Annotated in this window: 86 protein-coding genes and 1 riboswitch; of the genes, 32 read left to right on the forward strand and 54 right to left on the reverse strand. The window is 40.5% G+C overall.

The genetic code is table 11. The features are described 5' to 3' along the window. Window positions 1–230 precede the first annotated feature (230 nt). The 3 genes from nadC (at window position 231) to H5180_RS13705 (ending at window position 2,485) form a co-directional block, all read left to right on the forward strand. Window positions 231–1,076: a carboxylating nicotinate-nucleotide diphosphorylase gene (gene nadC, locus H5180_RS13695; protein WP_145235208.1), complete on the forward strand. Its 846-nt coding sequence runs from the start codon at window positions 231–233 to the stop codon at window positions 1,074–1,076. Window positions 1,077–1,612: 536 nt separating this feature from the next. After that, window positions 1,613–2,038 (forward strand): prepilin-type N-terminal cleavage/methylation domain-containing protein, encoded by a 426-nt coding sequence (locus H5180_RS13700; RefSeq protein WP_182758396.1) that lies wholly within the window; start codon window positions 1,613–1,615, stop codon window positions 2,036–2,038. Between the two features lie 15 nt (window positions 2,039–2,053). Continuing rightward, on the forward strand, window positions 2,054–2,485 hold the full coding sequence (locus H5180_RS13705; protein ID WP_182758397.1) for a prepilin-type N-terminal cleavage/methylation domain-containing protein: 432 nt from the start codon (window positions 2,054–2,056) through the stop codon (window positions 2,483–2,485). On the opposite strand, the gene H5180_RS13710 is transcribed toward H5180_RS13705, so the two are convergent. Beyond that, window positions 2,466–3,074, reverse strand: a complete 609-nt coding sequence (locus tag H5180_RS13710; RefSeq protein ID WP_182758398.1) for a fimbrial assembly protein — start codon at window positions 3,072–3,074, stop codon at window positions 2,466–2,468. The genes H5180_RS13705 and H5180_RS13710 overlap by 20 nt on opposite strands. A gap of 151 nt (window positions 3,075–3,225) precedes the next feature. On the opposite strand from H5180_RS13710, the gene H5180_RS13715 reads away from it, so the two are divergent. The 5 genes from H5180_RS13715 (at window position 3,226) to yacG (ending at window position 9,889) form a co-directional block, all read left to right on the forward strand. Further along, complete coding sequence (locus tag H5180_RS13715; RefSeq protein WP_182758399.1) at window positions 3,226–4,452, forward strand: type II secretion system F family protein; 1,227 nt, start codon at window positions 3,226–3,228, stop codon at window positions 4,450–4,452. A 1,786-nt stretch (window positions 4,453–6,238) separates the two neighbouring features. Then, window positions 6,239–7,138: an A24 family peptidase gene (locus tag H5180_RS13720; RefSeq protein WP_274804052.1), complete on the forward strand. Its 900-nt coding sequence runs from the start codon at window positions 6,239–6,241 to the stop codon at window positions 7,136–7,138. A gap of 1 nt (window position 7,139) precedes the next feature. Further along, complete coding sequence (coaE, locus tag H5180_RS13725; RefSeq protein WP_182758400.1) at window positions 7,140–7,772, forward strand: dephospho-CoA kinase; 633 nt, start codon at window positions 7,140–7,142, stop codon at window positions 7,770–7,772. A gap of 139 nt (window positions 7,773–7,911) precedes the next feature. Next, a complete protein-coding gene (pilB, locus tag H5180_RS13730) occupies window positions 7,912–9,591 on the forward strand; it encodes a type IV-A pilus assembly ATPase PilB (protein ID WP_182758401.1) in 1,680 nt (559 codons plus the stop codon). A gap of 67 nt (window positions 9,592–9,658) precedes the next feature. Further along, on the forward strand, window positions 9,659–9,889 hold the full coding sequence (gene yacG / locus H5180_RS13735; RefSeq protein WP_182735849.1) for a DNA gyrase inhibitor YacG: 231 nt from the start codon (window positions 9,659–9,661) through the stop codon (window positions 9,887–9,889). A gap of 406 nt (window positions 9,890–10,295) precedes the next feature. Here yacG and H5180_RS13740 read toward each other — a convergent pair whose 3' ends face one another. The 4 genes from H5180_RS13740 to tkt form a co-directional block, all read right to left on the reverse strand. Next, window positions 10,296–11,468 carry an NRAMP family divalent metal transporter gene (locus H5180_RS13740; RefSeq protein ID WP_145235524.1) on the reverse strand — a complete coding sequence of 391 codons (1,173 nt, stop codon included), beginning with the start codon at window positions 11,466–11,468 and terminating at the stop codon, window positions 10,296–10,298. A 205-nt stretch (window positions 11,469–11,673) separates the two neighbouring features. Continuing rightward, on the reverse strand, window positions 11,674–12,030 hold the full coding sequence (gene hpf / locus H5180_RS13745) for a ribosome hibernation-promoting factor, HPF/YfiA family (RefSeq protein WP_145235189.1): 357 nt from the start codon (window positions 12,028–12,030) through the stop codon (window positions 11,674–11,676). Window positions 12,031–12,211: 181 nt separating this feature from the next. Then, on the reverse strand, window positions 12,212–12,523 hold the full coding sequence (locus H5180_RS13750; RefSeq protein WP_145235187.1) for a pyrimidine/purine nucleoside phosphorylase: 312 nt from the start codon (window positions 12,521–12,523) through the stop codon (window positions 12,212–12,214). Between the two features lie 193 nt (window positions 12,524–12,716). Further along, window positions 12,717–14,708: a transketolase gene (tkt, locus tag H5180_RS13755; RefSeq protein WP_182758402.1), complete on the reverse strand. Its 1,992-nt coding sequence runs from the start codon at window positions 14,706–14,708 to the stop codon at window positions 12,717–12,719. 274 nt (window positions 14,709–14,982) lie between these two features. Here tkt and metK point away from each other — a divergent pair, with 274 nt between their 5' ends. Further along, entirely contained in the window at window positions 14,983–16,134 is a 1,152-nt protein-coding gene (gene metK / locus H5180_RS13760; RefSeq protein ID WP_149981353.1) for a methionine adenosyltransferase, read from the forward strand. A gap of 390 nt (window positions 16,135–16,524) precedes the next feature. Here the strand turns inward: metK and H5180_RS13765 are convergent, their stop codons facing one another. The 4 genes from H5180_RS13765 to H5180_RS13780 form a co-directional block, all read right to left on the reverse strand. Then, window positions 16,525–16,932 (reverse strand): diacylglycerol kinase, encoded by a 408-nt coding sequence (locus H5180_RS13765; protein WP_182731772.1) that lies wholly within the window; start codon window positions 16,930–16,932, stop codon window positions 16,525–16,527. A 57-nt stretch (window positions 16,933–16,989) separates the two neighbouring features. After that, on the reverse strand, window positions 16,990–18,978 hold the full coding sequence (locus H5180_RS13770; RefSeq protein WP_145235179.1) for an LTA synthase family protein: 1,989 nt from the start codon (window positions 18,976–18,978) through the stop codon (window positions 16,990–16,992). A gap of 164 nt (window positions 18,979–19,142) precedes the next feature. Further along, the gene (locus H5180_RS13775; RefSeq protein ID WP_259399575.1) at window positions 19,143–19,814 is read right to left on the reverse strand and encodes an START domain-containing protein; all 672 of its coding nucleotides are present in this window, start codon (window positions 19,812–19,814) and stop codon (window positions 19,143–19,145) included. A 31-nt stretch (window positions 19,815–19,845) separates the two neighbouring features. Then, window positions 19,846–21,366 (reverse strand): CYTH and CHAD domain-containing protein, encoded by a 1,521-nt coding sequence (locus tag H5180_RS13780; protein WP_149981355.1) that lies wholly within the window; start codon window positions 21,364–21,366, stop codon window positions 19,846–19,848. A 214-nt stretch (window positions 21,367–21,580) separates the two neighbouring features. Here H5180_RS13780 and H5180_RS13785 point away from each other — a divergent pair, with 214 nt between their 5' ends. Further along, window positions 21,581–22,180 (forward strand): TIGR04211 family SH3 domain-containing protein, encoded by a 600-nt coding sequence (locus H5180_RS13785; protein ID WP_145235175.1) that lies wholly within the window; start codon window positions 21,581–21,583, stop codon window positions 22,178–22,180. Window positions 22,181–22,280: 100 nt separating this feature from the next. Here H5180_RS13785 and H5180_RS13790 read toward each other — a convergent pair whose 3' ends face one another. Beyond that, window positions 22,281–22,763, reverse strand: coding sequence for a winged helix-turn-helix transcriptional regulator (locus H5180_RS13790; RefSeq protein ID WP_145235173.1), 483 nt, complete (start codon window positions 22,761–22,763; stop codon window positions 22,281–22,283). 170 nt (window positions 22,764–22,933) lie between these two features. Between H5180_RS13790 and putA the strand changes: the two genes are divergently transcribed. Together putA and H5180_RS13800 are read left to right on the forward strand one after the other, a co-directional pair. After that, on the forward strand, window positions 22,934–26,737 hold the full coding sequence (putA, locus tag H5180_RS13795; protein WP_182758403.1) for a bifunctional proline dehydrogenase/L-glutamate gamma-semialdehyde dehydrogenase PutA: 3,804 nt from the start codon (window positions 22,934–22,936) through the stop codon (window positions 26,735–26,737). 107 nt (window positions 26,738–26,844) lie between these two features. Then, complete coding sequence (locus tag H5180_RS13800) at window positions 26,845–28,041, forward strand: HD-GYP domain-containing protein (protein WP_182758404.1); 1,197 nt, start codon at window positions 26,845–26,847, stop codon at window positions 28,039–28,041. A gap of 47 nt (window positions 28,042–28,088) precedes the next feature. On the opposite strand, the gene H5180_RS13805 is transcribed toward H5180_RS13800, so the two are convergent. Together H5180_RS13805 and H5180_RS13810 are read right to left on the reverse strand one after the other, a co-directional pair. Next, window positions 28,089–29,114 carry a general secretion pathway protein GspB gene (locus H5180_RS13805; RefSeq protein ID WP_182758405.1) on the reverse strand — a complete coding sequence of 342 codons (1,026 nt, stop codon included), beginning with the start codon at window positions 29,112–29,114 and terminating at the stop codon, window positions 28,089–28,091. Window positions 29,115–29,127: 13 nt separating this feature from the next. Beyond that, on the reverse strand, window positions 29,128–30,045 hold the full coding sequence (locus H5180_RS13810; RefSeq protein ID WP_182758406.1) for an AAA family ATPase: 918 nt from the start codon (window positions 30,043–30,045) through the stop codon (window positions 29,128–29,130). 128 nt (window positions 30,046–30,173) lie between these two features. Here H5180_RS13810 and H5180_RS13815 point away from each other — a divergent pair, with 128 nt between their 5' ends. Further along, on the forward strand, window positions 30,174–31,280 hold the full coding sequence (locus H5180_RS13815) for a tRNA nucleotidyltransferase (RefSeq protein WP_182758407.1): 1,107 nt from the start codon (window positions 30,174–30,176) through the stop codon (window positions 31,278–31,280). A 9-nt stretch (window positions 31,281–31,289) separates the two neighbouring features. On the opposite strand, the gene H5180_RS13820 is transcribed toward H5180_RS13815, so the two are convergent. The 4 genes from H5180_RS13820 to H5180_RS13835 form a co-directional block, all read right to left on the reverse strand. Then, complete coding sequence (locus H5180_RS13820) at window positions 31,290–31,799, reverse strand: DUF1566 domain-containing protein (protein ID WP_145235161.1); 510 nt, start codon at window positions 31,797–31,799, stop codon at window positions 31,290–31,292. Then, entirely contained in the window at window positions 31,796–33,469 is a 1,674-nt protein-coding gene (locus H5180_RS13825) for a DUF1566 domain-containing protein (RefSeq protein ID WP_145235158.1), read from the reverse strand. The genes H5180_RS13820 and H5180_RS13825 overlap by 4 nt, the downstream gene beginning before the upstream one ends. Window positions 33,470–33,573: 104 nt before the next feature. Next, a complete protein-coding gene (locus H5180_RS13830; protein ID WP_145235156.1) occupies window positions 33,574–33,906 on the reverse strand; it encodes a hypothetical protein in 333 nt (110 codons plus the stop codon). A gap of 16 nt (window positions 33,907–33,922) precedes the next feature. Further along, window positions 33,923–34,651 (reverse strand): DUF2982 domain-containing protein, encoded by a 729-nt coding sequence (locus tag H5180_RS13835; RefSeq protein ID WP_182758408.1) that lies wholly within the window; start codon window positions 34,649–34,651, stop codon window positions 33,923–33,925. Window positions 34,652–34,897: 246 nt separating this feature from the next. Between H5180_RS13835 and H5180_RS13840 the strand changes: the two genes are divergently transcribed. The 3 genes from H5180_RS13840 (at window position 34,898) to msrA (ending at window position 39,739) form a co-directional block, all read left to right on the forward strand. Beyond that, window positions 34,898–35,950 carry an efflux RND transporter periplasmic adaptor subunit gene (locus tag H5180_RS13840; protein WP_182758409.1) on the forward strand — a complete coding sequence of 351 codons (1,053 nt, stop codon included), beginning with the start codon at window positions 34,898–34,900 and terminating at the stop codon, window positions 35,948–35,950. Window positions 35,951–35,953: 3 nt separating this feature from the next. Continuing rightward, window positions 35,954–39,052: an efflux RND transporter permease subunit gene (locus tag H5180_RS13845; RefSeq protein WP_145235151.1), complete on the forward strand. Its 3,099-nt coding sequence runs from the start codon at window positions 35,954–35,956 to the stop codon at window positions 39,050–39,052. Between the two features lie 150 nt (window positions 39,053–39,202). After that, complete coding sequence (gene msrA / locus H5180_RS13850) at window positions 39,203–39,739, forward strand: peptide-methionine (S)-S-oxide reductase MsrA (protein ID WP_182758410.1); 537 nt, start codon at window positions 39,203–39,205, stop codon at window positions 39,737–39,739. Between the two features lie 88 nt (window positions 39,740–39,827). Here the strand turns inward: msrA and H5180_RS13855 are convergent, their stop codons facing one another. Both H5180_RS13855 and H5180_RS13860 read right to left on the reverse strand, forming a co-directional pair. Beyond that, window positions 39,828–41,672 carry a TonB-dependent receptor domain-containing protein gene (locus tag H5180_RS13855; RefSeq protein ID WP_182758411.1) on the reverse strand — a complete coding sequence of 615 codons (1,845 nt, stop codon included), beginning with the start codon at window positions 41,670–41,672 and terminating at the stop codon, window positions 39,828–39,830. Between the two features lie 33 nt (window positions 41,673–41,705). Then, window positions 41,706–41,884, reverse strand: a riboswitch (cobalamin riboswitch). A 173-nt stretch (window positions 41,885–42,057) separates the two neighbouring features. Beyond that, window positions 42,058–42,540 carry a YajQ family cyclic di-GMP-binding protein gene (locus tag H5180_RS13860; protein ID WP_145235145.1) on the reverse strand — a complete coding sequence of 161 codons (483 nt, stop codon included), beginning with the start codon at window positions 42,538–42,540 and terminating at the stop codon, window positions 42,058–42,060. A 161-nt stretch (window positions 42,541–42,701) separates the two neighbouring features. Here H5180_RS13860 and H5180_RS13865 point away from each other — a divergent pair, with 161 nt between their 5' ends. After that, window positions 42,702–43,055 carry a VanZ family protein gene (locus H5180_RS13865; protein WP_145235143.1) on the forward strand — a complete coding sequence of 118 codons (354 nt, stop codon included), beginning with the start codon at window positions 42,702–42,704 and terminating at the stop codon, window positions 43,053–43,055. Continuing rightward, window positions 43,048–43,950, forward strand: coding sequence for a ketopantoate reductase family protein (locus H5180_RS13870; protein ID WP_145235140.1), 903 nt, complete (start codon window positions 43,048–43,050; stop codon window positions 43,948–43,950). Before H5180_RS13865 ends, H5180_RS13870 begins: the two co-directional genes overlap by 8 nt. 29 nt (window positions 43,951–43,979) lie before the next feature. Here H5180_RS13870 and thiI read toward each other — a convergent pair whose 3' ends face one another. Together thiI and H5180_RS13880 are read right to left on the reverse strand one after the other, a co-directional pair. After that, entirely contained in the window at window positions 43,980–45,437 is a 1,458-nt protein-coding gene (gene thiI / locus H5180_RS13875) for a tRNA uracil 4-sulfurtransferase ThiI (RefSeq protein ID WP_182758412.1), read from the reverse strand. Between the two features lie 104 nt (window positions 45,438–45,541). After that, window positions 45,542–46,192 (reverse strand): TetR/AcrR family transcriptional regulator, encoded by a 651-nt coding sequence (locus tag H5180_RS13880; protein WP_145235136.1) that lies wholly within the window; start codon window positions 46,190–46,192, stop codon window positions 45,542–45,544. Window positions 46,193–46,442: 250 nt separating this feature from the next. On the opposite strand from H5180_RS13880, the gene coaD reads away from it, so the two are divergent. Then, entirely contained in the window at window positions 46,443–46,925 is a 483-nt protein-coding gene (gene coaD / locus H5180_RS13885) for a pantetheine-phosphate adenylyltransferase (RefSeq protein ID WP_145235133.1), read from the forward strand. After that, entirely contained in the window at window positions 46,922–48,316 is a 1,395-nt protein-coding gene (locus H5180_RS13890) for a capsule assembly Wzi family protein (RefSeq protein ID WP_182758413.1), read from the forward strand. Before coaD ends, H5180_RS13890 begins: the two co-directional genes overlap by 4 nt. A gap of 29 nt (window positions 48,317–48,345) precedes the next feature. Here the strand turns inward: H5180_RS13890 and H5180_RS13895 are convergent, their stop codons facing one another. The 8 genes from H5180_RS13895 to argC form a co-directional block, all read right to left on the reverse strand. Then, window positions 48,346–48,888 carry a hypothetical protein gene (locus H5180_RS13895; protein ID WP_182758414.1) on the reverse strand — a complete coding sequence of 181 codons (543 nt, stop codon included), beginning with the start codon at window positions 48,886–48,888 and terminating at the stop codon, window positions 48,346–48,348. 514 nt (window positions 48,889–49,402) lie between these two features. Then, the gene (locus H5180_RS13900) at window positions 49,403–49,936 is read right to left on the reverse strand and encodes a hypothetical protein (RefSeq protein ID WP_182758415.1); all 534 of its coding nucleotides are present in this window, start codon (window positions 49,934–49,936) and stop codon (window positions 49,403–49,405) included. A 7-nt stretch (window positions 49,937–49,943) separates the two neighbouring features. Continuing rightward, the gene (locus H5180_RS13905) at window positions 49,944–50,150 is read right to left on the reverse strand and encodes a hypothetical protein (RefSeq protein WP_182758427.1); all 207 of its coding nucleotides are present in this window, start codon (window positions 50,148–50,150) and stop codon (window positions 49,944–49,946) included. 274 nt (window positions 50,151–50,424) lie between these two features. After that, complete coding sequence (gene argH / locus H5180_RS13910) at window positions 50,425–52,290, reverse strand: argininosuccinate lyase (RefSeq protein WP_182731755.1); 1,866 nt, start codon at window positions 52,288–52,290, stop codon at window positions 50,425–50,427. Between the two features lie 57 nt (window positions 52,291–52,347). Then, entirely contained in the window at window positions 52,348–53,550 is a 1,203-nt protein-coding gene (locus H5180_RS13915; RefSeq protein ID WP_182731754.1) for an argininosuccinate synthase, read from the reverse strand. A 10-nt stretch (window positions 53,551–53,560) separates the two neighbouring features. Then, window positions 53,561–54,481: an ornithine carbamoyltransferase gene (locus tag H5180_RS13920; RefSeq protein ID WP_145235120.1), complete on the reverse strand. Its 921-nt coding sequence runs from the start codon at window positions 54,479–54,481 to the stop codon at window positions 53,561–53,563. Between the two features lie 7 nt (window positions 54,482–54,488). After that, window positions 54,489–55,250 carry an acetylglutamate kinase gene (argB, locus tag H5180_RS13925; RefSeq protein ID WP_145235118.1) on the reverse strand — a complete coding sequence of 254 codons (762 nt, stop codon included), beginning with the start codon at window positions 55,248–55,250 and terminating at the stop codon, window positions 54,489–54,491. Between the two features lie 6 nt (window positions 55,251–55,256). Continuing rightward, window positions 55,257–56,261, reverse strand: coding sequence for an N-acetyl-gamma-glutamyl-phosphate reductase (gene argC, locus H5180_RS13930; RefSeq protein ID WP_182758416.1), 1,005 nt, complete (start codon window positions 56,259–56,261; stop codon window positions 55,257–55,259). A 214-nt stretch (window positions 56,262–56,475) separates the two neighbouring features. Between argC and argE the strand changes: the two genes are divergently transcribed. Continuing rightward, entirely contained in the window at window positions 56,476–57,624 is a 1,149-nt protein-coding gene (argE, locus tag H5180_RS13935; RefSeq protein ID WP_182758417.1) for an acetylornithine deacetylase, read from the forward strand. Between the two features lie 60 nt (window positions 57,625–57,684). On the opposite strand, the gene panP is transcribed toward argE, so the two are convergent. After that, a complete protein-coding gene (gene panP / locus H5180_RS13940; protein ID WP_145235112.1) occupies window positions 57,685–59,313 on the reverse strand; it encodes a pyridoxal-dependent aspartate 1-decarboxylase PanP in 1,629 nt (542 codons plus the stop codon). Between the two features lie 273 nt (window positions 59,314–59,586). Here panP and H5180_RS13945 point away from each other — a divergent pair, with 273 nt between their 5' ends. Then, window positions 59,587–61,470 (forward strand): bifunctional diguanylate cyclase/phosphodiesterase, encoded by a 1,884-nt coding sequence (locus H5180_RS13945; RefSeq protein WP_145235110.1) that lies wholly within the window; start codon window positions 59,587–59,589, stop codon window positions 61,468–61,470. Between the two features lie 55 nt (window positions 61,471–61,525). On the opposite strand, the gene H5180_RS13950 is transcribed toward H5180_RS13945, so the two are convergent. Genes H5180_RS13950 through mpl form a run of 5 tightly spaced genes read right to left on the reverse strand, consistent with a single transcriptional unit; the run spans window position 61,526 to window position 65,894 of the window. After that, window positions 61,526–62,206 carry a tRNA (guanosine(46)-N(7))-methyltransferase TrmB gene (locus tag H5180_RS13950; RefSeq protein ID WP_145235108.1) on the reverse strand — a complete coding sequence of 227 codons (681 nt, stop codon included), beginning with the start codon at window positions 62,204–62,206 and terminating at the stop codon, window positions 61,526–61,528. Then, complete coding sequence (locus H5180_RS13955; RefSeq protein WP_145235106.1) at window positions 62,206–62,973, reverse strand: ABC transporter permease; 768 nt, start codon at window positions 62,971–62,973, stop codon at window positions 62,206–62,208. Before H5180_RS13955 ends, H5180_RS13950 begins: the two co-directional genes overlap by 1 nt. Beyond that, entirely contained in the window at window positions 62,974–63,906 is a 933-nt protein-coding gene (locus tag H5180_RS13960; protein ID WP_145235104.1) for an ABC transporter ATP-binding protein, read from the reverse strand. Further along, entirely contained in the window at window positions 63,903–64,526 is a 624-nt protein-coding gene (locus H5180_RS13965; RefSeq protein ID WP_145235103.1) for a flavin prenyltransferase UbiX, read from the reverse strand. Before H5180_RS13965 ends, H5180_RS13960 begins: the two co-directional genes overlap by 4 nt. 12 nt (window positions 64,527–64,538) lie before the next feature. Next, the gene (mpl, locus tag H5180_RS13970) at window positions 64,539–65,894 is read right to left on the reverse strand and encodes a UDP-N-acetylmuramate:L-alanyl-gamma-D-glutamyl-meso-diaminopimelate ligase (RefSeq protein ID WP_145235101.1); all 1,356 of its coding nucleotides are present in this window, start codon (window positions 65,892–65,894) and stop codon (window positions 64,539–64,541) included. Window positions 65,895–66,484: 590 nt separating this feature from the next. Between mpl and H5180_RS13975 the strand changes: the two genes are divergently transcribed. Then, window positions 66,485–69,397, forward strand: a complete 2,913-nt coding sequence (locus tag H5180_RS13975; protein ID WP_182731750.1) for a TonB-dependent receptor domain-containing protein — start codon at window positions 66,485–66,487, stop codon at window positions 69,395–69,397. A gap of 80 nt (window positions 69,398–69,477) precedes the next feature. Here H5180_RS13975 and H5180_RS13980 read toward each other — a convergent pair whose 3' ends face one another. The 3 genes from H5180_RS13980 to folB are packed head-to-tail and all read right to left on the reverse strand — an operon-like array spanning window position 69,478 to window position 71,121. Next, window positions 69,478–70,278, reverse strand: a complete 801-nt coding sequence (locus tag H5180_RS13980; protein ID WP_145235097.1) for an undecaprenyl-diphosphate phosphatase — start codon at window positions 70,276–70,278, stop codon at window positions 69,478–69,480. Further along, a complete protein-coding gene (gene folK / locus H5180_RS13985) occupies window positions 70,275–70,763 on the reverse strand; it encodes a 2-amino-4-hydroxy-6-hydroxymethyldihydropteridine diphosphokinase (protein WP_145235095.1) in 489 nt (162 codons plus the stop codon). The genes H5180_RS13980 and folK overlap by 4 nt, the downstream gene beginning before the upstream one ends. A gap of 1 nt (window position 70,764) precedes the next feature. Beyond that, the gene (folB, locus tag H5180_RS13990; RefSeq protein WP_145235093.1) at window positions 70,765–71,121 is read right to left on the reverse strand and encodes a dihydroneopterin aldolase; all 357 of its coding nucleotides are present in this window, start codon (window positions 71,119–71,121) and stop codon (window positions 70,765–70,767) included. A gap of 269 nt (window positions 71,122–71,390) precedes the next feature. On the opposite strand from folB, the gene plsY reads away from it, so the two are divergent. Next, a complete protein-coding gene (gene plsY, locus H5180_RS13995; RefSeq protein WP_182758418.1) occupies window positions 71,391–72,005 on the forward strand; it encodes a glycerol-3-phosphate 1-O-acyltransferase PlsY in 615 nt (204 codons plus the stop codon). 2 nt (window positions 72,006–72,007) lie between these two features. Here plsY and tsaD read toward each other — a convergent pair whose 3' ends face one another. From tsaD to H5180_RS14010, 3 genes are all read right to left on the reverse strand, one after another. Then, window positions 72,008–73,021, reverse strand: a complete 1,014-nt coding sequence (gene tsaD / locus H5180_RS14000; protein WP_182758419.1) for a tRNA (adenosine(37)-N6)-threonylcarbamoyltransferase complex transferase subunit TsaD — start codon at window positions 73,019–73,021, stop codon at window positions 72,008–72,010. 72 nt (window positions 73,022–73,093) lie between these two features. Next, window positions 73,094–73,684, reverse strand: coding sequence for a YjaG family protein (locus H5180_RS14005; RefSeq protein WP_145235087.1), 591 nt, complete (start codon window positions 73,682–73,684; stop codon window positions 73,094–73,096). After that, window positions 73,677–74,033: a DUF2007 domain-containing protein gene (locus H5180_RS14010; protein ID WP_145235085.1), complete on the reverse strand. Its 357-nt coding sequence runs from the start codon at window positions 74,031–74,033 to the stop codon at window positions 73,677–73,679. The genes H5180_RS14005 and H5180_RS14010 overlap by 8 nt, the downstream gene beginning before the upstream one ends. 76 nt (window positions 74,034–74,109) lie before the next feature. Here H5180_RS14010 and H5180_RS14015 point away from each other — a divergent pair, with 76 nt between their 5' ends. The 4 genes from H5180_RS14015 to H5180_RS14030 all read left to right on the forward strand — a co-directional run bounded on the left by H5180_RS14015 (window position 74,110) and on the right by H5180_RS14030 (window position 77,838). Beyond that, window positions 74,110–74,517, forward strand: a complete 408-nt coding sequence (locus H5180_RS14015; protein WP_145235083.1) for a DUF2721 domain-containing protein — start codon at window positions 74,110–74,112, stop codon at window positions 74,515–74,517. Window positions 74,518–74,567: 50 nt separating this feature from the next. After that, window positions 74,568–76,091, forward strand: coding sequence for a DUF3369 domain-containing protein (locus H5180_RS14020; RefSeq protein ID WP_145235080.1), 1,524 nt, complete (start codon window positions 74,568–74,570; stop codon window positions 76,089–76,091). A gap of 120 nt (window positions 76,092–76,211) precedes the next feature. Beyond that, a complete protein-coding gene (locus H5180_RS14025) occupies window positions 76,212–77,099 on the forward strand; it encodes a LysR family transcriptional regulator (protein WP_145235078.1) in 888 nt (295 codons plus the stop codon). A gap of 118 nt (window positions 77,100–77,217) precedes the next feature. After that, window positions 77,218–77,838: a 2OG-Fe(II) oxygenase gene (locus H5180_RS14030; RefSeq protein ID WP_145235076.1), complete on the forward strand. Its 621-nt coding sequence runs from the start codon at window positions 77,218–77,220 to the stop codon at window positions 77,836–77,838. Between the two features lie 2 nt (window positions 77,839–77,840). Here the strand turns inward: H5180_RS14030 and ubiA are convergent, their stop codons facing one another. Both ubiA and H5180_RS14040 read right to left on the reverse strand, forming a co-directional pair. Beyond that, window positions 77,841–78,719: a 4-hydroxybenzoate octaprenyltransferase gene (gene ubiA, locus H5180_RS14035; RefSeq protein WP_182758420.1), complete on the reverse strand. Its 879-nt coding sequence runs from the start codon at window positions 78,717–78,719 to the stop codon at window positions 77,841–77,843. Further along, on the reverse strand, window positions 78,716–79,261 hold the full coding sequence (locus tag H5180_RS14040; protein ID WP_182731748.1) for a chorismate lyase: 546 nt from the start codon (window positions 79,259–79,261) through the stop codon (window positions 78,716–78,718). Before H5180_RS14040 ends, ubiA begins: the two co-directional genes overlap by 4 nt. 154 nt (window positions 79,262–79,415) lie before the next feature. On the opposite strand from H5180_RS14040, the gene H5180_RS14045 reads away from it, so the two are divergent. Then, complete coding sequence (locus H5180_RS14045; RefSeq protein WP_145235070.1) at window positions 79,416–79,823, forward strand: flagellar basal body-associated protein FliL; 408 nt, start codon at window positions 79,416–79,418, stop codon at window positions 79,821–79,823. 21 nt (window positions 79,824–79,844) lie between these two features. On the opposite strand, the gene glpG is transcribed toward H5180_RS14045, so the two are convergent. The 6 genes from glpG to H5180_RS14075 form a co-directional block, all read right to left on the reverse strand. Continuing rightward, complete coding sequence (glpG, locus tag H5180_RS14050) at window positions 79,845–80,666, reverse strand: rhomboid family intramembrane serine protease GlpG (RefSeq protein ID WP_149981423.1); 822 nt, start codon at window positions 80,664–80,666, stop codon at window positions 79,845–79,847. Then, complete coding sequence (glpE, locus tag H5180_RS14055) at window positions 80,663–80,980, reverse strand: thiosulfate sulfurtransferase GlpE (RefSeq protein ID WP_145235068.1); 318 nt, start codon at window positions 80,978–80,980, stop codon at window positions 80,663–80,665. Before glpE ends, glpG begins: the two co-directional genes overlap by 4 nt. A gap of 66 nt (window positions 80,981–81,046) precedes the next feature. After that, window positions 81,047–82,072 (reverse strand): L-threonine 3-dehydrogenase, encoded by a 1,026-nt coding sequence (tdh, locus tag H5180_RS14060; protein ID WP_145235065.1) that lies wholly within the window; start codon window positions 82,070–82,072, stop codon window positions 81,047–81,049. 54 nt (window positions 82,073–82,126) lie between these two features. Next, window positions 82,127–83,323 (reverse strand): glycine C-acetyltransferase, encoded by a 1,197-nt coding sequence (locus H5180_RS14065; RefSeq protein ID WP_145235063.1) that lies wholly within the window; start codon window positions 83,321–83,323, stop codon window positions 82,127–82,129. Between the two features lie 154 nt (window positions 83,324–83,477). After that, window positions 83,478–84,032 (reverse strand): D-glycero-beta-D-manno-heptose 1,7-bisphosphate 7-phosphatase, encoded by a 555-nt coding sequence (gene gmhB / locus H5180_RS14070; RefSeq protein ID WP_182735366.1) that lies wholly within the window; start codon window positions 84,030–84,032, stop codon window positions 83,478–83,480. Then, window positions 84,029–85,087, reverse strand: coding sequence for a glycosyltransferase family 9 protein (locus tag H5180_RS14075; RefSeq protein WP_182718392.1), 1,059 nt, complete (start codon window positions 85,085–85,087; stop codon window positions 84,029–84,031). Before H5180_RS14075 ends, gmhB begins: the two co-directional genes overlap by 4 nt. 128 nt (window positions 85,088–85,215) lie before the next feature. Between H5180_RS14075 and H5180_RS14080 the strand changes: the two genes are divergently transcribed. Continuing rightward, the gene (locus H5180_RS14080) at window positions 85,216–85,938 is read left to right on the forward strand and encodes a 3-deoxy-D-manno-octulosonic acid kinase (RefSeq protein WP_145235056.1); all 723 of its coding nucleotides are present in this window, start codon (window positions 85,216–85,218) and stop codon (window positions 85,936–85,938) included. Between the two features lie 3 nt (window positions 85,939–85,941). Here the strand turns inward: H5180_RS14080 and hldE are convergent, their stop codons facing one another. The 3 genes from hldE to H5180_RS14095 are packed head-to-tail and all read right to left on the reverse strand — an operon-like array spanning window position 85,942 to window position 89,495. Next, window positions 85,942–87,381: a bifunctional D-glycero-beta-D-manno-heptose-7-phosphate kinase/D-glycero-beta-D-manno-heptose 1-phosphate adenylyltransferase HldE gene (gene hldE, locus H5180_RS14085; protein WP_145235054.1), complete on the reverse strand. Its 1,440-nt coding sequence runs from the start codon at window positions 87,379–87,381 to the stop codon at window positions 85,942–85,944. Beyond that, entirely contained in the window at window positions 87,381–87,971 is a 591-nt protein-coding gene (locus tag H5180_RS14090; RefSeq protein WP_145235052.1) for an SIS domain-containing protein, read from the reverse strand. The genes hldE and H5180_RS14090 overlap by 1 nt, the downstream gene beginning before the upstream one ends. Before the next feature lie 33 nt (window positions 87,972–88,004). After that, window positions 88,005–89,495, reverse strand: coding sequence for a capsule assembly Wzi family protein (locus H5180_RS14095; protein WP_182758421.1), 1,491 nt, complete (start codon window positions 89,493–89,495; stop codon window positions 88,005–88,007). Window positions 89,496–89,648: 153 nt separating this feature from the next. Between H5180_RS14095 and waaA the strand changes: the two genes are divergently transcribed. Then, on the forward strand, window positions 89,649–90,947 hold the full coding sequence (gene waaA, locus H5180_RS14100; RefSeq protein ID WP_182758422.1) for a lipid IV(A) 3-deoxy-D-manno-octulosonic acid transferase: 1,299 nt from the start codon (window positions 89,649–89,651) through the stop codon (window positions 90,945–90,947). After that, window positions 90,940–91,503: a DUF1415 domain-containing protein gene (locus H5180_RS14105; protein ID WP_145235046.1), complete on the forward strand. Its 564-nt coding sequence runs from the start codon at window positions 90,940–90,942 to the stop codon at window positions 91,501–91,503. Before waaA ends, H5180_RS14105 begins: the two co-directional genes overlap by 8 nt. 27 nt (window positions 91,504–91,530) lie before the next feature. Here the strand turns inward: H5180_RS14105 and H5180_RS14110 are convergent, their stop codons facing one another. The 3 genes from H5180_RS14110 to H5180_RS14120 are packed head-to-tail and all read right to left on the reverse strand — an operon-like array spanning window position 91,531 to window position 94,516. After that, complete coding sequence (locus H5180_RS14110) at window positions 91,531–91,866, reverse strand: YdbL family protein (protein WP_145235043.1); 336 nt, start codon at window positions 91,864–91,866, stop codon at window positions 91,531–91,533. A 9-nt stretch (window positions 91,867–91,875) separates the two neighbouring features. Beyond that, window positions 91,876–92,058, reverse strand: a complete 183-nt coding sequence (locus H5180_RS14115) for a YnbE family lipoprotein (RefSeq protein WP_145235041.1) — start codon at window positions 92,056–92,058, stop codon at window positions 91,876–91,878. Continuing rightward, window positions 92,051–94,516 carry a YdbH domain-containing protein gene (locus H5180_RS14120; RefSeq protein WP_182758423.1) on the reverse strand — a complete coding sequence of 822 codons (2,466 nt, stop codon included), beginning with the start codon at window positions 94,514–94,516 and terminating at the stop codon, window positions 92,051–92,053. The genes H5180_RS14115 and H5180_RS14120 overlap by 8 nt, the downstream gene beginning before the upstream one ends. Window positions 94,517–94,581 lie beyond the last annotated feature (65 nt).

Raw genomic sequence — 94,581 nt, forward strand, 5'->3', positions numbered from 1 at the left:
CTGTGGTGAATAAATCACTAAAAGACTTTTGCACAAAGAGAAGTGAATGAGAAGAACAAATGCCACGGGCTTCGAGCGACGAGCTTCGAATACACCCTAGCACCTAGTCACTTCCTAAAACCTAGAACCTCACTCTCTAGAACCTAATCAAACTTATAGCTTCAGCCTTCTCTTTCACTTTCAAACCATGTAAAATTTGCGCAATTTCTTAATTATAATGAGCTTTTATAATGTCTATCCCACACAGCCTTTTAAGCCAATTGGTTAAACTTGCCCTTGATGAAGATTTAAATTACCAAACAGCCGAACAAGGCGACATCACCGCGCAATTAATTCCAGCGGCGCAGCACGCTAATGCCAAAGTGATCACCCGTGAAGATTGCGTGTTTTGCGGAAAAGACATTATCTTAGAAGTATTCAAACAAGTTGATCCGAGTGTAGCAGTTAATGTATTGGTAAATGATGGTGATACAGTTAAAGCTAACGATACCTTATTTACAGCAATAGGTTCTGCCCGCGCTATTTTAACAGCCGAACGTACCGCACTTAATTTTGTACAAACCTTGTCAGGTACAGCAACCACCACAGCGCATTATGTAAAAGAGCTCAGTGGCACCAACACCCAACTACTCGATACCCGTAAAACTATTCCGGGCCTACGTGCATTACAAAAGTACGCGGTCAAATGTGGCGGTGGCGCAAATCATCGCATTGGCTTATTTGATGCGTTTTTAATTAAAGAAAACCACATTGCCGCCTGCGGTGGCATCGATAAAGCCGTAGCGCAAGCAAAACTTAATCATCCAACTAAACCAGTAGAAGTAGAAGTCGAATCACTTATTGAGCTAGATCAAGCCATTACAGCCGGTGCTGATATTATAATGCTGGATAACTTTAGCGTTGAGCAAATTCAACAAGCAGTGGTACTGACCGATAAGCGCGCTAAATTAGAAGTATCGGGTAATATGACCCTAGAAACACTGCGCACCTACTCACAGGCTGGGGTTGATTTTATATCCAGCGGGGCACTTACAAAAAATTTACAGTCAATCGATTTATCAATGCGCTTTGAGTAATAATCAAACTAAATAACAAATATTATGTTTCCCTAATGCGTTGACAAACTGATTAAAAAAGCATTAAATACGCCGAAAGGCTTACACTGTAACAAAATGTTAATTTTAGTGCTTTATATAATACGAAATAGTGCTAATGTAAGCTTCTAGAATGAATGAATTAACTTTCAACCAATTCTAAAGAACTACTTTCAGGTATTGTTTTACACCGCACGGCTACTTTGATGAAAGCTGTGAGTTAAATAAACAACATTAATACCAAGTAGTGGGTGAAGAAAGTTTTTAAAATTCGATGAAATGCAGTTAAAGCCGCTTTCAATCAGCTGTTTTAGTGCTAAAGTAGATCTAACAGAGTAATTTTAATAGTTGCTAAAACCTAACCAGCAGTATTTAGCTAGGCACTGGGTTAGGTATTAGTAATTTAACGATTTTAAAAAAACCGTAAGATAAAGCAGTTACAATAGCTAACGTGATTACACACTTTACTAACATAATTTATTTAGCTTACAAAAAACACTATCCTTTAGGAGAGGAACATGGAAAAAATGACACAACAAAGTCAAAAGGGTTTTACCCTAATTGAATTAATGATTGTTATCGCAATCATCGGTATTCTTGCTGCCATCGCATTACCGCAATACCAAACATATACTAAAAAGGCACGTTTTTCTGAAGTTGTACTAGCGGCCTCTTCTGCTAAAGGTCTTGTAGATGTATGTTTCCAAACACGTGGTGCTGGTGTTTTAGCTAACTGTGAAACAGCTGCTCTAATTGGTCTTAATGCCACAGGTGCAGCTGCGGGTGATCATGTAACTAGTGTTGCAATAGGTGATGATGGTGTAGTTACAGCTACAGGTGCAGCTTCAGTTGATAGCGCCACTTACATATTGACACCTACTGCCGCTAACGGTACTTTAACTTGGGATCAAACAGGAACATGTATTGCTGCAGGTCTTTGTTAGGTAATTATTAAAGTAATGAGAAAAACATCAGGCTTCTCATTAATCGAGCTAATGATTACCATCGCCATTATGGGGATTCTGGTATCATTAGCTCTTCCTGCCTACAACAACCACTATAAACGCGCCAAATTTACCGAAGTGGTACTAGCTAGTAATGCCCTACAACGAGCCATTGAAGTTTGTTTTTATACTAGAGAGACGCTTAATAATTGTGACTCTTTCAGTAAGATAGGTGCCAGTAAATCAGATTTCCTTGCCCCTAAGCTTATTGCTAATATTGAGATTTCTAACACAGCAGGTAGCTATAAAATAACCTCCACTGCAAGCAGTGAAGCTTCACTATCAACTACTGGTGATACTTACATCATGGTTGCGAGTATAAATGCAAATCAACTCCAATGGGAGTTATCTTCAGCAAGTACATGCATTAGTGAAGGGACTTGTTAAAGGTAAGTACACCGTTTATTTTTGTAATATTAACAATGCCATTCTTGGTGATTACTCCACATATTGTTTTACACTCAGTTGTAAAATCTGTTGATTGAAAAAACTCATTCATTTCTATTGGTGGAATCGATTGGCCAATTAACTTGTCGTACAATGGGCGGTTTTTAGTGCCAACAGCTGGTTCATTAAACGAATAAAAACCCTCGAATGTATACTCACCTCTAGCATCCCCTTTTGGTATTGCAAAATATGATGTTTGCCATTTCACAATATAAGCTAAGCGCTGACTGTCAATTTGCTTTACTCCATAACCCAAAGAAGTTAATTGTAGAAATACAATAAGTATCAGGTTAGTGATATTTTCTTTTCTTGTTTTTATTGGCGATAATAACCAAAAACAAAGCACCGGCCCGAGAATTAAATCAATTGATAGAATGATTCCGGCAAGTCCAGCTAAGTCTGTTAAGTAATGTCTACCTGCATAAAACCACTGAGAATAAATATAAAAACCAGCAATCGATAATACAAGTAACCCGAGAAAAAAATGCAAACCAGACCATTTTAGTTTTTTTAGATAAATAGCGTTCATTTTTACTTTTCTATCCCCCAAAAAAGAAGCAAATTGAATTTTGCCTATTTAATCAGCTTAAGTTTATCGAATCAATTGTTTAAGCAGTTAAAGCTGGCTACTATAGAGTATAATAATTTTTTATTTCCTAAACGTAATTCGGAATAAAGTAATGGCTAAAGAAACAGATAAAAAAGGACAAGATACCTTCGAATGGGTTGGTGTAAGCGCCCGAGGGAAACGTTTAGAAGGTGAAATGAATGGGATGAGTATAGCTTTAGTCAAAGCTCAATTACGTAAACAAGGCATCACGCCATCAAAAGTTAAACGTAAAGCCAAACCTCTATTTGGCGCACGTATGCAGAAAATCACAGCAAAAGATATTGCTTTAGTTACGCGGCAAATTGCCACTATGCTAATGGCGGGCGTACCACTTATTCAATCAATCGAAATGATTGGCACTGGTGCCACTAATAAAAGTGTTGGCAAACTGATGGCAACTATTGGCGATGAAGTCAAAGCCGGTGGCACTTTATCTAACGCACTGCGTAAACACCCTCGTTATTTTGATGACTTATATTGTGATTTAGTTGCCTCTGGTGAACAATCTGGCGCGCTGGATAAAATATTCGACCGCGTTGCCCTTTATAAAGAAAAGTCAGAAGCACTGAAATCAAAAATTAAAAAAGCCATGTTCTACCCTATTGCTGTATTAGTAGTGGCTTTAATCGTAACCTCAATCCTGCTTATTTTTGTAGTGCCACAATTTCAAGATATTTTTGCTGGTTTTGGTGCAGAACTCCCTGCATTTACTTTAATGGTCATTGCCATCTCTGAGTTTATGCAAGAATACTGGTGGATTATATTGATTGCGCTCTTTGGTTTTGGTTACGCTTATAAAGAAGCACTACTAAAAAGTAAAAAACTACGCGATGCCACCGATCGCGCTATTTTAAAAATGCCGGTAATTGGTATGATTTTAAACAAAGCTGCAGTGGCACGTTATGCCCGTACGCTTTCGACCACTTTTGCGGCCGGTGTACCACTGGTTGATGCACTGGACTCAGCTGCTGGCGCTTCAGGTAACGCGGTTTACCGTTATGCTATTTTAGATATTAAAGCCGAGGTAAGCTCAGGTAATCAAATGAACTGGGCTATGCGTAATTCAAAAATATTCCCCGATATGGTGATACAAATGGTAGCCATAGGTGAAGAGTCAGGCTCTTTAGATGGTATGCTGGCAAAAGTCGCCACTATTTATGAGCAAGAAGTTGATGATGCAGTAGATGGCCTATCGAGCTTATTAGAGCCGCTTATTATGGCGGTACTCGGCGTACTGGTTGGCGGTTTAATTATTGCCATGTACTTACCTATTTTCCAACTTGGTGCAGTTATATAAAAGCTGTAAGCTGTAAGCTGTAAGCTGTAAGCAAGAATGCTCCTAATTTATATTAAGCAATGCAACATCTTTTTTATTTAAGTGATTTATTCACCACAGAGATTAAGAGACGCTGCGCTTTAGAGAAGTAATTGTAAAAATAGGTGCTAAGAAGTGGCTAGGGTGTATTCGAAGCCCTTGGCGCTTTTCTCATTTACTCTCATTCACTGCTCTTTGTGCAGAAAGGTTTTTGATTGTGGACATTACTTGTAGGCGAGAGGCTTGCCACCGCGAAAATAATCTCATTGTCGCGAGATAAACTCGCTGCTACCAATGCGTAGGCGCGGGGTTACCCCGCGCAATTAGATTCAAGTTCTATCAGTGATTAATTCACCACCGAGAACACAGAGAAGAAATAAGTGATTTTTTACTTTGGTTTCTCTGTGTAGCGCGAAGCGCCTTTGTGCCCTCGGTGGTAAAATAGGTTTGTTTGTGTAAATGTATGAACAGTCGCGAGGTAAACTCGCTGCTACCAATACGTAGCCGCGGGTTTACCCCGCGCAATAGATTAAAGTTCTGTCAGTGATTAATTCACCACAGAGAAGAAATAAGTGATTTTTTACTTTGGTTTCTCTGTGTAGCGCGCAGCGCCTTTGTGCCCTCGGTGGTAAAATAGGTTTATCGGTGGAAATGTATAAACAGTCGCGAGGTAAGCTCGCTGCTACCAATACGTAGGCGCGGGGTTACCCCACGCAATAGATTCAAGTTCTGTCAGTGATTAATTCACCACCGATAACACAGAGTTCACAGAGAAGAAATAAGTGATTTTTTACTTTGGTCTCTAAGTGTAGCGCGCAGCGCCTTTGTGCCCTCGGTGGTAAAATAGGTTTGTTTGTGTAAATGTATGAACAGTCGCGAGGTAAACTCGCTGCTACCAATGCGTAGGCGCGGGTTTACCCCGCGAATAGATTCAAGTTCTTTCAGTGATTAATTCACCACTGAGAACACAGAGAAGAAATAAGTGATTTTTTACTTTGGTTTCTCTGTATAGCGCGCAGCGTCTCCTGCCCTCGGTGGTAAAATAAGTTTGTTTGTGTAAATGTATAAACAGTCGCGAGGTAAACTCGCTGCTACCAATGCGTAGGTGCGGGTTTACCCCGCGCAATTAGATTAAAGTTCTGTCAGTGATTAATTCACCACCGAGAACACAGAGTTCACAGAGAAGAAATAAGTGATTTTTTACTTTGGTTTCTCTGTGTAGCGCGCAGCGCCTTTGTGCTCTCGGTGGTAAAATAGGTTTATCGGTGGAAATGTATAAACAGTCGCGAGGTAAGCTCGCTGCTACCAATACGTAGGCGCGGGGTTACCCCGCGCAATAGATTCAAGTTCTGTCAGTGATTAATTCACCACCGAGAACACAGAGTTCACAGAGAAGAAATAAGTGATTTTTTACTTTGGTTTCTCTGTGTAGCGCGCAGCGCCTTTGTGCCCTCGGTGGTAAAATAGGTTTGTTTGTGTAAATGTATAAACAGTCGCGAGGTAAACTCGCTGCTACCAATACGTAGCCGCGGGGTTACCCCGCGCAATAGATTCAAGTTCTGTCAGTGATTAATTCACCACCGAGTTCACAGAGAAGAAATAAGTGATTTTTTACTTTGGTTTCTCTGTGTAGCGCGCAGCGCCTTTGTGCCCTCGGTGGTAAAATAAGTTTATCGGTGTAAATGTATAAACAATCACGAGGTAAACTCGCTGCTACATACACGTAAGCGCGGGCTTTTAGTAGTTTTTAGGTTTTAGGTTTTAGCGAATGCAAAATTTCTTTCTCGATATAATCACTGTTATGCAAAACCAATTATGGTTTTACTTACTCACTGTTGGCTTAGTGAGCCTGTGTATTGGCAGTTTTTTGAATGTAGTTATTTACCGGTTGCCGATAATGATGCAACGTGAATGGCAAACAGAATGCCGTGTTTTACTGGCTGACGATTTAAAACCCACAAAAGCTGATAATACAGAAGCTGAGTTTAATCTGGTCAAGCCTAACTCTACTTGCCCAAAATGCAAAACTGCCATTAAGCCTTGGCAAAACATTCCTGTTATTAGCTGGTTATTGTTAAAAGGTCGCTGCGCTAGTTGCAGTAACCCTATTTCAGTACGTTACCCAATTGTTGAAATGCTTACTGCGGTTTTAAGCTTAATAGTGGCCTACACCTTTGGCGCGACTGAGCAGGCACTACTGTATATTTTAATTACTTGGGTGCTCGTCGCCCTGACCTTTATTGACATTGATCATATGCTACTGCCTGACCAACTCACCTTACCTTTAGTCTGGTTAGCATTAATTGCTGCGGTAATGGGCATCACTATCTCCCCAACAGATGCCATTATTGGTGCAGCATGTGGTTACTTAAGCCTCTGGAGCGTATTTTGGCTATTTAAACTGATCACCGGTAAAGAAGGCATGGGCTATGGTGATTTTAAATTACTGGCGGTATTTGGCGCATTGCTTGGCTGGCAATCATTACTCACCATTGTTTTATTATCGAGTGTAGTGGGCGCTATTATTGGTATCGCATTATTGAGTATTCAAGGCAAAGATAAAGCCACGCCAATTCCATTTGGGCCTTATTTAGCCATTGCCGGCTGGGTTACTTTGTTATGGGGCACACAAATCCAAGTATTTTATTTTAATTTGTTAGGTTATTAATATGAATGCATCCACTCATAAACCGATGAAAAATTGGGTGCTGGGCTTAACCGGCGGTATTGGTTGCGGAAAAAGCGCCGTTAGTGCCATGTTTGAAAAACTCGCTATTACCGTGGTTGATGCTGACATTATTGCACGCCACGTAGTCAAACCGCATAGCCCTGGTTTAGCTGCTATTAGTGAGCATTTTGGTGCCCAAGTGCTAAACCCCGACGGCAGTTTAAACCGGGCGCAATTACGTGAGATTATTTTTGCTGATACAGCGCAAAAAACTTGGCTTAATAATTTGCTGCATCCACTGATCCGTGAAAAAATCCTTACTGATTTACACTCTGCAAACAGCGCATATGTGGTGCTCGTCGCACCACTGTTATTTGAAAATGGTCTTGAGCAATATTGTGATCGCACTTTAGTGATTGACGTTCCTGTAGAAATACAACTCAAGCGTACTATCGCCCGCGATAACACCTCTGAGCAGCAAGCACGCAGTATTATCGCCGCACAAATGTCACGCGAGGATAAACGCCATCGAGCTGACGATGTGATTGATAACAACCGCCCATTGCATTTAGTTGAGCAGGATATAATGCAACTTCATCAAAACTACTTACAACTAACGGCTAAAGTTAACTAATAAAGATGATAACGGTTGTGATAAACAAAAACTTTTTAGCTTTTTGTTGTCAAATTACCTTAAATCGACAAGACTGATGTTATACCATTCTTTTTTCTGATAAATTGCTGGCTATGAAAGGATCTAACCAAGGTGCGCAATGAATATTAATTCACCATTACTTAGAAAGTTTATTACGCTTGGCCGTATTGACGCAGAAACAGTCAAACTCAAACAGCGTGAGTATGGCTCAACAGCAGAGTTGATCGCAAAATGCAGCGGTATTGATGGTCATGAACTTGCCGAGCAATGTATCGACTTATTCCGAGTGCCTTATTTTGATATACGTGAGTTTGACGTCGAGCTGATCCCAAAAGAGCTTGTTAAAGAAAAACTGATCAAAGATCATCATATTCTACCTTTAGTTAAAAAAGGCCGTAAACTCTACATTGCCGCGTCGGATCCTACTGATTATGGTGCTTTTGAAAACTTTGAATTCAGTACAGGGCTTGCTTGTGAGGTGGTCGTTGTTGATTATCGCCAGCTTGAAGCCAAAATAGATCAACTGCTTGATGCGTCGGGCAGTTTAAATTTAAGTGATGAAGAATTTAAAGAATTTAGTGATTTAGATACCGAAGGTCCTCGCGAAATACAAAACAATGGCGAAGACGAAAAAGACGATGCCCCGATTATCGTATACATCAATAAAATTTTGATGGATGCAATTAAAAAAGGCGCCTCGGATTTACACTTTGAACCTTACGAACATAAATACCGCGTGCGTTTTCGTATCGATGGCATTTTACATGAAATGGCCAGCCCGCCGAACAGCTTAGCCACGCGTTTATCAGCGCGGATAAAAGTAATGGCACGCTTAGATATTGCCGAAAAACGCAAACCACAAGATGGCCGTATCAAACTTAAAATCACCGAACGTAAAAGTATCGATTTCCGGGTAAGTACGCTGCCGACTTTGTGGGGCGAAAAAATCGTAATGCGTATCCTTGATTCATCCAGTGCCATGCTTGGCATTGATGTACTGGGTTATGAACCTGAGCAGAAAAAACTCTATATGGATGCGCTGCAACAACCGCAAGGCATGATTTTAGTTACCGGCCCTACCGGCTCGGGTAAAACAGTATCACTTTACACTGGTTTGAATATTCTTAACCAACCAGAGCGTAATATTAGCACTGCAGAAGATCCGGTTGAAATTAACCTTGAAGGTATCAACCAAGTGCAAATTAACCCGCGCGCAGAGATGACCTTTGCTAATGCGCTAAAAGCGTTTTTACGTCAAGATCCTGATGTGGTGATGGTAGGTGAGATCCGTGATCTTGAAACCGCTGAAATTTCTATTAAAGCGGCGCAAACTGGTCACTTGGTATTATCGACCTTACATACTAACTCTGCACCTGAAACCCTAACCCGTTTACTTAATATGGGTGTACCTGCTTATAACGTTGCCAGCTCGATTAGCTTAATTATCGCACAGCGCTTAGCTCGCCGTTTATGCCCTAAATGTAAAGCACCTGAAAGCTTGCCGGACGAAGAGTTACAACGCCAAGGTTTTAGCCCTGAACAAATAACTGAACTCAATTTATTTGCACCCAAAGGCTGCGATAGCTGCACTGATGGCTACAAAGGTCGTGTGGGTATTTATGAAGTAATGCAGATTACTCCAGAAATAGCGCAAATCATTATGCGTGGCGGTAATTCACTAGAAATTGCTGAAGTATCGTTAAAGTCTGGCTTTAATAACTTGCGTTTATCAGGCCTCAGAAAAGCTGCCGCCGGTATGACTTCATTAGCCGAGATAAACCGAGTAACTAGTTTTTAAGATCCTAAAACCTAGCTTTCTAGGTTTTAGAGTTATAAATCGTAAACAATATGTATGAGAAGATGTTATGCCAACAGTTGTAAGCTGCCCAACGTGTAAAAACCAAGTCGAATGGTCAGAAAAAAGTCCGCACCGCCCTTTTTGTTCAAAACGCTGTCAGTTAATTGATTTAGGCGAATGGTCGTTTGAAAACAATAAAATCTCTGCACCTATTACCTCTGCAGATGATTTAAGCCAAGATATGATTGAAGATATTGAAGCTATGCTTGCTAAAAACGACGATGATTTTTTCAAATAGAACAAGCTTTATTCGTACAAAGAATTGATTCACAAAGAGGTTAAGAGGCGCTGCGCTTTAGAGAAGTAATTATAAAAGTAGGGGCTAGGTTCTAGAAACTGACTAAGTGCTAGGTGTATTTATCCCACAGCTCGAAGCCCCTGTTTTTTTCTCATTTACTCTCATTCACTTCTCTTTGTGCAAAATGGTTTTAGTGATTAATTCACCACCGAGAACACCGAGTTCACAGAGAAGAAATAAGTAATTTTTTACTTTGGTTTCTCTGTGTAGCGCGCAGCGCCTCCTGCCCTCGGTGGTAAAATAGGTTTATCGGTGTAAATGTATAAACAGTCGCGAGGTAAACTCGCTGCTACCAATACGTAGGCGGGGGTTTACCCCGCGCAAACTCGAATTAACTACTTTGCTGTTAACCAAGCTTCCAAACCAAAAACACCAACGCAAAGCCAACTAAATAAATCAGTCCTAACCAGCTCAAGCTTTGTATTACTTTGGAATGCTGAATACTTGGCACTGAGCGAACTAAGCTGAAGTTCAGCCATGCAAAAATCGGCGTGGTCAAAAATGCTAGCGTCATGGCAAAAGTAAGCATAGGGCCAAGGGCTGATTTAAAGAATAAGATCACCGCCATCCCCGCCAAAGATTGTACTATCAACCAGATATTTAAGCTGTGCTTACTTTGTTTAAAACCTAATAACTTGTGTGATTCGTTTAATGTGCGGGCGTAGCCATCAAGCACGGTTAAAGTTGTGCCAAACATACACAAAAACGCGATAATTGAAACTAATGGTCGTGCCCATTCACCTATGGTAAGGGCATACATATCAATAAGCTGTTTAGCAAATGCCACGCCGCCGAGCTCTATATTCGCGCTTTGCCCATATTGCACTAGCACACCAAGTGAAAAGAATACTAATGCCAGCCCTGCGGTTAACCAATAACCTAAATTAAAATCAAACAACCCCTGAGCCTTAGTCACGCTTTGCTGACTTTGCTTTTCTTTAAGCCACAATGAGCTTAATGCTGAGATTTCAATCGGTGCAGGCATCCAACCCATCAATGCCACCATAAAACCCAGCATAGCAAGTTCATAGGGAGATGGGCCAACGTAATCAGCAGGTGCCATTGGGCCGTTACTAAATGCAATAGCTAGGGCAATGACTGTTGCTAGTGTAAGTAGCCCCATAATAGCCTTTGCGACGTTATCGAGTGCTTTAAAGTGCCCGAGTAATAAAATGACTAAGCAAACGGCGAGGATCAACCAACACAGTAAAGTCACTGAAATAGCAATGGGTAAAGCGTAGTGTAATAAACTGGCCGTTAATAGCAGCACACCAGCGGTATTGACCACCGCAGCAATAATATTTAACCCAATAAAACTATAAAAAAACCATGGGCCTTTACTTTGATAGCCTTCAACTAAGCTTTTTTTTGTGGCTAGCGTGTACTCGATACCAAAGCGGAAAAACGGATACTTAAGCACGTTAACAACGAGGATTAACCAAAATAGCTGCCAGCCAAAAATAGCCCCTGCTTGCGTTGATGCCACTAAATGTGAGCCACCAATTGCAGCGGTCGCCATTAAAATACCGGGACCTAGTGCGTTTAAACGAGTTTGCCAAATTGATACTGCTGACTGCATCTGTGTACTTATTACTTATGGTTAATAATAAGCAAGTTACAGCGTTTTAATTAAGAAATAAAGAGTAAAGCGGAGGTTTAGAGGACTAGTCCTTTAGATGTAAATCGCTAGATCCTAGTTGCCTAAGATCTAGCGTCTTTATTATTTAACGTAGGTCCATTTCTTGAATAATTTCATGAGCAATTTCAGGTGTAGTGCTCACCGGTTTTTCATGTAAATTGGCTTTAATTTGGCCTTTACGATGCTTTAGTGCTGCATCGAGTTTTTTAGCCGCGTTTGCAATAGCTGGATAAAGAACTTCGTTCTCACCTTTAACGGATAAACGCGCGCCTTCGTATATGGTACTGATTTCTGCTTGGAGCTTATGATGCTCTTTTGAAAGAATGATATCTAGTGCGATCAGAGATGGAAAATGACTCGCAATTTTTGAAAATTTTTCGTTGATGTGCTCTCTAATAGAGTCAGTAACGTCAACATGGTGACCAGAAAGATTAATTTTCATAGGGTATCCTTTTTTATGTTACCTCATAACTAGTATTGGGGACTATTTAGATTAACACAAGGCAGAAAAGCATAAATATGAAATTTATTTGTTATTACAGCTGATGTAGATCAATTTAGTCACATTAAATATGCAAAAGCCCGCGCATGGCGGGCTTTCAGCGTGACACTTAATTTGTATGTTAAGTATACGAACAACAGTAATCAGCAAAGTCAGTCACTTTTACTTGAAAGGTAACGTTAGCATCAACATTAAAAGACTCCCCTGCTGACATCGTTTGCCATTTCGTCTCACCAGGGAGTAATACATCCCACTGGCCGCCGTTTAATTCCATCAATTCTTTTTTGCTCGTAGCAAATTCAAACTCACCCGGTTGCATAAAACCTAACGTTTTAGTGCTGCCATCAGCAAAAACTACGGTACGACTTGATACTTTACCGTCAAAATATACGTTCGCTGTTTTAACAACACTTACATTATCAAACTGAGACATCCTCACTCCTGTTCTTTGATTTATAATTTAACTGCGACCACATTGCCTTAAGGACGCATAGCATGCAAGTGTAGTGATGTGAAAAATACTCATGGGCATCTGATAGCTGACGGCTTAAAGCTTACAGCTCTGTATAAAAAAGCCCGCACTGCGTTTAACACAGTGCGGGCTTTTTACATTTTAACCTTTAAGGTTAAAACAATTCGTTTGCTTTGTTTACGATGTTTTCTACCGTGAAGCCAAAGTGCTCAAACAGCTCATTAGCTGGTGCTGACTCACCAAAGGTGGTCATACCTACTACAGCGCCGTTTAGGCCTACGTATTTATACCAGTAGTCAGCAATACCTGCTTCTACGGCTACGCGGCGTGAAACTGCAGCTGGTAGTACACTTTCTTTATAAGCAGCGTCTTGTGCATCAAATACATCGGTCGATGGCATAGAGACAACACGTACTTTTTTACCTTGCTTACGCAGTTCAGCGGCTGAATCTTGTGCTAATTGCACCTCAGAGCCAGTTGCGATTAAGATAAGCTCAGGCTCGCCGTCACAGCTCAGCACATAACCACCTTTTTTCACGTCGCTTAATTGCTGCGCTGAGCGAGTTTGTTGCTCAAGGCCTTGGCGAGTAAAGATAAGTGATGTTGGACCATCTTGGCGTTCAATCGCTTGTTGCCATGCAATCGCAGACTCAACTTGGTCACACGGGCGCCAGTTAACTAAGTTTGGCGTTAAACGCATGCTAGCAATTTGCTCTACTGGTTGGTGAGTTGGACCATCTTCACCTAAACCGATTGAATCGTGGGTGTATACAAAAATGCTTGGCACTTTCATAAGTGCAGCCATACGAACAGCATTACGTGCATATTCCATAAACATTAGGAAAGTTGCGCCGTAAGGAATAAAACCTTTATGCAATGCAATACCATTCATAATCGCCGACATCCCAAACTCACGCACACCGTAATAGATGTAGTTACCGCTGGCATCATCGCGTGTTAAGCCTTTAGAGCCTTTCCAAATAGTCAGGTTAGAACCGGCTAAATCAGCTGAGCCGCCCATAAATTCAGGCAGTAATGGACCAAATGCATTCAGTGCGTCTTGCGATGCCTTACGTGATGCTGGGTTTGCTGGATTTGCGTCTAGTTGCTCAATATATGCTTGTGATTTTTCAGCCCAATCTGCTGGCAACTCACTACTAGTACGGCGTTTAAATTCAGCGGCTAGTTCTGGGTGTGCAGCGGCGTACGCGGCAAATTTTTCATCCCAGTTAGCTTCAAGTTGTTTACCCTTTTCTTTGCCATCCCATTGTGCATAAATATCAGCTGGGATTTCAAATGCTTCACCAGTCCAACCAAGGAACTCGCGTGCTGCTTTGATTTCGTCTTCACCTAGTGGTGCGCCGTGACAATCATGGCTACCTGATTTATTTGGTGAACCATAACCGATAACTGTTTTACAACAAATTAGTGTTGGTTTGTCGGTGATGCTGCGTGCTTCTTCGATGGCTGCGCGGATAGCGTCTGAGTCATGGCCATCAACGTCACTTACTACATGCCAACCGTAGGCTTTAAAGCGTGCAGGTGTATCGTCGCTAAACCAACCTTCAACTTCACCATCAATTGAAATACCGTTGTCATCCCAAAATGCAACAAGCTTACCTAGGCCTAATGTGCCGGCAAGTGAACATGCTTCATGAGAAATACCTTCCATTAAGCAACCATCGCCTAAGAAAGTATATGTGTGGTGATCAACAATATCATGACCTTCGCGGTTAAATTGCGCGGCTAATGCTTTTTCAGCAATCGCCATACCTACCGCGTTAGTGATCCCTTGACCAAGTGGGCCCGTAGTAGTCTCAATACCTGGCGCATACCCATATTCTGGATGGCCAGGTGTTTTTGAATGCATTTGACGGAAGTTTTTAATTTCCTCAATTGGTAAATCATAACCACTTAAATGCAATAGAGAATAAATAAGCATTGAACCGTGGCCATTGGAAAGTATAAATCGATCTCTATCTACCCACTCTGGATTTGTTGGATTGTGGTTTAGATAATCGCGCCATAGTACTTCTGCGATATCAGCCATGCCCATAGGGGCTCCAGGGTGGCCTGATTTGGCCTTTTGTACTGCGTCCATTGATAAGACGCGAATAGCATTTGCAAGTTCTTTGCGAGACGGCATGGATTCTCCTACCTTTACTGTATTTGCGCTGGTTATTGTGTGTATTCATTTGAAGATCCATTCTTACTTATTGTAGGGGCTGTATGCAATTAAAAACCTGATTAAATTGGGCATTATGAATTTTTTTTAAGAACAAAAAGTTATTAGTAATTTTATTTAGACGTCTAGGCGTAAAAAAACTATGCAACTATCGTTGTTTTAGATAAAATACGCCCCTAAATTTTTTAGCGCTCTTACCGACGTTTGTGAAGCGCAATATTTGTGAGCAAAGACAATGGCAAAACATTTATTTACTTCTGAATCTGTTTCTGAAGGTCATCCGGATAAAATCGCGGACCAAATCTCTGACGCGGTACTAGATGCCATCTTAGAACAAGATTCTCATGCCCGTGTTGCGTGTGAAACTTACGTAAAGACTGGTATGGTTATGGTTGGTGGTGAAATCACTACTAGCGCATGGGTTGATATCGAAGAAATCACACGTAAAACTGTACGTGAAATTGGCTACACTCATTCTGATATGGGTTTTGATGCAGACTCGTGTGCAATTTTAAACACGATTGGTAAGCAGTCTCCTGACATCAACCAAGGTGTTGACCGTACTAGCCCAGAAGAACAAGGCGCTGGCGACCAAGGCCTAATGTTTGGTTACGCATGTAACGAAACTGAAGTATTAATGCCTGCACCAATCACTTACTCACACCGTTTAGTGCAGCGTCAAGCGCAAGTACGTAAAAGCGGCGAGCTTAACTGGTTACGTCCTGATGCAAAATCACAAGTTACTTTTGCATATGAAAACGGCAAGCCAGTAGGTATTGACGCAGTGGTACTTTCTACTCAACACAGTGAAGACATTTCACAAAAAGATTTAGTAGAAGCTGTGATGGAAACAATCATCAAGCCAGTACTTCCTGCTGAGCTTATCACTAGTGCAACTAAGTTTTTCATTAACCCGACTGGCCGTTTTGTAATCGGTGGCCCAATGGGTGACTGTGGTCTTACTGGTCGTAAAATTATCGTTGATACCTATGGCGGCATGGCTCGTCATGGTGGCGGTGCATTCTCTGGTAAAGATCCATCAAAAGTTGACCGTTCAGCTGCGTACGCTGCACGTTACGTTGCTAAAAACATCGTTGCTGCGGGCCTTGCTGACAAATGTGAGCTACAAGTTTCTTACGCAATCGGTGTTGCAGAGCCAACGTCAATCAGTGTTGAAACATTTGGTACCAGCAAGCTTGAAGAATCACGTTTAATTGAATTGATTCGTGAACACTTTGACTTACGTCCATATGGCTTAATTAAAATGCTTGATCTTGAGCGCCCAATTTATCTACCAACTGCAGCTTACGGGCATTTTGGTCGTGATGAATTCCCTTGGGAACGCACAGATAAAGCAGACGCACTTCGCGCAGCAGCTGGTCTTTAATATCAGCCTTTATGTAAATGTAGAAAAAGCGCCAATTGGCGCTTTTTTTATGCCTGCTGATTATATTGTTGTAAATGCCTAGGTTATTGTCGCGAGGTAAACTCGCTGCTACCAGACATAGGCGCGGGTTTACCCCGCGCAATTAAAGCTAGGTTCTAGAAAGTGATACCAATCGTGTTAAGTTACTGACCATTTATAGCGACAGATAAATACAGTGATAACAAGGCGTAAATTTTGACATGTAGTTGTTCTACTTGAAAAAATTATAACGCAGTTAGCGCTTTATTTAGCTCGCTAGAATGGTTAAATATTTAAGTCGATTGGTATAACTAGGAGCTTGGGTGTATTCGAAGCTTGTCGCTCAAAGCCAGTGACGTTTTACCTAACTTCCTAACCTATCAATGTAAGTATCTTTTCATACCCAGCCACAGCCCATACAATAAACAACACTATCAGTGCTAATGTTACAGCCGCTGAAGCGATATCTTTCGCACGCCCTGATAGCACGTGGTATTCAACACCTACTCGATCTGTTAATGCTTCAATTGCTGAGTTTAGCAACTCAACAATCAACAATAACAAAAAGCTGATTACAAGAAGTGCCCAGTGCTGTAATGATTGTGCTAGCCAAAATGATAACGGCAATAATACTAGCCCTAGCGCAAGCTCAGTGCGAAAGGCCGATTCTTCCTTAAATGCAGCTTTAAAACCTTTAATTGAGCACTTGGTTGCTTTAAAAATGCGCCCAATCCCTATGCCGTTGGGTTTGTTTACTAAATTAATTTCTGGTTTAGTCATTTTATAATCTTTAGCGTATAGCTTTTGCTTATCGGGTGATGGGCCAAACACATTACCTTAATCCATGCCTTGAGTTAATAACTGCCAGGCTGTCGCCATATACTGGGTATATGCTTGCTCTGCCTGCGCATCAACTTCGACAAATTGCGGTGGTGTTGTCGGTAAAAGCTGAGTTTTATCCCGCTCATTGACCCTATAATACTCATAAAGTGCCGATAAATCACCACGCCAAAGCTGCTCATTGTGACGTATTGTTTGAAAACCAAATACCCTTCGATCTGGCGCTGCATTAAATAATGATTGTCCCATGCTATAAAACTGAGTATTTGCTGGCGCAATTAAATCTAATAATGTTGGAGCGATATCCATATGGCTTGCCACTTGTTGTGCTGGCACTAAATCTGCGCTAACACCTTTGCCATAAATCACCATCGGCACATGGGTTAACTCATATAAATTTGGACGCTTGTGAAAGTTACGACGACTATAATGATCCCCTGTAATGACAAATAATGCATCTGGATAGCGTTGCTCCATCTTAGCCACAAACTCACCCAGCATTTTATCTGCATACCACAAGTGCCCTAATACATACGGATCTAATAACTCCCCTTCTAATCTATTTATCTCTGCAGGGTAATCTGCAGCCGACTTATAAGGGTAGTTATATTTGTCTAAATCGAGATTAAACGGGCCATGATAACTACCAGAGAGAATCACATTAAAACTTTTCTGTGTGGTTTTTTCTGCCACTAAATCAAATAACTGACCATCATCAATGCCCCAGACTCCTGCACTACCTTTACCGCCAGCATCGGTAGCTGAATAGACCTTATCAGCACCTTGAGATAGAACGTACTCACCGACATTCTGCCATGATAATAAACCACCATAAAAAAACTGGCTGGTGTACCCTAAATGCTCTAATTGATTAAATAACGATAACTTGCTGCTTGGTTTTTGTGGCCCAATCAAACTCATATTAACCCCTGCATAAGGGATCCCAGATACAATACTGGATAGCGAATTCATAGTACTGCTAGCTGCAGGTAAAACGTTATCTAGGTAAATACCTTTACTAGCTAGATTTTTTAACTGATTGGTTAAATTAAGCGAAGCATACTTCTGTTGTAACGGCCAAGAATCATAGCTTTCCATAACAATCACGAACACGTGTGACGGTGCAGCTAACAAAGGTGCTGTAGTATATTGACTCAATGCGTTTAAAGGTAAAACATCAAGCACTGAGTTATGATTTAAATATGGATTTTCGCCGTCTACGCCATGACTTTGTAGATCGTTGTAATCTTTAATGGCATATAAAAAGCTGCGAAATGGATTGATCACTAAATTATTAATAAATGGGTCCGGCGTTACCGCAGACCACTTCCGTGAAGCCGGACGTGACTCAAAAGAACCTCGAATAGCACAGATAAATAACACCACTATGATGCTAATTAACAACGTACGCTTCCATTTACAGTCAGTAAAAATGCGCTGTAAAAAGCTATTCGACTGCTTATCAACGCGATGACATAACTTAAATGCAACCACTAACAGTGTAAATAACCCCAGTAAACTTCCCCATGGCCGATATTGTTCAATCACGGTTAAAGCAATTGCTTGCTGATCATCGTGCAACCCTTCAAACATAAAATAATTGAATTGACTGCCGTACTCTGAAATATACGTAATACTAGTTATACAGAGTAAAATAGCGACTACAAAAAAGAGTTTACCTGTAAAGTTACGCACCATTCTTACCCAATGACCTAAGCGCATCGGCTGTAAAATACAATTTAATAAAAAGGGGATACTAAAACACACACCACTGGCTGCTGAGTCAAAAGCAAATCCTGTTTCTAAGGTGTTTAAAATGACATCAAGATCTATTGGTGCAGTGATTCGGTCATGAAAGTAGACTAAAAAGAAAATCCGAAAGCTCATAAACAATAAAACACCCGCTAGCCATAATGTAGCGATGCGCCAACTTTCGTTAACAAATGAAAACCAACGGCTTGAGCCTGCAAGTGATGAAGCTAACACTATACTGTCCTTAAAGTAGTATGTTCCCAGGGCGGGAATATTACCGATTTAAGTTACAGTAACAATATTTTTTTTGTAATTATTTGTAATAAATATTTAATAAAAAAACAGTAACAAGAAATTAACTAGCCATCTAGATTATGTCGATTGTTAGCATTAATACGCTATTGTTTATTGGCATGAATACAATTGCCAACTTGGCTTACTTGCTGATTTGTTTGATAGGTTTTATTGATTAAGCGTAATTTAAGAGCAAGCAAGGTATGCATCGCACTTTTTAATCCCACTTTATTGCTTAGCCAATAAGGAATTGCACCACCAGGATTGGCGTATATTTCATATGTTATGGTTAACAATGATTGCCCTTCACTGCTATGTTGGGTTAATAACCAATGTGCTTTTAGATCAGTGATACGGATCACAGCTTGGCGCTTTGCAAGCTCCCCTGTTTTTGCTGCAATCGTTAACTTCGTCTGAGTGTCGTTCAGTTGTTGGTAGCATGAGTAACTCACCATATCGCGATCAGCGAGCGGCCACGGCGAGTCAAACTCGGTATGTACAATAGTTTCTGAGGGGCTTAGTCGTTCCAACACTTTCACATGGGTAACATTATCAATCCATAACGGCGCGCTGTCAGTATCACTTAGCAATGTCATAAAGTCATTGGCCGTGACGCCTTCAACAGTGATCTCTGCCTGCACTTCAAAAATACCATTGTCATGTTTTTTGTAGTACACACTTGCACCATCACGCTGTTTCCAGAGTTGCCAATGCTGAACATCACTGATCGCATCAGCACTAAAGAGCAGCATTAGTAATAATACCCGCCGTACCATGTGTATTCCCTATGTACTGGCTTAAAGGCGATTACTGCCAGTAAGGTGATATTTTATATGAAGCTAAACGGCTTTGTTCCATTGCGTCGACCAAGAATTCAGACTTTCTTTCAAGCCAGCTTTGAATTTTTGCCAGCTCTTCATCATCTTGTCCTGCACATAACTGCTTTAGATACTCAAGCGTGCTGAGCTCGTACATGCCGTGTGAAATATCTAACCATGGAATACGAAACTCACTGCGTTCATCTTTTTCAAATAACGAACCTAAACAGTTACCACTGAGTAAGCTGTTTTCTAAACGCATGCGTAAATCCAAGTAATCCTTAACTGTCAGTGTTTTTTGTTCTGGAAGTAATTGATGAAGGTCTTGCCAATCTTTTTCAAATAATCGATTAGCAATCTCAGCGACTGGTTTTTCAGCTGCTTGAAACTGTACTTGTCCCCAACTTTTACGCCATTGCTTATCCACCAGCCAGGTGGTTAAAGACAATAATAAGCGGTTATAGCGAGCGCTATGAAACAACCGATTAATATCATCAATACTTGGCTGTAGCTCTTTTAAGTCATTAATAACTTGCGTTAACTCAGGTGCACTGTTGATTTTTTTATAGTATGCGTGGCGCTTGGATGTATAGGTTTTTAGTTGAATCGCGTTTTCAACCCATGCTAATTCACTTAATAGCCATTTTAGCTCGGTGCGTAATAGCTCGGTGGTGCTTTTATCAACAATATCGTCAAACAACCAGAACGTATGACGGATTAAACTAATTCCATCGGTCACTCGTTTCAGAGTTTTTAAACTCGGTTTATCGAAATAACACTGTTCATGTTTTTGTACAAAACGAATACCAAAGCCAATTGCGGCTATAAGTGCTTGCTCTTGTGTTGCATATTTAGGTAACGATACAAAGCCAATTGATTTACTTGGCTTAAGTGGTTTTTCATCCGCAAGGCGATAACCACGAGCCGCTTTAGAATATAACCCTAAACGAATATTACTTTGACTCACTAACTTATCAGCTAAAGCAAATAATTCATCGCGGCTGCCTTCAACCAGTTCAATTTCAAGCTCACAAATTGGCTCCATCAAACCCGATGCAGATACTTCGCCTTTATCTAACACGACCTCAATTTTAGCGCCACTGTCGGTTTCAATAAGCCAAGTACGACGAATAAAGTTAGTACTAAAAATAGGATAAAGATTAGCGGCAATTGCACTTATTTGCATACCATGCGGCCAAATACTGGCATCAAATGCAGTTATATTTGGTCGGCTACTTTCCAGCGGTAAATTATATTCAGGTCGTTGATGCAACCCGCCCATAACTTCTCCAGCAAGCTTGATAGTTTGCTCACATTGATTATCAGCACAGCGGGTACGAAAACCGATATCGAGCGCTCTTAATTCACGGCTTGGCGTGTCAAAATAAGCATTTTGTAAACTACGCGAAGGTTTATTAGTAACCGTTTTTGCAAATTGAGTAATTAACGCGGGGATCAGTGGGATTACGGCGTCTGACACCAAAAACTTCAGTTCTATCTCAGTATCCATTAGGCTTGAGGATTACCTTTAAAATAAATAAGAGCTCAAAATAAACAAAGCTGCTCAACATTGCAAATTTTTTAGCTTATTTGAATCATGAAACAGCAGCCATGATTACAATATCAGTCTTGCTATTAGGGCGCTAAATCCATACTATCTCAATACTTAACTATGAATAATACGATTGCTGTCCCACAGACGGTTACATTAACAGGGTAGATTGATGTTTAAACATTCTTTATTAGCTTTGCTATTCGCGGCGGCCGCATTTATGAGTCACGCAGAAGAAAGCAATTCAGCTAGCGATGCAAACACCGCTTATATAGTCGATAATCTTTATACATTTATGCACTCTGGCGCGAGTAAAAATTACCGCATTGTTGGCTCTGTTGATGCTGGTACAAAATTAACCCAGCTATCTGCTGAAGAAAATGGCTTTGTTAAAGTTATTGATGATAAAGAACGAGAAGGCTGGGTAGAAGCTAAATTTGTTTCTAAAACTCCTGGTATTCACCAACAATATCGCACGCTCAGTGCTGAAATGGCATCAATGCAAGAGCAACTTCGTCAAGCACAAATTGAATTGCCGCAGCTGCAAGAGCAAAGCCAAACTTTAACTGACCAAAATAGTGCTCTATCAGAGCAGATTACTAAATTAAAAAGTACCTTAGAAGTTGAACGCACTGAAAAACAACAAGCCGGTGCAAAAGAAAAACGTCAGCTACTAACTTATGGCGGAGCAATTGCCTTCATAGGTCTATTTTTAGGTATTATTTTGACTATCGTATTATCGCGCCGTAAACGTTACGACGGCTGGGCTTAATCGATAACCACTATATTTGATATTAAAAAAGCACCCTTGGGTGCTTTTTTAATGCGTGGGGTAAACCCGCGCCTACGTATTGGTAGCAGCGAGTTTAAATTTAAGTATCGAGTCTGAGCCCAGTGTCTTGTTTAATTTTTTCGATCACCATATAAGTGTGGTGCGTACCAACTCCCGGTATATCGACTAAATCACCAAGCACTTGACGGTATTCATCCATATCCGAAACCCGAATCTTTAATAGGTAATCATAGCCACCAGCAACCATGTCGCACTCAACAACTTGCTTGATTTTTAAAATATGTTCACGGAACACTTTAAATACCGCAGTATTTGACGTCACTAACGACACTTGCACATGCGCGACTAAGCTTTGATTAAGTTTGGCTTCGCTCAACTTGGCAAAGTAACCTTCGATATAACCTTCTTGTTCAAGCCGTTTTACTCGATCAAGACACGGGCTGGGACTTAAGTTAACCTGCTTTGCGAGGTTAACATTAGAAATTCTGCCGTTTTTTTGCAGAACGTCTAAAATTGCTAAATCGATACGATCGAGCATGCGTAATCTATTCGGACTTGTCATAACAGAATTTTATGCGGATAAGTTTAAAGTATGCCCTGTAAATTATCGTAAAACGCTAAATTTAACCAGCATATTCTGCTGGATTTTAATTAGAATGCACGCATTACGTACATAAAAATCGGGCAGCGAAATTTTTTAGCTGCAAGACTCCATACACCAGAGGGTTGCTTATGTTATTTGACGGCGATTTGACAACAACGTGTCCAATCAGACAAAAAATCCGTGACTTTTATCGCATTGACGAAAATGCTGTAATTGATCATATTTTACCGCTTGCTGAAGTAGGCGTAAAAGCTCGCAGCCGTGCTTGGGAACGTGCTCGCCAGATAGTTCACACTATTCGTCGCGATCAAGATGGTCAAAGCGGTGTTGATGCGCTACTTAATGAGTTCTCACTCTCTAGTGAAGAAGGTGTGGTATTGATGTGCTTAGCTGAAGCATTGCTTCGCGTGCCAGATAAAGCCACTCAAGACACGCTAATTCGCGATAAGTTAGCCAAAGGCGACTGGAGCTCTCACTTAGGCAGCAGCGACTCACTATTCGTTAATGCGTCATCTTGGGGTCTATTAGTGACCGGTAAAATGGTTAACTACACTGATAAAACCAAAGAACAGCAGTTTGGTGTACTGAAAAAAACCATTGGTCGTTTAGGCGAGCCGGTTATTCGTAAGTCAGTAAACTTTGCCATGAAGATCATGGGTAAGCAGTTTGTTATGGGTCGTACAATTAACGAAGCCATCGAACGCGCAGCAGAAAAAGAGCAAAAAGGCTATGTATATTCATACGATATGCTTGGCGAAGGCGCTCGCACCATGAAAGATGCACAGCGTTACTTTAATAGCTATATGAATGCGATTCATGCTATTGGTAAAGCGGCAAATGGCCGTGGCCCAATTAAGAGCCCTGGTATTTCAGTGAAACTGTCTGCGATCCATCCTCGTTATGAGTTCACTCATAAAGAACGTGTCATGAACGAAATTGTGCCTAAGCTTAAAGAGCTGGCCATGGCAGCTAAAAGCTACGATATTGGCTTTACTGTTGATGCTGAAGAAGCTGATCGCCTTGATATTTCACTTGATGTAATCGAAGCAGTATTTAGTGATGATGACCTAGCTGGTTGGCATGGTTTTGGTTTAGCTGTGCAAGCGTATCAAAAACGCGCAATTTTTGTGATTGAATGGTTAACTGAGCTTGCCAGCCGTGTTGGTCGTAAAATGATGGTGCGTTTAGTTAAAGGTGCCTACTGGGATACCGAAATCAAAACCACACAACAAGATGGTTTAGAGCACTTCCCAGTATTTACTCGTAAGGCAACAACCGACGTATCTTACAAAGCATGTGCTATCAAAATGCTAGAAGCACGTGATGTACTTTATCCACAGTTTGCAACCCACAATGCCTACACTGCGGCAACAATTTTAGAAGTTGCTAAAGGTGATAACCAAGGTTTTGAATTCCAACGCCTGCACGGTATGGGTGAATCATTATTCGACCAAATCGTAACTGAAGAAAAAATTCAGTGTCGTGTTTATGCCCCTGTAGGTCAGCACGAAGATTTATTGGCTTATTTAGTGCGTCGTTTACTTGAAAACGGTGCTAACTCATCGTTTGTTAACGCCATTGTTGATACCACTAAACCTGTTGAATCGTTATTACCGGATCCGGTAGAAACACTGCAAGGTTTGCGTAACAAGTACAACACGCAAATTAAGATGCCAATTGATTTATACGGCGCTGAACGTGCTAACTCAAAAGGTATGGATTTAACCGATATCAATGTGATCACGCCATTCAAGGAAAATCTTGATAACTGGTTTGCAGAGCACCGTATTAGTGAAAGCGATATTCCTGAAGGTTCAATTGCAGTTAAAAACCCTGCCAATCATCAAGAGATTATCGGTCATATCAAGCTACAAAATAGCGATGATATGCTCACTCTACTAAGCAATGCAGAAACCGCCTTTGAGTCGTGGTCACAAACGCCAGTTAAAGAGCGCGCAAACCTATTACGCCGCATTGCTGATATTCTAGAACGTCATCACGACGAACTTGTGGCTATCTGTATCAAAGAAGCCGGCAAAGTAGCACAAGATGGTATTGACGAAGTACGTGAAGCGGTTGATTTTTGTCGCTACTACGCTGCTCGCGCCGAAGAGCTAAGTGAAGATGAGCGTTTTGAAGCCCGTGGTGTGATTTTATGTATCAGCCCATGGAACTTCCCACTAGCAATCTTCTTAGGTCAAGTTGCTGCAGCAATCGTAACTGGTAACACTGTTATTGCAAAGCCAGCTGAACAAACTAGCTATATTGCACTGCGTACTATTGAGCTTATGTTATCTGTTGGTTTACCAGAGCATGTGGTACAGCCTGTTATCGCACGTGGTAGTGAAGTAGGAAAAACCATTGTTCCTGATGAACGCATTCAAGCGGTTATGTTCACAGGCTCTACTGAGACCGGTACCATCATTTCTCAAACACTTGCTGCACGTAATGATCTTCAAGTACCGTTGATTGCCGAAACAGGCGGTCAGAACTGTATGATCGTAGATTCAACAGCACTGCCAGAGCAAGTCGTTGACGATGTGATCAGCTCTGGTTTCCAAAGTGCTGGTCAACGTTGTTCTGCACTGCGTGTATTGTTCATTCAAGAAGATATCGCAGATAGCGTAATTGAAATGATCAAAGGCGCGTTAAAAGAGCTACACATTGGCGATCCATCATTACTATCAACCGATATCGGCCCTGTAATTGATGAAAAAGCCTTGAAGAACTTAAACGAACACGTTGAGTACTTAAAAGGCAACGCAACACTGCATTATGAGTGTGATATTCCAGATAACAGCGAAAACGGAGCGTATTTCTTTGCGCCACGTTTATATGAAATCAAAGATCTATCTGTACTGAAACGTGAAGTATTTGGCCCATGTGTACATATCATTCGCTTTAAAGGCACAGAACTTGATAACGTGATTGACCAAATAAATAACACTGGGTTTGGTTTAACCATGGGTATCCATTCACGCATCGAAGAGCGTTGTGAATACTTAGCAAAAATGTCGCGTGCCGGGAACGTCTACGTTAACCGTAATATGATTGGCGCGATTGTTGGCGTACAACCGTTTGGTGGTCGTGGTTTATCTGGCACCGGACCTAAAGCAGGTGGCCCTAACTACTTAACTCGTTTAGTTAAAGAAAAAGCATCGCCTGAAAACGTGCAAATGACTAACTTGACGCCAGACGAGCTTGACACTCACCACTATTCAGGTGCTGCTGAGCAAGTCGAGAAGTTAATGGCAAACTCAATGCGCGATGAAAAAATTTGGCGCGCAACCCCACTGAACGATCGTGTTTCAGCGGTACGTCAGTTATTAGCTAAAGTTGCCACAGTCGATATTATTGACGAGTTAGCCGACGATTTAGCATTAACACTTGCCGATGCACGTGCCCAACTTAATCGCCTTGAAAAGCACATGCGTAAGTTTACTACTTTGCCGGGGCCAACAGGTGAATCAAACACCCTTCACCTTGAAGCGCGTGGCTGTGTTGTATGTTATGCCGATAAGAGTACCTCGTTTAACTTCTGGGCTATTTCGATCATCACCGCACTTGCTGCAGGTAATACCGTGATCACCGTAGCGTCGGAGTTATTCTATGACGAAGCGGTGGCCTTTAAAGATAAGTTTATCTCAACAGGTATTGCTGAAGGGGTATTCCAAGTAGCTAGACCGAATCAGTTACAAGCTATTTTGGCGCACCCTCATTTAGCAGGTGCTGTTGTTGCATCGCGCTCATCACGCTTAGGCTACTTCAGTCAACAGCTAGCGCAACGTAAAGGAGCAATCTTGCCAGTGATCAGTGCTGAGTACTACGACACGCTAATCAAGCGCTTATTAACAGAAAAGACCATTAGTATTGATACAACTGCTTCAGGCGGTAATACATCACTAATGACTTTAGTTGAAGATGACGAGTAGAGTTTAATAGATATTAACAAAGGGCGCTAATTAGCGCCCTTTTTACTACTTATCCAGTAAGAATTTTGCTAACTTTGTAGTATGTTATTTATTATGAAGTAAACACATTGAAAATTATCCCAATCGTTCAGCTTATACCAGGTATGTTTGTGCATAGCGTAACTAAACAAACGGGTAAAATTAAAATCAAAAACCAAGGTTGGGTAAAAACGCAAGCAGGCGTGCAGCAACTTATAAAAGCCGGTATCTTAGAAGTTGAAATTGATCCTGATAAAACCATCGTTGAACTCAGTCCTACTGCCACAACAAACGATATAAAGGTTGAACCGCCAAAACAACGTGATCCTTGGTCTACAACACACAGTGTTGAGCAAGAGATGGACAAAGCATTTAAGCTCTACAGCGAAGCAAAACAACTGCAAAGCAAAGCATTTACCGATATAAAAGCCGGTAACACTATAGATATTACCCCCTTTAAAGAATTAGCTAGCGGCTTTATTGATTCGGTATTTCGTAATCAAGATGCCCTAGCATGCATCACCCGTATGCGTGAAAAAGACGCCTACCTACTAGAACACTCGATCAACGTCTCGATCTTAATCAGTATTTTTGCCAAACACTTAGGTTTTGAACGAGCGCTTATTGAAGAACTTGCCACCGGTGCGCTGTTACATGATATTGGTAAAATTCAGATACCGGATGACATTCTTAATAAGCCGGGTAAGTTAACCGATCAAGAATATAAAGTGATTCAGGATCATGCGCGCTTTAGTAAAGAAATTTTAGAACTGGCGGGCCTTAAAGGCATTGCTGTCGATATTGCAGGCTTTCATCATGAGCGACTAGATGGCACGGGTTACCCGTTTGGCAAGCGAGCTGATGAAATAAGCCAGTACGTGCGTATGGCATCGATTGTTGATGTCTATGACGCACTTACCGCAGAGCGTGTTTATAAGGCCGGCATGGAGCCAATCAAGGCCTTTAAAATACTCAAAGACGGTTGTCCAGATAGCTTTGATGGCGAGTTACTGACTAAATTTATTCAGTGTATTGGCGTTCATCCAGTTGGCACGTTAGTTAAACTGTCGAGTCAAAAAGTCGGCCTAGTGACCAAAAGCAACCCTAGCAGCCCTCTTAAACCTCAAGTGAAAACTTTTTACAATGCAAAACACGCTCACTACACACAAGTTCAAGATATAGATCTGGCGCACAACCGAACTCAAGATTCGTTAGAATCCGCCATTAAACCAGCGGATTTCAACATTGATTTAATTAGATTTTTCAAAAATTCAATTTTGCCGTAATAATCGCCGAAAACGAAATTGGCCTGCGCGAAGTAGCTATCTAATCTTCACTCGGGCCAATCTTGCAGCGCTTTTAAGCTAAATTCATAATCATCAAAGCTCAGCACCGTTTGCTCTGGAGTGATCTCTAATACTCTTAAGTCCCCAATGCTATCCCCCTCATACAACTCCCGATTATTGAGCTTAACCCAACGTTTATCAGGTGATGATGAGTAAATATGCGCTTGGTATTTAATTTCTGGCATCAATGCCAACAAAGCATCAGGTAGTAACTCAATCGGCTCAGCATAAGATGAATTTTTAGTGCCTTGCGTTACTTGATGAGATTGGGTGCTTTGAGTATCTTCGATAGCGCGAGCAAAGGCATTTTTAAGCGCCGTTGGCACAGTTTCAAGTTCTTCATCGCTTACCGTTGCAACCGGCTTTGATTTCTCACTAGTCGGTTCGCCAAGAGGCTTCCCCAATACTTTGTATTTACTCATATCGATATTGCTAGCGCTATTGTTAATCATTGGCTGCATTTGCACTGCATTAGGATTATATTGCTGCTGAGGCGCTGCATATACTTGCTGATAACCATTAGGTGTTTGCACCAGTATTGGCTGACCTTGCGGATAAGCTGGTGCAGTATTTACTGGCACTTGCACCCACTGATATTGCCCTGTTGCTTGTTGGTATTGCTGAGGTTGAACAAATTGCGGCTGAGACATCGGCTGCGTGCTAGCAACTTGCGCTGGGCTAGTTTGTACTGGATTTGTTTGCACAGGTATCGATTGCTCAGGCTTCACTGTGGCAGGCACAGGTGTTTTGTCATTAGCAGGCTCCACTGATTGATCCTGAACACTCGTTACCATTTGTTCAGGGGTATTTAAATGATTTTTTTGTAACCATTTACCAATTGAAAACCCTGCCATCAAGGTCAGTAAAAAAGCAACCAACAAGCCAAGCGAAATCGCAATAAAACGATAACGCTGTAGTTCTTGCTGCTGTTTTAATTGCTCAGCGTTTCTGTCATGTGCTGACGCTTCATCATGTTGTTCTGATTGTTTTAAGGCATCTAATAAATACGACATATATGACCATTAATTAAAGAATGAACGACAAACCAATACCCAGACTGAGCACAGTTAAAAATGCCAACGGATAGAGCCAATTAAACGACGACTGCTGCTCTATGCTAATGGAACTTAATGCACTCGGCGGTAACGCTTCTTGTGCTGAGCGCATTACTATATCACTATCAATCATCGTTAGCTGCTTAGAAAAAGCTCCCATTAAACAGCGTTCACATAATAAATTTACTAAACGCGGAATACCTGCAGTAACTAAGTGAATCGTTTTTAACGCATCATTTGAGAATAGTCCCCGATCACAACCTGCAACATACAAACGATGTTTAACGTAAGCAAAAGTTTGTCCTTCAGTTAACGGTAGTAAATGATAACGAGCAGTGATCCGCTGCGCTAACTGACGCAACTCATTACGCTTTAATAAAGCCTGTAATTCTGGCTGACCAACCAATACTATTTGTAGTAATTTTTTATGGTTTGTTTCTATGTTAGTTAATAAACGAAGCTGTTCTAGCACGTCAGGGGCTAAAAGCTGAGCTTCATCAATAATCAAAATAGTGTGGCCACCAGCTTGATGATTCGCTTCAAGATGCTTTTTAATTGCATCAGTTAAGGTTTTTAACGTCGCATTTTGCTCGTCATAAACAATATGAAATTCATCGCAAATACTCGCTAACAGTTCCAATTGTGACAGTGCTGGATTATGGATTAACGCCACTTGCGTGTTTTCAGGTAACTGCTCTTGCAAACTGCGGGTTAAGGTCGTTTTCCCTGTTCCCACCTCACCGGTTAACAATACAAACCCACCGGCTTCACCTAAGCCATAAGTTAAATGCGCCAACGCTTCTTTATGGCGTTCGCTTAAAAATAAGTACTGTGGATTTGGCGCGATTGAAAACGGTTTCTCTGACAAGCCAAAATAGCTTAAATACACCCTAAATTTCCTTACTGATTAAATCACGGCCTATAATGGCAAAAAAACAGCGTAAGTGAAAACCTTGTTAGCGTTTTATTAGCTAAATAACGTAAAATAGTTTGCACAGTTAATATTCAGGGGAAATTATGCAAGTTTATTTGGTCGGTGGAGCAGTTCGTGATGAGCTATTAGGGCGAATCATCAAAGAACGCGATTATGTGGTGGTCGGTGCAACTCCTGAGCAACTGATCAAACAAGGCTATCAACAAGTTGGTAAAGACTTTCCCGTTTTTTTACACCCAAAAACTAAAGAAGAATACGCACTAGCTCGTACCGAGCGAAAACAAGGCCAAGGTTACACGGGCTTTGTCTGCGAGTTTTCAGCAGATGTTACCTTAGAAGACGACTTACGCCGCCGCGATTTAACCGTTAACGCTATTGCAAAAGCACAAGATGGCAACTTAATTGACCCTTATGGCGGCAAGCAAGATTTAGACAACCGCATTTTGCGCCATGTATCTGAGGCATTTAGCGAAGATCCACTACGTATATTACGCGTTGCCCGTTTTGCAGCTCGTTATCATTATCTTGGTTTTACGATTGCCGAAGAAACCCAGCAATTGCTAACACAGATGATCAACCAAGGTGAGTTACAAACACTCACCGCAGAACGGATTTGGCTAGAATGTGAAAAATCATTAACGGATGGCGCATTTGCTGAGTTTTTGAATATTTTAGCGCAGTTAGGCGCGCTTAGTGCAATCAGCCCTGCCTTAGCAGGTAACTGGAGCGATGAGTTATATCAACAACTAAAAAACCGTTACGCTTACGCACAAAGCCAAAATATAACCGATCAGGCATTATTGTTTGCACAAGCCACTGCATCATTGACGCAAGAAGAGATTAAAATTCTCAGTCAAACTATTCGTTTACCAAATGACGTACGCGATTTGGCATTACAACTTAATGCCCACCAAGCAACCTTAAGTAGCCAAACAATCACCGCACAGCAACTACTCCGTTGCTGCAATCAACTCGATTTATGGCGCCGCCCTGAACGGTTCGAGGCAGTTCTTAAAGCCGTTGAGATTAACCAAGCAGCATCACTGGCTAATCAAAAATTATTAACAGCAACCAAAGCAGCTAAAGCAATTAACCCGCAGCAATTTATTACGCAAAGCATTAAGGGCGCAGCAATAAAAACCGCGCTAGAACAAGCGCGGTTAGAGATATTGCAGCAGTATTTCAATTAACTAAGCTAGCTACTTTTCATAACGTACTAGACGTAGGTACACAAATGAGGTTTTATCGTGCAAACTGTTAAGGCCTCTGTCAAAGGTGTATACCCAAGCTGAAGTTTTATCGGCAATACCTGAAGTATTTGTCCAATAGTTTTCACTTTTATTACCTAAAAATACAGACTGATTAATACTTGGGGTAACACAGCTGTGCTCTAAAATACTAGCAAGCTCTTTATTATTAGGTACTTGCCAATCTGTATATGCACCTGTTCGGTCATTCACTGCGGCTCTTAGCGCCTCTTGCCAATTTACTTTTACAGCACTATTAATACAGCTGTTGGTGGCAACATCATAACCTTGTCCATAACTACAGGTTTGCCACATTAGCCCGGTTACACTGTCGCTAACGGTGCCATCAACACTAACTGTAAAACGGGTTGCGGGTGTTGTTTCGGTCACACCAGTGTAGCAAGTCTGCACAGCCATCACGGCAGGACTAAGTAGCAGTAAGCCAACTAATAATGATTTCATTGCGATGCTCCTGCAGTTCTAACCAAGCGCACAAAGGCGGTATTACCTTTTGGATAAGCCAGATCATTGCCGTTACTCATATCAAAAACATACGCTTGCGATAAACTGGTACCATCGGCCGAAGTTTGTGAGGTCCAATAAATTAGTCCATCCTCTAATAAGTTGCTATTAGGCGTATTAGGAAAATAATTCTCATCAAGTAATATTGATTGTCCATGCTTGCCATAATTAAGTAGCGTTAATAACTCTGTGTAAGTAGGCACTCGCCAGTTGGTACCACCACAATAATCGAGTGTATTGACGGCATTAATATACACCTGCAAATTACAGTTACTACTACTTGGGCAAGTACTATTCGGTGTCCCTTGTACACTCCCCGTTTGTACGCCATCGCCACTATTTAAATACCATGTGTAGTGATTTTGACCTTCACGCAACGCCGTATTTGGCAAAGTGCCTGTATTAGGGCTTTTTACTTCCCAAATCAAACCCGTTACGTTATCGCGAATACAACTAAAGTTGCTTGCAGAATCACTCAGTTCATCTGCGAACTCATTTAATTTAGTAAAATCAAAAGCCAATTCACCTTTACCGACTTTTTCTATATGTGTAGTTGCGACGCTGTCACGACCCAAAACAGCATCTTGGCGAGGAAAGTCAGGGCTCGTACAGGCTATTTCTTGGGTGTTGTTGTAACATTTATCCATACCGGTATCATTGAGCAAACCAAGCGGTTTTGATTTAACCACGATATTGACGGTGTCTGTATCTGTGCGCCCTTTGCTATCAGTCACGGTTACTTCAAAGGTATGCGTGTTAACCGCTTCGGTCGCTGGTGCAGTAAAAGAGGTAATGCATTGTTGCTGATTATCAAGTATTGCATTGCCAGATATTTGTTGCCAATAGCATTTAAAGGTGTCTGTTACTGTTTCTGAACCTGTAGCATCTAAGGTCACTTTTTCCAGCTCAATAGCACTCTGATCAATACCAGCATTGGCAATAATCACATCGCTGGTTTTATTTAAGGTATGTGAATATTGCGTGCTTGCTTCTCCCCCCTCATCATCGACAACTGTTAACAGCCAAGTGATCTGCGTGTTGGTATCAAGTAACGGATGAGTGAAACTAATTGTTGCATTACTATTACTATCTACAGCAAGCGTTGGTCCTGCAATTTGTTGCCAGTTATAGCTATTAATTTGGCCATTTTCATCCGGATCAACTGAGCTGGCACCACTTAAGGTAATTGTATCTTTATAATCAGAAGGCAGTGTTTCGGGTGAAGTTTGAGTAACAATAACCTGAGGAAGCTGATTATTTGACTCAATTTCGATCAGTAAGTCATCACTTACTAATTGACCATCTGTGGTTTGATAACTAACACGCAATAATAATTCGCTGTTTGCTTTAATATCGGGGGCGGTAATTGTTTGTAGTGCACCATCAAGGGGGAAACTGTCAATAATTGGTCCACTTACTCGCTGCCACGTAAAAGTACCATCAACAGGCGAACCTTTGGCTTCAATAGTAAATTCACTTTTTTCAATAATGCGCTGATCATCGCCAGCAAAAACGGATGCTGCAACCACGGGATTATCGTTGCCGCCTCCGCCGCCACCGCATGCTGTCAATACAGCTAATAACGGTAAAACTATCAAGGGGGATTTCATGCACTGATTCCTCATTTAAAACTGAAATTACATAGCCTTAATGTTAATAGCCACGCCAATCAATAAATTAAGCAACAACAATGCCAGATACAAAAGAGAGGATGTTATAAATAGCTATCTTGGTGAATACGGACAAATAACTTTGTGCCTATTTTACTATAATCTATCTTATACTCACGGCCATCTAACGCCTGAATAAACAGTAAACGCTTCTCTTCACCAAATACGTCTACACTGCCAACATAGACCATTTCTAAATAGCGTTCTTTAGCTTCACGACGGTTTTTTGGCAACTCTTCTTTGAATGGTTCTAAACCATGTTGAGTTACCTTTATTTTTGGGTGCACTTCAGAATTCACGATCACTAAATCGAGTTTTTTATCTTTATGGATTATGGTATTTCTGCCACTTTTAATAAAAGATCTATCTTGACTCATCGCTTCATCCTACTAACTAACGCCTATTTTCAGGCGTCTTACTCTCTAATTGAGATTCAATAAATACTACTGGGTTATTCCGCCATGCATTTAAGCTGTGGCTAAAATCCCAAATACTTCTATCCAATACACTTGCTGGTAACAGTAAGTCATATCCTGTTAATTGTCGTAGATGTCGCATTCTATTAGCAAACATGGCTATAAGGCCATTAAAACTGCGACCATTCACAGAAGTGTAATGATTATCCTCAACTGACCATTCTGATGGGCAATTGCCATTTTTGCAATGTTTTTGAATTACTTGCATAAATAAATGTCGTTGTTCGATCAATAATTTACCTGCAATTCTTGGTCCTAGTTGTAATAAAAATTCATCGGTGTCGTTAAGTTTGATACCTACAGCATTTAACTCAAGTTGCTCAAGTTCTTGTTCTACTTTAGGAATACCACTGTAATTTAGATTTTCTTGCTTAACACACCAGCAGCCATACTTATGCTGGTAAGTAAGCTCCTTTTCTGTAATAACTAAACTGTAAAATGGCTCTTGGGTTTTTAAAAACCCAACAAAAATGGCAGCCAAACATAAACTCACCAAGAAAATTTCGAAAATGCTAATTTCGTCGGGCCGCAGTAAATTAACTAGCATTATAAATAAAAGCCCAACCGCACCGACAGTGAGAGTTTCAATACCATTGCGCGCACCTTGCGCACGCAATTTCAAAACAGCGTTTTTGCGTTTAACCATAACGATAAAAAACAATATAAAAAGCGTACATAATTATAGCCCAAATTATCAATTTACGTATTTTCATACAACGCGGACATTTGCTCGTTAACTTCATAACTCTCTCACACACAAACATAAAATGGGAACAAAATGAAAAACAACTGAACTTTTACGCCTAACCGACAGATTTATGAGATACGCGGCCGCCAATTCACGCTGTAATTTTGTACACTAGAGGCAATTAATTCTCCGGTATTTTTAACAATGTATGCAAAGCAATCTGGCAAAGCGCTCTTTCCATTTATTATTACTCTACTTTTGGGGCTATGTGTTTATCTTTATTTACCAAGCAGCCAAGGTGAGCAATCTGACTTCACAGTTAATGCAACGCAAGTAACCGCTCACACTGTTGCAAGTGAAGAAAATGCTGTCCTCATTGAGGCTATCGGCAGTGCCCGCGCTAATCAAGCAATTTATATACAAAGCGCACAAAATGATTACGTAACTGACATTTATTTCAAAGACGGTGATTTAGTCAGTAAAGGTCAAAAGCTCGTACAATTGCAATCGCAGCAAGAAGAGCTCACTGTTAAAGAGCTGGCAATCAACTTACGCGAAGAAAAACGTCAACTTGAACGCTTAACAGAGCTTTCTCGCTCACAAGCAACTGCAAAGTCATTACTCGAAGAGCAACTTTCTCGCGTTGATGCAACCGAAGCTCAGCTTGAAAACGCCAAAACAAAATTATCTGAAATGACTATTATCGCGCCTTTTTCAGGTATTTTAGGTAAGCGTCAGATCTCAGTAGGTGCGTATGTAAATAACAGCACAATTATTACAAGCTTAGATGATATAAGCATTATTAAAGTCGATTTTAAAGTCCCAGAAAAATACCTTGCGCAATTAAACGTTGGCATGAAAGTAATGACCCAAAATGATGCTTACCCTGAAAAAACCTTCACCGGTAAAGTAACGCACGTTAGTGCTCGGATTGATTCAATCACCCGCAGTGTTGAAGTCACAGCAAGCTTCGCGAATAAAAGTGGTTTATTACGCCCTGGCATGTTGCTCAAGACCGCGTTACAACTTAGCTCGAATCAAGCGATGATGGTGCCAGAGAAAGCGGTGATCCCACAACAAGATAAACATTATGTTTTTCAAATTGAAGACGGAATAGCCACTAAAGTAGAGGTTCACGTTGCAGGTCGTCACAATGGTTGGGTTGCCATTGATGAAGGTATTAGTAATGGGCAACAAATTGTTACTGAAGGAATTATTAAAATTCGCTCAGGCAGCAAAGTTACTGTGAAGGGGTAAACTGTGAAAATTACTGATACCAGTGTCAAACGTCCCGTTTTTGCAATTGTAATTAACCTACTGTTACTAACCTTTGGCTTAGTGGCTTTTTCGATGTTACCGCTGCGCGAATATCCTGATATTGAATCACCCATAGTCAGTGTAAGCACTGAATATACGGGAGCGTCAGCCGAGATCATTGAAACAAAAATTACCCAAGTGCTGGAAAACCGTATTTCCGGTATTGAAGGCATTAAAAGCATTAATTCATCAAGTAGAAATGGCCGCTCAAATATTACCATTGAGTTTAATATCAGCCGTGATATTGATGCCGCATCAAACGATGTCCGTGAACGTGTAGCGCGCGCACTTGATAGTCTACCTGAGCAAGTACGCCCGCCAGAAGTATCTAAATCTAACAGTGATGAAAGCCCTATTGCATGGTTTTTACTCAATAGCGACACAATGGATTCATTGCAACTGTCTGATTATGCACAGCGCTTTATTGTCGACCGTTTAGCTGTGGTAGATGGTGTTTCCAATGTACGTGTTGGTGGTGAACGTAAATATGCCATGAAAATTTGGCTCAACCGCCAAGCAATGGCTGCTCGTGGCATAACCAGTAGTGACATAGAAAACACCCTACGAACTGAAAATGTTGAGCTACCTGCAGGTGAGATAGAATCTATCGACCGTGACTTTACAGTTCGAACAGCGCGTAGTTACAAAGAGCAGCGTGATTTTCAAAACCTAGTAATTAAACGTGGCGACGATGGTTACTTAGTTCGTCTTGGTGAAGTCGCTGATGTAAAATTAGAAGCCGCTGACGATGAAAGCTTATTCCGAGGTAATGGCCGCAATATGGTTGGCCTTGGTATTGTTAAACAAGCTAAAGCGAATACACTTACCGTGGTTGATAATGCCCGTGCTGAACTTGAAAAAATCAAACGCAACCTGCCAGAAGGCACCACTATTCAAGACAGCTACGACTCGTCAATATTCATTAAAGAATCAATTAACGAGGTTTACAGAACCTTGGCTATTTCTATGGCCTTGGTGGTATTAATTATCTTCTTATTTTTAGGGAACATTCGCGCCACCTTGATCCCAGCGGTAACAGTCCCAGTTGCGCTGGTCGGTAGCTTTATGTTCTTATTGGCGATGGGTTACTCAATTAACTTATTGACACTACTGGCGCTGGTGCTAGCAATTGGCTTGGTTGTTGATGACGCGATTGTAATGCTAGAAAACATTCACCGGCGTATCGAACTGGGCGAACCTGCCCTACTAGCCGCTTATCGTGGCGCCCGTGAGGTTGGCTTTGCAATTATTGCCACCACCTTAGTGCTGATCTCGGTGTTTGTCCCCTTGGTATTTATGGATGGCCGTATCGGCGCATTATTTACCGAGTTTGCGATGGCCGTCAGCGCCGCGGTATTCTTCTCAAGCATTACCGCATTAACACTCTCGCCAGCGTTGTGTTCATTAGTACTTAAACCATCCTCAAAAGAGAGTAAATTCAGCCAATGGATGGACCGTATCTTTAGTAAGATTGAGCAAAGTTATAAAAACTCTTTACGCTCAAATATGACGCGTTCAGGTGGTTTAACAATCACCCTACTGCTGGCTGGTTTTGTTAGTTATTTACTGTTCCAACAAATTCCTTCAGAACTTACGCCAAAAGAAGACCGTGGTACTTTCTTTATCATGATGAGTGGCCCTGAAGGGGCAAGTTATGAAAATAACGCCGCCAACATGGCAAAAATTGAAGAACGTTTAATGCCTTATTCCGAAGCGGGCGAACTAAGTCGAGTGCTGGTACGCGTTCCTGGCTGGGGTGGCAGCGGTGGTGTGGCAATTGTTGGTATGGCAGACTGGGATGAACGTAAACGTTCAACTTGGGAAGTAATGGATGAGATCAGTGCAAAAATGACTGAAGTCACCGATGTGCGCGCGTTTGCTATTATGCGCCGTGGTATTGGTGGCGGTGGCTCATCACGGCCCATTGAGTTTGTCCTGCAAGGTAATGATTATGCACAATTAGCTGATTGGCGAGACCGGATCATTGAACGTGCAGAGAAAAACCCAGGACTGGTGCGTATTGACCATGACTACAAAGAAACCTTCCCGCAGTTTTTGATCAGTATCGATAAAAACAAAGCGGCGGATTTAGGGATTTCAGTTTCGGATGTTGGCCGCACCCTTGAAACCATGTTAGGCCAACGCCGTGTTACCACCTTTATTGACCGTGGTGAAGAGTACGATGTGATCTTAAAAGGCACTAAAGCTGACTTTGCTGATCCTACCGATATATCAAATATTTACTTAAAATCACGCAGTGATGAACTGGTTCCTCTAGATAGCTTAATTAGCTTAAAAGAAGAAGCCACTGCATCAAGGCTAAATCGTTACAACCGAATGCGTGCTATTACTTTGAGCGCTAACCTCGCCGATGGTTATACCCTTGAAGAAGCGCTTAACTTTTTAAATAAAGTGGCAATGGAAGAAAACGAAATTGATGGCGCCATTGATTATAAAGGTGAATCGCAATTATATTATGAAGGTGCCTCAGCGATGACGTATGTTTTCATTCTAGCGCTTACTGTTACCTTCTTAGTTTTAGCCGCTCAGTTTGAAAGCTTTATGCACCCCTTTGTGATCATGCTCACTGTGCCACTGGGTTTGATGGGCGCAATGTTTGGTTTATGGGTTGCAGGACTAACCATAAACATTTACAGCCAAATAGGCATTGTAATGCTGATTGGTCTTAGTGCTAAGAACGGTATATTGATTGTCGAATTTACCAATCAATTGCGCGATAAAGGCGTAGAGTTTAGTGAAGCTATTTTACAAGCAGCAACCCAAAGATTGCGACCAATTATTATGACCTCTTTGACTACGGTAATGAGTGCGGTGCCACTAGTGCTAGCCTCAGGCCCTGGTGCAGAGAGCCGTATGGTAATTGGTGTAGTGGTGTTTACTGGTGTTATTGTCGCAACCATACTTACGCTATTTGTTGTTCCTGCGGCGTACTATGCGCTGGCTCGCAATACTCAGTCTCCTGAGTTTTTACAACAAAAGCTCAACCAACAAGAAGCTGAAAGGCCGCTAAAAGAGCTTTAATCTCATCGTAGCGTTGCAAACCCATAGCAACGCTACTTTTCACTTCAACACACTTCCCTGCCGTAATTAAATGAAATAATAAACCTCCTTGCTCGTTCTTCTGTTACGCTAGATAATCCGTGTAATTTAACAGCTTTAAGGAACAACTAAATGAGTATAACAAATGAAACTGCAACATTTGGTGGTGGCTGCTTTTGGTGTATTGATGCCGCGTTTAGGCGCGTGAAAGGCGTTTTACAAGTAAGCTCTGGCTATACTGGCGGCGAAACAACTGAGCCTACGTATAAACAAATTTGCACTGGCCTCACCGGCCACGCAGAGGTTGTACAGATTAAGTTTGACAGTAGCCAGATAAGCTATGAGACCTTACTGGCGATGTTTTTTACCCTGCATGATGCCACTCAGCTAAACCGCCAAGGTAATGATATAGGCACCCAATATCGAAGTGTGATTTATTATCATGATAGCGAGCAGCAAGCGCAAACTAATCAATATATTGCAAAATTACAAAGCCAAATACGCGAAGATATCGTCACTGAAGTTAGCCCTGCAACCACTTACTACCCAGCAGAGCAGTATCACCAAGACTACTACAACGAAAACCCTGAGCAACGCTATTGCAGTTTATTGATAGCACCTAAGCTGAAAAAGTTTGAGAAAGACTATAAACAGTTTTTAGTAAACTAAGCAAAGTGCTAAATAAGCATTTTCATCTGAATATAAAAAAGCCCGACAAACAAAAGTGTCGGGCTTTTTTATTTAAGCTAGAACGAGATCAGAGCTGGTAACTTACGCCAACAAAGAAGCGACGGTCAACTGTATTGTAGTAAAACACTTCGCCAGTTGCATAATCCATACTTGAGTCAACCGCGTTGTATTGCTTATCAAATAAGTTTTCAACACGAGCAGAAAATGAAAGCGCACTGTTAAATTGATAATTTGCAGTTAAGTTCCATAACGTATAAGAACTAAGCTCTGTTACTTTACCTTGACGATCACTACGGTACTGCATATCAAAACCGGCATCAAAATCGCCCCACTGCTTCGCAACAGACCAGTTCACAGTACGTGGTGAAACATAAGTTTGTGCTACACCCGTTTCGGTATTTTCAGCATTTAAATAAGTAAAATTAAACTGATTATCAAAACCAAGTACTGTTTTGGCCAAGCTAAACTCAACACCCTCATGGCGTGCTTCATTTATATTTTCTGGCTGCCATTTACCAGCTGCATTAGGTGCCCATGCAATTAGGTTTTCAATATTATTTCTGAATATTGATATATCAAGCTTTGCCTGAGAAAAGTCTAAACTCAAACCTAACTCTTGGTTAGTTGATGTCTCTGGTGCTAAATTTGGATTACCTGGAGATAAAGGGTCAGGAAAATAAAGATCATTAAATGTTGGCGCTTTAAAGCCCGTGCTTTGGCTCAATCGAAGTGTTGCACGCTTATTTAAGTGATAACCAACAGCTGCGGCGTAAGTTGTTTCATTACCAAACTGCTCATCATCATCTAAACGCAATGCTAAATTTGCAATGAATTTATTATCATCAAAATAGCCCCCAAGAAATGCAGCTTTAGCTACTTTGCTATCCGCTAGATAAGCCTTACCATTAGTAAATATTTCATCTTTATACCAATTAAGCCCGCCATTAACGGTTAAAACTTGGCTTGCATTATAACTGCCGTGGTAATCAAATTGTTTACGTTTTGTTTTATAACTATTAGTAATAATCGCACCAGTGTAATCATAGCCTTTGTTGTCAGAATCGTCGGTTGCAATAGCAACATTAATTGAGTGCTTATGATCGGTAAAGGATTTATCCCAATCCAGCCCTAGCTGATAATTTTCAAATTCATTATTTTCTACGATACTATCAATAGGCGAGAAAGCATTGTCGTATTGTGCATTACCTTCACTGTATTGACCCAGCGCTTTAAGCTCACCTAACAGCTCATCTGCATAGCGAATATTAAATCCTAAATTTTTGTTCTCATAACCATCTTCATCCGATGCTACGCCTTGCAATACGTCAAAGCCATCCGTTTTTTCAAACCCAGCATTAAACGACGCTTTAACAGCATCAACTACCGTTGTACCTGCGACTTGATAATTTTGATAAGCATCAGTACCAAATGTTGCATCTAGGCTGACGGATTCCTTTGTACGAGTAATAATATTGATCACACCAGCGAGCGCGTCAGACCCATAAACTGCAGCACGAGAGCCTTTAACAATTTCAATGCGCTCTATTGAATTAAGAGGAATATTACTAATTGATTTATAACCAAGGGTTGCAGAGCCCGTACGTACGCCATCAATCAAAATAAGTGTATGTCGCGAGCTTGAACCGCGAAGTGACACGCCAGAACTTTGCCCAAAGCCACCATTGGAATTTATTTGAAAACCAACTTGGGTTGCTAGTAAACTCGGTAAATCACGGACATTACTTGTTTCAATATCACTGCGCTCAATAACAGTTACACTGGCAAGTACATCAGTAATTGATTGTTCAAATTTATTAGCGGTTACCGTCAGGCGTTCTATTGATTGCTCTGCAGACACAGAAAAAGACAACGCAGCGGCAATTGCTACGCATAGAGTAGATTTGTTTAACATGATATCCCCTGACCCGCGCCCACCGCACAAGTGATAGTAAATTGACTTCAAGGCCGGTCTCCGGACTTAACATAACTTGCTAATAAATTTAGCTAAAAGTATGTATCACCGTTGCGGGGGCAGTGTTGGACTTCGTTTATATCCTATAAACGCCACCAACTTCCCGATTATCTTGCTTTACTTAATCAACAACCTTGAAAAGTAACCACAAGCACCTTGAAAATAGGTCGCTATTGTGATTATTTTAAGCACAAAAGTCAATGGACGGCTATACATCTAAACACTCTAGGTTCTAGGAATAATCATAAGTTCTAAACTAAAAAAGCCAAACTACATTGCTGCAATTTGGCTTTTTCTAGCACCTAGAAACCTAGCTCCTAGCTTTCTAATCTCTAAAGTTTTTAAATTGAAATGGCTGCCCTAAATCGGCACTGCGCACTACTTGCATGGCTTCTTGTAGGTCATCACGCTTTTTACCCGTTACACGTACTTCTTCGCCTTGGATCGCGGCTTGTACTTTTACTTTAGAGTCTTTAATGGCTTTAACGACTTTTTTAGCCATATCTTTTTCGATACCTTGCTTTAGCGCAACATTACGGTAAACATTTTTTCCCGCACGTGAAATATCTTGCAGCTCTAAACTTGATACGTCCATACCGCGTTTTGATATTTTGCTCGCTAAAATATCAAACAACTGCATAACCTGTGAATCAGCTTCTGCTTTTAGTTTAATGGTTTTATCATTAAGCTCTATTGACGCATCAACGCCTCTAAAGTCAAAGCGAGTTTCAAGTTCACGGTTAGCGTTATCAACAGCATTTTTTGCTTCGTTCATTTCGACTTCCGAAACAATGTCAAATGAAGGCATAAGTCTCTCCTAACAAGATATTTTTAATTCAAATTTATATTGTCGATAATTATACTATATAAATTTTATAAATCTTTACACTTTTCTATGCTTTGTTCAGGTGCGATACGAAATTTGTTTGATATACTGCGGTTCTATTTTTAAACGATTTAGGATTTTTCGTGACTCGGCGTGTTTATCAAACTCTATTTTTAATCAGTATTCTGGTATTTACCTTTTTGTTTGCCCGCGATTTTAGGGGCGTTGGGGTATCGTCACTGCCTCATCTAGATAAGTTAGTGCATTTTATTATTTTCTTTGTTCTGGCAGCCGTCATGGTCAGAGCGTTCAAGCTACCTGTATTCGTTCACCTCGTGTTATTAGCATTTTATGGCATCGCTATTGAGCTAATGCAAAGCACAATCCCTTATCGTAGCGCATCTGTTGCTGATGTTGTTGCTGACTTTTCTGGGGCTGCTAGTTTCTTTTTGTTGTTCGGTATTTATTCTCGTTTTAAAAAGAATCAAAATGGCTAATATATTCGTCGTTGGCGATGGTGCCATTGGGCTGCTCTATAGCCATTATTTGAGTCAACAGCACAGGGTTACCCTACTTACCAAGCATGCTATTGACGAACCTCGTTTTTATCAACAAGCAAACGCGCCAAAACAAGCAATTAATTGCCAACTGACAAACCTGACTCAATTATCTGAGCACGGCCAAGTCGATGTTGTTATTTTTACTGTTAAAGCATATCAAGTTGCCACCGCATTTAGGCAACTAAAGCCTTTTTTAAGCGCTCAATGCCAATTGATTTTATCTCACAATGGCATGGGTAATGTAGATGAAATAAATAGCGAACTTACAAAACAACAAGGACTATATTTTTTAACAACACGTTTAGCGGGCTACAAAGATGCACCTTTTAGTGTGTTGCATACTGGTATCGGGAGCAGCATTTTAGGTGATTGTAACCAGCAAGCAAAAACACAACTCGCTGAAGTTAAAAATCTACTAAACGCTATTCCTGAATTAACAACCACAAATAATATACAACAATTACGCTTTGAAAAATTACTCGTTAATATTGCTATTAATCCACTCAGTGCGCTGCACAATGTGAAAAATGGCGCACTGACTGCACCACAGTTTAGTGGCATAATTTTAAATATCTTAAACGAAGCGTGTACCGTAGCAAATAAACTAGGTATTAATGTGCGACTTGCTGAAGCATTAGCGAACGCCTATCAAGTGATGAGTGATACCAAAAACAATTACTCATCAATGCATCAAGATGTCGCCCATAATCGCATCACAGAAATTGACGCGATGTGCGGTTATATTTGCCAAAAAGGTAATCAACTAGGTATTAATACCCCTCACAATCAATCTTTACTCGATGCTATCAGACATAAAAAAAGCGCGATTTAACTCGCGCTTGTTATTAATAACTATCAACCTTACGGGCGATAAACTTTAACATTGGCAAAGCCATTTTCATGTAAAATAAGCGCCTGTAGCTGACTCATTACACCTTTAGTGCAATATAAGTAGTAGTCTTTGTCTTGCGGTAGGTCTGCAAATTTGGTCGCTAAGCGGAAAAATGGCAAATGCACAACTTCTATCCCATCAATTTCAAGCGGTGCTGCATCTTCTTCTTCCGGCGAGCGAATATCAACAACAACTGCATCAGCTGGTAAATCAGAAACTGACTCTGCCTCTTTTAGCTCTTGTTTAGCTTCGACGTCAATGTCACGAATATCCATAATACGTGCGTTTTCAATAACAGTATTGAGCACATCAAAATCAAACTTTTGCTCTTCAGCTTCTACTACGGCAATTTTAGCTTTAACTGTAGGCTTTTTAGAAATCACACCACAGTATTCCGGCATAGTTTCGGCCATTTCTGCGGTGCCGATTTTACGAGCGATGTTTATAATTTCTTGTTTGTCGTGTTGGATCAGCGGGCGTAATATAAGCGTTTCGGTAACACGGTCAATCACACTTAAGTTGGCTAATGTTTGACTTGAAACTTGGCCTAGACTCTCACCGGTAACAAGCGCTTGAATCCCCATTTTTTCAGCTATTTGGCTGCCTGCACGCATCATCATACGTTTGAGAACTACACCCATTTGACTGTTTTCAACATTTTCTAAAATTTCGGCAACAACGGGCTCAAAGTCAACACTGATAAATTTAACTTTATGGGTTGAGCTAAACTGCTTCCAGATATAGTAGCTGGCTTGTTTAACTCCAATCTCGTGCGCTGCACCACCTAAATTGAAGAACAAAAAGTGCGTACGAGCGCCTTTACGGATCATTTGATAACTAGCAACGCCCGAGTCAAATCCACCTGACATTAACGACAAGACATCTTCTTGCGTTGGTAATGGGAAACCGGCCATACCATGATGAGTGTGCGTTACTACGTAAGCTTTATCATCTTTAATTTCAAGGCGAATAGTTACTTCAGGATTTTTCAGTCTTACGCTGGCGCCATCGACGTGTTGATTTAACCCACCACCCACATAACGCTCTACATCGGTAGAAGTAAAATCATGCTTACCTTGGCGTTTACAACGCACACAGAATGTTTTGCCAACAACAGTGTGACCAACCATATCTAGCGCTTTTTCGTAAATATCGTGCAGGTTTTCGTAGTTAGTTTCGGTCACTTCAATAAACTGCACGATACCTGGGATCCGTTGTAAGCCATCGATAAAATCAATACGCATTTGCGCGTCATCTAATTTAGTTACGACGGATATATTGTCCCAGTTATTTTGTACTTGTACTTTTTCGTCAAGCTTGCGTAATACAATTTTAATGTTGTTCTCTAACAACTTAGTAAAACGTTTTCGCACAGAACGGCTTTTAATGGCTATTTCAGGATGGAGTTTGACGATAAATTTAAGCATAGTTTACTCGTTAGACAATATTTAGGATTCACGCACCCACGTGTTGGGCGCGGGATTATAACAAAAAATCTAACGTCTAGGAAATAAACAACCGCTGCGTTTAATTAAACGGCACCTGCCTGTGCCGCTAATTTACTGTATTTTTCGCGTAACAAGTTAATTTTTGGGATGCTTTGCTCTGTACCAAATGCTTTAAAAAGTGCTAACACTTTTAAGATACCATTATAAATATCTTGCTGAATTAACTCACCGCTTAACCGTCTAGCTTTAATGTAAGGAGTCCAAAAACTGACAGTAATTTTTAGCATGTGAGCAAGCTCAACAGCATCTTCATCGTCAATTGCGATCATACCAACTTCACGCAGGCCAATTACAATTTCGCGCACTTGGCTTAACAAAGCTGCTTGGAACTCAATATAGTCTTTTTTCAGTACTTCGTCGCGAGATAAAATATCACCCAAATTGTCATAGAAAAAATGAAAACGCCACATCAACTCAAACAAAGCATCAAGATACCCAGTTAAGTGTGTCAGTGCTTCATCCTGCTTTTCCATTGGCACAAACTGAGTGTGCAAATGCTTACTATATAATGCAAAAATATGGCGAATAATGTCTTCTTTATTTTTAAAGTGATAATAAAGATTACCGGGACTGATGCCCATGTGAGAAGCGATATGATTGGTTGTTATCGCGCGCTCGCCATGTTGGTTAAATAGCATTATGCTAGTTGTAATTATTTTATCCTTGGTACTCATATCCTGCGACTCTGATTATTTTTATTAGAGTAAATGACCATAATTCACTCAGTATTATTAGCCGCGCAGTATATACAAATATAATCCAATAAAATACTACCTTGAAAATTTCTAATCCATAATTCGTAGTTATTGTTTCTTATTGAAATAAACTCATTTACAAATGAAAATATGCAGTCGCAATTTGCAGGCTGATCTGGACAACAAAGACTGTTAATATAACCCTCAAAATAACACTAAGATGATATTTATGAAAGTCACCGCAATTTACCCTGGTACCTTTGATCCATTAACCAATGGACACACAGATCTGATCCAGCGGGCAGCTAAAATGTTTGATACTGTAATTGTTGCAGTTGCTCACAACCCTAGTAAAAAACCCTGCTTTAGCCTTGATGAGCGGGTAGCAATTGCCAATAGTTTACTCACTCATTTAGATAACGTCAGTGTTATTGGCTTTTCTGGATTATTAGCTGATTTAGCACGCGATCATAGTGCGAATGTGTTGATCCGCGGTATTCGTGCTGTGTCTGACTTTGATTATGAGTTTCAGCTTGCCAATATGAATCGTCGTTTAAATCCTGATTTAGAGAGTGTTTTTTTAACCCCAGCTGAAAAAAACTCATTTATCTCTTCAACCCTCGTTAAAGAAGTCGCCCGTCATAAAGGCGATGTCAGTGAGTTTGTACACCCTATTGTAGTAAAAGCATTGCAGGAAAAGTTACACGGATGAAGTTAAATATCTATTTAAGCGCCTTAATTGCCATTGCTACACCGGCGTTTGCAACACCTTGGATTGAAAGTGACGACCCTTTATTACGCGCTTCAATTGAAATGCTCTTTAACCAAGGTGTGATTAAACAACCGATCAATAGTTATCCCCTAATGTGGCAAGGTATTGCCAGAGATTTAAGTACAATTGAAAGCAGCAGTTTATCAACACAGAGTCAATTTGCTTATCAACACGTAAAACATGCCTTAAATAGAGCTAAACAAGGCAGTAGCTCTGGTGTCAGGCTTAACTACAATAGTGAGCCAGCTTTGCAACAAAGCTTTGGTAAGCGCGATCAACAAAAAAGTGGTATAAATAGCTATGGCTCTATCACTGGCGACCGTGTTAGCGCCAAAGTCAGTGTTAATTACGCTGATGAGGCACTAGATGATGAATACACAAATTATCACGGCAGTTATTTAGCAGTATTAATCGGCGGCTGGTCTGTCAGTGCAGAGCAAGTAAGCCATTGGTGGGGACCCAGTAACGATAACGCACTACTGCTATCAAATAATGCAGCACCAATGAAAGGGCTACGGATAAACCGCGCTAACACCCAATATGTAGGTCCAAGCTGGCTCTCCTTTATTGGTAATTGGCAGTTAACCGGGATTTACGCAAAACAAAAACCACATTTAAGTAATGGTGAAAAAGGTGACTACTGGGCTATGCGCTTTGCCAGCACACCACTACCAGGACTTGAGGTTGCATTTAGTACCGCAAGCTCTGATTATTTAACCAATACAGAAGTAAATCCTAATACGCTGGAAGTAATAACAACTAAGCAACGCTTAACAAGCTTAGATGCCAAATACTCAACCACTATAGCAGAGCAACCGATTGCATTTTACACCGAGATAATGGGAAAAAATGACAGTGGCTTAGCGCCAAGTGATGCTTTTTATACAATTGGCGTTGAGAGTTTTTTTGGTGATCAAAAACAGTTATTAAAAACCTATTTTGAATATTCAAATACCCAACAAGATTGTACGGCCCAACTTAGCTGTAATGAGGCTAATGAAAGCTTTACGAACTATGCCCAAGCCTATAATCATAAAGACCGCTTAATTGGCTCTGCAACACCACAGCAAAGTAAATCAGCAGTATTAGGTGCGCATTATCATACTATGAACGGTTATGGCGGCTATGCGAAGTTACGTTGGTTTAAAACTGACATCACCGACTTGACTCAAGTCGCTGAAACGTTTGAACGCTTACAATTAGAGCTTGGTTATCAGCAGGCTATTTTTAGTGGTTTATGGAAGATCAGCGGCTCAGTGTATAAAGACGAACTTGCTAACGAGTCTGATACCAACAGCGCATTAAAAACCAGCTGGGAATATCGGTTTTAAGTACGTTTTCGCAATGAATGAAATAAAATTCAAACAAGGTCAGATGATTTATTTGACCTTGCCAGCCACTGATAAATACGAACAAACCCTAAAAAGTCTTTATTGCAAAATAAAGCAATAATCATTATCACATCCATCACATTAACCGTGACAGAATAAACTTTCCAAAACCACCAAGGTTCAAATAGATTAATCATGTTGACATCTACATGCATACCAATGAATAACAGCATATTGACTGTTAAGCCTATAATGACATAGAGCTTGGCTGGATAGCGTTTTATAGACTTATTCTTGGCTATTAGCAGAATTACAACTAAGATAAATAAATCAGACAGAGCCCAAATTAAGTAGCTCTTATAGCTATACATCATATCAACCCCAAGTGATAAATTGAGTAAAGGGTCAGAAACAAGATAAGATAAAAAAATAGCTAATGACATCCACATAACAGAAGGATCACTACTTGGAGCTGATGATTTTTTAACAACATTGTATAGAAACGCCATCATAAAGCCCCACATAATGAGTGAAGCTAAATAAGCACTAAAATACTGTTCAATCATGTCCACAATGTGTAATCACTCCACCAGTAAAATGAACTCCACATACTCACTTTATATTAAGCCTTTTTAAGAGTAAAAAATCCTTCTCAGCAAACAGAGCAAATATCATTAATAAGTCAATTATATTAACTCCGAACGAATAAACAGTCCACAACTACCATGATTCAAGGTTTTGCAAAATGTAAATTATTATAATAAGTTACAAGCTCAGAAGAGAGTTAAGCACATAGCCAAGTAAAATATAACGCGGTGAATCGCTGTCTTTTAAAATATATAAACCATACAAACATTACAGCGATGGTGAGTAAGTCATAGATAAGCCAATTTAGGTAATTTGAATAGGAAAAACGTTATAAATCACTAACCATGTAGGAAAAGGCCATCAGAAAAGGAAGCTGAACAATTGCTTTGCCAGGATTATTAAGTCAAGAAACAAGGTTGAATAGGAAGGCGATTAAAAATCCCCACTCGATAAACACACCGATATAAGTGCCGATCGTGTAGTTAATAAACATAAACGCTAAACAAGATGCTTTTGCTGTTGTCCTTTAAATAAAGCTTTAATTCCATTTTTAAGCTTAATCAACCCTAAAATGTCACGATCAACAATCAGAGCTACTATCATTGTAAAATCAACAATATTTACACCAAAGGAATATATATCCCAGAGAAACCAATAGGTTGAATTATTATTTACTTGTATATCAAGATATAATGCTGTATGTAAAAAAATATTTACTAATAACCCAAACACCAAATAGAAAAATGAAGGTGTTGTTTTTTTCATAATGAGATAACAAATACCTAGACAAAATAGTGTGGCAAGATCGTATAAACTCCAGTGTAAATAGGTACTAGCTGTAGAAGATAACCAAGTAAAGAAATGGTCTCCTGCCATATAGGAAACCATAAGAACAAATGAGCTCAAAAGAAGAGTAGTCCTACGTTTTATATCAATTAAATAAATAAATATATTGAAAAAAAACGCCATAAGAAAACCCCAAGCACTTAATGCTGATAGGGAAAAAAAGCCAAACTGCTCTGTCAAAAACATTCGATACCTATTTAGGCCTTCTATCTGGTGGAAGAATCACGCCACCACCACGTTGAATTTCAGCACCACCAGCTGCGGCTAATGCTTCTTGAGATATAGACACTGTATCAGATTGTAGGGTTTTATTACTAGCGCTTTGTTCAAGTGCTGGCTTTGATTGTTGCATATTATTATATGCTTGCATTTGTAATTGGCTGTTAGCTGTAACTTGCATAAGATTAATCCTTTCAATAAATGTTGAATAAAATGACTTATTAAATAAGCCACTGTTTTTAACGCTCTGATAACTGCTTGGCGCTTTTAAAGATGAACTCACGCTGAGCCATCTTACACCTAAGTAATAAGCAATTACTGATCCAACATTTAAAAAAACGATCTTTTTTGATCTTTTATTTGCTACAGCTAACCAATACAACAGGTCATACCAGATGTAGCAAAACATAAAAAAACGCACAGGGATAACCGTACGCTTTTTATATCCAGGGATTTTAAGCCACGTTTTTACACGGGATCTCCGTACTCGTACTTAGCTTTAAAATAAATTCCATTGCGACTTCGTCACAATTGTCTCTGCGTAAACACAGTTCACAATCTTTCATTACCTTTTCCGGTAAGCTGTCTTTAGTACAGAATGTGAAACCTTGTTTCTCAAAGAAATCAGGTACTCGCGTCAAAACAATGATGCGATTGAGTGCCAATTTTTTGGCTTTAACTAATAAATGTTCAACTAACTGACGACCTTGCCCAGTAATGCCTGTTTCAGGATCTATCCCTAGTGAACGAATTTCAGCAAGACCAGTATCATAAATATACAATGATGCGCAGCCCGCGACTTCTCCAGCAACTTCGGTAACTGCAAACTCATTGATTGAATGTACCATGTCGCTTTTAGCACGCGGTAAGTTTTCACCTACCGTAGCCCAGTGCTGGATCAATTTAGCAATTGACTCTACATCGTCAAGATTAGCGTCACGAACTGTTATTTGCTGTTTTTTTTTGGCATCTTTAACTGCAACTGTAACTTGCTCTAAAGATGTACCACCAAGTGCTTGGCGCGCTTTTATACATGCGTCTATCTCTAGTACAGCATATACGTCCTGTGCAAAAATACTATGCACCGATTGGAATTGTTCTAAACTTAAATCTTCTAAGTTATTCCCTTGTGCGATAGCCATTTGTACCAACACACCAACAATATGATGACCTTCCCTAAAAGGGATCCCTTTGGCGACTAAATAGTCAGCAAGCTCTGTCGCATTTGAATGCCCGCCCTTAGCAGCGGCTAAAGTACGATCGCCATTTACTTTTATACCTTTGATACACGCTTGCGCCATATGAATACAAGCTAGCCACGTTGGCATGGCATCAAATAAGCCTTCTTTATCTTCTTGCATATCTTTATTATAGGCAAGTGGCAGTGCTTTTAACGTCATCATCATGGCACTAAAGGCACCAAATACACGCCCTGTTTTGCCGCGAATAAGCTCTAGCGCATCGGGGTTCTTCTTTTGTGGCATCAATGATGAGCCTGAAGTAACATTATCTGCTAACTCAATGAAACCCGCTTCACCCGAATTATAAAATATCAAATCTTCTGACATACGCGATAAATGGATCATAGAGATTGATGCACAGCTTAATAGCTCAACCACAAAGTCACGATCTGATACGGCATCTAAACTATTTTTAGTCGCAGCGGTAAAACCTAACCCCACGGCAAGTGCTTGCCGATCAATTGGGTACGCAGTACCGGCAAGTGCCCCACTGCCCAAAGGGCAAAAATTCATTCGCGCTTTAGCATCTGCTAAACGGCTTTCATCACGTTCGATCATTTCCACGTAAGCCATACACCAATGACTAAACAACAATGGCTGAGCACGTTGTAAATGGGTATAACCAGGTAAGATAGTGCCCAGCTCACGTTCAGCTAAAGCGATAAACTCACATTTTAACTGACCAAGCGCCGTAAGTATGTGAGCGGCGGTATCACGACACCATAAGCGAAAGTCAGTAGCGACCTGATCGTTACGACTACGTCCGGTATGTAATTTTTTAGCTAAGTCACCCACTTTTTCGATCAATGCAGCTTCAACATGTGAGTGAATATCTTCAGCTCCTGACGTTGCCACAGCTTGTGGATCAGCTTTTACTTCGTCGAGTAATTCATATAATGCAGCGACTAACTTTTTGTGTTCGTCACTACTTAATACGTCAACCTGCTTAAGGGCACCTGCCCACGCTACAGAGCCAACTATATCTTGCTCTGCGAGTTGATAATCGAAGGGAAGTGAGTCGTTAAATTGTTTAAACGCCTCATCTGGACCCGTAGAAAAACGTCCGCCCCATAATGCCATGAAATCTCTCCAAACCCTGAAATTGCCCCGCCTTATTGTTACGAGGCTGTAGTAAAATTACTTCTTCGCTAGTGCTGAAATTCTGCTTGAAAGCGAGAATAAACGAATAAAGCCTTCAGCATGCGATTGGTCGTAAACATCATCTGCACCAAACGTTGCAAAATCTTCGCTGTATAAGCTATTTGGTGATTTTTTCTGAACCGCAGTTACTTGGCCTTTATAGAGCTTAAGAATAACTTCGCCAGTAGCCACATTTGATAACGCTTCTGCACCCGCTAAGATTGAATCTTTAAGTGGTGTAAACCAACGACCGTCATATACTAAATGTGAAAACTCGCCGCCCAGTACTTCTTTCCATTTGCGGCTTGCTTTATCAAGTACTAACTCATCAATCGCTTGTAATGCCGCCATGATCACTGTGCCACCAGGGGTTTCATAACAACCACGGGATTTCATGCCCACTAAACGGTTTTCAACGATATCAACACGACCAACACCATGTGGGGATGCAATATCATTAAGTTTAACTAGACAATCATACGGTTTAAGCTGCTCGCCATTGACAGCAACAACTTCACCTTCAACCACGTTTAAGGTAACAAATTCAGGCTCATTGGGTGCTTGCTCTGGTGAGCTAGTCCAAGTCCACACTTGCTCACTTGGTTGACACCACGGATCTTCAAGCTCGCCACCTTCGTGAGAAATATGCCACGCGTTTGCATCACGGCTGTAGATTTTAGTTGCCGATGCAGAACATGGAATATTACGCTCTGCCAAGTAGTCAAGTAATGACTCACGGCTTGATAAGTCCCACTCACGCCATGGCGCAATAACTTGAAGATCAGGCGCAAGGGCCGCAAAACAAGATTCAAAGCGCACTTGGTCATTACCTTTACCAGTACAACCATGAGAAAGTGCATCAGCACCTACTTTACGAGCAATCTCAACTTGCGCTTTAGCAATAATAGGACGTGCCATTGACGTACCTAATAAATAAGTACCTTCGTAAATTGAACCGGTTTTTAACGTTGGGTAAATATAATCACTTACCATTTCGTCTTTTAAGTCAACTACATAACATTCAGACGCACCAGATGCGATCGCTTTAGCTTCAACGCCTTCAAGCTCTTCAGCACCTTGACCTACATCGGCTACAAACGCGATAACTTCACAACCGTAGTTTTCTTTTAACCATGGCACGATGGCTGACGTATCTAAACCACCAGAATAGGCTAATACAACTTTTTTAATAGAACTCATTGGTGATACCTTACACAAAATTTGGATTTAATAATGAAACAAGCAATGCGTTTTGCGCATGCATACGGTTTTCTGCTTGTTGTATAATTTTTGACGCCGGACCATCCATTACCTCAGAAGTAATTTCAAATTCACGGTGTGCTGGCTGGCAATGCAGTACAGTGTCAGCCCCAGTCTGTTTAAGCAACGCCGCATTTAATTGATACGGCATGTACTTTTCTTTTACTTGTTCAAGTGGCGTATCATCGCCCATTGATACCCATGTATCGGCATACACTGCGTTAGCGCCTACAGCCGCTTCAACACGATCACTCACCATCACTGATGCACCATTCATTGCGGCAATTTGCTCAGCCTGCTTTAAAATTTGCGAGTCTGGTGAACTGCCTTTAGGGCATACGGCAACAAAATCGGTGCCTAAAGTAGCCGCAAGTAACATCAGTGAATGCGTTACGTTGTTGCCTTCACCTAAATAAGCTAATTTTAGCTGGCTTACATCGCCATATACTTCTTGCAGTGTTAGAAAGTCAGCAAGTGCTTGGCATGGATGATATAAATCGCACAAACTGTTGACCACAGGTACGCTTGAAAATTCAGCAAGTGTGGTTAATGTTTTATGCTGATATACCCGCGCCACAATACCGTCAGCCCAACTGGCAATGTTCAATGCAAAGTCTTTTACTGATTCACGTGCGCCCATGGCGCCATTTTGTGAATCAAGATACACCGCATGTCCACCTAACTTATTAATACCTATATCAAATGATAAACGCGTACGTAAGCTTGGTTTTTCAAATAAAGTAACCACCGATTTGCCAGCCAGTGCTTGACTAAAATCAGCTGGGTTAGCTTTAATTTTTTGCGCTAAGTTAAGTAATTTAAGTGCGCCTTGTTGGTCTAACTCTAGACCCGATAAAAAATGATTAAACATATAAAACCTATGGTGTAATTTTTGTTCCGACGTGCTCACCCGCGAGTAGAGCAATTAAGTTTTCTGGCTTTTGCCAGCTCGAAATGTAAACGCCACGTCGTAAGTGCTGGGCAGCAAGAAGGCTGGTCTTTACTTTGACCTCCATCCCACCCAAAATTACTCCTTCTGCAATTAAAGTATTGATCTGGTTTGTGTCAAGTTGATGTAACGGCTGTTTATTTGCATCAAGTACAGCTTCTACATCAGTCATAAAAATAATTTCCGCATTAAGCTCTTTAGCTATTGCCGCCGCCGCTTCATCAGCGTTTACGTTATACCAAAGGCCATCTTCACCAAAACCGATAGAGCTGACCAGAGGTAAACGACCAAGTTTTAATAACTCCGGTATCACACTTTGCACACCGCCGTCACAATTACCAACTTGACCAAGCGCTTTGAGTTTTTGTGACGAAATAATGCCCGCTTCGTATAAACTAAGCCCGACGGGTTTATGACCTGCGATAATTGCTTGGCTCATTAATTGTTTATTAGCACACCCCGCAAGCGCGCCAACAATATAAGGCATTTGCTCTTTTGGACTGATGCGTAAACCTTGATGTTTCGCACTAGCAAAACCAGCCTCAGTCAACCAATTATCAACTAGTGAACCGCCACCATGAACGATGACAAATTGTGCTTGAGTTTGCGATGCAAGCGCCTCAAATAACGCTTTAGCCGCGTCTTCTGTATTGAGTACTGCACCACCGAGTTTAATGACCCATGTTTGCATTACTAACTACCCTTTTAAACCTGTATTATGGGCAATACCCATGGCTAAATTAATGCACTGCAATGCTTGCCCTGCAGCACCTTTTAATAAGTTATCAATAGCTGCCATCACAATTAGCTGCGTACCTTGCTGCTGCCATGCAATATCAACGTAAGGCTGCTTTGCAACTCCTTTTATTGATGGCATCTTATTACCAAGCAATCTGATCAGTGGCTCATCAGCAAGCACTTGATAAGCTTGTGTAACTTGCTCTGGTGTAACTCCAGGTTTCAATTGCACATAAATAGTTTCTAAAATACCGCGTGGAAAATTACCTAAATGCGGCGTAAATAGCACCTTGTGACCTAAATGCTGCTCAATCTCAGGACTGTGTCTATGATTAAACAATCCATAAGGTGCTAACGACACTTCACAAAAATGCGTGGCTACACTAGCTTTACGCCCCGCACCGGTTACACCCGATACAGCATTAATAATAATGGTTTGCTCGGCTAATAAGCCGGCTTGTTGCAATGGTTTTAACGCATTCAGCGCTGCTGTTGGATAGCAACCAGCCACAGCGACTAACTGCGCCTTGGCGATTGCTTCACTATTCCATTCAGCCAATCCGTAAGCCGCTTCACTTAGTAATTCCGTATGTTGATGCGCAAAACCATAATAGGTTTGATAATCTTCATTACTGCTTAAACGGTAGCCACCCGATAAATCAAATACTTTTTTGCCCATGCTTAAAAAACGTGGCGCTAAGTCAACACTCACTTTATGATCAGTACACAAACATACAAAATCGGCCGACTTTTCAATATCGTTATAAGCGCTATCACTAAGAGGCAATAAAGGAGAATCAAGCAAACCTAAATGCTCAGGATACAAGTCACTTAATAATTTACCCTTATCTAAGCTTTGCTCAGATACATAGCAACCAGCTAAGGTTAATTGCGGGTGTTTTACTACCAAACTTGCTAATTCTGCGCCGCTATAGCCACTTGCGCCAATAATCACTACTTTCATTCGTTACTCTTTTTGGTTTTTTGTTACTACATATATATTCAAATCGGGTTTAACAGTGCATAAAACACTATTTTATGAATGAAATCTGGTTATCGTCGTTTTATATTCATTGCGTCGCTTTAATATATTTATGCTTAAAAAGTGAATTGATATTCATCATAAATACTTTTATATTGTTATGCAATTAGATTGAATACTTATTTTGGATTTTTTTATGTCATTACCGTCTTTTTTATCTATGTATCAGCAATTGATTGCTGCACCTTCAATTAGTGCCATGGATGAGTCATTGTCTATGAGCAATAAAGGGGTGATTGATTTATTAGCTACTTGGTGTACAAGTCTTGGATTTAAATGTGAAATTACTGAGTTGTCGGGCCCTAAAGGTCGTTTTAACTTACTCGCAAAACGTGGCCAGGGAGATGGTGGTTTAATGCTTGCCGGTCATACCGATACAGTCCCATTTGATGATAGTCGTTGGAACTATAATCCGTTTAAATTAAGTGAAGATAACAATAAATTATATGGTTTAGGTAGTATTGATATGAAAGGGTTTTTCGCTTTTGTATTGCAATCAATCAGTGAACTAGATGAGAATATTCAAACACAGCCAATTTTGATTCTAGCTACTGCCGACGAAGAAACCACCATGGCCGGTGCACAGCAAGTTTGTCAGCATAAAAACTTAAAGCCAACTCGGTGTATTATTGGTGAACCTACTGATATGACACCTGTTTTCACACATAAAGGACATATGAGCAGCGCGATTCGCGTAGTCGGTCGTTCCGGACATAGCTCTGATCCTGAACGTGGTTTAAATGCCATTGAAGTGATGCATAAAGTTATTGCAAAACTGTTAACTTTAAAAGAGCAATTAAAGAATAAATATGCAGTTGAGCATTTTGTTATTCCTTACCCTACTTTAAATCTAGGACACATTCATGGTGGCGATAATGCAAATCGCATATGTGGCTGCTGTGAAATGCATATTGATATGCGCCCTTTACCGGGTCTAAGTGTGCAAGAACTGCAAATGATGCTGTTAAAAATAGCTACAGAGATCAATAACCAATATCCAGATTCAGTCAGTGTAATGGATATGCACGAGCCAATCCCCGCATTTACCGGCAGTACTGATTCGGCATTAGTTAAACTGGCAGAAAAAATATCAGGAGAGCAAGCAGTTGCAGTGAACTACTGTACTGAAGCGCCATTTATTCAACAATTGGGTTGTGAAACGATTGTGATGGGACCGGGTTCAATTAATCAGGCTCACCAACCCGATGAATTTTTGGCGATGGAAAAAATTAAACCATCTCAACATATTATCACTGAAATGATCAGAACATCGTGTTTTAGCTAACAAAGAAAGTGCTGCTTGCGTTATCCCCACGCAACCTGGGAATAACGCAACTGTTACTGCTCAGTCCATGTATTTCTTAAGATATTTCTTAAATACAGGATCTGTTTTAGCCAGCTCTTTTTGCTCAGCAAGTATATCTTTTAAAATACTCTCTGATGTCAGCGGATTTGCAAGTACGACTCGAAATACCACTGTAGGTTGATGATCATACTGCGCGGGAGTTAAACGGGTACGGGACACAAATGAACGACCGGCTTCACGTTGGCGTTTTTGCATACTGGCAGTAAAACGATTTAACGAGGCAAAGATATCCAAACGCGTTTGTTCATCTGCTTGAGCTATTTTTTGTTTTATCTGTTTTGGCACATAACGGTATGTCAGTAAACATAACTCAGGTTCTGAGATCAGCTCAAAGTCGTCATCTGCTTTCACTAAATCAGCAAAGTAACGGGCTTTTTCAATTCCTTTATCTATTAAGATTTCGTAGCCTTTACGGCCAATAACGCGTAAGCAAGCATGCACTAACATAGCCATACCAGGACGACTACCTTCAAGTGTGTGGCTGCCTAAATCTTTAGAGCCTTTACGTAAAATATATTCTGCATGATGTTCTATAGCATCCGTAGCTGTAGGATCTTTAAATAGCACTAACCCAGCGCCCATTGGCACATACATTTGTTTATGAGCATCGATGGTAATTGAATCTGCTCGCTCAATACCTTTTAGTAACGAGCGGTATGTACTAGAAAGCAGCGTAGCTCCTCCCCATGCTGCATCTACATGAAAATGGCAGTTAAGTTCAGCGCTTAAATCAGCCATAGCATCGAGAGGATCAATATTACCGGTTTCAGTCGTGCCAGCGACCCCAACAATGGCCATCACTTTTATACCTTGCGCTGCTAGCTCATGGGCTTTGGCGCGCATTGCATCAACATTAACCTTATTGTTATCTGCAGTTTTAATGGCAATAAAGTTATCACGACCAATGCCAAGTAAATCAGCTGATTTTCCTAGCGAGTAATGGCCACGTTCAGAAATAAGTACTGCAAGGCCTTTATATCCATAATGCAACATTGCACTGATCAAACCTTGTGAACCAATCCCTTTAAATTCACCGTCCGCTTTCAGTAAGCGATTACGAGCAATCCACAATGCGGTAATATTGGCGATTGTGCCACCCGAACAAAAAGCACCTAGCGACGTTTTCGCACTGTGCATCCATTTGCTATAAAAACTGTCATCTTGCCCGTATGCCAAATGATGCATCATACCAAGCACTTGGCGCTCAAGTGGAGTAAATGCTTTGGAGGTTTCTATTTTTACTAAGTTTTGATTAAGGCCAACCATCAACTTAGAAAGTGGCAATACAAAATGCGGTAATGCTGACGTCATGTGACCAATAAAGCTTGGCGCAGCGGTATGCACTGAATGAGCGACAAGTTGCTCCATAATATCTTGCGCATAAGCAGATACAAAAGTCGGATCTTCTGGGATCGCTGCCGATTGAAAATCTTTTTCAATCTCATGCAATGGCTTTTCAATTGCCGCTATGTTCTCATTCAAAAAACCTGCTAAATTGCTCGAGATCTCAAGTTCGATTTTACTCAAAGTTGAGTCTGGTGCTTCAGGCACAGTAAATATACGCATCAGAGTTTCTTTAGAGGCGACGGCACAACGCTTTTGATCCATCTTTATACCCAGTGAATGTAGCTTTGTTTAGCTGAAGATCCATATCAATGAACTCCATCGCTAATAACGCCAAAACTACAATGATTCTATGAAATGCGTTAACTTTACTGTAATAGAGTAGAAATGTCTCGTATAAAGCCACAAAAGTAGCCAATTGCATGACAAATTAATGATAAGTTGATTAATATTTATCATTAATTTGGCTAACTATATTTTTATAGGCGATACAGCCTTTTTTTGTATAATAGAAGGGCTAATAAATCAAGGAAGAGCATGATAAATACAAATTTACGGACAAATTGGATAATCGCGGGTTTCATACTGTTTTTTATCAGTTTATTAAGCTACATCTATTACACCTACAACAGCACCCGTAACGATATTATGCACAGCGTCGATACTCGATTACTCAATGCCGCATTAAGTGTCAAGCATATACTTGGTGATGACTATCATCAAAAAATCAATGCAGGCCAATATATATCATCAACCGAATACCAACAAAAAAGTCGGCAACTTTCAGAGTTTGCTAATGCGTTAAATATCGCTTATGTGTACGCCATGATATTAAAAGACGGTAATGTACATTTTAGTGCATCGAGTTACACTCAAAACGATCAAAATACCGGTAGAATCACCCAATTACTCGATCTTTACCCTGAAGCAACTGCCGCTAATATTGGCGCATTTTATTCAACAGAGCCGGTGTTTGAAATATCAAAAGATCAATGGGGACATTTTAAAACAATTTTTGTCCCTTTCGTGGATGCCAATGGAGTCACCTACTTAACAGGGGCCGATATCACCATATACGATCTCAATCAGCGATTAGCGCAAAGTGTATCTAAAGCTGCGGGCATGGCCATTTTTTTCTTTTTTATTGCTCTGTTGGTAGCCGGTATTTATGTGTATTTATTGAAACGTGCAATTTCAACCGATACCAGTAGTGGCTTTGCCAATCATATTGCACTTGAATATTATATTAAAAACTCCCCTAATCATCATCTGCAACTTGCTGTTATTTGGGTAAATGAAGTTGAAGATATAAGCAGTTTTTATGGTACTGAAGTAGGCGACCGCGTTATGAAAAACTTGTTGCAGCACTTCAAAAAGCGCCGCCCTGCGGGTAGTCAGATGTTTCGTCTAACGACCAACAAAATAGTCCTCATCGCTCCTTTGGGTAAAGATAATGCAGGTTTTCTCGAGGTGATCCAAGCCTATAATTGCAGTACCCCATTACTTACCGACCCTTTTATATACATCACCTTGTGCGCAGGCATCGCCAGTGGCAATAAATCAATGTTACTTGAAAATGCCCATATTGCCGCATTACAAGCCAAGCAGGGGCGCCACACTGTGGTCAATTACTCCAGCGCACTGCATGATGTAAAAAACCAATATCAGTATAATGTAGCAATGGCAAAAGAAGTACGTGAAGCATTTGAGAACAACAGAATTGTGCCTTATTTTCAGGCAATTTATGATAATGAAACGAATGCCATTATTCAGTATGAATGTTTGGCTAGAATGATCACCTGCCATGGTGAAATTCTTAAACCAGAATCGTTCTTAGATGTCGTTAATCGCTCTCGCATGGATGGCATGCTCACCCGCACTATGCTCACACAATGCTTTGCACGATTTAGAAAAACCAGTACGTGCTGGAGCATCAATATTACAGCCCAAGATATGCTTGATCCAAGCCTTGCTGAATTTTTGGAAAACGAATTTAAACGCTATCCACTACCGAGTAATATTACCTTAGAACTATTGGAAACCGAAGCTATCGCAAATTTTTCTGAAGTAAAAGCATTTATAACCATGGTTAAAAATCGTGGTATACGGGTAATAATTGATGATTTTGGTACAGGTTATTCGAATATCTCTAATGTACTAAAATTAGAAGTAGATGGTATTAAGCTTGATGGTAGTTTGATCAGACAGATCATTCACGATAAAGACATTTATCTATATGTTGAGCATATTGCCAACTTTGCAAAGCAACTCAACTTACAGCTAATTGCTGAGCATGTAGAGAGTAAACCTATCGCCAACGCGCTTAAAAAAGCAAATGTGACGCTAATGCAAGGCAATTACTTTGCCGAGCCTGTGCCACATATTACTGCAAATAAAAATCAACCGTATCCAATCTCTTAACCTGAACTCAGGTTAAGAGATATACGAAAACATTAACTTATAAAACACTTAATTTTTATTTCGAGCCAGCATTTAAATTAATCACTAAACGGTGACTTTGTTGACCACTTGCCCAATATTTACGTTCAAATGGCGTAACTGCCAAGTCATTTTGATAAAGTTCGACTGTGCAGTCGTGTCCGGTGAGCTTCAGTGCTTGAGCAAACTCTTTAACATAAATATCCCAATTGCTGCGAACTTCTAACAGCCCACCTAATTTAACGATAAATGGAAAAATAGCAGCGCCATGCCAGCGACGTTGAATATGCTTCGCTTTTGGCCACGGATTTGGATACAGCAAATAATGATGTGTGGGTTGCCAATTAGCCGCCACTGCGAGTCGCCAAAAGTCATTTAAATCGGCTTGCACTAAAATGTACTGACCTGAATCGGTTTGTTTATATTCAATATCATGCTTATCCAAACGATGCGATGACTTATCAATTCCTATAACTAACGCATCAGGGTGGCGTTTAGCTAAATTAGCCGTGCTTTCACCTACCCCACAACACGAATCTAAAATAATGGGCCCATTAAAAGCCTGCACTTTTTCATTTACTTGATCAAACGCCGTTTGCGTATGAGCTGCAATGGGTTTTTTAAACTGGGCAGTTAAATGCTTATTAACTATATCATCCAGCTTTTCATGTAAGCCTTGTTGATTCGATACAATACTTCGTGAATTTGCATCACTCATTAGTGTCTTAACCCCACACCTTTTTTAATTAACGTTAAAGCTAATATAAATAAGGCTGTAATAAATAATAACAACACGCCAAATGCGACAGTTAAATCAACATCCGACACGCCTAAGAAACCATACCTAAAGGCATTAACCATATAAATAATTGGATTAACCTGCGATACGCCTTGCCAAAACTCTGGCAATAAAGTGATTGAGTAAAACACACCACCTAGATAGGTCAATGGCGTTAAAATAAAGGTCGGAATTATACTGATATCGTCAAAGCTATTAGCATAAATAGCATTGATCAAACCGCCTAAAGCAAATACCGCAGAAGTTAAAATTACTGTCGCGATGATCACAAAAATATTATGGATTTGAATATCAACAAATAATAACGACACACACGTAACAATTAATCCTACCAGCATGCCACGGGTCATGCCGCCACCCATATAGCCAAGCACAATAATATAATTAGGCACGGGTGCAACTAACAGCTCTTCAATGCTTTTTTGAAACTTGGTTGAATAAAAGCTTGATGCCACATTAGAATACGAATTAGTGATCACCGACATCATGATAAGACCCGGTACAATAAACTCCATATAACTAAAGCCCCCCATATCACCAATACGAGAGCCTATAAGATTACCGAAAATCACAAAGTACAAACTCATAGTGATTGCCGGCGGCACGAGTGTTTGTACCCAGATACGCAAAAATCGAATGCACTCTTTAAACCATAAACTCTTTAAGGCTACGCCATATTTAAACATCTACTTGCCCCGCCCTTGCTCTAGTAAACCTACAAACAACTCTTCTAATCGATTAGCTTTATTACGCATGCTAAGCACGGTATTGCCCTGCTCGGTTAATGCTGTAAATACTGCATTCAAGCCCTGTGATTTGGCTACTTCAACCTCAATAGTATGATCATCAGCCATAGTAAACTTATAACCATCAAGCGTAACGGTAACTGGCTGGACAGGCTGTTTTAAATCAAGAATAAAGGTTTCTTTATCTAGTTTGGCAAGCAGTGCTTTAATGGTGGTGTTTTCAACGATAATGCCGGAATCAATAATCGCGATATTTTTACACAGCAGTTCGGCTTCTTCTAAGTAATGGGTGGTGAGAATAATCGTCACCCCCTGCTCATTAATTTGTCTTAAAAAATCCCACATCGAACGGCGTAATTCAATATCAACACCGGCGGTTGGCTCATCTAAAATTAACAGTTTTGGTTCATGCATTAACGCGCGAGCAATCATTAAACGACGTTTCATACCGCCTGATAGTGTTCGTGCTTGTTTGTCTTTCTTTTCAAGTAAGCCTAATTGCGCTAAATATTTATCCGCTCGTTGATGCGCCACCTTACGGGGAACTCCGTAATAACCCGCTTGATTTACCAGTATTTGCGTCAACGTTTCAAACTGGCTAAAGTTAAACTCTTGTGGCACTAAGCCTAGTTGTGATTTAGCGGCTTCTAAATCTGAATCTATGTTGTGACCAAACACCTCTACTAAGCCTTTGGTTTTATTGACCAATGATGAGATTACCCCAATGGTAGTTGACTTACCCGCGCCATTTGGGCCTAACAAGGCAAAAAAATCACCTTCATATACTTTTAGATCAACGCCTTTAACGGCTTCAACACCATTTTTATATACCTTGGTCAGGCCTTCAATATTCAAAGCCAATGCTTTACTCATGATTTACCCTCCCCATAACCCCAACGTTTAGTTAGTGTGTGTGCAATATTTAAATGATCTAAAATACGTGCAACCATAAAATCAACTAAGTCATTAATAGTTTGCGGTTGATGATAAAACCCTGGTGCAGCTGGCATAATTGTTACCCCGAGCTTTGCGAGCTTTAGCATGTTTTCTAAATGGATTTCACTAAATGGCGTTTCTCGTGGCACTAAAATTAACTGACCACGCTCTTTAATCACGACATCAGCGGCGCGCTCTAATAAATTATCAGAGGCCCCCATCGCTATTGCAGAGACAGAGCCTGCACTACACGGGCACACGACCATTTTTTTCGGCGCTGCAGAGCCAGATGCCACAGGGCTAAACCAGTTATCTTTACCAAATACTTGTAACTGTCCTGGCTGTGCTTTAAATAAGCTACTTAATTGTTCGGTGGCTTTATCTTCATTGGCTGATAATTTAATGTTTGATTCAGTATCTAGCACTACACGCGCCGCGCTTGAGATCAATACATACACGCGAAACTGCTGCGCGAGCAATACTTCAAGTAATCGTAAGCCATATGGCGCGCCTGACGCACCACTAAAGGCCAGCGTTATGGTTTCTTTATATTGCACTGTCGCTCCGGTTTATTGCTGGATAAATTTATGCTGCAAAGCTGTTATCAATGTGTCGTGGAGGCCATTAAAGCCACCATTACTCATGATTAAAATATGTTGCTGCGGTTGCGCTTGGGAGACTACTTGTTCAACGATCTCATCTGTATTACTCAAGCATAACATACCAGCCTGTTTGGCCTGCTCACTTAATGACCAGGTTAAATTATCTGGCTCGAATAAATACACATCATCAGCATCAGCTAATGACGCCAATAACGTATGTTGATGTACACCCATTTTCATAGTGTTTGAGCGCGGCTCTAATATCGCAATAATTTTTTCATTGCCTACTTTTGCACGCAACCCAGCAAGCGTTGTAGTGATAGCTGTTGGGTGATGAGCAAAGTCGTCATACACTTTAATATTGGCAATATCGGCTTTTAGCTCCATCCTACGTTTAGGACTAATAAATTCCCCTAACCCTGCAATGCTATGTTCAATTGCAATCCCGACATGGCGCGCGGCAGCAATAGCCATAATAGCGTTTTTAACATTGTGCTCACCAAACGCTTGCCATTTTACTGAGCCTTGGTATTCATCATTGAGTAACACTGCAAATTCACTGCCATCGGCATTAATCAGCTCATATCCCCAATCAGCGCCCAGTGTTTCACTTTCGCTCCAACAACCTTGGTTAATCACATCTTGCACAGCATCGTCTTGTTGTGGCCAAATAACTTTGCCGCTACTTGGTAGTGTACGCATCAAATGATGAAATTGTTTTTTAATAGCGTTTAAATCTTCAAAAATATCAGCATGATCAAATTCAAGATTGTTTAAAATCAGTGTGCGCGGTAAGTAATGAACAAACTTACTGCGTTTATCAAAAAATGCAGTGTCGTATTCATCAGCTTCAATAACAAAAAAAGGCGTTTCGCCAACCCGTGCCGACAAACCAAAATTTTGCACGATACCACCGATCAAGAATCCTGGCTTTAAACCCGCAAATTCTAAAATCCATGCCAGCATACTTGCAGTGGTGGTTTTACCATGAGTTCCAGCAACCGCCAGTACCCAGGAGTTTTGTAATAAATTATGCTTTAACCATTCAGGGCCGGAAGTATACGCTAAGCCCTTGTCCAATACATATTCAACACATGGGTTACCACGACTCATTGCATTGCCAATAATCACCATATCTGGTGCAGGTTCTAACTGAGAGACATCATAGCCTTGGGTTAATTTAATACCAAGCTCTTCAAGTTGCGTGCTCATTGGCGGATATACGTTTAGATCCGAGCCCGTGACTGTATGGCCTAGCGACTTAGCTATCGCTGCAATACCACCCATAAAGGTGCCGCAAATGCCTAAAATATGAATATGCATATTATTCCTTTGCCGCCACACATAGCTTACGCAGCACTAAAAAATAGATAATAGATGAGGTGCCATAATGCCAAAAATAGCGTTCAGTTACCATTGCCATCTAACACAACACTTGTGCTAAATGACAACGAATAAGTATATAAGTTAAATAGTTCCCTTACTTATGCCTAACCGCTCAAGTATTGCGCGACACTTTTTAAACAAAATTAACTTTAAAGCTCATTTTACAAACAAAATAATTGATAGTTAATTGCAAAATAGTTAATGAGCAAGATAACTCAATGTTATGAAAATACTAAAAACAAAAAACGTAAAGCTATGAATACAAATAATATAATTTAAAATCAAGATGATACCAACAAATACCCATAATAAAAACAAAAAACACTTTTTAGCAACAAAAGACATATTTGCCCCACAAAAGACTCTATTTGGGTACTGTGATAAAACATCGCACTAAATTACATTTGGTTACATTGAAAGGCATATATTTAACCTCAAAGTTAATATGGCTAACAATGTAAGTCCTTTGTGAATTCCATCAAGTTAAATTACCCACAGGGTAAACCTTGTCGAAATTAAAAGGTGTTATGTTGAAAAAATTAAATCTTATTACAGCTGCAATTAATGCAGTATTAATTACTGGTACTGTTGGTGCTGCCAATGCATTTGCACAAGAAGCAACTGACGTAAAACCTGTCGAGCGCATTCAAGTAACAGGTTCGAAAATAAAGCGATTCAACCTTACTTCACCGACACCAGTTACGGTGATCAGTGGCGTTGAGATGGAAAACGCCGGCATTACTAACGTTAATGATTTATTAGCTGAGCTACCGCAAGCAACGGTTGGCCTATCTCCGGAAACCACTACTAGCTTTATTTATGCATCAGGATTAAACACCACCGATTTACGTGGTTTAGGGTCTGAGCGCACACTGGTATTAGTAAATGGTCGCCGCTTTGTCGCAGGTTCAGTAGGCAGCACTGCGGTAGATTTAAATAATATTCCAACAACTCTGATCGAACGAGTAGAAATCGCCACAGGCGGTGCAGCAGCAGTATATGGTGCCGACGCTGTAGCAGGTGTCGTAAACATCATCACAAAAAAATCATTTGATGGCATTGAAATTGATGCATCTACGATTCGTCCAGAACAAAGCGGTGGCGAGCAAAACTTTTTCTCTATCACCGGTGGTATGGAAGGTGACAAGCTATCGTTTGTAACGTCTCTTAACTACTCAAAAACAGATAGCTATAACAAGTTAAGTCGTGATTTTTACCGTAATCCTGTAACTTCATACGCAAATCCAGCCAATAAATCTGGTACCGATGGTATTCCTGAGCGCGTTATATTAGGTAAGCAAAGTACCCTTGGCTATTACTCTGAAGGCGGTGACTTTTTCAGTAAAACAGGCTCGCTAACTGACGATCATTACAACAACCATCACTGGGCATTTGATAATAGCGGTAACGTACAAGCATTTGATTATGGTCTAGGTCGCGTAGAAAACTCTGGTGTGCCTAACGCATCAGCTAATAACCGTTATTACGCAGATGCTAATAACCCAGGCGATGGTGTTTTTAGTCATGGTTACAAAAGCTATTTTCAAACTCCATTAGAGCGCGCTATTTTATCAACGTATGGTACATACGAAATTAATGACGACCATGCTGCAACATTTGATTTTACTTGGTCTGACTCAAAAGCAACTACTGAAAGCTCGCCAGCTTTCTTTGCTCACACGATTCGTCGTGATAATGCCTTTATCCGCGATGATATGGCTAAGATTATGGATGCTAACGGGTTAGATAAAGTTACTTTGCGCCAAGCTAACGAAAATCTATGGGGTGATCGCGCCTATCAACAAGATCGTTCGGTGATCCGTGCATCTCTTGGTTTTGAAGGCATTTTAAACGATGACTGGGGCTACAGCACCTATGTGCAGTATGGCCGTATCGAACAAGATACCTTATGGCGCGGTGAAGTATTAGAGCAAAATTTAGTCAATGCAATAGATGCTGTAGAACTTAATGGCCAAATCGTGTGTGCAGTTCGTGATGCCGATGGTAATGTCACAGGTGAACGTGAAGGGTGTGTTGCTTTTAACCCTATGGGCGCACAAAGTGCTTCTCAAGCACAGCTTAATTATATAGCAACGAATGCTACGCGTACTGCCAAACAAGACCAGCTAGTTGTTGCTGCAACATTTGATGGTTTATTATTTGAATTACCAGCAGGTGCTGTCGCTGCCGCATTTACCGTTGAACATCGCCGAGAAAGCGCCGAGACTCATCCTGATCACGCAATGCAAAATGGCCTTATTTTTGGGAACTCAAGCTTGCCAATGAAAGGTGATATCGATGTAAATGAATTCTCAACAGAGATCTCAGTGCCATTGCTTGTAGATCATTTTTTAGCAACTGACTTAACCTTTGAAACTGCGTACCGTTATATGGATTACTCGGTTACTGGTGGTGATGATGCGTGGAAGTTATCATTAAACTGGGGCGTTACAGACGAAGTACGTGTGCGTTTAAATCGTTCAAAATCAGTACGTGCACCAAGCCTAAGTGACTTATTTACGCCAAGCTCACAAACGTTTAATTCAGGCCGTAAAGACCCATGTCGTGCTGATGAAATTACCAGCTCAGGTAGCGAATATAAAGCAAATGTAATCGCTAACTGTCAAGCGGACGGTTTAGCTGAAGGTTGGATGCCAACTGCCGATTGGCAAGCCGCTGGTAGCCTGCCAGGTTTTGTACAAGGTAACCAAGCACTAAAAAACGAAACATCAAACGATTACACTATAGGCTTGATCTACACTCCTGAATTTATTGAAGGCTTAGATTTAACTCTTGATTACTGGTCATTTGAAATTGAAGGTGCGATTCAATACTTTGGACGTGATAGCGTAGAACTATGTTATGAGTCATCATCGCTAGACAACCCATTTTGCTCAAACTTCGTACGAAATAAAGAAACGGGCGACATCATTAACTATTATGAGCGTCCAATTAATGCTTCTATCATCGCCAAAAAAGGCCTAGATATTGAAACAGCTTACCGCACAGAATTAGGGAATGGTGATTTAGCAATTAAACTTACTGCAACTTACCTAGAAGAAGACAGTGAAAACCCAACCGGTCGTACGGCAGATTTCCGCTCAAATGTAGGTGAAATGGCAGATCCTCGCTGGAAAGGTCGCTTTAACGCAATCTACTCACATGATGATTCAAGTTACATTTTAACGGCTAATTACCGCCATAGTAGTGTAGAAAGTAATGAATGGAACATTGAAGATAATAACTACAATGATATCCCGTCTTACACAACGTTCGATTTTATGTACAAAACTTATCTATTAGATGAATTACAAGTACGTATTGGTGTAAACAATATCCTAGACCGTGCGCCACCTCGTAATCCATTCACTTATGATAATGGTGAGTTCTTTGACGTTAAAGGTCGTCGCTTATCGATGGGTGCAAAATACACTTTCTAATTGAAGGGTATATTGGCTTATAAAAAACGCCTTAGCTCATTGAGCTAAGGCGTTTTTATTTATCTTTAATAAACGCAGTGCTACATCATCAAAAATACAATTAAACCTACGCCCAATAATAATCGATAGATAACAAATGGCATCATCCCCATACGTTCAATTATTTTTAAGAACAGGAAAATACACGCATACGCAGAGATAAACGATAAACCGGCACCTAAAATTAACGTTGTCCAATCAACTACATGATCCCCTAATGCCAGCTCAATGGTGTAATACAAGCCCATCATTGAGATCACTGGAATTGCGAGTAAAAATGAAAAACGCGCAGCGCTTTGTTTATTCATCCCCAGCATTAAACCGGCGGTCATAGTAATACCCGAGCGTGACGTACCAGGGATCATCGCCATCGCTTGCGCCATACCGATCATCAGTGCTGATTTCCAAGTTAATTGATAAATTGTTTTAGTTTGCTTACCTTTTACGTCGGCATACCAAAGTAATAAGCCAAACAAAATAGTGGTGATTGCAATTACCCACGCACTGCGTAAATAGAGCTCGATTAAGTCTTTAAAAATTAAACCCAGTACAGCGGCTGGTATAGTGCCTAAAATAATCCACCAGCCAAGTTTACTATCATCTGTTGCACCTTGTGCACCAAATGATTTAAACCATGCCGCAAGTATTTCTACCACTTCTTTGCGGAAATAAATCACCACCGCAATCAAGGTACCAACGTGCACCGCAACATCGAAGGCAAGGCCTTGATCTTGCCAACCAAGAATTTGTGAAGGGAGAATGAGATGAGCTGAGCTTGAAATAGGTAAAAACTCAGTTAATCCCTGGATCAGGGCTAAAACAATAATTTCGATAATACTCATGGGTTAGTAAACTCCACCTTCCATAGTTTTTGCTTAGGGTTGTTGTAAGTATTCCACAACTGGGCAATTGTTTGCTTTGCTGTAGGATGATAAAAATCGGGGGCTATTTCTGCCAATGGCTGCAGGACAAAGGCATTTTTGGTGATTTCATCACGGGGTAACTGTGCAGGAGAATCACACACTACATCATCGTAAAACAGTAAATCTAGATCGAGTGTACGCGGGCTAAATTTTTTATCGTTATTTGTACGACCATTCTCTCGTTCAATCTGTTTGAGTAACTGACATAACTGGGGAAGCGGTATCTGTGTTTGTGCACCAATGACTGAGTTGTAAAAGTTATTACCTGCAAAGCCAACTGCTTCGCTTTCAAAGACACTGGAATGCTCGAATTCTACAAGGTGTGCTTTTAGGGCGATTAACGCTTGGCGGATATAATGTTCTTTATCAACATTAGAGCCAAGGCTAATATAAATTTGCGCCATCTTAACGTGCCTTGAGTCGGGTAATTTCAACACCTACAGTGCGTGCTTGCGCGACGGCTGCGGGTTTACTAACTCGAATGGTAACTTGTGTTGTAGCAAACTCGGTTAAAATGATAGCCGCTAGTTGCTCTACTAAGGTCTCCAATAACTCAACAGGCTTTGCTGTCGTGTGCGCGATTACTCTCTCACTTACCTTTGCGTAATCAAGTGCTAAGGCAATGTCATCGGTTTTTGCTGCGGGTTTAATATCACACAGCATCTCGATATCAAAATACAAACTCTGTTTAGTTTCTTTTTCAAAATCGTACACGCCTATGATAGTGTCAACATGTAGTTGCGATATAAAAACCTTATCCATAACTGCTCCAACTGGCAAAAACTTAAAACTCATTGACTTGAGTCTACATCGGCTATAATTTGCATTTATAGCCTTTATACACTTTAACTGTGTTTTATTATGTAAAAATTACCCATACAATAGCCTATAGGTACATCATGTAAAAATTACCCATATGATATAAGCGTATAGATACATTATGTATCTGCTATTTGAACCACGAAAAGTATGAATGCAATTTTTGCGGCCAATGATAGCCGAAAAACTGCGATTAAAAAATAAGGAAGCGCGTGATAGCCGTTTTAATGTTAGTTTTAGCCTATTTACTCGGGTCGATTTCATCAGCCATTTTAGTGTCTCGGCTATTTAAACTACCCGATCCTCGCAGCAATGGCTCAAACAACCCTGGCGCAACTAATGTTTATCGTCTTGGTGGGGCTTTTCCAGCCTGCTTAGTCTTAGTGTTTGATATTCTCAAAGGGACTATTCCTGTCTGGGGAGCTTATTTTTTACAACTTGAACCACTAATGCTGGGATTGATAGGGGTTGCTGCGTGTTTAGGACATATGTTTCCGGTATTCTTTCACTTTAAAGGCGGTAAAGCAGTTGCAACTGCATTTGGAACATTGCTACCCATTGGCTTGTTGTTAGGCGGGTTATTAATTTCAACCTGGGTGGCTGTTGTTGCTATTACACGCTATTCGTCACTTGGGGCATTAGTTGCCGTTTCTTTAGCGCCATTATACACTTGGTGGATCAAACCGCTTTATACCTTACCAGTAACATTTTTAACTATTTTGATTATCTTTCGCCACCACGCCAATATTAAACGTTTATTTAGTGGCAAAGAACCTAAAATTGGTGACAAAAAAACGCCACCAACTAAAGATGATAACAATACTTAAATTTAAATAGCCTCTAAACTATCTATCGGCCAACGTGGTTTCGTTTTCATATCAAGGCTGGCAAACTGCCCAGCCTTTAAGCGCTGCATACCCGCATAGGCGATCATGGCACCATTGTCAGTACAAAACTCTGTGCGCGGATAATAAACCTGTCCTTTCATGCCTTGCATTACACGCTCTAGTTGCGCACGTAGCTGTATATTGGCGCTTACACCACCGGCAATTACTAAGCGATTTATACCCGTTTGCTTTAAAGCACGCTTACATTTAATAACTAATGTATCAATAACTGCGGTTTGAAACGCATGAGCGATATCGGCTTTGGTTTGCTGATCATCGGCATTATTACGAATAGTAATTGCAGCCGCCGTTTTCAAGCCGCTAAAACTAAAGTCAAGGCCCGGTTTATCTGTCATTGGTCGTGGGAAAATAAAGCGCTTAGGAACACCTTGCTCAGCAAGTTTAGCTAACCGTGGCCCACCAGGGTAATCTAAACCAAGTAACTTAGCTGTTTTATCAAATGCTTCGCCTGCAGCATCATCTACCGATTCACCCAATACTTCATACTGACCAATCCCAGCGACTTTAACCATCATGGTGTGTCCACCTGATACGAGTAAAGCAATAAACGGAAATTCAGGCACGTTTTCTTCAAGCATTGGCGCCAGTAGATGGCCCTCCATATGATGAACAGCCACTGCTGGAATATTCCACCCATAGGCAAGTGAGCGTCCAATTGAAGTACCCACTAATAATGCTCCCACCAGTCCTGGGCCTGCAGTGTAAGCAATACCATCGATATCTTCAGGTCCGCAACCGGCCTGTGCAAAAGCAGCATCGATTAATGGCAAGGTTTTACGAACATGATCTCGAGATGCAAGTTCAGGCACTACACCGCCATAATCTGCATGCACTTTGACTTGGCTATAGAGTTGATGAGCAAGTAGACCTTGTTCATCATCATAGATTGCAATTCCCGTTTCATCACACGACGATTCAATGCCTAAAATTCGCACTGCAGTTTTCTCCCATGCCCTTTGGCACTTTTAAATTCTTAAAATAAATCTCTTAATCAGAGTTTTGGTTACTTAAAGTGTAATACCAATGTTTGTTTGTCCATCAGCGATAGCATGTTGCTTTAACGCTTTCACATTTTCAGCTGTTACTCTGCCCATCTGCTCAACAAAATCAATTAACTCGCCTAACACTTCAATTTCGTATTGCATTAACGGATGTTCACGTACCGCTGTATTATCAGCCAGCTCACCTTCAACCGTTAATTGATATTCAATAAAACGCGCAACAGTCGCCTGAGAGATTTTACTAATGCTGATAAATTCTTGCTCATCTTTGGCAATTAAACCATGCATTAAACCTAATAAGGCAGTGGCGGCATCTATAGCAGGATAAGTACCGAACATATCAAAATCAGCGAGTTCTGGAACATTAGGCTCTATTTTCTCAATTTGCTTTTCAAGGCTTATTTTACTTTTCGGCAGTAAGATTTTTTCCCAACACAAATTAAGTGCACTGCGTAAAATAGCTTCGTCACCAAATCCTGTTGCTTCACTAAATAAACCATAATTAGGTAGCATGCGTTCAATTAATGCTGCTGCCAGTACCGCTTGCTGCAAATAGTTAAGCTCTCTTATACGCTGAAAATTATTCGCTTTAGTCATTATTTGGTGTCCTACAAGACCAACAAATTTCAAATGTTGGCCCATTATGCTCATTACAGTTGGGGCATACCCAATCAGGAGCGGATTGTTGTACTTGAGTGTAGTTTACCAATATTTGCCGCGCCTGGCGCTCTTTAATCACAAAAACCTGCACTCTCACTTGAGTTTGATCTAAAGGTATTTCGCCAGCAGCTCCTTGCAAGGACTCACCAAGTAACTGGCACTCAATATTGCTGTTGAGTAATAACCCTTTGACAATGTTTGCCTCTACCGCATTTGCAGCGCAATAGATTGTTAACCATTGAAATGGTGTTTGCTCTGTATTGTTGTTATTTATTCTATTTTGCAATGACAACCTCTTTTACTTTGCGATTAAATTACCCTAAGCTACTCTAAGCGAAGTAATTGTTATATAGGAAATAATCATGACCCTCACAACACCTGGACTGCTGTTCCCTGCAATCTCTTTGTTGTTATTAGCATATACCAACCGGTTTTTAGTGCTAGCACAATTAATTCGTGAACTTAACGCCCGCGAAGGAGAGACTATTCGACCATTAGTCGTTGCGCAAATAACTAACTTGAGAAAACGCATTAGACTCATTAGAACCATGCAAGTCTATGGCGTTGCATCTTTTTTAATGTGTACACTTTCAATGTTTGCATTATTTATCGAGTTTAAAACCACTGGCGTAATTTTATTTGGTATTAGCCTAGCCTGCCTTGCTCTATCGTTGTTAACCTCTTTATATGAAATACATATTTCATGTGACGCAATTGAAATTGAACTTAAAAACATTGAAAAAAAACCACTGAGCAACAAGGCAGACTAAAAAACAAGCACTATACTATTTAGGAGAATGATAAAACTAAAGGTGTAAATGTGAACGACTTTTTATTTTCAGAAAATGCCATTGAAGAGTCAGAAACTCAGTCACCACAGGCGTTTTGGAATATTCTCGTGGTCGATGATGAAGATGATATTCACCAAGTCACTAAGCTTGTGTTATCAGGATTTACTTTTGAAGATAAAGCCTTATGTTTGCACCATGCTTACTCAGCGCAAGCCGCAAAAGAATTATTACAACAAGATCTCGATTTTTCGGTTGGCCTAATTGATGTAGTCATGGAAACTAGCCATGCGGGTTTAGACCTAATAAAATTTATCCGTGATGATATCAATAACCACGACATCCGCCTTATTCTTCGAACAGGTCAACCTGGCGAAGCCCCTGAAGAAGCTGTGATACGTGAATACGACATTAACGATTACAAAAATAAAACTGAGCTGACGGCAATAAAAATGAAAACATTATTGTATTCAGCTCTGCGTTCACATCGTGATATTCAAATTATTGAGCGTCATAGAAAAGGTCTTGAAAAAATAATCAACGCTTCTAGCTCATTTTTAAAATGTGATAGTGTCCATGAATTTGCATCAACAATTTTATCCCATGTAACCAATGTTATGGGCTTAGATGACACTGAAATTTATTGTGCAGCAGCTGTTAACCAACAAACATCTCCTGCCACTGATTTTAAGCTACTGGCAGCCTCTGGTGTTGAGCCTGAACCTAATGCCAATATGATCCCCGAAGATGTAAAGCAATTATTTGTTGAGGCACACAATCGCAAATCATCCCAAAAAACCATGCATGACTACATTGGCTATTTTCCAACTCAGGCAGGCCTCGAAACAATGCTGTATGTACGTAAAGGCTCGTTATTAGGAACCACCGATTATCAACTTTTGGAGTTTTTTGCCAACAATATTGCTCTGGCTTACGATAACCTGAAATTACGCGAAATGATGAAGGATTCGCAAAAAGAGCTATCATATATTCTCGGTGAAGCCGTTGAAAAACGTTCAAAAGAAACCGGTTCACATGTTAAAAGAGTTGCGCACTATAGTGAACTGTTAGGTAAGTTATATGGCTTAAATAACTTTGAGTGTGAAGTGATAAAACTCGCCTCACCCTTACACGATATTGGAAAAATAAGTATTCCAGATCATATTCTCAATAAACCCGGTAAGCTGGATGATCAAGAGTGGGCCATTATGCAAACTCACGCCGAAGTTGGTTATGATATTCTGAAGAGTTCGAATAATGAAATCTTAAAGTGTGGTTCAATCATTGCGTATACACATCATGAAAAATGGGACGGCTCTGGCTACCCAAATCAACTTGCAGGTAAAGATATTCATATTGTTGGCCGTATTACAGCTCTAGCGGATGTTTTTGATGCCCTTGGCAGTGATCGTTGCTACAAAAAAGCTTGGCCACTTGAAGAGGTGCTCGATTTGCTCAAGGAGCAGAGTGGCAAACAGTTTGAACCTAAACTTGTGGACATATTTCTTAACAATTTAGCACTTTTTTTGGAGATAAAAGAGCGTTACCCTAACTGATAGTTGTAAAAATTATGTGAAATACACTTTTCAAATTGGGTACAATGGATTACTATCCATTAAATTAATATCAATTATGTTCGCCAGTAGTGCGGCTTACTTATACAAAGGACTATAAAAGTGAGATTTGAACAATTAGAGCAATTTGTGGCTTTAGGTCAGCTACGACATTTTCGCCAAGCGGCCGAAACAACCAAAATTAGCACCTCAGCATTGACTCGCAGCATTCAAACCTTAGAGGACGAAGTTGGCTATGAATTAGTTAAACGCTCGACCCGCTCAGTGAAACTAACAACTGAAGGTGAGCTGTTTTTAGAGTACGCACAAGACACTTTAAGCAAGCTCGAAGAAACTAAAAAGCGTTTATTCCAATCAATTAATGGCTGCGCCAATGAGAAATTGGTAATTGGCTATACCAATCATGCAAGTGCAATAGTGCCTATTTCATGTGGCCAATTTCTAGCACAATACCCTCATGTAAAAATTGAAATGCAACTACAAGAACAAAGTGAGTTGGTGCGTAAGCTACAGTTAGGTGAAATTGATATTAGCGTTTGTTCGCAAGCAGTTAATAGTATTGGCAATGACATACACTTACCTGATCAACTTATTTTATTCGTTGCAAAAAGTCATCCTCTTGCGAATAAGAACAATCTTTGCAAACAAGATTTAAACGATTACCCTATGTATAGTTGTTTTTCACAATCAAAACAAATTCAAGCTATGCTGAATGAGGCTGTCGATAGTTTGAACAAGAGCAGCAGTATAAAAGTTGGCAGTATTGAGCAAGTAATGGACGGGTTGTGTAAATCAAACCATGTTGCAATTAGCAGTATTGAACATGCAAGTTCGGTCGCAGAGAATAATAATCTGCTCCAGTTAAAAACCAATAAGAACTTAGCTCATGAGCAATTGATTGTACAAACCAGCCAGCAAGTTACTGCTGACGACCCAATAAACCAGCTCCTGTCATTAATAGAAAAGACAGCGTTATCAATTAATTCTTAAGTAACAGCATGAAAACCAAGCCTAAAGCAGAACTCTGGCTTGGTTTCTAAATCTTCAGTAGTACCTTTGCATCATTTTAAGCTAAACTACGCGCCTTCCCTGCTATATAGTACAATTAATGAGCCTTAACCTGATCCCTGGACGTTATTTAACTGACATAGAAACTCATGGCTACGCCGTGATCGAAAATATGTTTGATGAAACACTGACTAACGCGTTGATAGAAGATTGTTATTGTATCAACCCCAATTTTAAATCAGCAGGAATTGGCCGTCAGCAGGATTTACAAATAGACAAGAGTATACGCACCGACAAGACCTTTTGGTTTGATGGTAGTAGCCAAGCTCAAATTGATTATCAAAATGCGCTAGAAGATATTAGAGTAAATTTGAATCGTTATTTCTTTTTGGGTTTATTTGATTATGAGTGTCACTATGCGAAATACCAGCATGGCGACTTTTATAAAAAGCATTACGACGCATTTAAAGGGCGATCGAACCGTGTATTTACTACTGTATTTTACTTAAATACAGTGCAATCTGGTGGTGAGTTAGTGATTTACAAACCTAAAAGTAAAGACGTTGAAATCACTATTCAGCCTAAAGCTGGTACGTTCGTAATGTTTGAAAGCGAACGCTTTATGCATGAAGTACTGCCGACAATTGATAATCGCTATTCAGTTGCGGGTTGGTTTAGGAAAAACACTTCAATCAGTGGCGTCATTGATCCACCTCGCTAACACTATAGATTAAATGGCAAGGACGCCACTAAGCCAATAAAAACGACCATACCGACATAATGGTTATTTAAAAAAGCTTTAAAACAATGCTCTCTATTACGACTATGAATTAGAAATTGTTGGTAAACCAAAAAGCCACATGCCACACATAGACCAAGCCAATACGGCATTGCTAATTGACTCGTATAACCAATTAAAGCCAACAAACCTATAAATACACCATTTAGCGCAAAAATAATGATTCGATCGGCACTACCAAACAATATCGCTGTAGACTTTACGCCAATTTTCAAATCATCATCTCTGTCTACCATGGCATACATAGTATCGTATGCCGTAGTCCACGCAATATTAGCGATAAATAACAACCAGCCAAGCAGTGGGATAGTACCTGTTGCAGCCATAAAAGCCATCGGAATAGCCCAACCAAAAGCTGCACCTAGCACTATTTGCGGTAGATTAGTGTAACGTTTCATAAATGGGTAGCTAAATGCCAATAGCAATGCCCCGACTGACAATAATATGGTTTGCCAACTGAGTAACAACACCAGTATGAAAGCAATTATGATAAGCAACAAAAATAAGCTTAATGCTTCGCCACTACTCACCAAGCCAGAAGCTAAGGGTCTTTGTGCTGTGCGTTTTACCGCGCCGTCAATTTTACGATCTGCGTAATCATTAATAACACAACCTGCGCTGCGCATAACAAATACACCAAAGCTAAATACCACAAAATTAAGTATGCTTGGCATACCATCACTTGCAAGCCACAATGCCCAATATGTAGGCCACAATAGCAATAAAGTACCGATAGGCTTATCGGTGCGCATTAACTGCTTATAATACGGTATATGAGCAATGTGCAAGGCGGCAAATTTCATAGATATAGATAAGCCTCTGGTAAAAATATTTCAGCTACTAAAAAACGGCTTTGCGCCAACGAAAAAATACTGCGACGCCCCCACAAGGGTTTTACAACTACAGAGTATTGGCTAACAAGTTGCTGTACTGGGTGCTGACAATCAAAACGCGCTATTTCAATTTCGGTACGTTTTAAGTCCGGATGTTGAAAAATAACATCACCTAAAGGCCGATTACCCAGTGCCAATAATTGCTGTTGTTGCATATCATCGGTGGCAGGCAGCCAGCTTTGTGCGTATACCATAGGGATGCCATCACAAAGCAACAAAACCTCACGATTAATACCAATACGTTGTGAACAATCTAATAATTGTTGTTGTGAAATACTCAATTCAAACTCTTTCTCACTAAGCACTTTTACAGAGAATTCACCACACTGTGTTTTTAATTTAGCCGTCAGTGAGTTGGGCTCAAGTAGCCAGTCTTGCTCGTTACAAGACAAAGAATTGATTGATGTACCTAACTGCCAATCCGCAGTTACAGAAACAGGAAATGTGATCACGATAACTCTATTTAATAATAACCCTTTAAATGATACCACTGCCCGCGTCGGGGAAAAAGTGATGATTAATGAATATAATAGCTGCATCAGCCTGTATCTTAGCCATTATTACGTATAGACTAATAACAATTAATTACAGGGCTCTCTACTGAATATGAAAAAAACGCTTTACGCTGGCATATTAATTAGCACTTTCTTTATTAGCTTGTTTAGCAGCTTTGCAAGCAAAGCTGAATCAACTGTGGGCTACTTTGGTTTCGAACCCGATATCATTACCAACTATATTGGTCAGAGTAATAAAAAGTTAGGTTATGTGCGTATTACTGTAGATTTAATGCTCAGTGATATGTCAAACATTGCTATTGTTGAGCATCACACCCCGTTACTTAGAGATGCATTGGTAGAAATTTTATCAAAAGAGCCTGAAGAAAAAATTAAATCACTCACCGGCCGTGAAGAGATCAGAAAGCGTTGTGCCGAAAAACTCAAAACCCTGTTAAAACAAGAAACAGGGCAAGAGATCATTCGCGAAGTATTATTTACTAAATATTTATATCACTAAGTACTTATATAACTGAGTATCTTAAGCTGTTTTTTTAGTAAACAATTGAGCGGTAAACGCGTAAGCCATACCGCTTAATAGCCCACCTAAGTGCGCCCAGTTAGCCATACTTACAAACAACATGTCAGCAAAGCCTAGTACCAGCCAAATCAGCATAAAACCAATAATACCATTAGTTACTAAAGCCGGTTGTTGCGGGTTCAATGCCCGATGGATCCAACAAAACCCAAGTAAACCATAAACAACGCCACTTAAGCCGCCAAAGTTAGGGCCAACCATAATAAACTCAGCCCAATTACTAAATAGCGCGGTCACTAAAAAAAGACCTACTAAAGTACTTTTACCACTGAGCTTTTCAATACCATCGCCTAGCATGATCCACCACATAATATTAAACACTAAGTGCACAGCAGTAAAATGCACAATTGCAGGTGTAAGCCAAGTTAATGGTTGATCGGGTTTAAACTGTAATACGCTATAAATTGACTCAAAGCCACCGAGTAAGAAGGCAATGTAAATACCTACACATAATAAAGTGACCGTTTGGTTTAACCAGCTCAATGCTTTAAAGCGTGCTTTTAAATTTAATTCTTGGCCTTGATAGCTCAACGGTGACTGCGTACTTCCTACTTGCCAAGATGCCTCTTGATAACGGGCATGATTGGGGTTTTCTACAAACGCTTGCCATAATGGCTGAGCTTGATGGAAATGCTCTGGGGCAACACAAATAATTACCGTTTTTCCATCTTGCGATCGAAGCTCGCCCTGTAAGCCTTGGCTTTTTATATAATCAATAAAGCCTTGTGCTGCACGTGGATTATTTATACTCCCCAGTTCGATCATCGTTCCACTTGCTCCGGCAATTGGGTTTCCCACTGGGTAAAACCACCATCCATACTGTATACATCTTCAAAGCCTTGCTCAGCTAAGTAGCTGGCTGCGCCTTGTGAGCTCATACCATGATAACAAACAATAATAATTGGCTGATCAAACTCTTTGTTCATCATAAATTCGCCAATATTGGCATTTGATAAATGCTCTGAACCCGGAATATGCCCTGCTTGATACGAATTAGGATCGCGAATATCAGCAATCACGACATCATCTTTATTAAGTAGTGCTTGAGTTTCGGTAATTGAAATATGCTTAAATGCCATAGTACTCTCTTATAATTACAAAAAAGGCGACAAATGCCGCCTTTAATTCTCTTAACAAGTGGATAATTAATTCCAGTTAAGAATTACTTTCCCCGATTGGCCTGAAATCATCATATCAAAGCCAGCTTGGAAGTCATCTATTGAATATTGATGAGTGATGATTGGGTTTAGATCGAGCCCTGACTGAATAAGACTGGCCATTTTGTACCAGGTCTCAAACATTTCACGGCCATAAATCCCTTTGATCACTAAGCCTTTAAAAATCACTTGGTTCCAATCAACCGCCATATCAGATGGTGGAATACCTAGCATGGCAATTTTACCACCGTGATTCATGTTATTTAACATGCTATTAAATGCAACCGGTACGCCTGACATTTCTAGACCAATATCAAAGCCTTCTGTCATACCAAGCTCTTTAATAATATCTTCAAGCTTTTCATTAGCCACATTAACTGCACGCGTTGCGCCCATTTTACGCGCAAGGTCTAATCGGTATTCATTGACATCGGTGATCACTACATGACGTGCGCCAACATGTTTTGCAACTGCAGCAGCCATAATACCAATTGGGCCTGCACCTGTGATCAAGACATCTTCACCCACTAAATCGAATGACAGTGCTGTGTGTACTGCATTACCGAATGGGTCAAAAATAGAAGCTAACTCATCACTGATATTGTCTGGAATTTTAAATGCATTAAACGCTGGGATCACTAAATACTCGGCAAAAGCCCCCTCGCGGTTAACACCTACACCAGTGGTGTTACGGCATAAATGAACACGCCCAGCGCGACAGTTACGACAATGGCCACAGGTAATATGCCCTTCGCCCGATACTCGGTCACCAACACTAAAACCGCGAACTTCTTGACCCATATCAACCACTTCACCGACATATTCATGACCTACTACCATAGGCGTAGGAATGGTGTTTTGCGCCCACTCATCCCACTTATAAATATGTACGTCAGTACCACAAATAGCGGTTTTACGAATTTTGATTAATAAATCGTTATGCCCAACTTCAGGTTTTGGCGCATCCGTCATCCAAATACCTGGTTCTGCTTTTAATTTAGATAATGCTTTCATGAATCACACTCAATAAAAAAACCGCTGCGAAGGCAACGGTTTAAAATAAATTAATTAGATAATGCCCATTTCTTTACCAATACGGGTAAAGGCGTCAATTGCGGTATCTAATTGCTCAATGCTGTGCGCAGCAGAAATTTGTGTACGAATACGCGCTTGGCCTTTTGGCACCACTGGGAATGAAAAACCAGTGACGTAAATGCCTTCTGCTAATAACTTATCAGCCATTGCCGACGCAACTTTAGCATCACCTAACATTACTGGAATAATCGCGTGATCTTTACCCGCACAGGTAAATCCAGCCGCTTCCATTTGCTCACGGAAGTATTTAGCGTTTGACCATAACTTAGCACGCAATTCACTGCCATTTTCGAGCATTTCTAATACTTTGATTGATGCTGTAACGATTGAAGGCGCTAATGAGTTTGAGAATAAATATGGGCGAGAGCGCTGGCGTAACCATTCAACTATTTCTTTTTTACCTGATGTATAACCACCCGATGCACCGCCAAGCGCCTTACCTAAAGTGCCGGTAATAATATCAACACGGTCTAGCACGTTGCAGTACTCAGGTGTGCCTTTGCCGTTTTCACCGACAAAGCCAACGGCATGAGAGTCATCAACCATAACAAGTGCATTGTATTTATCAGCAAGGTCACAGACCGCTTCAAGATTACAAATAACCCCATCCATTGAGAACACACCATCGGTGGCGATTAATTTTGTTTTTGCACCCGCTTCATCGGCAGCAATCAATTGCTTTTCAAGATCTGCCATATCATTATTTGCATAACGGAAGCGCTTTGCTTTACATAAACGAACGCCATCAATGATAGAAGCATGATTTAACGAATCAGAGATAATCGCATCATCAGCGCCTAAAATTGTTTCAAATAAACCGGTATTGGCATCAAAACATGATGAATATAAAATCGTGTCTTCAGTTTCTAAAAATTCACTGATCTTCTTCTCTAATGTTTTATGAATGTCTTGTGTACCACAAATAAAGCGTACTGACGCAACACCAAAGCCATGGTCATTTAAGCCGTTTTGTGCAGCCTGAATCAGCTCAGGGCTATTCGCTAAACCTAAGTAATTATTTGCACAGAAGTTAATAACTTTATCACCAGAAGCAACTTGAATTTGTGCTTGCTGCTGCGAAGTAATAATACGCTCATTTTTATATAAGCCTTCGGCTTTTACATCTTCAATTTGCTGCTGAAGCTGAGTAAAAAACGCAGATGCTCTCATCTGTAATCTCCAAATTATTGAACGGGGTGAGCGTACTTAAGTTAACACGGCTCATCTTTGTGGCTATTGTAAAAGTTTAGTCAAACAAATGCACTGTTTGTAGTTCATCGCAGAAATAAGGAACTGACAACTTATGCTGCCAGTTTACATTGGGCTATAGCAGTATTGAGGGTAAGTCTGCTAACGAATCACAAACATGATCTGCCGAGTCGATGGCTACCGCATCAAACTCCTGCCCGGATCGTACAAGCACCCGAGTGCCAATAACCGCTTTACTTGCCGCTTGCATGTCGCTTAGTTTGTCTCCAACCATAATGCTGCAAGCAGGATTGATATGATGATCAGCGATGCCTTGCAGTAACATGCCCGGAGCTGGTTTACGACAATCACACTCTTTGAGGTATTCGGGTAATGCTTTTTTCGGGTGGTGTGGGCAAAAGTAAACATCCGTCACCTTTACTTGATGCGCAGCAAATTGGGCTATCATCCACTGTGTTAAAGCGTGAAAATCCGCCTCTGAATAGTAACCACGGCCAATACCAGATTGATTAGTCACTATGATCAGTTTATAGCCTGCATCAGCAAACGCCTTACATGCAGTAAATACGCCTGGCACAAATTCAAATTTATCCGACTCATAAACATAACCATGATCGATATTAACCACGCCATCACGGTCTAAAAATAAGGCTTTATTGATATTGCTCATAATTGCTCTTTCTCAACCACAAGGTCAAACATCAAAGCTACTTCATCAACACTTATTTGGCTCATTAGATCACTGCCTTTAACCCGCGTACCCCAAGGTAATCGCTCAGCGGTTTTACCAGTTTGCTTGAGTAAGTTTTGGTGATATACCTCAACCACGTAATTTTGATATAAATAGGGTCCAGTGCGTTTCGGGTTTGAGTGGGCATATAAACCAATAACGGGAGTGCCTACGGTGACGGCCATATGAGCAGGGCCTGTATCAGGTGCTAATACCAATGCAGCTCGTTTAAGTACGCAAAGCAACTCTTTGAGTTTGGTTTTACCCACTAAATTAAGGATTGGCGTTGTAGTGGCTGCAATAATGTCATCACTGAGCGTCACTTCAAGCTCTGTCGGGCCACCCGTAATCACCACATGAAACCCTTGCTTGTAGGCATGTTCTGCAAGCTTAGCATAGCGTTCAGCCAGCCAATTGCGTTCTTTTTTACTGGCAGCTGGAGAAATCACAAAAATTCGCCCCTCTAATCGCTCCGTACCAAGTAATTCATCAGCATTACTTTGATCATGTTCGCTGACTGGCATTTGCCAGTTTGGTTGATAATCAGGTACACCTATCGCCTGCGCAAAGCCTTTAAAGCCTTCTAACACATGAGCCTGCTGCTGTGGTGCAATGCGCTGGTTAATAAACAAGCTATGCAATTCTTTTGAGCGCGCCCAATCAAAACCAATTTTAACTTTTGCAGGAATACAACGCGCCACTAAGTTAGCTCGAAGTGCCACTTGCATATGCAGCAACACATCAAACTTACGCCCTTTAAATTGTTGTTTTAATTGCTGATAGGCTGCTTTGCCTTGTTTTTTATCAAACACCACCAGCTCAACACCGGGTAAATCAGCTAGTAACATGGCTTCAATTTTGCCGACCACCCAGGTAACTTTTGCATTGGGGTGCGCTTTTTGAATTGCCTGCACTGCAGATACGCCATGGCAAACATCACCAATTGCTGAGAGTCTTAAAATACAAATATCTGAATAGGTGGTTGAGTCAGTCACAGGTGTCCTTTGCTTTATGCTGGATAATTATCATGATCTTAAATTAACCACCCACTATTGCAAGCACTTATGCTCGGCTTTAAAACAGGTTAAGATAGCACTATCACCTGCAATAAAATAAGTACGCCATGTTTAACCAGCAAACCATCAATGAACACATTATTTTAAGCCATCCTGAGCATAGTGCCGAAATTAGCTTAAATTGGTTTGATAATGAATATTGGCAGCAGCAAGGAAAAATTGTCGGCGCCAAAAAAGGTCGCGCAACTGCATGGTTTTTCTGCCATAACGGGCTAACAGCAGTGCTCAGGCATTATTGGCGTGGCGGTTTAGTGGGTAAAGTGCTAAGTGATCAATATGTGTTTTTTGGACTGGAAAAAACCCGTGTTTACCAAGAGTTTTCATTAATGATGAAACTGTGCGAATTAGGTCTAAATGTACCAAAGCCGATTGCAGCTAAAATATCGCAAGCTGGCTTAATTTACCGTGGCGATATAATTACTCAAGCTGTTGCAGGCGCACAAAGTGTGCTTGATATATTAAAACAACGTCCCTTTAGCGCACAAGAGTTAATTAAAGTAGCACACACGATTGCGGATTTTCATAATCATGGGGTGTATCACGCTGATTTGAATATTAACAACATTCTATTTGATGAAACGGGCGAGATATACATTATTGACTTTGACCGCGGTGAACTAAAACTCCCCGCCAGTAATTGGCAACAAGCTAATATGACCCGCCTTGCTCGTTCGTTTCATAAAGAGCAAGGACGAAATAAAGTAATGCATTGGCAAACTACAGACTGGCAGCAGTTACACACAGCATACCAGTCCACTCTTAAAATATAGCCGTTAAGCCTTTATTTTACTGATCACTTTTGACGTAGAGCAGCCATTTAAAAACTCAAGTACTTCAACTTTTCCGCCATGGCGAAGTACATGATCAGCGCCTGCAATTTGTTCAACAGTGTAATCTCCACCCTTTACTAAGATATCAGGACTGATCAGCTCAATTAATTTAGCGGGTGTATCGTTTTCTTCAACTGCACCAAATGGAATTACCCAATCAACTGATGCCAAAGCGCTCAGCACCATAGCACGCTCATCAAGCGGGTTAATAGGGCGCTCAGGACCTTTTAAACGCGTTATTGATTCATCATTATTTAAACCGACGACTAGACGATCTCCACGTGCTTTGGCTTGTGCTAAGTAACGCACATGCCCCGCATGTAAAATGTCAAAACAACCATTGGTGAACACGATAGTTTCACCATTTTGCTTTGCAAACTCAATATGCTGAAGCACATCATCAAATGGGGTTTGATAATGCTCGCCGGTTTTTTGTAAGTATTGACCTAACTTACGACTTAACTCTTCAGGCGATACCGTGGCTGCCCCTAATTTACTCACTGCAATTCCAGCCGCAAGGTTAGCAATTTCCACAGCATCTTTAGGCTGCATTCCTGCACCTAACATCACCGCCAGAGTTGCAATAACAGTATCACCAGCGCCAGTAACATCACTGACTTCAAGCTGTTGCGCTGCAAAATCGTGTTTTTCATCGGCACTAATAAGTGACATACCTTGCTCTGAGCGAGTCAATAGCATGGCCGCGATCCCTGCATTGCTGATCAGTGCTCGAGCACTGTCTGCTAAATGCTGTTCCGAATCTGTTTTACCACCGGCAAGCTTGAATTCATTCAAGTTAGGAGTAATAAAATCAGCACCGCGATATAAGTTTAAGTCTGAGGATTTAGGATCAATTAGAACTGTTTTTCCAGCACCTTTAGCAAGTTTTATCATTTGCTGGATCAAGCTTAATGAGCCTTTGTTATAATCTGAGAACAAGACAAAGTCGTACTCATCTAATACTAATTCCAGACGGTTTAAAAGTAGTTGACTGTGTTGCTCAGTAAACATCTCTTCTAAGTCAAGTCTAACGACTTGTTGATGACGGCTAATCACACGCATTTTTGAAATAGTTGGCAAATCACAAACACTGACTAATTGTGAATCTATACGTTCATCAGCAAGAATTCGCTCTAATATTTGGCCGCTTTCATCTTCACCAATTAAACCCAACAAGCCAACTTTACCATCTAAACGGGCAATATTTTTTGCCACGTTTGCGGCGCCACCGGCTTTATCTTCAAATTTACTTACTTTAACTATAGGCACAGGTGCTTCTGGCGATATGCGCCCTGAATCACCATGCCAATAACGGTCAAGCATCACATCCCCAACCACTAATATTTTAGCGTTAGACAGTTTTTTTAATAACGCTAAATCCATTAACTCTGCCCCGCTACAACCATATCAATGGCTTCACATAACCAATGACCAATAAACATATGTGCTTCTTGAATACGTGCGGTTTCGTCATCTTTAATAATAATGGATAATTTAGCGATATCTTTTACTTTACCGCCATCGCGGCCTGTAAATGCAACTGTATAAGCACCTATTTCATTTGCAGCAGCTAACGCTAAATTAATATTAGCGCTAGTACCAGAGGTAGTTAAACCAATCACTAAATCCTCAGGCTTACATAACGCAAGAACTTGACGCTCAAAAACTGTGTCAAAGTGATAGTCATTACTATGCGCAGTTAAGATGGAAGTGTCGGTTGTTAGCGCCATAGATGCTAATGGGCCACGTTCTAATTTGTAGCGTACGACGAACTCTGCTGCTAAATGCTGAGCATCTGCTGCGCTGCCACCATTACCAAACCAAACTACTTTTCCACCAGCTTGCAAAGTACTGTGGCAAACTTCAAGCAATTGCATTACTTGAGGGTGATATGTTTCCATCGTTTCAAACAATACTTGGTGACGGGTTAAACTTTCAAGGTAGCTGCTCGCTACAGAATCAATATTAGACATGGGTAATCCTCTCAAAATTAGTCTGACTAGCTACTACCAAAAAAGTGCCACTGACAACCACGTATAGTTATCACCAAATACATCTTCGCCGTAAGTTAAAGTTGTTTCAATATTATATTCTTGCCACTTTCGGTTGTTACTAATTTGTAATTCAATGGCTTTTTCGTAATCTGCCGTAGTTTGACCAAACTCATTTAAATAGTTACTTTTATTTTCAATGCTGGTTACTTTTGCACGCCACATAGAACTAAAATTTTCATTATAAACAAGCTCAACGGAATGAACTTGAGTCGGTGGCGCATCAGCATATACATTTAAAGGCCCTTCGGCATGCTCGTTTAAATACCGCTGATCAGCTGCAAAGTGACCGGTACTAAATCCGTCTTTGGTATTGCCATACGTTGGGTAAACTTGATTTACGTACCATAAACTATGCATATTGGTATATTCATATCTCAACGACAATTCTTTTGTTAATTGCGGTAAGAATAAGCCTACATTTGCAACCGTGTTGCCAAATTGGTAATTTTTATGATTTTTAGTATCTTCGCCACCGTATTCAAAATAAAACTCGGTGGGCATACCCCAATCAAAATTAATACTACTGGTAATCGTGACATATTGATCACCCAGCTCATTATCACGCCCTCCTTCAACCATACCTGCATTATCATTGCCGGCAGGATCAAAAAAGGCGTCAACTACATCGCTAAAGCCAACATCGCGAGGCCCACCACCAAATTGCATCATACGATTAATGCCGATTTTCCAACCCTCTACAGGCTCTAAACTAATATGTGTGCCAGCTAAACGAGGTGTGCCATCATGTAATTCATTTTGATATAATATGCCTTTTTCAACATGCTCAAGCTCAGAATAGTAAAGCTCAAAATCAAAGTTCCACCAATTATGAGCTGGTGCCACCATCCCTAATGAAATAGATGGCGAGGTACGGGCATTAGTAGAAATAATCTGAGCTGATTGTTTGAACGGCGAAAACCAATGCTCTTTGTAACCAATATTTAACTGCAAGTCATCGCCAGCAAAGCTGACAAAACTATTATAATTAATAAATTTATTTTGCTTCGCGCGATAATCGACACCTACTTGCATCAAGGTATAGTCATTAGGACGCCAAATACCCTCAAAGAATACTTGCCCCCACTCATCAGAGCTCAAACCACGTTGATTGGCAAGTTTGGTTGCATTGCTGCCATCAGCACGCACCTTAACACCTACTCGAGTAATATTATCGCTGCCTTGATAAGGCTTAATTTTAGCACGTATTTCCGCGACTAAACTTGGCTGTGCATTTTGCAATTTAGTAAGTGCCGCTTCAACTTCCTTTAGGCGATAAGGCTTTGTCATCGGTGTGCCTGACGTCAATGCAAATAACGTATCGAGTTGATGATCAAGCTGTGCATCCATGCCAATTGGTAAGTAAGCAGTTGGTGTTGCAAGTGAAGGCAATGCGCAACTCATAAAACTGGTTAATACCACGGCTTTTATCAATTTGAATTTCATAACGACTATATTTTTCATTAAGGGACGCAAATATTACCAAATTAGCCGTAACTAAACACCCAAAACTCTCTATTCTAACGCTTTTTAACAATTTCGCATTTTGCTTAAAGTGTATCCGCGTTATCATTAGTGTTTATAATTCGAGGCTGAAAAATGGCACGCTTTTTTTATTCACTGATTCTTTATTTGCTAAGTCCTCTCATAACCTTTTATTTATATATACTTAGAGGTAAAAAGAACGCAGGTTATCGCGCGCACTTTGCTGAACGATTTGGCTTCATTACAGTAAAAAACACCTCACAAGAAAGTACAGTATTAAAAGATGATCTAATTGTGATCCATTGCGCTTCAGTTGGTGAAGTACTTGCTGCAACGCCTTTGCTTAAAGAGCTACAATACCAGCAGCCAAGTAACTCATTTATGATAACCTGTAATACTCCTACAGGCCGTGAACAAATACATAATAATTTTAAAGACTCGGTACAGTGCGCCTATTTACCTATTGATTACCCTTGTGCTACAGCGCGCTTTTTAAAGCGTGTTAAACCCACGTTAATGTGTATTTTAGAAACCGAACTTTGGCCTAATCTTATGGCGCAGTGCAAACAACAGAATATTCCTGTACTGGTACTCAATGCGCGGCTTTCAGCAAAATCACAACAGGGTTATCAAAAAGTAGCGCCATTAACTAAGGTTATAATGCAATCAATTACCGCTTTAGCTAGTCATAATCATGAAGACGCTAAACGCTTTATTGAGCTTGGCCTCAATGAGCAAAAAGTGCATATTACTGGCTCAATTAAATTTGATATAAAGCCAACTAGCGAGCAGTTAGACAAAGTCGACACCCTAAAAAGCCAATACAATAATCAGCGTTTTATCTGGGTTGCCGGTTCCACGCACCCTAGTGAGCATGAGCTGATATTAGCTGCTCAGCAGCAGCTGCTAAAACAGATTCCAGATGCACTGCTAGTTATTGCGCCGCGCCACCCAGAACAATTTGATAAGGTCGCCACATTGCTTGAAGACTCACCATTGAGCTTTAGCCGCCGCAGTAAAAATAACTATCAAAGCGAGCAAGTACTCCTTGCTGATACTTTAGGTGAATTGCAATGTTTATATGGTATGGCCAACATCAATTATATTGGCGGCAGTTTAATTGCACGTGGCGGGCATAACCCTCTCGAGTCAGCGGCATTTTCTGTCGGTGTTTTAACAGGCCCGCATACCTATAATTTCAATCATGTTTACCCTGAACTGATTGCATCAGGTGGGTGTATACAAGTAAGCGATACAAAGAAGTTAGCGGAGCAACTATACGAGCTTCATCAGCAACCAGCGTTTTGCCAGCAGCTAGGTCTACAGGGAGCACAATGTGTTGCTAACAACCAAGGCGCCATCGCGAAAACGATCACCATCATTAATAAATTTTTAGAGCCACACAATGACTGAACAAACAAAATTAACCTTACCAGAACAACAAACCCGCTTATGGGTAGCTAATGTCATTGTTAAATATAACTTTTGCCCCTTTGCCCGTAAAGAAGTTGAAAATAATTGCATTCATTATCAAACTAGCCAAGCAACCAGCATTGATGATGCTGTGATGGAGATGATCGAACAATGTATTGAACTTGATCAACAACCGACTCGAGAGACTACATTATTGATGTTTGAACAAGGCTTTACTGACTTTGAGGAATTTTTAGATTTAGTGGATTTAGCCAATGCGCTATTAGTTGCCCAAGGCTTTGAAGGTAAATATCAAATAGCCAACTTTCATCCTGACTATGTGTTTGCCGATAGTGATGACAATGATGCAGCAAATTACACTAACCGCGCGCCTTTTCCTACCTTACATCTAATTCGTGAGGCTAGTATGAGTGCAGCACTTGATGATTATAATGAACCTGAATCAATTCCAGATCACAACATCAATTTAGCTCGCCGAAAAGGCATCGACTTTTGGCAACAATTACTTGCTGGATGCAAAAAGCCGAGCGCTTAGTCACTCAGCTTTTAGCAAAAAGGAATGTTACTTTTTAACCCATTCTCCGTTCACTTCAACAAAGTGACCCGATTGGGTTTTCTCAATCGTTTTAGCAGCTGCCAGCGCTTCTACTTGAGAAAGCGACAAGTTGTTCTTTTTAGCGAGCTTTAAATATTGTGCTTTACGTTTTGCATTAATTTCATCAACCACCGCTTTTGCCTCTGCATTTTGCACCACAAGCCCTAAATAGCCCGAGCTATCCTCACCAACTAGCCCTTGATTTTTTGCATCATCTAACGAAATGGCCCAAGCCGAAAACGACAAACACACCGCACTTAATAAAGTGACAATGCTTAGTTTTTTATTTTTTACTATATTCATACTTGCTCCTTAAAATAATTCGCTGTCATCACTAAATAAACTGTCGAGTTCTTTATCAACTTTTACGCGGATTTCATGATCGACCTTAACATTTAAGTTAATTGTTATAGGCTCCTTGGCGGCCACCTCAACACGATGCGTACATGCACTGAGTAATCCCAATGCGGTCAATATTACTAACCATTTAGTCATTATTACTTCCTTTTGTTGAATACTCTTGTTCAACTTTTTGCGTAATTTCATCACTTAAGCGCAGTGCTCGTAATAGTGTGAACACGTTTTCTTCATGATTATAGTTAAAATTAACTTGCTGTGCTTGCTGTTGATTATACCCTTGCAAATTAACGCCTAAGGTCATCCAGCCGTCAGGTTTTAAGTTAATACTACTTTTAATACTCTGAATATCTAAATTTTCAAGCAAGCCAAGTATAGGCCCTAACTCTTGTTGTTGAGCCTTTACCGAATTAAAAGCTGCATTATCAGTGATAAGTAATTTAGCAGCACCTTGATTAACAAGCTGCCCACCTTTAACCTCAATACCCGCTTTTGTGAAGTAAACAGGCAAGTGTCCAGCTACATTTCCAGTTAAGCTAATACCCGATTTAGCATCAAGGGTAATGACCTTGCTAGCATCTATATTGTCAAATGTAACTAATGCTTGTTGCGGCTCTTCTGTAAGGCGATATTTATCCAGCAAAAAATGCCCTGCCATAACCTTCCCTGTAAGCTCCGTAACAGCAAGTTCATTTGCCCGCACTTGCCAAAACCCTGTTAGCTGCTTCACCACAGCACCAGCTCGTAATTCATTTAGTTCAAATGTAGAAGGCACAACATTAAGCTGCCCTGAATCATAACGACCTATAAATTGAGTATTAAAATGCTTAGCAAGGTAATCTGTGTATAAACCACTTACACCGACTACCTGTAAAGAGAGATCGGCCTGTTGCAGATTAATATCACCAGCAATACGGCCACTGACTTTACCATCTGTTAAGGTTGCAAGCGGCACAAATTGATGAAGCAGTGGGTTAAGCTTAGTAACTAACTGCTCTGAAATTATCACCTCAAATGGATGAGCTGTGCTTGTTATATTATGCATTGCTACAAGCTCTATCCCTTCTACATATATATGATGAGATACTTGCAAGGCACGACTTTGTAAACCTGTTGAGCTTATGCGAATGTCGTTAAGTCGTAACTCTTCCGTTTGTAGCTTGGCTAACTTTGTTTCACTGGTTAAATCAAAAAACAATTCCCCTGCTGACAAACTTCCTGCAGCAGTTAGCTGATTCGTCAGCTGAGATAGTTTAATACTCCCCATATTAACAGTATCAATCTGACTCGATAAGCTAGCGGTTAAGTATTGATTACTTTGTAGCTTCGCCTTAAAAGTTGCTTGGTAATTATCAATGCCAATATCATGCACTTTTAATTGCCCCAGCGCTAATTGTGCTGACAATTCGAGAGCAGGCTGTGCAGCCAATATGCTATTTATTGAAAAATGCCCTTGTGCACTAATATGCTGCGCATCAACATCGATAAAATCAGGCAGCGTAGCCACTTTTAACTGATAGTTACCATCAATATCACTGCTAACAACACTCGCGGCTATATCTAATAATGCAATATCATCACTCGAAAACGACAACGCGAATTGTGCCAATAGGGTTTCTAAAGGATTCTTTATATCAACCGCTAACTGTTTAACATTCATTAGCAGTTGTGATCCTGCCTGCAATGTTAGCTGATCTAATGTCAATTGAGTGTCTTGCACAATGATCTTACTAGGTAAAACTAATCGCCAATTTAACGGTATTTGCCGAGTAACAAATTGCTGCTGTGCATCATCATCATCGATAACACCACCCAAACTTTGTAAACACTCATTTTTGCCATTGAGTGTTGTTGCTAATTGCTGAGCATCTAGGGTTAATGTTTTTGAATTTAAGTTATAGTGACTACTGACTTTGCCACTACTTTTAATTGTCATCGAGCAGGTATTAATGGCGTAAGTGAAATCAGCACCTAGCTGAGTGTCTATATCGAGTGCAATACCATCAAAAACGAACCTATGTTGGCTAGTTAAATTAAGTCCTGCAATCGAGTTTACAGTCGCAGCCTTAAATGTAGAAAGTAGTCGCTCATCAAGCTCAATATTTCCTGCCAGCTTGGTATTTTTAACGTCAACCTCAGCTTTTACATCACCAGTAACAACAAACTCATTTAACATCGGCTCATTTATGCTGATAATAAGTGGCTTTTTTAATTGAGACTGAGTGATCACTAAACGTTTTAGATGTAACAACGGGCGAGCTTGCGGTAGCGCCAAAGCAAGCTTTTTAGCCACACTAGGCTCAGTCGAAGAATCATGGTTTACCAGTATTAAATTTGCACGGTTAACCGTGATGTTTTGAGTATTGGCCGTAATATCAGCTAATTCAAGCAACTGCCCTTGATAGCCAATACATGCTCGCTGTACATGGAGATCCAGATTGGTTGTTAACGACCAATCCAAACAATGCAGTTCAACTCCAGCTTGATGCAGTGGAGGAGCAACAAAATGCAAGGTGATCGGCATGCGAAAAATATAGCCAAGTGAAAGTACACTTAGCACTAGAATTAATAACCCCCAACCTACACGCTTAAACATATTATCCTTAAAATACCTTTGACCTTTGACCTTTGACCTTTGACCTTTGACCTTTGACCTTTGAC

The sequence above is a fragment of the Pseudoalteromonas sp. SR41-4 genome, from assembly GCF_014163985.1.
Taxonomy (GTDB): domain Bacteria; phylum Pseudomonadota; class Gammaproteobacteria; order Enterobacterales; family Alteromonadaceae; genus Pseudoalteromonas; species Pseudoalteromonas rhizosphaerae.

Excerpts from the sequence above, each read along its gene's own strand:
- nadC (WP_145235208.1), top strand. The coding sequence starts at position 231 with ATGTCTATCCCACACAGCCTTTTAAGCCAATTGGTTAAACTTGCCCTT.
- H5180_RS13700 (WP_182758396.1), top strand. The coding sequence starts at position 1,613 with ATGGAAAAAATGACACAACAAAGTCAAAAGGGTTTTACCCTAATTGAA.
- H5180_RS13705 (WP_182758397.1), top strand. The coding sequence starts at position 2,054 with ATGAGAAAAACATCAGGCTTCTCATTAATCGAGCTAATGATTACCATC.
- H5180_RS13710 (WP_182758398.1), bottom strand. The coding sequence starts at position 3,074 with ATGAACGCTATTTATCTAAAAAAACTAAAATGGTCTGGTTTGCATTTT.
- H5180_RS13715 (WP_182758399.1), top strand. The coding sequence starts at position 3,226 with ATGGCTAAAGAAACAGATAAAAAAGGACAAGATACCTTCGAATGGGTT.
- H5180_RS13720 (WP_274804052.1), top strand. The coding sequence starts at position 6,239 with ATGCAAAATTTCTTTCTCGATATAATCACTGTTATGCAAAACCAATTA.
- coaE (WP_182758400.1), top strand. The coding sequence starts at position 7,140 with ATGAATGCATCCACTCATAAACCGATGAAAAATTGGGTGCTGGGCTTA.
- pilB (WP_182758401.1), top strand. The coding sequence starts at position 7,912 with ATGAATATTAATTCACCATTACTTAGAAAGTTTATTACGCTTGGCCGT.
- yacG (WP_182735849.1), top strand. The coding sequence starts at position 9,659 with ATGCCAACAGTTGTAAGCTGCCCAACGTGTAAAAACCAAGTCGAATGG.
- H5180_RS13740 (WP_145235524.1), bottom strand. The coding sequence starts at position 11,468 with ATGGCGACCGCTGCAATTGGTGGCTCACATTTAGTGGCATCAACGCAA.
- hpf (WP_145235189.1), bottom strand. The coding sequence starts at position 12,030 with ATGAAAATTAATCTTTCTGGTCACCATGTTGACGTTACTGACTCTATT.
- H5180_RS13750 (WP_145235187.1), bottom strand. The coding sequence starts at position 12,523 with ATGTCTCAGTTTGATAATGTAAGTGTTGTTAAAACAGCGAACGTATAT.
- tkt (WP_182758402.1), bottom strand. The coding sequence starts at position 14,708 with ATGCCGTCTCGCAAAGAACTTGCAAATGCTATTCGCGTCTTATCAATG.
- metK (WP_149981353.1), top strand. The coding sequence starts at position 14,983 with ATGGCAAAACATTTATTTACTTCTGAATCTGTTTCTGAAGGTCATCCG.
- H5180_RS13765 (WP_182731772.1), bottom strand. The coding sequence starts at position 16,932 with ATGACTAAACCAGAAATTAATTTAGTAAACAAACCCAACGGCATAGGG.
- H5180_RS13775 (WP_259399575.1), bottom strand. The coding sequence starts at position 19,814 with ATGGTACGGCGGGTATTATTACTAATGCTGCTCTTTAGTGCTGATGCG.
- H5180_RS13780 (WP_149981355.1), bottom strand. The coding sequence starts at position 21,366 with ATGGATACTGAGATAGAACTGAAGTTTTTGGTGTCAGACGCCGTAATC.
- H5180_RS13785 (WP_145235175.1), top strand. The coding sequence starts at position 21,581 with ATGTTTAAACATTCTTTATTAGCTTTGCTATTCGCGGCGGCCGCATTT.
- H5180_RS13790 (WP_145235173.1), bottom strand. The coding sequence starts at position 22,763 with ATGACAAGTCCGAATAGATTACGCATGCTCGATCGTATCGATTTAGCA.
- putA (WP_182758403.1), top strand. The coding sequence starts at position 22,934 with ATGTTATTTGACGGCGATTTGACAACAACGTGTCCAATCAGACAAAAA.
- H5180_RS13805 (WP_182758405.1), bottom strand. The coding sequence starts at position 29,114 with ATGTCGTATTTATTAGATGCCTTAAAACAATCAGAACAACATGATGAA.
- H5180_RS13815 (WP_182758407.1), top strand. The coding sequence starts at position 30,174 with ATGCAAGTTTATTTGGTCGGTGGAGCAGTTCGTGATGAGCTATTAGGG.
- H5180_RS13820 (WP_145235161.1), bottom strand. The coding sequence starts at position 31,799 with ATGAAATCATTATTAGTTGGCTTACTGCTACTTAGTCCTGCCGTGATG.
- H5180_RS13825 (WP_145235158.1), bottom strand. The coding sequence starts at position 33,469 with ATGAAATCCCCCTTGATAGTTTTACCGTTATTAGCTGTATTGACAGCA.
- H5180_RS13830 (WP_145235156.1), bottom strand. The coding sequence starts at position 33,906 with ATGAGTCAAGATAGATCTTTTATTAAAAGTGGCAGAAATACCATAATC.
- H5180_RS13835 (WP_182758408.1), bottom strand. The coding sequence starts at position 34,651 with ATGGTTAAACGCAAAAACGCTGTTTTGAAATTGCGTGCGCAAGGTGCG.
- H5180_RS13840 (WP_182758409.1), top strand. The coding sequence starts at position 34,898 with ATGTATGCAAAGCAATCTGGCAAAGCGCTCTTTCCATTTATTATTACT.
- msrA (WP_182758410.1), top strand. The coding sequence starts at position 39,203 with ATGAGTATAACAAATGAAACTGCAACATTTGGTGGTGGCTGCTTTTGG.
- H5180_RS13855 (WP_182758411.1), bottom strand. The coding sequence starts at position 41,672 with ATGTTAAACAAATCTACTCTATGCGTAGCAATTGCCGCTGCGTTGTCT.
- H5180_RS13860 (WP_145235145.1), bottom strand. The coding sequence starts at position 42,540 with ATGCCTTCATTTGACATTGTTTCGGAAGTCGAAATGAACGAAGCAAAA.
- H5180_RS13870 (WP_145235140.1), top strand. The coding sequence starts at position 43,048 with ATGGCTAATATATTCGTCGTTGGCGATGGTGCCATTGGGCTGCTCTAT.
- thiI (WP_182758412.1), bottom strand. The coding sequence starts at position 45,437 with ATGCTTAAATTTATCGTCAAACTCCATCCTGAAATAGCCATTAAAAGC.
- H5180_RS13880 (WP_145235136.1), bottom strand. The coding sequence starts at position 46,192 with ATGAGTACCAAGGATAAAATAATTACAACTAGCATAATGCTATTTAAC.
- coaD (WP_145235133.1), top strand. The coding sequence starts at position 46,443 with ATGAAAGTCACCGCAATTTACCCTGGTACCTTTGATCCATTAACCAAT.
- H5180_RS13890 (WP_182758413.1), top strand. The coding sequence starts at position 46,922 with ATGAAGTTAAATATCTATTTAAGCGCCTTAATTGCCATTGCTACACCG.
- H5180_RS13900 (WP_182758415.1), bottom strand. The coding sequence starts at position 49,936 with ATGTTTTTGACAGAGCAGTTTGGCTTTTTTTCCCTATCAGCATTAAGT.
- H5180_RS13905 (WP_182758427.1), bottom strand. The coding sequence starts at position 50,150 with ATGCAAGTTACAGCTAACAGCCAATTACAAATGCAAGCATATAATAAT.
- argH (WP_182731755.1), bottom strand. The coding sequence starts at position 52,290 with ATGGCATTATGGGGCGGACGTTTTTCTACGGGTCCAGATGAGGCGTTT.
- H5180_RS13915 (WP_182731754.1), bottom strand. The coding sequence starts at position 53,550 with ATGAGTTCTATTAAAAAAGTTGTATTAGCCTATTCTGGTGGTTTAGAT.
- H5180_RS13920 (WP_145235120.1), bottom strand. The coding sequence starts at position 54,481 with ATGTTTAATCATTTTTTATCGGGTCTAGAGTTAGACCAACAAGGCGCA.
- argB (WP_145235118.1), bottom strand. The coding sequence starts at position 55,250 with ATGCAAACATGGGTCATTAAACTCGGTGGTGCAGTACTCAATACAGAA.
- argC (WP_182758416.1), bottom strand. The coding sequence starts at position 56,261 with ATGAAAGTAGTGATTATTGGCGCAAGTGGCTATAGCGGCGCAGAATTA.
- argE (WP_182758417.1), top strand. The coding sequence starts at position 56,476 with ATGTCATTACCGTCTTTTTTATCTATGTATCAGCAATTGATTGCTGCA.
- panP (WP_145235112.1), bottom strand. The coding sequence starts at position 59,313 with ATGGATCAAAAGCGTTGTGCCGTCGCCTCTAAAGAAACTCTGATGCGT.
- H5180_RS13945 (WP_145235110.1), top strand. The coding sequence starts at position 59,587 with ATGATAAATACAAATTTACGGACAAATTGGATAATCGCGGGTTTCATA.
- H5180_RS13950 (WP_145235108.1), bottom strand. The coding sequence starts at position 62,206 with ATGAGTGATGCAAATTCACGAAGTATTGTATCGAATCAACAAGGCTTA.
- H5180_RS13955 (WP_145235106.1), bottom strand. The coding sequence starts at position 62,973 with ATGTTTAAATATGGCGTAGCCTTAAAGAGTTTATGGTTTAAAGAGTGC.
- H5180_RS13960 (WP_145235104.1), bottom strand. The coding sequence starts at position 63,906 with ATGAGTAAAGCATTGGCTTTGAATATTGAAGGCCTGACCAAGGTATAT.
- mpl (WP_145235101.1), bottom strand. The coding sequence starts at position 65,894 with ATGCATATTCATATTTTAGGCATTTGCGGCACCTTTATGGGTGGTATT.
- H5180_RS13975 (WP_182731750.1), top strand. The coding sequence starts at position 66,485 with ATGTTGAAAAAATTAAATCTTATTACAGCTGCAATTAATGCAGTATTA.
- H5180_RS13980 (WP_145235097.1), bottom strand. The coding sequence starts at position 70,278 with ATGAGTATTATCGAAATTATTGTTTTAGCCCTGATCCAGGGATTAACT.
- folK (WP_145235095.1), bottom strand. The coding sequence starts at position 70,763 with ATGGCGCAAATTTATATTAGCCTTGGCTCTAATGTTGATAAAGAACAT.
- folB (WP_145235093.1), bottom strand. The coding sequence starts at position 71,121 with ATGGATAAGGTTTTTATATCGCAACTACATGTTGACACTATCATAGGC.
- H5180_RS14005 (WP_145235087.1), bottom strand. The coding sequence starts at position 73,684 with ATGACTAAAGCGAATAATTTTCAGCGTATAAGAGAGCTTAACTATTTG.
- H5180_RS14015 (WP_145235083.1), top strand. The coding sequence starts at position 74,110 with ATGACCCTCACAACACCTGGACTGCTGTTCCCTGCAATCTCTTTGTTG.
- H5180_RS14030 (WP_145235076.1), top strand. The coding sequence starts at position 77,218 with ATGAGCCTTAACCTGATCCCTGGACGTTATTTAACTGACATAGAAACT.
- ubiA (WP_182758420.1), bottom strand. The coding sequence starts at position 78,719 with ATGAAATTTGCCGCCTTGCACATTGCTCATATACCGTATTATAAGCAG.
- H5180_RS14045 (WP_145235070.1), top strand. The coding sequence starts at position 79,416 with ATGAAAAAAACGCTTTACGCTGGCATATTAATTAGCACTTTCTTTATT.
- glpG (WP_149981423.1), bottom strand. The coding sequence starts at position 80,666 with ATGATCGAACTGGGGAGTATAAATAATCCACGTGCAGCACAAGGCTTT.
- glpE (WP_145235068.1), bottom strand. The coding sequence starts at position 80,980 with ATGGCATTTAAGCATATTTCAATTACCGAAACTCAAGCACTACTTAAT.
- tdh (WP_145235065.1), bottom strand. The coding sequence starts at position 82,072 with ATGAAAGCATTATCTAAATTAAAAGCAGAACCAGGTATTTGGATGACG.
- H5180_RS14065 (WP_145235063.1), bottom strand. The coding sequence starts at position 83,323 with ATGAGAGCATCTGCGTTTTTTACTCAGCTTCAGCAGCAAATTGAAGAT.
- gmhB (WP_182735366.1), bottom strand. The coding sequence starts at position 84,032 with ATGAGCAATATCAATAAAGCCTTATTTTTAGACCGTGATGGCGTGGTT.
- H5180_RS14080 (WP_145235056.1), top strand. The coding sequence starts at position 85,216 with ATGTTTAACCAGCAAACCATCAATGAACACATTATTTTAAGCCATCCT.
- hldE (WP_145235054.1), bottom strand. The coding sequence starts at position 87,381 with ATGGATTTAGCGTTATTAAAAAAACTGTCTAACGCTAAAATATTAGTG.
- H5180_RS14090 (WP_145235052.1), bottom strand. The coding sequence starts at position 87,971 with ATGTCTAATATTGATTCTGTAGCGAGCAGCTACCTTGAAAGTTTAACC.
- H5180_RS14095 (WP_182758421.1), bottom strand. The coding sequence starts at position 89,495 with ATGAAATTCAAATTGATAAAAGCCGTGGTATTAACCAGTTTTATGAGT.
- waaA (WP_182758422.1), top strand. The coding sequence starts at position 89,649 with ATGGCACGCTTTTTTTATTCACTGATTCTTTATTTGCTAAGTCCTCTC.
- H5180_RS14105 (WP_145235046.1), top strand. The coding sequence starts at position 90,940 with ATGACTGAACAAACAAAATTAACCTTACCAGAACAACAAACCCGCTTA.
- H5180_RS14110 (WP_145235043.1), bottom strand. The coding sequence starts at position 91,866 with ATGAATATAGTAAAAAATAAAAAACTAAGCATTGTCACTTTATTAAGT.
- H5180_RS14115 (WP_145235041.1), bottom strand. The coding sequence starts at position 92,058 with ATGACTAAATGGTTAGTAATATTGACCGCATTGGGATTACTCAGTGCA.
- H5180_RS14120 (WP_182758423.1), bottom strand. The coding sequence starts at position 94,516 with ATGTTTAAGCGTGTAGGTTGGGGGTTATTAATTCTAGTGCTAAGTGTA.